The organism is Paenibacillus sp. FSL W8-0426, assembly GCF_037969725.1.
GTDB lineage: Bacteria > Bacillota > Bacilli > Paenibacillales > Paenibacillaceae > Paenibacillus > Paenibacillus hubeiensis.
The window spans coordinates 6817228-6909549 of record NZ_CP150203.1; the positions used below are offsets into that span (position 1 = coordinate 6817228).

Annotated in this window: 88 protein-coding genes, 1 tRNA gene and 1 pseudogene (1 of these 90 only partly in view); 18 read left to right on the forward strand and 72 right to left on the reverse strand. The window is 48.4% G+C overall.

Annotation, left to right across the window (positions count from 1 at the left end):
* The 3 genes from MKY59_RS30740 to MKY59_RS30750 all read right to left on the reverse strand — a co-directional run.
* Window positions 1–3670 carry the 5' portion of a carboxypeptidase regulatory-like domain-containing protein gene (locus MKY59_RS30740; protein ID WP_339275368.1) on the reverse strand. Its footprint begins 2747 nt before the window's first position, so only the first 3670 of its 6417 coding nucleotides appear in the window; the start codon lies at window positions 3668–3670; its stop codon lies off the left edge, out of view.
* A gap of 720 nt (window positions 3671–4390) precedes the next feature.
* Window positions 4391–4960 carry a YdeI/OmpD-associated family protein gene (locus tag MKY59_RS30745; RefSeq protein ID WP_339278505.1) on the reverse strand — a complete coding sequence of 190 codons (570 nt, stop codon included), beginning with the start codon at window positions 4958–4960 and terminating at the stop codon, window positions 4391–4393.
* A gap of 97 nt (window positions 4961–5057) precedes the next feature.
* Entirely contained in the window at window positions 5058–5522 is a 465-nt protein-coding gene (locus tag MKY59_RS30750) for a VOC family protein (protein ID WP_339278506.1), read from the reverse strand.
* A 100-nt stretch (window positions 5523–5622) separates the two neighbouring features.
* Between MKY59_RS30750 and MKY59_RS30755 the strand changes: the two genes are divergently transcribed.
* On the forward strand, window positions 5623–6531 hold the full coding sequence (locus MKY59_RS30755; protein ID WP_339275370.1) for a YafY family protein: 909 nt from the start codon (window positions 5623–5625) through the stop codon (window positions 6529–6531).
* A 107-nt stretch (window positions 6532–6638) separates the two neighbouring features.
* Here the strand turns inward: MKY59_RS30755 and MKY59_RS30760 are convergent, their stop codons facing one another.
* From MKY59_RS30760 to MKY59_RS30770, 3 genes are all read right to left on the reverse strand, one after another.
* Window positions 6639–7226, reverse strand: coding sequence for a uracil-DNA glycosylase (locus MKY59_RS30760; RefSeq protein ID WP_339275372.1), 588 nt, complete (start codon window positions 7224–7226; stop codon window positions 6639–6641).
* Between the two features lie 219 nt (window positions 7227–7445).
* Complete coding sequence (locus MKY59_RS30765; protein WP_339275374.1) at window positions 7446–7991, reverse strand: 50S ribosomal protein L25; 546 nt, start codon at window positions 7989–7991, stop codon at window positions 7446–7448.
* 221 nt (window positions 7992–8212) lie between these two features.
* Window positions 8213–9115: an AraC family transcriptional regulator gene (locus MKY59_RS30770; RefSeq protein ID WP_339275376.1), complete on the reverse strand. Its 903-nt coding sequence runs from the start codon at window positions 9113–9115 to the stop codon at window positions 8213–8215.
* 217 nt (window positions 9116–9332) lie between these two features.
* Here MKY59_RS30770 and MKY59_RS30775 point away from each other — a divergent pair, with 217 nt between their 5' ends.
* Together MKY59_RS30775 and MKY59_RS30780 are read left to right on the forward strand one after the other, a co-directional pair.
* The gene (locus MKY59_RS30775) at window positions 9333–9587 is read left to right on the forward strand and encodes an Atu4866 domain-containing protein (protein WP_339275378.1); all 255 of its coding nucleotides are present in this window, start codon (window positions 9333–9335) and stop codon (window positions 9585–9587) included.
* An 87-nt stretch (window positions 9588–9674) separates the two neighbouring features.
* On the forward strand, window positions 9675–10412 hold the full coding sequence (locus MKY59_RS30780; protein ID WP_339275380.1) for an SDR family oxidoreductase: 738 nt from the start codon (window positions 9675–9677) through the stop codon (window positions 10410–10412).
* Window positions 10413–10653: 241 nt separating this feature from the next.
* On the opposite strand, the gene MKY59_RS30785 is transcribed toward MKY59_RS30780, so the two are convergent.
* The 3 genes from MKY59_RS30785 to MKY59_RS30795 all read right to left on the reverse strand — a co-directional run bounded on the left by MKY59_RS30785 (window position 10654) and on the right by MKY59_RS30795 (window position 12862).
* Window positions 10654–11121, reverse strand: coding sequence for a PAS domain-containing protein (locus MKY59_RS30785; protein ID WP_339275382.1), 468 nt, complete (start codon window positions 11119–11121; stop codon window positions 10654–10656).
* Between the two features lie 22 nt (window positions 11122–11143).
* On the reverse strand, window positions 11144–11962 hold the full coding sequence (locus MKY59_RS30790) for an alpha/beta hydrolase (protein ID WP_339275383.1): 819 nt from the start codon (window positions 11960–11962) through the stop codon (window positions 11144–11146).
* Between the two features lie 261 nt (window positions 11963–12223).
* On the reverse strand, window positions 12224–12862 hold the full coding sequence (locus tag MKY59_RS30795; RefSeq protein WP_339275385.1) for a TetR/AcrR family transcriptional regulator: 639 nt from the start codon (window positions 12860–12862) through the stop codon (window positions 12224–12226).
* A 194-nt stretch (window positions 12863–13056) separates the two neighbouring features.
* On the opposite strand from MKY59_RS30795, the gene MKY59_RS30800 reads away from it, so the two are divergent.
* Window positions 13057–13815 (forward strand): SDR family oxidoreductase, encoded by a 759-nt coding sequence (locus MKY59_RS30800; protein WP_339275387.1) that lies wholly within the window; start codon window positions 13057–13059, stop codon window positions 13813–13815.
* Window positions 13816–13972: 157 nt separating this feature from the next.
* Complete coding sequence (locus MKY59_RS30805) at window positions 13973–14839, forward strand: SDR family NAD(P)-dependent oxidoreductase (RefSeq protein ID WP_236413591.1); 867 nt, start codon at window positions 13973–13975, stop codon at window positions 14837–14839.
* A gap of 381 nt (window positions 14840–15220) precedes the next feature.
* Here the strand turns inward: MKY59_RS30805 and MKY59_RS30810 are convergent, their stop codons facing one another.
* Window positions 15221–15970 (reverse strand): SDR family oxidoreductase, encoded by a 750-nt coding sequence (locus MKY59_RS30810; RefSeq protein ID WP_339275390.1) that lies wholly within the window; start codon window positions 15968–15970, stop codon window positions 15221–15223.
* A gap of 229 nt (window positions 15971–16199) precedes the next feature.
* Between MKY59_RS30810 and MKY59_RS30815 the strand changes: the two genes are divergently transcribed.
* Window positions 16200–17027: a helix-turn-helix transcriptional regulator gene (locus MKY59_RS30815; RefSeq protein ID WP_236413756.1), complete on the forward strand. Its 828-nt coding sequence runs from the start codon at window positions 16200–16202 to the stop codon at window positions 17025–17027.
* Between the two features lie 153 nt (window positions 17028–17180).
* Here the strand turns inward: MKY59_RS30815 and MKY59_RS30820 are convergent, their stop codons facing one another.
* Window positions 17181–18086 carry an AraC family transcriptional regulator gene (locus MKY59_RS30820; RefSeq protein WP_339275391.1) on the reverse strand — a complete coding sequence of 302 codons (906 nt, stop codon included), beginning with the start codon at window positions 18084–18086 and terminating at the stop codon, window positions 17181–17183.
* A 259-nt stretch (window positions 18087–18345) separates the two neighbouring features.
* Window positions 18346–18759 carry a VOC family protein gene (locus MKY59_RS30825; protein WP_339275392.1) on the reverse strand — a complete coding sequence of 138 codons (414 nt, stop codon included), beginning with the start codon at window positions 18757–18759 and terminating at the stop codon, window positions 18346–18348.
* Window positions 18760–18990: 231 nt separating this feature from the next.
* On the opposite strand from MKY59_RS30825, the pseudogene MKY59_RS30830 reads away from it, so the two are divergent.
* Window positions 18991–19119: pseudogene (locus MKY59_RS30830) on the forward strand (IS3 family transposase); the annotation flags it as partial.
* A gap of 101 nt (window positions 19120–19220) precedes the next feature.
* Here MKY59_RS30830 and MKY59_RS30835 read toward each other — a convergent pair.
* The 5 genes from MKY59_RS30835 to MKY59_RS30855 all read right to left on the reverse strand — a co-directional run bounded on the left by MKY59_RS30835 (window position 19221) and on the right by MKY59_RS30855 (window position 23751).
* On the reverse strand, window positions 19221–20294 hold the full coding sequence (locus tag MKY59_RS30835; protein ID WP_339275393.1) for a hypothetical protein: 1074 nt from the start codon (window positions 20292–20294) through the stop codon (window positions 19221–19223).
* 79 nt (window positions 20295–20373) lie between these two features.
* A complete protein-coding gene (locus tag MKY59_RS30840; RefSeq protein ID WP_339275394.1) occupies window positions 20374–21447 on the reverse strand; it encodes a hypothetical protein in 1074 nt (357 codons plus the stop codon).
* A gap of 115 nt (window positions 21448–21562) precedes the next feature.
* Complete coding sequence (locus tag MKY59_RS30845) at window positions 21563–22624, reverse strand: hypothetical protein (RefSeq protein ID WP_339275395.1); 1062 nt, start codon at window positions 22622–22624, stop codon at window positions 21563–21565.
* Window positions 22599–23186 (reverse strand): sigma-70 family RNA polymerase sigma factor, encoded by a 588-nt coding sequence (locus MKY59_RS30850; RefSeq protein ID WP_236413600.1) that lies wholly within the window; start codon window positions 23184–23186, stop codon window positions 22599–22601. The genes MKY59_RS30845 and MKY59_RS30850 overlap by 26 nt, the downstream gene beginning before the upstream one ends.
* 229 nt (window positions 23187–23415) lie before the next feature.
* Window positions 23416–23751 carry a helix-turn-helix domain-containing protein gene (locus MKY59_RS30855; RefSeq protein WP_236413601.1) on the reverse strand — a complete coding sequence of 112 codons (336 nt, stop codon included), beginning with the start codon at window positions 23749–23751 and terminating at the stop codon, window positions 23416–23418.
* A 105-nt stretch (window positions 23752–23856) separates the two neighbouring features.
* On the opposite strand from MKY59_RS30855, the gene MKY59_RS30860 reads away from it, so the two are divergent.
* Window positions 23857–24240 carry a RidA family protein gene (locus MKY59_RS30860; RefSeq protein WP_339275397.1) on the forward strand — a complete coding sequence of 128 codons (384 nt, stop codon included), beginning with the start codon at window positions 23857–23859 and terminating at the stop codon, window positions 24238–24240.
* Window positions 24241–24325: 85 nt separating this feature from the next.
* On the opposite strand, the gene MKY59_RS30865 is transcribed toward MKY59_RS30860, so the two are convergent.
* Together MKY59_RS30865 and MKY59_RS30870 are read right to left on the reverse strand one after the other, a co-directional pair.
* Complete coding sequence (locus MKY59_RS30865) at window positions 24326–26074, reverse strand: ABC-F family ATP-binding cassette domain-containing protein (protein WP_339275399.1); 1749 nt, start codon at window positions 26072–26074, stop codon at window positions 24326–24328.
* A 211-nt stretch (window positions 26075–26285) separates the two neighbouring features.
* Entirely contained in the window at window positions 26286–27083 is a 798-nt protein-coding gene (locus MKY59_RS30870; protein ID WP_339275401.1) for an SDR family oxidoreductase, read from the reverse strand.
* Window positions 27084–27327: 244 nt separating this feature from the next.
* On the opposite strand from MKY59_RS30870, the gene MKY59_RS30875 reads away from it, so the two are divergent.
* Window positions 27328–28191 carry a helix-turn-helix transcriptional regulator gene (locus MKY59_RS30875; RefSeq protein WP_339275403.1) on the forward strand — a complete coding sequence of 288 codons (864 nt, stop codon included), beginning with the start codon at window positions 27328–27330 and terminating at the stop codon, window positions 28189–28191.
* Window positions 28192–28287: 96 nt separating this feature from the next.
* Window positions 28288–29160: an SDR family oxidoreductase gene (locus MKY59_RS30880; protein WP_339275404.1), complete on the forward strand. Its 873-nt coding sequence runs from the start codon at window positions 28288–28290 to the stop codon at window positions 29158–29160.
* A gap of 290 nt (window positions 29161–29450) precedes the next feature.
* Here MKY59_RS30880 and MKY59_RS30885 read toward each other — a convergent pair whose 3' ends face one another.
* From MKY59_RS30885 to MKY59_RS30910, 6 genes are all read right to left on the reverse strand, one after another.
* Window positions 29451–30404: an alpha/beta hydrolase gene (locus MKY59_RS30885; RefSeq protein ID WP_236413607.1), complete on the reverse strand. Its 954-nt coding sequence runs from the start codon at window positions 30402–30404 to the stop codon at window positions 29451–29453.
* Between the two features lie 80 nt (window positions 30405–30484).
* Window positions 30485–31450: an alpha/beta hydrolase gene (locus MKY59_RS30890; protein WP_236413757.1), complete on the reverse strand. Its 966-nt coding sequence runs from the start codon at window positions 31448–31450 to the stop codon at window positions 30485–30487.
* Window positions 31451–31889: 439 nt separating this feature from the next.
* Window positions 31890–32528, reverse strand: a complete 639-nt coding sequence (locus tag MKY59_RS30895; RefSeq protein ID WP_236413609.1) for a peroxiredoxin-like family protein — start codon at window positions 32526–32528, stop codon at window positions 31890–31892.
* Window positions 32529–32546: 18 nt separating this feature from the next.
* On the reverse strand, window positions 32547–32978 hold the full coding sequence (locus MKY59_RS30900; protein ID WP_236413611.1) for a MarR family transcriptional regulator: 432 nt from the start codon (window positions 32976–32978) through the stop codon (window positions 32547–32549).
* A 796-nt stretch (window positions 32979–33774) separates the two neighbouring features.
* Entirely contained in the window at window positions 33775–34053 is a 279-nt protein-coding gene (locus MKY59_RS30905; RefSeq protein WP_236413758.1) for an alpha/beta-type small acid-soluble spore protein, read from the reverse strand.
* 392 nt (window positions 34054–34445) lie between these two features.
* Window positions 34446–34880 (reverse strand): Lrp/AsnC family transcriptional regulator, encoded by a 435-nt coding sequence (locus MKY59_RS30910; RefSeq protein WP_236413613.1) that lies wholly within the window; start codon window positions 34878–34880, stop codon window positions 34446–34448.
* Window positions 34881–35050: 170 nt separating this feature from the next.
* On the opposite strand from MKY59_RS30910, the gene MKY59_RS30915 reads away from it, so the two are divergent.
* Window positions 35051–35515, forward strand: a complete 465-nt coding sequence (locus MKY59_RS30915) for a VOC family protein (RefSeq protein ID WP_339275406.1) — start codon at window positions 35051–35053, stop codon at window positions 35513–35515.
* Window positions 35516–35760: 245 nt separating this feature from the next.
* Here MKY59_RS30915 and MKY59_RS30920 read toward each other — a convergent pair whose 3' ends face one another.
* Window positions 35761–36075, reverse strand: coding sequence for a hypothetical protein (locus MKY59_RS30920; RefSeq protein WP_339275407.1), 315 nt, complete (start codon window positions 36073–36075; stop codon window positions 35761–35763).
* Between the two features lie 448 nt (window positions 36076–36523).
* On the opposite strand from MKY59_RS30920, the gene MKY59_RS30925 reads away from it, so the two are divergent.
* A complete protein-coding gene (locus tag MKY59_RS30925; protein WP_339275408.1) occupies window positions 36524–37972 on the forward strand; it encodes a serine hydrolase domain-containing protein in 1449 nt (482 codons plus the stop codon).
* A gap of 103 nt (window positions 37973–38075) precedes the next feature.
* Here the strand turns inward: MKY59_RS30925 and rlmH are convergent, their stop codons facing one another.
* From rlmH to MKY59_RS30945, 4 genes are all read right to left on the reverse strand, one after another.
* Window positions 38076–38555: a 23S rRNA (pseudouridine(1915)-N(3))-methyltransferase RlmH gene (gene rlmH, locus MKY59_RS30930; protein WP_236413617.1), complete on the reverse strand. Its 480-nt coding sequence runs from the start codon at window positions 38553–38555 to the stop codon at window positions 38076–38078.
* 461 nt (window positions 38556–39016) lie between these two features.
* On the reverse strand, window positions 39017–39184 hold the full coding sequence (locus MKY59_RS30935) for a CxxH/CxxC protein (protein WP_236413618.1): 168 nt from the start codon (window positions 39182–39184) through the stop codon (window positions 39017–39019).
* Window positions 39185–39413: 229 nt separating this feature from the next.
* Window positions 39414–39941: a hypothetical protein gene (locus MKY59_RS30940; protein WP_339275409.1), complete on the reverse strand. Its 528-nt coding sequence runs from the start codon at window positions 39939–39941 to the stop codon at window positions 39414–39416.
* A gap of 362 nt (window positions 39942–40303) precedes the next feature.
* The gene (locus MKY59_RS30945; protein ID WP_236413620.1) at window positions 40304–41575 is read right to left on the reverse strand and encodes a trypsin-like peptidase domain-containing protein; all 1272 of its coding nucleotides are present in this window, start codon (window positions 41573–41575) and stop codon (window positions 40304–40306) included.
* Window positions 41576–42235: 660 nt separating this feature from the next.
* Here MKY59_RS30945 and MKY59_RS30950 point away from each other — a divergent pair.
* Entirely contained in the window at window positions 42236–42451 is a 216-nt protein-coding gene (locus MKY59_RS30950; RefSeq protein ID WP_339275410.1) for a hypothetical protein, read from the forward strand.
* On the opposite strand, the gene MKY59_RS30955 is transcribed toward MKY59_RS30950, so the two are convergent.
* The 26 genes from MKY59_RS30955 to rpsF form a co-directional block, all read right to left on the reverse strand.
* Window positions 42420–43226 (reverse strand): MBL fold metallo-hydrolase, encoded by an 807-nt coding sequence (locus MKY59_RS30955; RefSeq protein ID WP_339275411.1) that lies wholly within the window; start codon window positions 43224–43226, stop codon window positions 42420–42422. The two genes, MKY59_RS30950 and MKY59_RS30955, sit on opposite strands and share 32 nt — an antisense overlap.
* A gap of 6 nt (window positions 43227–43232) precedes the next feature.
* Window positions 43233–43976 carry a two-component system regulatory protein YycI gene (gene yycI / locus MKY59_RS30960; RefSeq protein ID WP_236413624.1) on the reverse strand — a complete coding sequence of 248 codons (744 nt, stop codon included), beginning with the start codon at window positions 43974–43976 and terminating at the stop codon, window positions 43233–43235.
* 56 nt (window positions 43977–44032) lie between these two features.
* Window positions 44033–45313 carry a two-component system activity regulator YycH gene (gene yycH / locus MKY59_RS30965; RefSeq protein ID WP_236413626.1) on the reverse strand — a complete coding sequence of 427 codons (1281 nt, stop codon included), beginning with the start codon at window positions 45311–45313 and terminating at the stop codon, window positions 44033–44035.
* Window positions 45297–47147, reverse strand: a complete 1851-nt coding sequence (walK, locus tag MKY59_RS30970; RefSeq protein WP_236413628.1) for a cell wall metabolism sensor histidine kinase WalK — start codon at window positions 47145–47147, stop codon at window positions 45297–45299. Before walK ends, yycH begins: the two co-directional genes overlap by 17 nt.
* Window positions 47147–47878, reverse strand: a complete 732-nt coding sequence (gene yycF, locus MKY59_RS30975) for a response regulator YycF (protein ID WP_339275416.1) — start codon at window positions 47876–47878, stop codon at window positions 47147–47149. The genes walK and yycF overlap by 1 nt, the downstream gene beginning before the upstream one ends.
* 521 nt (window positions 47879–48399) lie before the next feature.
* Window positions 48400–49935: a peptidoglycan DD-metalloendopeptidase family protein gene (locus MKY59_RS30980; protein ID WP_236413632.1), complete on the reverse strand. Its 1536-nt coding sequence runs from the start codon at window positions 49933–49935 to the stop codon at window positions 48400–48402.
* Between the two features lie 745 nt (window positions 49936–50680).
* Window positions 50681–51448, reverse strand: a complete 768-nt coding sequence (locus tag MKY59_RS30985) for a hypothetical protein (RefSeq protein ID WP_339275418.1) — start codon at window positions 51446–51448, stop codon at window positions 50681–50683.
* A gap of 176 nt (window positions 51449–51624) precedes the next feature.
* Window positions 51625–52911, reverse strand: coding sequence for an adenylosuccinate synthase (locus tag MKY59_RS30990; RefSeq protein WP_236413636.1), 1287 nt, complete (start codon window positions 52909–52911; stop codon window positions 51625–51627).
* A gap of 421 nt (window positions 52912–53332) precedes the next feature.
* Window positions 53333–54694, reverse strand: coding sequence for a replicative DNA helicase (dnaB, locus tag MKY59_RS30995; protein WP_236413638.1), 1362 nt, complete (start codon window positions 54692–54694; stop codon window positions 53333–53335).
* Window position 54695: 1 nt separating this feature from the next.
* The gene (gene rplI, locus MKY59_RS31000; RefSeq protein WP_236413640.1) at window positions 54696–55139 is read right to left on the reverse strand and encodes a 50S ribosomal protein L9; all 444 of its coding nucleotides are present in this window, start codon (window positions 55137–55139) and stop codon (window positions 54696–54698) included.
* On the reverse strand, window positions 55136–57127 hold the full coding sequence (locus MKY59_RS31005) for a DHH family phosphoesterase (protein ID WP_339275420.1): 1992 nt from the start codon (window positions 57125–57127) through the stop codon (window positions 55136–55138). Before MKY59_RS31005 ends, rplI begins: the two co-directional genes overlap by 4 nt.
* An 11-nt stretch (window positions 57128–57138) precedes the next feature.
* The gene (locus MKY59_RS31010; RefSeq protein ID WP_236413644.1) at window positions 57139–58050 is read right to left on the reverse strand and encodes a DUF2232 domain-containing protein; all 912 of its coding nucleotides are present in this window, start codon (window positions 58048–58050) and stop codon (window positions 57139–57141) included.
* Between the two features lie 5 nt (window positions 58051–58055).
* Window positions 58056–58358, reverse strand: a complete 303-nt coding sequence (locus MKY59_RS31015) for a MazG-like family protein (protein WP_236413646.1) — start codon at window positions 58356–58358, stop codon at window positions 58056–58058.
* A 170-nt stretch (window positions 58359–58528) separates the two neighbouring features.
* A complete protein-coding gene (locus MKY59_RS31020; protein WP_236413647.1) occupies window positions 58529–58960 on the reverse strand; it encodes a CBS domain-containing protein in 432 nt (143 codons plus the stop codon).
* Window positions 58961–59142: 182 nt separating this feature from the next.
* On the reverse strand, window positions 59143–60177 hold the full coding sequence (locus MKY59_RS31025; RefSeq protein ID WP_236413648.1) for an LCP family protein: 1035 nt from the start codon (window positions 60175–60177) through the stop codon (window positions 59143–59145).
* A 374-nt stretch (window positions 60178–60551) separates the two neighbouring features.
* Window positions 60552–62141 (reverse strand): MFS transporter, encoded by a 1590-nt coding sequence (locus MKY59_RS31030; RefSeq protein WP_339275425.1) that lies wholly within the window; start codon window positions 62139–62141, stop codon window positions 60552–60554.
* 258 nt (window positions 62142–62399) lie between these two features.
* Window positions 62400–63290, reverse strand: a complete 891-nt coding sequence (locus tag MKY59_RS31035) for a D-alanyl-D-alanine carboxypeptidase family protein (protein ID WP_339275426.1) — start codon at window positions 63288–63290, stop codon at window positions 62400–62402.
* Between the two features lie 285 nt (window positions 63291–63575).
* Window positions 63576–65408, reverse strand: coding sequence for an oligopeptide ABC transporter substrate-binding protein (opp4A, locus tag MKY59_RS31040; protein ID WP_339275427.1), 1833 nt, complete (start codon window positions 65406–65408; stop codon window positions 63576–63578).
* An 18-nt stretch (window positions 65409–65426) separates the two neighbouring features.
* The gene (locus MKY59_RS31045; RefSeq protein WP_339275428.1) at window positions 65427–66332 is read right to left on the reverse strand and encodes an ABC transporter permease; all 906 of its coding nucleotides are present in this window, start codon (window positions 66330–66332) and stop codon (window positions 65427–65429) included.
* A gap of 28 nt (window positions 66333–66360) precedes the next feature.
* Window positions 66361–67323, reverse strand: coding sequence for an oligopeptide ABC transporter permease (gene opp4B, locus MKY59_RS31050; protein ID WP_339275429.1), 963 nt, complete (start codon window positions 67321–67323; stop codon window positions 66361–66363).
* 7 nt (window positions 67324–67330) lie between these two features.
* Window positions 67331–68263 (reverse strand): ATP-binding cassette domain-containing protein, encoded by a 933-nt coding sequence (locus tag MKY59_RS31055; RefSeq protein ID WP_339275431.1) that lies wholly within the window; start codon window positions 68261–68263, stop codon window positions 67331–67333.
* A 4-nt stretch (window positions 68264–68267) separates the two neighbouring features.
* Window positions 68268–69266, reverse strand: coding sequence for an ABC transporter ATP-binding protein (locus MKY59_RS31060; RefSeq protein ID WP_339275432.1), 999 nt, complete (start codon window positions 69264–69266; stop codon window positions 68268–68270).
* A 717-nt stretch (window positions 69267–69983) separates the two neighbouring features.
* Complete coding sequence (locus MKY59_RS31065) at window positions 69984–70580, reverse strand: M15 family metallopeptidase (protein WP_339275434.1); 597 nt, start codon at window positions 70578–70580, stop codon at window positions 69984–69986.
* Window positions 70581–70750: 170 nt separating this feature from the next.
* Window positions 70751–71023, reverse strand: a complete 273-nt coding sequence (gene rpsR / locus MKY59_RS31070) for a 30S ribosomal protein S18 (RefSeq protein WP_062327715.1) — start codon at window positions 71021–71023, stop codon at window positions 70751–70753.
* 56 nt (window positions 71024–71079) lie between these two features.
* Complete coding sequence (gene ssb / locus MKY59_RS31075; RefSeq protein WP_236413659.1) at window positions 71080–71568, reverse strand: single-stranded DNA-binding protein; 489 nt, start codon at window positions 71566–71568, stop codon at window positions 71080–71082.
* A 49-nt stretch (window positions 71569–71617) separates the two neighbouring features.
* Complete coding sequence (rpsF, locus tag MKY59_RS31080; protein ID WP_236413660.1) at window positions 71618–71908, reverse strand: 30S ribosomal protein S6; 291 nt, start codon at window positions 71906–71908, stop codon at window positions 71618–71620.
* 200 nt (window positions 71909–72108) lie between these two features.
* Here rpsF and MKY59_RS31085 point away from each other — a divergent pair, with 200 nt between their 5' ends.
* Window positions 72109–72303 (forward strand): YjzC family protein, encoded by a 195-nt coding sequence (locus tag MKY59_RS31085; protein ID WP_236413661.1) that lies wholly within the window; start codon window positions 72109–72111, stop codon window positions 72301–72303.
* 405 nt (window positions 72304–72708) lie between these two features.
* On the opposite strand, the gene MKY59_RS31090 is transcribed toward MKY59_RS31085, so the two are convergent.
* The 4 genes from MKY59_RS31090 to MKY59_RS31105 form a co-directional block, all read right to left on the reverse strand.
* Window positions 72709–72799, reverse strand: a tRNA-Ser gene (locus tag MKY59_RS31090).
* 95 nt (window positions 72800–72894) lie between these two features.
* The gene (locus MKY59_RS31095; RefSeq protein WP_236413663.1) at window positions 72895–73122 is read right to left on the reverse strand and encodes a DUF951 domain-containing protein; all 228 of its coding nucleotides are present in this window, start codon (window positions 73120–73122) and stop codon (window positions 72895–72897) included.
* Complete coding sequence (locus tag MKY59_RS31100; RefSeq protein WP_339275437.1) at window positions 73112–74053, reverse strand: mechanosensitive ion channel family protein; 942 nt, start codon at window positions 74051–74053, stop codon at window positions 73112–73114. Before MKY59_RS31100 ends, MKY59_RS31095 begins: the two co-directional genes overlap by 11 nt.
* Window positions 74054–74067: 14 nt before the next feature.
* Complete coding sequence (locus MKY59_RS31105; protein WP_236413668.1) at window positions 74068–74331, reverse strand: DUF3343 domain-containing protein; 264 nt, start codon at window positions 74329–74331, stop codon at window positions 74068–74070.
* 96 nt (window positions 74332–74427) lie between these two features.
* Here MKY59_RS31105 and yyaC point away from each other — a divergent pair, with 96 nt between their 5' ends.
* Window positions 74428–75033: a spore protease YyaC gene (gene yyaC, locus MKY59_RS31110; RefSeq protein WP_236413670.1), complete on the forward strand. Its 606-nt coding sequence runs from the start codon at window positions 74428–74430 to the stop codon at window positions 75031–75033.
* Here yyaC and MKY59_RS31115 read toward each other — a convergent pair.
* The 12 genes from MKY59_RS31115 to rpmH all read right to left on the reverse strand — a co-directional run bounded on the left by MKY59_RS31115 (window position 75008) and on the right by rpmH (window position 87221).
* A complete protein-coding gene (locus tag MKY59_RS31115) occupies window positions 75008–75508 on the reverse strand; it encodes a DUF4446 family protein (RefSeq protein WP_236413671.1) in 501 nt (166 codons plus the stop codon). The two genes, yyaC and MKY59_RS31115, sit on opposite strands and share 26 nt — an antisense overlap.
* Window positions 75509–75753: 245 nt before the next feature.
* A complete protein-coding gene (locus MKY59_RS31120; RefSeq protein WP_339275439.1) occupies window positions 75754–76908 on the reverse strand; it encodes an aminotransferase class V-fold PLP-dependent enzyme in 1155 nt (384 codons plus the stop codon).
* Window positions 76909–77048: 140 nt separating this feature from the next.
* A complete protein-coding gene (locus MKY59_RS31125) occupies window positions 77049–77894 on the reverse strand; it encodes a ParB/RepB/Spo0J family partition protein (RefSeq protein ID WP_236413672.1) in 846 nt (281 codons plus the stop codon).
* Window positions 77887–78648, reverse strand: coding sequence for an AAA family ATPase (locus tag MKY59_RS31130; RefSeq protein ID WP_236413674.1), 762 nt, complete (start codon window positions 78646–78648; stop codon window positions 77887–77889). Before MKY59_RS31130 ends, MKY59_RS31125 begins: the two co-directional genes overlap by 8 nt.
* Before the next feature lie 185 nt (window positions 78649–78833).
* On the reverse strand, window positions 78834–79652 hold the full coding sequence (gene noc, locus MKY59_RS31135; RefSeq protein WP_236413675.1) for a nucleoid occlusion protein: 819 nt from the start codon (window positions 79650–79652) through the stop codon (window positions 78834–78836).
* A 913-nt stretch (window positions 79653–80565) separates the two neighbouring features.
* The gene (gene rsmG / locus MKY59_RS31140) at window positions 80566–81291 is read right to left on the reverse strand and encodes a 16S rRNA (guanine(527)-N(7))-methyltransferase RsmG (RefSeq protein ID WP_236413677.1); all 726 of its coding nucleotides are present in this window, start codon (window positions 81289–81291) and stop codon (window positions 80566–80568) included.
* A complete protein-coding gene (mnmG, locus tag MKY59_RS31145) occupies window positions 81291–83180 on the reverse strand; it encodes a tRNA uridine-5-carboxymethylaminomethyl(34) synthesis enzyme MnmG (protein WP_339275440.1) in 1890 nt (629 codons plus the stop codon). The genes rsmG and mnmG overlap by 1 nt, the downstream gene beginning before the upstream one ends.
* Window positions 83181–83249: 69 nt before the next feature.
* Window positions 83250–84626: a tRNA uridine-5-carboxymethylaminomethyl(34) synthesis GTPase MnmE gene (mnmE, locus tag MKY59_RS31150; protein WP_339275442.1), complete on the reverse strand. Its 1377-nt coding sequence runs from the start codon at window positions 84624–84626 to the stop codon at window positions 83250–83252.
* Window positions 84627–84772: 146 nt separating this feature from the next.
* Window positions 84773–85474 (reverse strand): RNA-binding cell elongation regulator Jag/EloR, encoded by a 702-nt coding sequence (gene jag / locus MKY59_RS31155; RefSeq protein WP_236413683.1) that lies wholly within the window; start codon window positions 85472–85474, stop codon window positions 84773–84775.
* A complete protein-coding gene (locus tag MKY59_RS31160; RefSeq protein ID WP_236413684.1) occupies window positions 85471–86346 on the reverse strand; it encodes a YidC/Oxa1 family membrane protein insertase in 876 nt (291 codons plus the stop codon). Before MKY59_RS31160 ends, jag begins: the two co-directional genes overlap by 4 nt.
* Before the next feature lie 74 nt (window positions 86347–86420).
* Complete coding sequence (rnpA, locus tag MKY59_RS31165) at window positions 86421–86771, reverse strand: ribonuclease P protein component (protein WP_339275444.1); 351 nt, start codon at window positions 86769–86771, stop codon at window positions 86421–86423.
* A gap of 315 nt (window positions 86772–87086) precedes the next feature.
* Window positions 87087–87221, reverse strand: coding sequence for a 50S ribosomal protein L34 (gene rpmH / locus MKY59_RS31170; protein WP_019914530.1), 135 nt, complete (start codon window positions 87219–87221; stop codon window positions 87087–87089).
* A 624-nt stretch (window positions 87222–87845) separates the two neighbouring features.
* Here rpmH and MKY59_RS31175 point away from each other — a divergent pair.
* The 3 genes from MKY59_RS31175 (at window position 87846) to gntK (ending at window position 91681) form a co-directional block, all read left to right on the forward strand.
* Window positions 87846–88520, forward strand: coding sequence for a GntR family transcriptional regulator (locus MKY59_RS31175; protein WP_236413686.1), 675 nt, complete (start codon window positions 87846–87848; stop codon window positions 88518–88520).
* Window positions 88521–88716: 196 nt separating this feature from the next.
* The gene (locus MKY59_RS31180) at window positions 88717–90078 is read left to right on the forward strand and encodes a GntP family permease (protein ID WP_236413687.1); all 1362 of its coding nucleotides are present in this window, start codon (window positions 88717–88719) and stop codon (window positions 90076–90078) included.
* A 49-nt stretch (window positions 90079–90127) separates the two neighbouring features.
* A complete protein-coding gene (gene gntK, locus MKY59_RS31185; protein ID WP_339275447.1) occupies window positions 90128–91681 on the forward strand; it encodes a gluconokinase in 1554 nt (517 codons plus the stop codon).
* Window positions 91682–92322 lie beyond the last annotated feature (641 nt).

Sequence of the window (92322 nt, forward strand, 5' to 3'; positions counted from 1 at the left end):
TGTACTCGAACTCTTTGTTCGGATCGCTGCCGTTGCCTTCCACCTTATTGGTAATGGTCAGCTTGCCCTGGGCCGGCGTAGGCACGACCAGCGGACTATCAGAGGTTACTTTCACGCCGTCTACCCAGATGGGTTTCCCAGGCGTATTCCCCACATATACTTGATAAACTCTTGTAGTAGGCAGCCAAGTATTGGTGTCAATATAAGTTTCCTTCAGCTCATAATATCCTGGATCTGGGAATAGGAGATTAAGTTTCCCTCCGCTATCGGTTGTTCCTTTGGCGATTTGAGTTCCGGTATCCTTCTTGTAGAGCGTAAACTCTACGCCTTTTAGCGGATTGCCATTGGGATCTACCTTTTTCAGGGGCAGCAGGGCGTTGGAGCTTGAGCTGCCAGCTACGTCTGAATTGTCCAGCGTGCTTTCGCTTCTGGCACTGACAGATTTCAGATTGTCATCGCCCTCCAGTTTTACCTCGTTGCCCATTTTGTCTCCGGCTTTCGCTTTAGATGGATCAACCTCTGTTTGGTACACAAACTGGTAAAACTTGTTAGGGTTTTTCATTTTGAATTTTAGAACTGTGGTGCCTCCTGCGCCTGGTGCAGCTTCTACCTGAACTTCAGTATTCGGATCGCTAAGATCCAGGGCTGCGCCCTCCCGTTCCAGAGCACCGCTGGCAGTGAGTTTGGCAGGATAGACTGCCATACTAGGCGCTGTCAGCACAAGCTTTCCGTTTTCTTCATAACGCAGATTCATGCCTGCACCTAGGGTATCCTGCAGGTAAACGTCCTGCTTCATGTTGAATGGCGGGGTATAGTTTACCGTCCATTCGAGCACCCCTGGAACTGGCTTCGTTACCGATTTGCCCAGAGTCTGAATAGGTACAATAATCTTACGTTGTTCGGTAAGGACTTTCTCCACTCCGCCCCATGTCATATGAAGGTCGGCTTTGTTATACAGCACCTGCTTGTCTGTGCCGTTGGTCGTGTACTCGTCCAAATATTTCGCCAAAGCTTCATTCGAAGGTCTTGCTTTTACCAAAATGACATAAGGGCCTTCCAATTTAGAGAAGGTGAAGGTGCCTTCGTTGCCGCTATGGGAGAAGTTCACGACGTGAGCAGGGTCGTTCGGCTCGATGATTGAAACAGCGTTGTTTCGAAACCCATATCCGGTGCCGCTGCCATTATCCGAAAAACCTTTCCAAAGCTCAAATTCCTTCTCCTCGGAAAACGGAACGAACTCCCATCCCGCCGGCAAGGTGTCCACCAGCTTCACATCGGTGATGACCCGGCTTCCACCACTTTTCGCCATTTCAACCGTGTTGTAGCCCGGCATATTGACGCTTAGACGGAAGGTGACCGTCTTGGTTGTTCGGTCATAACCTGCCAAGGTGTATTCGTCGCCGCTTGATGATCCATCATAACCGATATAACGGTTAACGTTGTTCGGAGTATACCAAGTGTCGGCCGTCCCGTCCTTCTTAATAGGATAGGATGCCGTAAGCATATCCTTGTTCAGCATACGCAGATGGAGATTGGCATTGTTTTCCGCTTTTTTTACGGCTTCGCCGTCAAATAGCAAAGCCCGATTCCAGCGTGTTTTCTCTGTGTTAATATCCTGCCTGAAGAGGATATCCGGGTTGGTTTCAAGTGCACGGAAGCTGAAGGATGCAGCTTGGTCGGTGTATCCCGTCACCTTGATCAAATCTGCCACGACTTCTCCGTTCACCGTCAAAGGAATGGCTTTCATGGTCAAGCTGCTTGCATTGGTTACACCCTTCAAGGTTCCCGCATGATACTGCTTCCAAAGCTGAGCAGTATTGACATTTGCCTTGATTTTCGCAATCGTTTCCGCGCTAACCTCGCCGGTTGCATCCACTGCGTTATCCAAGACGTTCAAATCCCCGCCATGTACCAGCACGTCGTATACTACCGCATTTGGCAGAGCATACTGTGGCGCTAGATTGACAGTCCATGTGATGGCGCCGAGGTTGTAATCCTCCGTCGAAACAGCTCCGCTTTTTGTAAAAGTATGCGCACCGATCGTTACGATTGCCTCGTCAGTTACCGCGACAGGTCTTAATCCAGTTGTCGCATCATTGTTCTGAATACCGCCTGGTGTGTCTAAATTCCAGTTGGCACGAGGGTCGATTCTGAAGTCGGAGCCGCTTGTTACCTTACTCTTAATCACCAGTTCGACTTTACCATTAATATCCCCAAAGGAATAAACGCTGTTCTCATCCGGTGTAATTGGTTTTACCTCAGATGCAACGCCATCCACCCATGTCTGCCATTCAGCTGATAAAAAGTCCAGCCCAGCAGGTAATGCATTTGTGATGGTTAAGTCCTTTAACCCTTTTTTGTTATACTGGTTAACAGTGATTTTCCATGTGATTGTTTCATTAGGATTGTCATACGAGGCGCTGGCTTGAATCCAGTCGGGAGCAAAAACAATTTCCTGATTTCTATTCGCAAGCACAGCATTGCCATCTTTGAGCTCCACTTTGCCATTCATGTTCACAGCGCGACCAGGATCGCCCGATGGACTCCGATGCTCGTAATAGTAGCCTCCCTTTGGAATCCAGGTTTTATATTCGACCTGTGGATCTACACCCGTTCCCGGCGGGAAGACATAGCTTAGAGCGCCATTGGCATCGATGGTTGGTTCTACCACCTCATTATTTACTTTGAATGAACCTGGCACATAGATACCACTGACTCGATACGAAGATGAAGGCGAATCCATATTATAGGATGCAGGGTTCGTATAGAACGTCTTCCCATCCAACGGTAGTTTAATTGTATTATCAAACTGATCGGAAGCAGACACAGTAGACTGCCAAGTAATCGCTCCCGCTACAAAGAAATCGGGGTTAATTATGCGATAAGCCCAAGAACTATTTCTCATTCCCGGTGAGGTCAATGTGAGATTGTATTTCGCTGTAACATCCGGGTTCTTTAGCTCATACGCTCCCCCGAAAATCGAGATAGGCTTTGTATCGCCGTATTCTATCCCATTCAAATCCGAATTGGCAGTGGTATCAAAGCCGAAGGTAACTGCTACTCCAATACCATTGAAAAACGAATCATCGCCATTAAATACAATCTTGATGCTGTCCGGAGTGAAATAGGCGGTGCCCAGCTGTTTCTGACCATAATCAGTTGTTGCCATCAAGGTTTTGGTAGCTGTCGGCAGCACCACTTCCTTGAAGTAGTCTTCTCTTTTCAGCTCGATTGAGTCGCCCTTCTGAATGTACTTGGTGGTGTCATTTTCATGCTCCGTATTGGCAAAATCGCCTCTCACCGGAACCTTGAGGCCCTCAGATTTGAGAGTAAATGCCTGTCGGCCCTGAATCGTACCGCCTGGGGCAATGTCAGTTCCCTGCGTCACCTTCAGCGGAAAGGTTGAATTAGCTTCCATAAACACCGCTGTTTTGTCCGTCGGAACTGCCGCCATCGCTACGAAATTGTTCGGCGCATCATACACTGCCTCAGGTACTGACAGCGGTTCCTCCGCGCTCGGCGAGGCAGATTCACTGACTGCTTCCGTTCCGGAATCGTTTGGCACACTCTCCGCATATGCGCCAGCAGAGAACATCACTGTCTGCAAGACAAGCAAGATTGCCATAAATAAAGACAGCAACGGTTTACCTATACTGCGTTTTTGTTTCAATACCGAAACCTCCTCCATTCCCTAAATCTCTGGAATACTTTGGTGACAACAAGATCATCTACACGATATAACGGCTAACACAAATAAATATATGCTGTTTGCCTAGGTCCAGCGCCCCTTTCCATCGTCGAAATCCCGAGGAGTTCGGATGAATGCCGGGGTGTGTAGGCCGTTGACCTTGCCTTAGTACTTTCTTCCCCCTTTCTTTCGACTCTTCGCCACGTACATACTGTAGTGGCAAAATACGCCCAATTTACAAAGCGTGCCCTTCTATTATATGAAGGAGGACCTATACAAAAAATAGACAATGCTCGACAATAAAGCGTAAAATTCGGTGTCCAACCTCATAATCGGATCAGATCCGATCAACAACCAAGGGCAAAACGAGAAAAAAGCCCTAAATCCTGTCTATTCCCAGTCGTTCTATGCTCTTTATAGGCACAAAGAAACATTCAAAAACGGTATTAAGGGCCTATAAAATTTTCGCAAAAACGAACAGAAAGATAGGAATTATGGAGCCGTTCCATTATTTCATTCCGGGATTTACACGCTTAATGAATTTAAAGAGATGGAGGCATTCAAACTACAGTCCTCGGCTAAACGTTGTGGAGTTACGAAAGTGGAAAAAGCCCTCTAAATGTGGTCAAGCTTTTTAATCAAACTTTGTATAGTGTAAACGTTGCAATGTGTACAGTGTACGATCCCAACCTTGGGCATATATTAATAGTCTAATAGGCGGCCATGATCGTTCCATTGACCATACATTTTGTTTTCTCTCGTGTTGGATATAAATTTGTCTAATCTGCTCTTAAATAATTTCGGCTGCTTCTTATTGCTCTGTATCGTGTCGATCCGAACCCTTTTATAAAGATCTGGAAATGACAGAAAATTTTCATATACCTGCTTTTCCTCTCTTAGCCTGTGCTCTATAACCGGGTCGATGCGAAAAGAATCGTAATCCATCTCAGGTAGAACCTTTCTCCCTTCGTCTGTCATCAACCCCAACTTTTCGAGGCGGCGGACACGCTCTTTATTCAATTCAGTCCATGAGCTTTTTTTGCTTCGAGGGGACAGTCTCTGAGCCAGCTCCGTTTCGGATATTTTCTTCTTGACCCCATCAATCCATCCAAAACACAAAGCTTCCTCGACCGCATCCAAATACAAGAGCGTATCCGATTTGGGCTTCATACGAACCAAGACCCAACAAGACTTTTCCGTCTTACAATGGTTCTGCAGCCAAATCCTCAAATCTTCTCGTGATTTTACCGGAATGATATGATCCATCTCGATATTTGAAAAAGAAGAAGAGCTATTTTTCATAAATCGTGCCTCCGTTGGTGTAATAAAAAAATGGCCTCCAGTTGCAAGACCATTTTTTTAGAATGAGTTATTTTTTATTCGAAATTACGTTATCCAGAAACTGATCTGCATCCCGATTAAATTTCCAGCAGACCCCAAACTTATCCACCAGCATTCCAAAGCACGAAGACCAGGGAGTATTGGATAACGGCATGATGACATGGCCGCCAAGGGACAAATGGCTGAAGTATTCTTCCAGCTTTTGCTTATCATCCATGACCAGACTGATCAAGATATGATTCCCTTTCACCAGCTCGCCTGTTACCGCCTTCATCGAAGGCAGAATGTCCGACATCATGATTCTCCCGCCTGTGAATTCTATGGAAGACTCCATGATCATATTTAATTCATTTTCCGGCATGGGGTAGTTTGGATCTTGCGGGATATCCCCGAATTTCACTTTTTTGACTTCAATTGCGTTTAAAGCCTCAGCATAAAATTCAATCGCTTCTTCTGCAATTCCATCAAAATTCAAGTATGCAATAGCTGACATAAAGTAATCCCTCCCTCTTCTGATGAATGTAGTATAATTCATGATAGGTGACATATGTATGGCACCATTCGACGACGAGACAGAAAAATAAGGAGATCCTATGGAAAAGGCTGAGAGATTAATCTCGATCATCATGATTTTGCTGAAAAAGGATATCGTTTCCTCCAAAGAGCTGGCTCAATTGTTCAACGTTTCCAAAAGAACCATTCTTCGCGATATGGAAACGCTGAGTTTGTCAAACATCCCGATTTACTCTGTCAATGGAGTGCACGGCGGCTATCGTCTTATGGAGGAATACAAGGTCGATAAGCGTCTTCTGAACAGCTCCGACTTGGAAAATATACTAACGGCGCTCAGCGGATTGGAACAAATTCTAATTAGCGAAGAAGTTGGCGTGACGATCAAAAAAATAGAGGCAATGGTCAGCCCATTGTCTCCGAAAGGTTCCATACAACTATCGTTTTATGATTGGGAGGGTCGGTCCGAAATTCGCCAAACCTTGAAAATATGCCAGGAGGCCATAGCCAAGAGAAGATTGGTTTCATTTGACTATATGGATAAAAACGGCGCGAAAACGAAAAGAGTCATCGAGCCATATCAGCTTCATTTTAGTGAAATGAGTTGGTATCTCAAAGGATTCTGCCTGCAGCGTATGAAATATAGAACCTTTAAATTGTCCAGGATCGATCATCTCGATTTGGATGAGAAAACCTTCAACCCTAGGGATGACTCCCTAGAACGAGTGCGCGAATCCGATCATCTGCAGCTAGTCGCTGTAAAAGCATTGATTTCGCCGAGCATAAAAGATCATTTCATTGAAAGGTATGGCCGAAAGAGCATTAAAGACTATAGTCCTGAACTTTTCATGGCAACAATCGATGTTCCTCAAAACAGTATTGGATTTCAATTTTTAGCCGGTTTCGGTACCAATCTGGAAATTGTGGAGCCCCAATCATATGTAAAAGAATTTCGAGAGTATTTGCTTGAAATGGTAAATAAATATTCCTAGGAGGTCCCTTTAACAAAGCCGGCGGGCCCCCTACTCCAAACAATAACGATAACAGCCGCTCCGCTTGAAGGCTTCCGTACAGCAAGCTCTCATAAGAATTCGTCAATCTATATGCTGCGGTATTGAATCTCGTTCCACTTCTCCTTCAAGGCTTTCAAATCTTCTTCGAAGAACCTAAGCAGATTGGGGCGTCTTCTTACTGCAAGCGGGTGATAGGTAAAGCTGGTGGGCGTACCCTGCCACTCATACCAGCTGCCCCGCAACTCCTTGACACTGGCGTCCTCCTTATCTGTGAATATGGCTTCCGCTACAACATTGCCAAATCCAAATAATACAAGCGGCTGCTTCTGAAAGATCTGCAGTTGTAGGTGCGGGAGACAAGCCGCTCTAGCCCCGGGTTTATTGTAGGCACGCATCGGTCGGCATTTCAGCAAATAGGTGACATATACATCGTTTACATCGATCCCCGCTTCTCTCATGCCGAATTGGAGCGTTTCTCGGGTACCGCATAAAAACGAATTCCCTTCCCGATCCTCTCGTGCTCCGGGGTTATCCAGAATCAACATAAGCGGGGCCTTCGGATTTCCTTCCCCCCAGACGACACGATTCCGCTGTTTGGATAGTTCGCAAATTTCACAGTGCTCTATACCATTGGGTGCTTGTTCTTCAGGTAAGATTACATAGGGATGATCCATTTCCTTGTCGTGGCGTCTCCTTCCTTTTACACACAATGAACCTATTATGCCCACTCAAAACAAAAACTTGCCCTTATTGATGATACGGTTCAGCTTAACGGATCAATATTAAAGGGAGTCCGGTAAAATCACTACCAGACTCCCTTCATATTAACTACCCAATACATATGATGCCCGGTTTATCAGATTCACTCCACCGATGGCAATGCATCTATATCATTAAGGCTTCGATACGGATACGAGAAGCTCGTTTCCCCCGGAGATGACCGTCACTTCAGGCGGTAGGATCAGGTCCTTCACGAAGCGTGTATCTCCGATTTCCATCGCACTGATGTCCAGCTCAACGGTAGACGGCAGGTCTTTCGGAAGAGCCTCTACTTCAACATAGGGATCCTGAATTTGCACAACGCCGGCGGACTTCGTTCCGATCGGAGTACCTACGAACTTCACCCCGAGCTTCGTACGAATGACCTCACCCGTCTGAACGAACTGAAAGTCGACATGCACAAGAGCGCCGGTTACCGGGTCTCGCTGAAGATCCTCCATCAGCACCGTCATTGACCGCTCACCTTCCATCTGCAGCTCAATAAAGCCGGACGCCCCTTTTCTCAGCCATTTTTCAAATTGTTTAGCGGAAATATGAATGATTTCGTTATCAGCGTTTTTGCCGAACACAACCCCTGGCAAACGCCCCTTTTGACGTAAATGACGTAGTCCCGAAGAATTCAATCGTGGACGTCTTTCTGTATGAATGCATGCATCCATGCTCTACCTCTCCTTTACATGAGTGATCTTAGCGCGCTACAGCCGCCGTCGAACCTCCCCTGCCGGGGATCAATAGAGAAACATAGCATCCAGACCTCCATCCTTTCAGATAGATAGCAATACACATTAAATGTAAAAACCCACAAATATAGACGAAGGCACCCCACTCCGAAGAGTGGAATGCCTAATGGGTTTCATCTACTATATCATAGATTGGCTTGTCAAACCATAGAGCTCCGCAATCGGCGTACGTCCCGGATCGGCGGCATTCCAAACATCCGTGCATATTCCCTGCTAAAATGCGATGGGCTCTCGTACCCCACCTGGAACGCTGCTTCCGCCGCATCGATCGATCCAGAGAGGAGCAGCCGGCGCGCCTCCTGCAATCGGATTTGCTTTTGGAACTGGATCGGGCTCATGCCTGTGACTTCCTTAAAATAATCGTACAAAGACGAAGCGCTCATACGGGCCTCCGCTGCCAATTCATCCACTCGGAGGGGTTGGGCAAACTCGCGATTAAGCTTCTCAACGACCCCCGCGATTCGCTGTGCATGGCTTCCGACAACTGCAAATTGCATCAGTGATGCGCTGTTTTCGTTCTGAAGCACCCGGTAAATGATTTCCCGCATGGCATAAGGCGCAAGCACCGGGATATCCCGCGGCGTTTCGACCAGTTTCAGAAGCCGCAGCACGGCATCGAGAAGCGTATCGCTCACCCGGCTTACCTTCAACCCCCGGCTGGTCTCATTGCCTGGTCGGATGGCATCGCCGGATGCCTGAATGACATCAAGAATTTGGCTCATATCAAAAAGGATCTGCAGGCTCAAGTATGGCGCTTCCTTCGAAGCCTCTACCACTTGCCCCGTAATCGGTAAATGTACCGAAGCGGTTAAATAGCTGCTCGGGTCATACCGATACACCTCTTGTGCTAGCATGACCACTTTGGAACCCTGCGCCACGACGCAAAGGGAAGGCTCATAGACAGAGTATACCGGCTCGGATAACCGGGAAGAACGAATCAAGCGCAACCCGGGAACTTCCGTATCATGCGTACCGTCTTCCGGTGTGAACTTCTCGATGATGCGCAGCATTTCTCTCCTTTGTTTCTCGAACCATTCCTCCATCCCTTTCTCCCCCTTTTATCCATAAGATTAACTTAAATTTATCCTCTTCTGGAGGATTAGGCAATCATCGTGTTTGATCCGGCTACCGACTTGCTTCCCGAAAGAACGATAATGAACATGTAAGACATGCGATACACCCGGCACGGAGGTCCTAACCGCAGGAAACGAGTGGCGGGCAGGATTCAGTTTAGCATCACAAATGGAAGGAGAATTTTCAATGAATACTCAAAACGAACAATCCCATCCCTATGTCGGCATGTGGGTGACCAAAGACGGTTATATCCGGCATGAGCTGCTGCCGAACGGGCGGTATGACGAAGCACGCGGAAAACGGAAGAGCGCTTACCAAGGCAGATACACCATCGTAGGTGACCATATCGAATATGTGGATGATACAGGGTTTACAGCGGACGGCGATTTCCGCGATTCTGTGCTCTACCACGCCGGAATGGTTCTCTACCGTGAAACATAGCGGGAAGTCGCCATTTTCATCCTGGGCCATGGAATTAATGTAATGAGATAGACGGGAATGAATCAAATTGAAAAGGGGAAATGTGCAATGTCTGAAATCCATGGAAAAGTCATTTTGATTACAGGAGCAAGCAGCGGAATCGGCGAAGCAACGGCGAAGCTTCTCGCCAGCCAGGGGGCCCATGTCGTCATTGGAGCCAGACGCGTGGAAAGACTGGAAGCTCTGGCATCCCTCATTGAGGCCGAAGGAGGCTTGGTCGCTTATCAACAATTGGACGTTACAAATATCGATCAGATGCAGGCATTTGTCCACTTGGCGCAAAGTCGGTTTGGTCGTGTAGATGTGGTAGTGAACAATGCCGGCGTGATGCCTCTCTCTCCTTTGGAGGCCTTGAAAATCGACGAATGGAACCGGATGATCGACGTCAATATCCGAGGGGTTCTCCACGGCATTGCTGCAGGCCTCCCCGTGATGAAAGAGCAGCAATCCGGTCACATCATTAATGTGGCCTCCATCGGTGCCTACGCAGTCTCACCGACGGCAGCGGTATATTGTGCGACCAAATACGCCGTTCGCGCCATCACGGAAGGTTTGCGGCAGGAGGTTGGCAGCAGCATCCGGGTAACGCTGGTTTCTCCTGGCGTGACGGAGTCCGAGCTCGCTGAGAGCATTTCGGACGAAGAAGCGAAGGACCTCATGAAAACGTACCGACGCGACGCCCTCCCGGCTGCCGCCATAGCCCGTGCCATCGCTTATGCGATAGAACAGCCGGCAGACGTCGACGTGAACGAGCTGGTCGTTCGGCCTACAGCCCAGCTTGCCTGACGCTATCCATTGATCCCACTAACCTGCCGCTCCAAAGCGGTTGAGGTGGTTATATTTCGAAATTTAGAAAATACCTGCCGGAGCTGCCGTCCCTTGTGGTACGGTTCAGCCTTCGCGAATAAATCCCCTACTACGGATGTCTTCAAGGAAAAAGCCGCCATATCGGCGGCGGCTGCTCCGGTTATTTTCTAGAATTACTGACTTGCCTGAGTATAAGTGCATGAATACGAATCGATAAGAGTTAGACCCCGGGATTCAATAATGATGCAAGTTCCTCCTTCTTATCTTTCAGCTCCTGTTCAATCCGCTGCAGCTCACATTGCGCCTTCCGATAAGCACTCTCAGCTTGTTCAATCTGCTGTTCATACTCCTTCCTGCGCAATATGGGAATTAAGACACAGTCGTGGAACGATTCGTCTTCCCGTTCTCGAACCACCGCGTTTAGAAGAACGGGAAGTGTTCCGCCGCTGCCTGTTTTCATCATTAAATACATTTCATCCACGTGGCGATTCAGATTAATCAACGGCAAAAAGTAAATCCGAAAGAAAATTTGGCTGGACCGGGTGAGCAGGGATTCAAAGCTGGTGCCTATTACCCCTTGTTTTTCGTATTGTAACAAGTGACAAAAGGTCGCGTTGACGGCGCGGATCGTCCGATTTTGATCCATCGATAAGTAACCGCAGGGAGCATGATCCAACCGTTCGTCCATTTTAGGTATGCAGCTCGCTTTCCTATCTCAATTCCATTGAGGCGAAATATTCACGGATGAGACGAATGGTTTCATCCGGATGGCTCAGGTGCGGACAATGCCCCGTTGCATCCATCAGTCGAAACTCGCTCCCCTTCATCTGCTGATGGACGTAAGCACCGGCTTCCAACGGAGCGATCATATCATCGGAGCATTGCAGGATCAACGAAGGCACCACGACCTTGCCGAGTTCCTTACGGTAATCAGAGAGAAAAGTGGCTTCCGCAAAATGGCGGGCTATCTTGGGATCGGTTGCGCAAAAGCTCGTTTCCAGCTCCTCGGATAGTTCCGGCCGGTCTGCATTTCCCATAATAACAGGTGCCAGATAATTCGCCCATCCTTGAAAGTTCAAATCCATCATATCCAATAAAGCCACCAAATCTTCCCGTTCAAACCCGCCGATGTAATCCGGCAGATCGTTCATATAACGCGCAGAAGGACCTATCAGAACAAGCCGCTCAAAGTAATCCGGCCTTTGAATAGATGCCAGCATACCGATCGTTGCACCGACGGAGTGACCTACTAGAATGGCATCCTGCAATTCTAGTGCTGAACAAATGTCCAAGATATCCTGGGCATAACCGTTCAGGTCATGATAACGAGATGGATCATAAGCTTGAATATCGGACCTTCCAGAACCCACGAAGTCAAACAATATCACCTTGTACTTCTCTTCGAAAGCAGGTGCGACAAAGCGCCACATATTCTGATCACAGCCAAAGCCGTGAGCAAATATAAGAGCCTTCGAACCATAGCCGGTTACCTTGACGTTGTTTCGGATGAGAATCTGCTGGCTATCCATTGTCTCTTCCTCCTAGTTGCGATGAACTCTAGCTCTAAAAGTACATTATACCACTATATCAAGATTTACAATTTAATGCTAAAGCCCTATCCGTTGCTTGGCTCCTCGCGTGTACCCATCCCAACTAGTTGAATAAACATGGCGATCTCCCGCATCTGCCTCAAAATATATTATGATTTTGCTTTAGTTCCGGCCGCAGCAAAACGTTGCCCCAGAAATCGAACGATCCATTTTCCCCATTAGCCGATGGAGGCGACTCACTTATGAGATGGTTTGCAAAATATGAACGATTTTCGCCTCAATATTGGAATCGTCGATCATCTTGAGGTATTCAGGTTTTATCAATTGATACTGCTTCATGCGGTAGAAATCCATAATTGCTTGTTTCAAGGTGATATCATACTGAATCGAAAATGATGGCTCAATAAAGCGCCGCAGCACGGCGTCATCTTGAACCATAAACAGCACGGCATTCAATCTGTTGAAAATCTGCTGCTCCATTCCGGATTCAAAAAAAGCATGTAAGTTTTTATTCCGATTTTGCAGGGCAGCTGACAGATTCTCAAAATGGTGGGGATAAAATTCCTTCAGATCTTGCAGGAACAAATCAGAGATATACATGGCACACATCAAAGATTGTAAAAACGTAATTTGAAACCGATCCAAAAAAGAGACGGACTCATCATTGGCCGTGGCGTCAGCTTTCTTCGAATAATCAATGTAATAATCTACAACTTGTTCGATGATGTCATCTTTGGAGGCAAAATACTTATATAGCGTCACTTTACTGATATCCATATATTTTGCGAGATCGTCGACTTTCAGTTGGCTGAATTTTGTTCTTCTAATGACAGGTTTTATTTTTTCTATATATGTCTCCACACTCACGGCTTTTCTCACGAATACATGCCCCTTCCTGTGATACGTATCAAATGCATTATAACAAATTTGCCGTCTTATTATTTACACCAATAATTAAATGAATTAAGTTAACTAATTTAGTTAAATGAGTTTACTTAGTAAACTCGCTGTTGTATAATCGTTCCTGTACCTAATCATCCGCTTGCGGATTATACAAAGGGAGGACGATTCAAATGGAACAATCCAGTAAGGGCAAATTCTTCGGCAAAAAAGTCGTGATCACGGGAGGCAGCAGTGGAATCGGCCTCACGACAGCGAAGCTGCTAGTGGATGAAGGAGCACACGTGATGATTACCGGACGTACTCAGGCGACGCTTGATGCGGCTCGTGAACAACTCGGCAACAACGCAATCGCGTTCTTGAGCGATGCCGCCTCATTGAAGGATATCGCCGCGTTAGCCGATCAAGTGAAGGTTGAATTCGGAACGATAGATGCCCTGTTCGTTAACGCAGGTGTCACCGGCTTTGTCCCGTTCGAGTCAACAACCGAGGAAACGTACGACGAGATTTTTACGGTCAACGCCAAAGGGTCGTACTTTACCGTACAAAAACTCTCTCCACTTCTAAGCACAGGAAGCGGGGTAGTACTGACTACTTCAATCGTAAACGTTGTGGGTCTCCCGATGCTCAGTGCGTATGCAGCTAGTAAAGCGGCGCTGCGCTCCATGACTCGAAGCCTGGCACGCGAGTTATTGCCTCGAAATATTCGCGTCAACGCAGTCAGTCCTGGCGTCATTGACACAGGTATCTTAGAGAAGGCGATGCCGAAAGAAGCTGCCGAACAGACAAAGGCACAGATGACACAGCAGATCCCGATGCTGCGTTTAGGCGATCCCGTCGAGGTTGCCAAAGTCGTAGCATTCCTAGCATTTGATGCTACCTATACCACCGGGGCTGAGTTCCCCGTCGACGGAGGCGGCTCCCAGATCTAAGGAATCCAGCATCTAACCCTGTGACCATGCGGCCGGTTCGCTTCCGTGACTACGGGGAACCGGCCGATGTCTTGCGTTTGGAGAGTTGGCAATCCCAGAACAAGACCCGGGACGCATACGCTTGAGCGTATTTTGAAATATGAGGGGGGGACATCCATTGAATACGAATCAACGGGAACATATCGCATTGATTACAGGCACGAGCCAGGGAATCGGCTTGGCACTAGCCCGAAAACTTCTATCGCAGAACTGGCAGGTCATTACTTTGAACCGTTCCGATTTACCGGCGGACGATATGCTCATACAAAATGCCCTCAAGAACGGATGGCTCCGAACCTATAAAGTGAAGGATCTCACCGATTATGGCAGCTTGAGACACACTTTGGAAGAAATCAAAAGCAAGGAGCAGCGGATCGATATGTTGTTCAACAACGCCGGAGGAGGCTTAAGTGAACTGCGCTATTCGAAACAAGGCCGCGAAATGCATTATGAGTTGTTGACGGTCGTTCCTTATATCATTCTGATGGAATTGAAAGAGCTTTTGAAAAAAGGCAGTTTAAAAACGGTGATTAACACTTCATCGCAGGTGTTTAGATTTACGAAGGAGTTTTCGATCGAAAACTTGGAGCATCCCACAACCTTCCGCAAAATGTACGGCCCTTATGCAACTTCAAAGCTGGCTCTTTCGTTGTGGACCCAAGCCGTCGCACCACAACTTGCCAAGGAAGGCATCAAGATCCGCAGTGTTGATCCGGGAATTAATAACACGCTAAGAAAAGGGAAAGATTCCGGGCTGACCGGATCGTTTGGACTGTTTATGAAGCTCTTTGCCTCTCCGCCTACCCATGGCGCCAACCTGTTATTTGAAGCAGCCCTCGGTAAACACCGCAATGAAACCGGCGTGTTTTTGTTGAAAGATCGGGTGACCGACTTGAAGTTTACAGAGCACGCGCAGGGTGTGCTGGACAGAATCTCCGACATATATAGCCGTGAGTTTCTTGGTGGGAGTGTTCTTCATGGCTGAGTTCCAGAAGAACGTTGCTTAGGAGACGATTTTCCGAGGCCATTTAAGGAGCCGACCGCTCACATCCATCGGCTAGCCAGCGTGGGTCATTACTGCCTGAAGGACGCGACGGACGAGATCGGACATCTCATTGCAGACTTCATCCGACCTCATTGAAGGCTTCTGTCGGGATATCGCTTTAAGGGACACCCTTATGGGTGCCCCCTTCATCGGTTGTGAGTATGCCTCATTTTTATGGCGGACTCACCTTGTCTAATGTAACCTGGAGTCCCCCTAATAAGGTTATTGAGCCAGCACCCGCAACAACTTCCTCCTCTATTGCCCACCTTCTAGACAACTCCTCCTAATCAAAGTCTCGCTTTCCTTCACCGTACAAGAAACTTAAACCAGAGTAGATCCGCCATCTACGACAATGATTTGACCGGTGGAATATTTCTCGCGCATTAAGTAAAGAAATGCCTCAGCACCGTCCTCCGGTTCGCCGACTCGCCCAACCGGCAATGATTTCCCAGCATCTTCATACATCGCGTTCCGGTGTTCCTCTGGAATACCGTCCCACAACTCGGTACGCATAAGGCCGAAGCAAACGGCGTTGACGCGAAGCGGACTCAGCTCGACGGCCAACGCCCTGGTGAGTGACTCAACAGCGCCGCATATGCTGGCTGAGACAGTAAACCCCTTCTGCGGACGAACTCCGGCAACGCCCGAAGTCAACGTAATTGACCCTCCCCTTCTGATGTTTCGGCTGCCGTATTTGGCGGCCATAAACGCTCCCCAGTATCGCACGTTAAACAATCGGCGTGCTGTATCGACATCGGTGGTGCCCAGACTTTCAACCATCAATGGGTCGCCGGCAGTAAAGACCAAGTGATCGAATTCCCCGATTTCGCTGAAAAATTGACGAACTTGTTCCTCATCTGTCAGATCAATCGCATACCCTTGGGTACCTTCGGGCAAACGCGAAACGGCACGGTCAGCTTTTTCTTTTTGACTGGACACGACGACTAAGGATGCTCCTTCACATGCAGCGGCTTCCGCTGCCGCAAACCCGATTCCGGACGTTCCTCCAAGAACAACAACACGTTTGCCTTTGAAACTATACCCACGTTCGATCTGTTCTGATTTCACCATAAATTCTCCTTCGTATTCTATGATTGGACTGACCTTGCAATATGATTCTCTTCAGCCGCGAACAGCTAATCCATGCGAACGGTACAGCTTGTCTTATCTCCGACTCTCCTTCACGACGGAAGATAAGTAGATTATAATGAGTCATAAAATCGGCAAATAGGTCTGGATTTATAGTATTGCCGTGAACACTGCTATAAATTCTATCACCCTATGGAGAGGGAACTTCGTGATGAATGATGAAAGAAGACGTAAACAATTGGCTGACTTTCTCCGGTCACGCCGCTTGCGTTTATCCCCGATAGAGGCGGGTCTGCTGGTTGAAACATCGCGCCGTCGCATAACGGGCTTAAGACGGGAGGAAGTCGCGAGCTTATCAGGCATTTCCTTGCCGTGGTATACCGCACTGGAGCAAGGCCGGGACATTCATGTGTCTGAGCAAGTCTTGGAAAGCTTGGTACGAACATTACGGCTTAACAGCGACGAACGCAACCACCTGCTCGTATTGGCCAATCATTCCTCGCTTCCTCAGCCAAAAGCGAATGATTCCGTCCCCACTTCCCTGCAGCGGATTCTGGACAGAATGGGGACCTACCCGGCCTACATTATCGATAGGCACTGGAACGTTCTCGCATGGAACCGAATATCAGGTACGCTGTGCGGAGACTTAAGCCGAGCCCCGGAGCTTGAAAGAAATATGCTCTGGCGCGTCTTCGAGGTAGAGGAGAACAAGTCTCGGATCGTTAACTGGGAGAATGTCGCCTCTACGATGGTGGCTCATTTCAGAAATCGGTTTGCCTTGTATATGAACGATTCGTGGTACCAAGAGCTATTCGACAAGTTATATGACAGAAGCGAAGAGTTCAAGACGTTATGGGATCGACAAGAGGTTTCCGGTATATTGGAAGGGGAACAAATAATCCGTCTTCCAGAAGCTGGCCTGCTGACTTTCCGTTACCATACGTTTACAATCTCTGAAAGCAGCGCTTTTGCAATGAGGGTGTTCACGCCACTTGAAAACTCGGGGACCGACGAACAGTTGGAAGAATTGCTAAAGTAAGTTCATCCTCCCAAAACAACATTTCTTTGCTGCCGCAGTTTTCTGCATGAAGGCCCTATGTTATCGTGAATGAAAAAGTACCGCACATGCAAAAACCGCACGAATCCTGATCACGCTAGGTGGCCGGACTCGGGCGGTTTTCATTTTGAACAGCTAAATCTTCTTTTTTACCGGCCGTAACACTGCATAACCATATCCCTCTGGAAAATGCCGCTGGTAATCCTGTTTGATCTCCTCATCCCATTCATATCCCATTTCTTCGGGGTCGAATTTCGATGCAGCTTCTTCAACGGTTCTCATCACTGCACCATTATCCTTCAGGTAATCGAACGGCGGGTGGAAAAAGACCAGGTACTCCGATTCCGGAATATCCCTGCATTCCATTCCTGCCGGAATGGGTCCATCGTATTCCGATGAAACAGGGATTCCATACAAGTATCCCTTCTGACCGTTCTGATAAAACCATCCTGCCGTCTGACCGAGCTGTCCGGGGAGGACGTGGTTCGACATACTCTCTAAAGTGCCACTGATTTCATCACAATTGTGGCCATTGTTCCAGAAATCTCCGTAGTTTTGTACACAAATGTCCCAGATGCCGATAAATTTGTGCGCCGGAATGAACTCGACTTTGATCCCAACCGGTTGCAAATGTACATTGCTCATCTTTTCGCGCTCCTTGATCCAATAATGATAAGGCGAGAATACCTCCTGACGAATAGCCAGCTTAATAGGCCTGGGCGCTTTTCGGTAGGCTGTCGGAGTAAGCTGAAAAGCCTTGCTGAATGCTCGTGTAAACGCTTCTTGTGATGAAAATCCGTACTTTACGGCAATATCCAGAATCCGCTGGTCCGTGTCACGGAGCTCCAAGGCGGCACGACTGATTCTTCGGGTCCAGACGTAATCGCGTAATGTCATTCCAGTTAATTGGTTGAACTGCCTGGAACAATAATAGGGGGAATACCCGAGCTGCTCCGACATTTTTAATAGAGAGCTGCTCTCTGTTATATTAGCCTCCACCCAATCCACCATAAGCTGCACCATTTCGTTCCATTCGTACATGGACGTCTTCCCTCCTTTCCCCTCAATCATATCACCAGCCTTTGTGACATATTTGATTCCAGTTGCATAACAAAAGCTTGTCTGTAACGGTTAAGTTTTTGGGCCCTCATTTGTGGTAACAGACCAAAAGCGAGAAATGGCGGAGCAGGGATGAACTCCCTGGCGCCGCCATTCCTTTAATTCTGCTGATTTTTTTATAAAGTGAACTGAACTCGAATCGCTGCTTTTTAAGCTCTGACAATTTCTTGGAATGTATTTCTTAGGCATTCTCCGCCGTAACGGGGTTAACTGCAAAGAGGGAATGAATGTTGCCTTCTGGATCTGCAAAGAAGCCCGTGGTGTGCCCCCAGGACGTCACCTTCGGCGCTGTTATCCCTGTAGCCCCTTTTGAAACAAAATCATCATACATCACATAGACATCCTCAGGAGAATCACATTCGAAGTTAAGCTCAAAAGCTTGCCCTCTACGCTCTTCTACAAAAGAATGGTGGCCGTTTGTGTTATCCGCCATTAAGGGTGCCGCGAAAATGGCCAGACGAACGCCATCATTCTCAAATTCAGTGTAATGTTCTTCTTCTACAAGAACCTTAAATCCCAGGACATCACGATAAAATCTAGTCAATCTAGGGACATCAAGCGCCAAAACAGTGATTCCTTCTAATTTTACTCTCATGCCTATACCTGCACCCCTCCAGCATCAATTTAATCAAATTCTGTCATCGGATATCATTACTATGAAATATTATATATCATCCTCATCCAATCTTACATATTAAAGTATAATATACAAAGTCTTCCTCAACCTTCGGTACGGTTCTCCGTGCTGTCCAATCTCCCTCTCGGAATGGAATTCCTCCAGAATCATTTTCGATACCTGCCGGCTTAACGGGGTGTCGGCGAACCGCTTAAGTCGAGAAGCATTCTCCAAAGCATGTCGCGTAAAGGGAATGGTTACTACAATACCAAACGGTTGAAGGCAAAAATAAAAATGAGCCCGGTACAGTACCGAACTCATTTTGAGAAAGCTGCCTGATGAAATCACCGCGTCTAACTTTTGGGGGGCACTTCAATCATATGGCTTTTTCTTTTTCAGCGACTTGGCCCAATCGTATATCAAAATTCCTACATTTAGAATTAGTTGTTTAATAATTTTGGTTGCTCATTTGCAGGCCCTACGATCGTGTTTCCGCCGAAACTGAGATGCTGACCATACTTCTCTACGATAAAGCTGTTAAACGATCCATCTGCATTCATTGTGGCAATGACTGTGGGAGCCCCTTTTTTGGTGAACGTCATTTGATCCTTGTCCCATGCATTTGTTCCTCTTGCTCCCTTATATCCTTTCAAATCCAGATTTAGCATCGTTTTTGCGTCTTTCACTGCATTCTTCATTAATGTATCCAACGTCAGATTCTTGATCTTTGCATCTTTTGCTTTTTCATCCTTTTGGAATTCTTCGTAATTATCTATGCTTTTACCATTACTATGATGTACGCCGGCTTGGAGCAGTTCCAGCGTTTGTTCTTCAATGGCAAAGCTCACATTCATCGTTTTTGATTTATACTTATATTGATACACATTCGGTTTGCCATCGAGGACAAACACACGATCCAACTTTTCTCCTTTCTTGACCTTACCATTGGTAAGCTTGGATAATACCTGAGCAGCCTTCTTCTGCACGCTTGCCGGGGCATCGTCAGGTGCATAATTTACGCCATGCAGCTCTCCGTTGTCTTCCATATAAACTTGTTTATTTTGTTTGGCATTCGATGAGATGGTACCCACATAGTAAGTTGACTCTGAGATATCCACATACTTTGGTGTTTCCCCTGGGAACAATGCTTCCCACGTTTCCTTCAGTTTGGTTTGATATTTCCCACCGTTTAACTCTTCATAATTGATTTTAATACTGATATTTTCGAGCTTTCCATTCTTTTTATAAGAAATCGTATCATATTTGAAATTCTCTCTTTTAAAATTCACAAAATCTTTCATGGCTGTTCCCTGAACTAACTTATAGGTATTTCCTGTTAGCTCTTTCAGTTTATCCTGAGCCTGCTGCATAAGCTTTTGATCCACCTTAACATCCTGTGAAGCATTGATATTTACCTTGTTAGGCGAATCTGCCTGAACAGGTGTTTGGCACCCCAGCAAACTTCCTGATAATAAGGCTACTCCGAGTAAAGGGAAAATTTTCTTTTTGTTCATATCAATGAACTCCTTTCTTTTACTACCTCATGGTTATACTGAAATATAAGTGCATCTCCAAGCCGCTTTTCAATACATATCAGTCAATTAACAATTTGAGTTCTTCATTTGGAGGACCTGCGATAGTCATTCCGTAAAAATCGATTTCCTGATTATACTTATCAATGGTAAAGCTGCTAAACGATCCGTCTTTATTAAATCTGGCAGTAACTGAAGGCGCCCCTTCTTTGGTGAACGTCATATAATCTTCATCCCATGCATCTGCACTTCTTTCTCCCTTATATCCTTTCAAATCCAGATCCAACATCGTTTTTGCGTCTTTCATTGCGTTCTTCATTAAAGTGTCCAATGTCAACTTCTTCATCTCTGTACTCTTTTCTTTTTCTCGTTCCTGGAATTCTTCATAACTATCTACACCTTTACCATCAGTATGGTGTACATCGACTTGGAGCAGTTCCAGCGTTTGTTCTTCAATGGCAAAGCTCACATTCATCGTTTTTGATTTATACTTATATTGATACACATTCGGTTTGCCATCGAGGACATACATACGATCCAACTTGGCCCCCTGCTCGACATTTCCATCGGTAAGCTTGGAGAATACCTGATCAGCCTTCTTCTGCACGCTTGCCGGGGCATTGTCAGGAGCATAATTTACGCCATAAACATCGCCATTCTCTTGCATATAAATTTGCTTGTTTTGCATAGCATTCGATGAGATTGTACCCTCATAGTAGATTGACTCTGAGATATTCACATATTTCGGTTCTTCCCCTGGGAACAAAGCTTTCCACGTTTCCTTCAGTTTGGTTTGATATTTTCCACCGTTTAAATCTTCATAATTGATTTTAATACTGAACGTTTCGAGCTTTCCATTCATGTTATAAGCAATAATATCGTCTTTGAAGTTCTCTCTTTTAAATTGGATAGCATCTTTCGTAGCCGTTCCTTGAATTAACGTATACGTATTTCCTGTCAATTCTTTAAGTTTATCCTGAGCCTTTTGCATAGGGGTTTGCTCTGATTTAGCACCTTGTTCGATGTTTGAATTTACGTTGTTATATGCATTTGATTGATTCGACGTATCAAATCCAAGCAAACTCCCTGATAATAAGGCTGCTCCGATGATAGGAAAAATTATTTTTTTGTTCATATGAATAAACTCCTTTATTTTTTATTTACTTACACACAGTTTTTAATGGAACTCTTCAGCCACGTTGAAATAAATCTATGAAATCAGCAGTCACCACCCCCTCTCATTGCATTGATTAGTCCGTTCCTTTTTCAGATAACTGCTTTAGCTCAATTTTAATTGAATAGATCGTTCCTTTAGAGGTGAATAGCGCAGTCACGTCTGGAGAACCCTCTTTTGTGAACGTTAATGTGTCAAACCGTGATTCAAGTTTGGATACGTTATAATCAGCCAAGTCCAAATTCATCCATGCTTTAGCCTGTTTCACGGTTTCCTCATGAATCATGTCCAGCTCAATTGCTTTTGTTTTCTCAACTAAATCATGATATTTATTTTTATCGTCCAATTGATTAAGTTGATCCGACAGCGGAAAAGCTACAATCCTTGTGATCTGATTCGTATTTTTTTGTACATCAATGAGGATCGAACCCTCGTGTGTATGATACACGAACTTATACACCGGATTCTGATCAGGTCTTAAGACCATTTGACTTACTGACCGTTCAATTTCTTTAAAATCCCCAACTTTATGAAAAGCTTGGTCCGCTGCATCTTTTGCAGCATCTGGAACCTGCTCCTCTCCAATCGTTTGCTGCGCATAATACCATTTACCTTGGTCAAATTCGATGGATCTGTTTTCGTTTCGCGCCTCTATGTGAAATGTGTCCGGTTTATATTCGTACATAACCACATCATTAATTCCTTCTCCTTGGGGAAAAATCTCATTCCATACCTTTTGCAGCTGACTTTTAAACTCTTGATCCTCAATGTCATCAAAGCGAATCATCCCCGAATGAAATTTCTTATTCCCATCCGAGCCTTGTACATAAATTGTATCGGCCTTCTCATTTGGATTTACTTTCATTTCTTTGGCGAACGGATTAATATATTCAAGCAAGGATAGCCGCTCTATGGCTTGAGCCATGACAGGAGTTAGAGACACACAAAAAGCAACCAATGCCGCTGCGATAACTCCCACTCTTCTTGTGAAGATCGGTTTTTGTGGTGGCACGCTTTTGGATTCAAGTTTTTCGACAATCTGTTGACTCATGCTGTGCTCTGGCGTCTCCGTATCCCGAATCATTTGCTCCACCTGGTGAATACTAACGGTTTTAGATGGATTTGGTGATCGACGCATTCACTGTTCCTCCTTCACTAACTTCCTTCGTCTGCAGTTTTTTGCGAAGGCGTTCATACTTTTTGCGCACGGTTGCCGGCTTCATATTCATGATTTCACTAATCTCGTTAAAGTGATATCGATGAATCGCCCGGAGAACTAATATATGTCTCTCTTCGGTAGTCAGTAAATTTAGAAGATCCTTCAGTGTCGTTTGACTGTCTATTTGCTGAGTCGAGGTTTCAGGCTGATCATATTTATAACGATCGATAAAACGAAACCACCTTTTTCTGCTCCTGATTTGATTCAGACTGTAGTTGTAGGCAATTTTGTACAGCCATGCCGAGAAAGTCATATTTGGACGATACTTATGTATCTGTTCATACACTCTGATAAATATTTCTTGTAGAGCATCCTCGACTTCTTCTTTGTTTTTGAGCATATGGTAACAATAGATATACATTGGTTTTTCAAAGATTTTAATAATAGAAGCGAAAGCTTCCTTATCCCCAAGTTTAGTCCTTTCGACCAGCATCTCAATTTCTTCTGGGTTTGATTCATACTCTCTGTAGTCTCTATCCAAAAGTCATACCCCCTCCTGCCTACACTCTTAAAACACCAATGCAGCTCATTTTGTGACAGCAGCATCAAAAATAATACTTGGTAACATCATCAAGGCAAGTTTTAGAGCCATCCCTAATGGGATGGCTCGGGCGCTCTTTGCATCAATTACACTTTACGTACCGTAAACCAGATGCGTTCAGATCTGGACGCTGCCGAAATTTCCGGTTCCTTGCAAAAATTCATGAACCTCACCGATTCTGTGCTCCCCACTCGCAAAGCTGCTCTAACACAGGCAGCAGCGTCTGCCCTCTCGGTGTCAGCGAATACTCCACTTTGGGCGGAATCTGCGGATACTCCACGCGCTTAACCAGCCCGTCGGCCTCCAATTCCTTAAGCTGCGCGCTGAGAACTTTGTACGTCACCGCTCCGAGCTGTCTCTGCATTTCGTTGAATCGAATCGGCTGCTTGGCGGACACCAGATACAGAATTGCCATCTTCCACTTCCCGCCGATCACTGACATCGTATAACCGAACGGTGTGTCTTGGATTACCGTTTCCTTGCCCTTCAAATCGGAAATGCCCATGTTCACACTATCCTTTCGGATAGTAGCCCACTTCTTTGTGCGTACTATCCTTTTATTTTCGCCCAGTCTATACTAGCCTTACTTTAAAGTAAAGGGGCTAAAACAATGACGACCATTCAAACATACAACCATAATCTCTGGGATCACGGAATTTCGCAGGGGTACCTTGTCGACAACACGCTGTATATCTCGGGACAGTTCTCCCATAACGCCGAGGGCGAGTTCGTCGGAGCAGGCGATATTCGGGCACAGATGAAGCAGACGCTGGAGAATTTGGATGCCGTGTTACGAGAGTTCGGAGCGACGAAGCATAATCTGGCTTACGTGGAGCTGTATCTGACGAATGCGCAGGAGCACGGGGAAACCGCGATCGAACTGTTCAAAAAGTATGTCGGAGAGCATCGGCCGGCGGGGAGCATGATCGGGGTGACTTACCTGGCATTTCCGGAACAGTGGGTAGAGGTTCGGGCTGTGGCGCATGTAGGCTAAGAAAAAAGAGAGGAGCTTCGCTTGAAGCTCCTCTCTTCGAATATTCGATTGTTCTTCCCGAAATCGTCTAAGCTTGTGGCGTATGCTAGAGTGCAGACAGCTGCTTGATCCATCCTTCCAGCTCGTCGACCAATCCTTTTGCAAGTTCGAAATCGGTATCTTTCAAGGCCAATTCGATTTGCATTTCGACCAACTTTTTCTTTTGCTCCGTTTCCAAGTAGTCTTTATCGAAATGACTGGCATAGATCATCTGTCTGAATTTTCGCATACTCATTTTTCGAATGGTCTTATTGTCAACGATCAGCACATAATCCATCCCGTTTACGACGGAATAGAAATCGTGCGAGACCATAACGATCGCACCTTTGTAGTCGATGATGGCTTTTTCCAGCGCGATCTGTGTATAGATGTCCAAATGGCTCGTCGGTTCGTCAAGCAGCAGCAGGTTGGCTTGACTGGCCGCGACTTTAGCCAATTGGAGCATGTTCTTTTCTCCGCCGGACAACGATTCGATCTTCTGCGCAAGGATCTCTCCTTCGAAGCCGTAGTTCGCCAGATACGCTCTGACCTCGTCATAAGTTTTGAATCCGGCGTCGATGAATTCATGCAGGATCGTATTCGAATCTTGCAGCGTTTCGCCTTGAAGCTGAGATAAGTACGCCGCTTTCGTATCCGCATGGACTCCGATCGAGTCGTGATGGTTTCGGAAGATGTCCCGCAGCAAAGTCGTTTTCCCGGTGCCGTTCGGACCGATGATCGCGACTTTATCCGTGGATTTGATCTCGAAGTTTACGTTTTCCAACAGCAGCTCGTCGAAGGACGCGCTATAATGGTCGACTTTTACGACAACTGCGTCTTCCATTTCATGCTCGATCCCGAAGCGGATATCCGGCTGCTTGATCTCGACGAACGGCGCTTTGATTCTGCGCGCTTCCAGTCTTTCTTGGAACTTGACTCTGGCTTTTAACGCTCGGCCTCTGGATGCTTCTGAATTATAAGTCGCGATCGCTCTGAGGTTGTCGATGATGTGATCGTATCGCTCGATCTCTTCTGCCTCAGCGACAGCGATCTCCTGCAGCTCGATTTTGGTCTGAAGCAGCGAGAAATGATATTCGACATAGCTTCCGTCAAACTCTTGAATTTCCGTATTTTCCAGGTGAATGATTTTGTTGAAGCAATGGTTTAGAAGATAGCGGTTGTGCGTAACGACCAGCAGCATGCCTTTGTGGGAGTTGATCAATTTTTTGAGCGCGTTCAGATTTTCGAAGTCCAAAAATACATCGGGTTCGTCCATGATCATCAAGTCCGGATTCGTCAGCATTTCCTTCATGACTTGAATGAGTTTGAATTCCCCGCCGCTTAAGGAGGTTACGCTAACATCTTTTAACTTCGCGAGATTGGCCAGATTCAGCTTCTTATGAATGCGGCTCTCGAAATCGTCCCCGCCCATCGATTCCAACGCGTCCAGAGTGAGTTGATATTTCTCCATCAGCGAATTCATATCCGATGTCGTCGCCATTTCGGCATAGATCACGTTGAGCTTCTCCTGAATCTTGGTAAATTCTTCACTAATATATTCAAAAACGGTCATTTCTTTCGCCGGGTCCACCTGAGAGAACTGACTGACGTAACCGATTCGGCAGTTCGGATCGATCTCCAGCTTGCCATCGAACAAATGCTTTTCCGGGTCCATCAGGATCTCGATCAGGGTGCTTTTCCCGCTGCCGCTTGTTCCGATAAAGGCGCAGTGCTGCCCTTCTTCGAGTGTGAACGAAATGTCGGTATACAGTTCTTTTTGCGGGAATGAGAAGGATAAGTGTTCAACTTTGATCATTGTGTTACCTTTCTTGGTAGCTGAAATGGGGTTGATTAGAGGTACTGCAGAACATGAATACGGAGTCTGCCGCACCTCAGATTAACACTGTTTACTGCCAAATTCAATGCTTAGACCAAGCCCCGTTTTATTGTTAAATGATGTCTATATGATTTACTGTTGGTGATCCTCAAGTGCATCGAGACTCTACGTCAAGAACCGGATCCCACTATTAGTGCCTTTTGGGTTTTGACATACGTTCCATGATCAAAGCCACCCTGCGCCTGCTGAAAAGTCGGATCATTAGAGCCATAAAGTAATTGCTGCGGCCATCGATGATATAGCTGCGCCCCTGATCAATTCCGCGGAATCCGGCCTGTACAACCTTTTCCGGGGTCGAGAGCTTCTGACCTGCTCCCATCTCCTCGCTGCCGACCGCATCGAAAAATCCCGTCTCGGTTGCACCCGGGCACAGTGCGAGCACGCGAACACCACGCCCGCGCGTCTCCGCCCATAGCGCCTCAGAGAAGGACAATACAAATGCTTTGGTACCCCCATAAACTGCAGAATATGCACAAGGCATGAACGCAGCCATCGAAGCCACGTTAACGATGACTCCATCCTTTCTCTCCAGCATATCGGGCAGCAGCCGATGCGTAAGATCAACTAACGCAGCCGTATTCAACAGAATCTCCTCCTGCTCGCGCTCCGGGTCTATTTCCTCGAAACGGCCATAAGTGCCAACGCCTGCGTTGTTAATGAGAATATCGACAGACAAGCCCAGTTCGGATATTTGTTCGGCCAGTTGACGCGGAGCATTCGCTTTGGACAAATCGCAAGAGAGTGCATAAGCCTCTACACCGTACTGGCGGTTGATTTCCCTTGCCATTGCATCCAGTTTGTCCTTGGAGCGAGCTGCCAGAACGACATGACAGCCTCGTGCCGCCAGTTCTTTGGCATACACTTTCCCGATTCCGGATGAAGCACCAGTGACTACAGCCAGCTTGTTTCGATATATATATTTGTTCAAGAAGCCAACCTCCTATTTAAGCGTCTCTGACGTAAATTAGCTTCATTGTACTGTCGGTGGAGGGAAGTCAACCACATCATGCTTATACTATTAGCGGGATTAACAGCCTCTGTACTCGTTATGGTTCTCTTTTGTAGAAACGGCATTCAACAGAGATTATAATAATCATATATAACGTTCTTTTGGTCCATTTGGTACTAGCAATCTGCATCTTCCCTATGAGTAAATAGATAAGTAAATAGAGGTGACCCACTTGAAAAAGAATCATTCTCCATCCGCATTGGGTGACTTCCTTAAATCGCGCAGGGAACGATTACAGCCGTCAGAGGCAGGGATCCAGCCGCTGCCCGGACGAAGACGTACTCCGGGTCTTCGAAGAGAAGAAGTCTCTTATCTTGCCAATATAAGCGTGACTTACTATGCCTGGCTGGAGCAAGGCAAGGAGGTTAATCCTTCGCCGGAAGTGCTGCTAAGTATCAGCAAAGCGCTTCAGCTTGACGAAGACGAGCAGAAGCATCTATTCGATCTGGCCAATGTAGATGTGGCGAGCGTCGTCACAGTGCCAAATAGCGAAGGGCCGGATACGAGAGTTTTGCAGCAAATCGTAGATCAGCTGCATTATCCTTCTTTTATCACGGACGAAGGTACGGACGTTATCGTCTGGAATCGAGCGGCAGAACTGATCGTAGCCGATTTCGGCAGTCTGCCGGACAACGAACGGAATATGATGGACATTATGTTTTTAAAGCCGGATTACCGCAATAGACTGGTGAACTGGGAAGCCGCTGCCCGTTACTCTGTAGCCGTTCTGCGGGCAGGCTTCGATCTTTACAAGAACAACCCGTTATATATGGAAAGGTTTGAACGCTTGACGCGGGAAAGCGCGGAGTTCGTACATTTCTGGGAGTTATATGAAATCAAACAAAAACGCGTAGCCACCGCTTTATTCCGTGTTCCTGACGCACAGGAGATGGAGTTCGAGCTCCATTCCGCGGCTGTAATCGATAATGACCCGGGACTGCACTGGTGTTTCTTTGTTCCGGTGCCCGGTTCAGGTACGGAGGAGAGATTACTGCGTTTACTTGAGCGGGACAGGCAGCTACCGTAGACTGTTACTCCCGTTAATAGAATAGATGTGCTGTGGCTAGCTCCCTCCAGTTGCTTGTATGATTCAGTGGATGACAACGATTGGAGGGTGTTTAGCATGCAAACATGGTTCATTACAGGAGCATCAGGAGGCTTGGCTTCACGTATAACTCGCCAGTTGCTTGATAGAGGGGACCGTGTAGCCGCAACGGTACGCAAGCCGGGTGTGCTGGATGATCTGCAGGCACAGTATGGCTCTGGGCTATGGCAGGCTAATTTAGATCTGACAAACTCTCAGCAAATTGCTGAAGTGGTGGAACGTGCATTTTTAGAACTGGGCACGATCGATGTGTTTGTCAATAATGCAGCCTATGGCTTGTATGGCGCAGTGGAAGAAGCAAGCGACAGGCAAATTGAGCATCAGTTTATGACCAATGTGCTTGGCTCCCTACGTGCAGCGCGTGCAGTCCTGCCCTTTTTCCGTAAGCAGGGCGGCGGTCACATGGTACAGATTTCGAGTATGGCGGGTCATTATTCTATTCCGGGTATGGGGCTGTATTGCTCTTCGAAATGGGCGGTCGAAGGAGCCTTTGAAGCGCTGGCTAAGGAAGTGGCTCCGTTCAATATTAAGACCACTATGGTGGAGCCCGGCGGAATCCGAACGAATTTCATTACAAGCAACGCCGTATTCGGCGAGCGGATGGACGAATACCGGGATACGGAGGCAGGCCAATTCGTTAGCATGATGAAGGGAGAACTGCCTGGTATAGATATGAGCATGTTCAATCAAATGGTTGTCGGCGATCCGGATAAAATGGCGCAGCAGATTATCCGTCGTGTCGACCAGGGAGAGGGCCCGATACGTATGGCGTTGGGCAGTGACGCCTATGAGCAAATCCGGGCAGCCCTGCTGGACAGACTGGCCGCTCTGGAAGCACAGAAAGAGCTGGCTTACTCCACTGATTCAAATGATGTGGTAAAACCATTTTAAAGGATACCAAAGCATTCGACATCCACGACAACTGATATGCTCCTCTGAAGTAGCCGATTTATTTATTAACCCAGTCTACTTAAAGGGGAGCTTGTTTAGGGATTTTCGTTATTTGTGATACGGTTCAGCTTAACGGGTCTACGGCGAATTTTAAAAGTACCCAATTAATTAAATGACCATTTAAGCAACTCAAAAACCGGGATTCGCCAAATAAGGCGTCCCGGTTTTTGACGTTCTATGTTGGGTTAATCATCTCAGATAGCAGAGGATATTTTTCTCTCCCTGATCCTTTATTGAAATCCATCTTTCAGCCAAGCGCTGGCTAATGCAGTAGCACCGCGGGCGGCCAACGTATCCGCCAAAGCATTCAACATGACGAAATCATGAATGATTCCTTGATAACGCACCGTTGTGACCTCTACACCAGCTTCCCGAAGCTTATTCCCATAGGCCTCGCCTTCATCTCGAAGAACGTCGGCTTCCGCCGTAATGATGAGAGCTGGAGGAAGATCGCGAAGCTGGTCGATGGAAGCTCTCAGAGGAGAAGCATAGATTTCATTTAACTCTTCCGGTTTGTTGATGTACTGTTCCCAGAACCAAGCCATCCCGTCACGGCGAAGGAAGTATCCTTCGGCAAATTCATGATACGAGTCCGTATCCATTCCCCCATCCGTAACCGGATAGAATAGCAGCTGGCGTTTAATCGCAGGTCCCTTTCTTTCCTTAGCAATCAACGTTATTGCCGCTGTCATGTTGCCGCCAACGCTATCGCCGCCGATGGAGATATGATCCGAATCCAGGCCATGATCCTTGCCGGAGGAAGCGATCCATTGCAGCGTAGCGTAGATCTCTTCAAGAGCTGTCGGGTATTTGACTTCGGGAGACAAGCTGTAATTAGGAAATACGATGGCCGATCCGCTTCTGACCGCTAGCTCGCGAATCAACCGATCATGGGTATGGGCATTACCGAACACCCATCCTGCACCATGTATGTACAAAACCGTTTTAAGCAGTTGGCCAGCCGTGTTCTTCGGACGCAGGATCCGAACGGACACTTGACCGCCTGGTCCGCCTGGGATATTGAGATCCTCAATGTCTACATCTTTTTTCTTGGTATCTCCCGACTGAACTTCGTCTACCGTCGCTCTCCCCTGCTCAGGTTCAAGATGGAATAAGTAGGGCGGATTCGCAGTTGCCTCAGCAAATTGTTGTGCGGCGGACTCCAGAATAATTTTTTTGGTCATTTTCAACATCTCCTCATATCACATTAGTTTTAAGAAATTAAATTGTGCACAATTATTAAGGGTAAAAAAATTCGTTTCTATTATTGGGACAGCCAAGAATTGGCCAACAGCATTGCTCCGCGTGCAGCATTTGTATCCTTTAAGGCATTCAACATTACAAAGTCATGAATAATGCCTTGAAAGCGTACAGCCGTTACAGGTACACCTGCTTCTCTGAGCTTGTTAGCATAGGCTTCGCCTTCATCTCGCAGGACATCCGCCTCACCAGTGATTACAAGCGCTTCCGGCAATCCCTTTAACTGATCCTTCGTTGCACGAAGCGGTGAAGCATAGATTTCGTTTCTTTGTTTCGGATCTGTCGTATACTGATCCCAGAACCACTGCATACCATCACGACGCAGGAAATAGCCCGTAGCGAATTGTTGATAGGAGGCGGTGTCGAATTTGGCATCCGTAACAGGGTAGAAAAGAAGCTGCTTGCTAATTTTCGGGCCTTTACGGTCTTTAGCCATCAATGTAACCGCCGCCGTCATATTGCCCCCCACACTATCTCCAGCTACTGTGATTTTCTGTGAATTCAGTCCATTATTATTTCCATCTTTGGCCACCCATAGTAGCGCTGTGTAAATCTCCTCGATAGCAACCGGATATTTTGCTTCCGGAGAGAGATCGTAGTTCGTAAAGACTACAGCTGAGTTGGAACCAACGGCTAGCTCACGAATGAGACGCGAATGTGTCAGCTCGTCTCCAAATACCCAACCTGCTCCGTGGGTGTACAATATAACCGGCAGATCTTTCGTTACTCCCTTCGGACGAACAATAGTAAGTGACACGCTGCCTTTTGGTCCGCCTGGAATCGTCAAATGCTGAAGATCCACGTCTGGCATTTCCACGTCACCTGATTGTACTTGATCCACGGCTTTCCTTCCCTCTACTGGGCCGAGATCGAACAAATAAGGAGGTTTGGCAGTATCCTCGACAAACTTCTGAGCTGCCGGTTCAAGCACGACTTTATGATTAGAAGTGGTGGTGTTATTTTCCGACACCGTGGAACCGATCGAAATCTGCTTATTCTGAGCGTCGTAGACGGTCGAAACGTGTAGAGCATCCGCTAGGGTGCGAACCGGAAGATAAGTCAAGTTCTTATAGCTGATCGGCAAAACCTTGTTACCGTTCGCATCCGTAGGAGCATATTCCGCGCCATTGACCTTAAACTTGATATCATTGTTTAAATATGCCGTGATCTTCTCTTGATGGGTTCCTGCATATACGCCGGCCGTGCCGGTAATGGTCATGCCGAGCGCCATCATGGCCACAACGGATGTTTTGAATTTGTTCTTCATTTTCGGGTTCTCTCCTTTGTTATTCCATTCATTGGTAATCATATATTGCATCAATGGCAGGCCTTTGCCGTCCAATGTAGTTATGGCCATTATTAGTTGTTAAAAATTTAATTTTGCACAATCTTTACGGGTAAAAAAAAGATCATAACTTTTGCAGCTCCCAGAGAATATCCTCCGGTTCCATTCTTTTGGTAAAATCGGGATTCACATATGCGGAACGGATAACGGCGTATTCGTCAATCATGAACGTTCCCGTCATCGGAAGCACCCAATGATCTGTCCCATTGTACTCGTGCAGATCAATATTATGGCTTAAGTACATGTCCCTCAGATAGTCAGGCACGTCATACAACAGGTTATATTTGGCGGCAACGATTCCCTTAGGGTCGCTGAGAACTTTAAATGACATTTCTGCTTTCTCTTGATCAGACAGTGTATAATCCGGCAATTGTGGACTGACTGCGATAAGCTGCGCGCCTAGCGCCTGAATGTCGGGGAGAATCTCTTGGTATGCTCTTAACTGCCGATTGCAGTAAGGGCACCATCCTCCTCTGTAAAAGGTAAGGACAACGGGACCTTTTGCCAGTTCGTCGGCTAAATTTATTTGGTTCCCAAGTGAATCTGACAGTTCAAAGTCCTTGGCTTTCGTCCCGACTGGTAGCCCTGTGGCGTTCCCTCCCTCTTGAAGCTGCTGGATGACACGTTGGTGTATCGCCTGCACTTCAAAAGGGCTTGCTGCCGTAATCTTCTCTAACGCTGAAGTTAAGGTCATAGTTGACATGATCACACCTCGAATGGATTATTTCCCGCTAGTCTGAACGACTTTCTCTACTAACTCTTTGATCGTTTTGTTTAATTCCGAGACATCTTCGATTGACATTCCGCTGGCTGAGAGGAGTTCGGATGGAATACAATCGGATTGCTCCTTAAGGGCCAACCCTTTCTCTGTGAGCAGGACCAAGACAACCCTCTCATCTTCCGTTGATCTTACTCTCCTAATCAGTTCGTTCATCTCCATCCGTTTCAGCAGCGGCGTCAAGGTGCCTGAATCGAGGTCTAATTGTTCTCCCAGTTCTTTCACCGTCCGCCCGTTACTTTCCCAGAGGGATAGCAATACGAGATACTGAGGATAGGTAATTCCCATCTCCTCTAATAGCGGTCGATACAACCGAGAAATAGCTCGGGAGCAAGTATATAAGGAAAAGCAAAGGTGTTCGTTAAGTTGCAGCATGTGAGGTCAACCTCTCTATAATGTTGATTAATGATGTGACATGTACTTCACCTCATTTTAAGTTGTTTGCAAATTAGTTGTGCACAACCTTTATAAGCCAATAATACATACCCCTCTCTATATTGTCAACGATTTAATTTTATACAATTTAAATTTAGGGAATTTTTTTGAACACGTATTTCATGATAGGCGCTAGAGATGCCCGCTCAATAGTGAAGATTCCCAGGTAACGTGGCGGAGGTCACGTGCACCTAGAAGTTCGTCGAGTACTGGAAGAAGCGTGGATTTGAGATCGTGCAGAAGAATGAGGTGCGACTGATGCAGGATAGAGAAAATCATCCCGAGACTAACCTGACGTTTACCGACCAGGCCGTGAAGCTAGTCAAAATAGGAGCTGAGTGTAATTCTCGAACACCCAGGGGTTGTCCCACGCCCAGAAGACGCGGGCTATGAGGCTGTGCACGGGAAAAGATAGCTTTGATTTACTCGGTATGTACCCCAGAATGCAACTGGGACTTCTCTAAGTAAATAAGAACTCTACTTAAAGCGCTAAAATTGGACGGGCGGTTTGTTCTCCTATTCCTTTATCACCTGCCTCAATCCCTAGGATTCAACATCACGCCGACCCCAAAAGCCCGTCGGTTGGTGCCATCTCCTTACTCGGATTCTCCACTTGGTTGACAGTGTAAAATGAAAGACAAGACAAATACCCCTTCTTGTGAAAAGGGGTACGTTATCTTCATAAAAACCACCGGATGTTCTTTCAAGCCAGTGCTCAGAAAGTTTCAGTTCAGGATTACTCCCTGTTCGCTATTTGCTCCTGAGCGAGACGGACCAATTCCCTAACCATGGAACCGCCAATTTTGCCACCGACATGGCCTGCTGATTCTGTTGTCAGTTGACCATTGTTTCCTGGGTGCAGAGGCACACCAAGCTCCTTCGCCACTTCGTATTTTACATCGTCTGGTTGATTCGGATTTACGGTATATCCTTCGCGCTTCATTACATCTGCTTTGAACGCTTGCATTCCCTGTTCGACCCCTGGCACCGCATATTTTCTCCTTCTTCTTGCCATCATACAGCACTCCCCTCGATGTTATTCCATAACATGCCCGGAAGCACAAAATTTCATCCCTATTCCCTAAAATTTATGAGTTAAATCATCATCTCCTCATAATCTCCCGATCAAAGTACTTTTGATTCATTTACTAAAGACGAAGAAGCTGTTTTTGCACTTCTCACTTGCTAAAGAATCTGAAGCGACTGGATCAGTCGCCAAATTCAGCAGGCTATGAAACAATTGTTTTATTGACAATAGTCATTCGTAAAGCATAATGCCTCAAACAGACGTTTTTTAAAGATCTCAAGGCCAGGAAACAGCATTTTCGCCCTACTTATGAACGGTTCAGCCCGCTAACTATTACGGCAGGTTTGATAAGCTATCATTCCAGAATAAATTTGACAGATTTAGAGTACAACCCTGTGTTCCAATATATTTTTCAAACTGATATGAGACTTTGAGGGACCCAGCTTTAAAAGGGAATCTTGAAATTCGGCAAGTTCCTCAATCGATGCCGTTTGTACCTTGATAAGATAATTATATTCTCCGCTTATTCGATATAAATCCGTTACTTCCCTAGCCATTTCACAAAAATCAACGATCATCTGGCAATGTTCTGTTTTGACTAGTATAAACGTAGTCATGCCCCGATTCAGATTCTTTAAATTTAATTCTGTGGAATACCCGGAAATTATCTTCTTATCTTCAAGTTTCAAAATCCTCTCTTTAACTGAAGGTTGGGACATACTGACTTCTTTACTGATTTGAGAGATAGACATTCGTGCATTGTGTTGAAGCAGCTGCAAGATCTTTTTATCCATATCATCGATTAAATGATCCACCCCCATCACTCCCTTGAATTGAATTTTAAAAAACTAAGCCATATCCATTAAAATAGCTTATATTTAGTTACCATCCTTTCATTATATCCTCATATAACATATGTAATTCAACAAGTTAGTAGCTGTATACTATAAACAACATTCAAAATATACACAAGGAGAAATCAAGAATGAGCATAAACGGTCTTTCACATGTGGCGATCCAAGCCAAAAACTATAAAGATACTATTACATTTTATATTGAAGTTCTAGGGTTCAAGGTTGGTCATCATTGGTCTCTGCCATCCTTTCAAATCAAAGAAGCCTCCATGCTAGTTTCACCTGACCAAAGAACCTGTATTGAGATCTTTGATAACGACGCTGTCATCCCTGCTCAAGGGAAGAAAGCATCGTCTGAAGAAGATATAACTTACGGAGCGTTATTACATTTAGCCTTCTACGTGAATAATGTGGATGAAATGTATCAAAAAGCCCTTGCTCATGGAGCAAAGGCTTTTATAGAACCGGATTACCTTTCACTTGGCGAACCCCCACTTTTAGTCAAGAATGCTGTCATTCACAGTCCCAACGGAGAAGTTATCGAATTTATTGAAGAGGTTGATTTTGATATGTCTATCAAGACTCATGCAAATTAAGCTTTATAACGAAAACTTGCCCTTATTTGTGATACGGTTCACCTCAACGGGTCTATCGGCGAAAAATGCGAAAAGGAGCTGTCGCGGCCAGCTCCCTTGTACTGTAATCAATCCAATTCGGCGCGAGAGAATAAATCCCTGATTGCTCTTGTTTGACATACGACCCGCTATAAAAATGAAACTATTGTCGCAGCTCTAGCTCTTTTTTGTCTTATCCCAAGCAAATCAGGGCAAAAACATCCTGGTTACGGAAAATCCAGCTCATCATCGATGACATGGAATATCTCCCTATTCCGCACCGGATACCGGGCATCCAGTTCCTCCCACTGCAGCTTCGGTAAAATCAAAAAGTCGTGCGTATCGGAAAGATACGAGGCCTCAAATCGTCGAATTTCGTATTTGTCCCGGATCAGCTCCTGAAAGCCGCGAATCGTGATATAGCGATCATTTCCGGTAAAGGTAAGCGCAATCGAATGCAGTTGTCCATTGTAGGTAACGTCCAGTCCTTTGTCCGTAGACGTCACCTCGACCGTTTCATCTGGAAGCCGTTTACCGAACAATCGGATGATCTCCTCGTCATCCTCTCCCCAATCTACAGTGACGCTGTATACAAAAGCCCATAGAAAGCCACCGAAGTAATCGGCAGCCTTATTATCGATGATTCAACTATCGTTCCGTTAGAACTATGGAGCTATTTAACGAAACGATACCAAAAACTTTATTCAAGTTTTTTCCAACTCTGTGTGGTGGCTGATCTACCATCATCATCTTCATCATTGACTCTTCCAAGTTGTTCAAGGGACTTTTTGTGTTCCTAGCAAAATAGTTCGTAGTAAGTAGAAGATTATGATAGCAATCTAATTTTTTATATCGTATGATTCTTCACATACCATAAGATTTTGCAATAATAAGCTTCATAATATATATCTTATTACACTTTAGGGGAATAAGGCGTACTGCGGATTATTTATATTTTCCGTACGGGAGTTTTTTCGGAATGGAGAGACTATGAAAAAAAATATTGTCTTTATGATTGCATTACTTATACTGTTCACCGGCTTCGCAACACCAAGTTATGCATTATCAGATTCGCAATCTGATTCAATACAAGCCTTGTTGGATGATGCAAGCCGTATATCAGGTGTACCGGGAATGTCAATCTCCATACTTACGAACAATGAAGTACTCTACTTTTCTTCCGGGTATGCAGATCGTGAAAAGGGACTGTCAGCAAGTGAAAATACTCTATATGAGCTGGCTTCGGTAAGTAAAGCTTTTACCGGCATGGGTATTCTGCTGATGGAAGAACAAGGACTGCTGTCAATGTCAGACCCTATCCAGAAATATTTGCCTTGGTTTACGTTAAAGTATCAGGGGAAACACGTTGATATGCAAAGTATGACACTCAATAACTTTTTACACCATACTAGCGGCTTAACAAATGGCAGTCACAGTCAAAACATTCCACAAGGCAATACGCCGGATATGTTGCAAAAAACCGTAGAAATGCTCGTAGATTCTGAATTGTCGTTCTATCCCGGTGAGCAGTATAATTACGGAACTGTTAATTATGACGTATTAGGTCTGGTTATTGAGATTGTGTCGGGACAAAGCTATGAAGACTTTATGAGGGAACAGGTATTTCAGCCGTTGGGTCTTCACCAGACGTATGTTTATAAAGAAGATGCTCGAGCCACCGGACAGTTGGCACAGGGCTACCGTTCTTCCTTTTTTATGACAACCCCATATAACGCGCCGGATTTTTCCGGGAATAAACCCGCAGGCTACATCATTTCTTGTACAAAAGATATGGCGCGTTGGATGGGCATACAGATGGGTATTGTGCAGGACATACCCGAAATATTCCATACGGTTATCGAAAAATCACATCAGGGTGATATGTCTGTTCCTGCTGTCAACGAAATGTATTATGCGGCGGGCTGGTCGGTAAACGCCAACCAAACGATTATAGAGCACCCCGGGGGCAATCCCAATTTCGGAACCGAAGTGGTCATACTGCCAAATGAACGAATAGCCATCAGCTTGCTGACCAACGGCGAAAATATCAATAGAAGCATGGTACTAAAAGTTAAAGATATATTAGATGGCAATCTGACGCAGTCATATGGAATAAGCGGCACACAGCTTTTGGACATCATTTTGTCGTCTGCCACAATTATTCTTTGCCTATTGGCTGTTCTGTTCTTTCTCTTAGGATTACGCAGAAGGAAAACGAATGAGCGGCAGCCAATGACAAAAAGGCGAATAATCGTAACAGCTATTTTGCTAATTGCTACGATTGTCCAGTGTATAATATGCTATGCATTAGATTGGTCAGAGATACTTATTTGGCGAACATATAGTGTTCTTACAGCTTTGATTTCGGCGGCCTTATTAACAGCAAGCATTACATGGTTTGTATACACTCACCGATATAATGCCTCGCTCCGAAAATAAGCATTTCATTCGTTCGCCTTATTGAAAAAACGCGAAGATTTCTTTTAATGAGAGAACAATATCAGCTTAGAAAGAAGTGTCAGGCACCCCCTATTTTTCGCCGTCACTTATGGTAGGGTTCTCCGCGGTTAATCTTCACCGCCCGATAAATTTGCTCCACTAGCACCAGACGCATCAGCTGGTGCGGCAAGGTCATGCGCCCAAAGCTCAAACGCTGCTTCGCGCGGCGCAGCACCTCATCGGAGAGCCCATGGCTCCCTCCGATGACAAACACGACATGGCTCGTCCCGTACGTGCCGAGCTTGTCGATTTCCGCGGCCAGCTCTTCCGAGCTCCAGAGCTGGCCATCAATGGCGAGCGCGACGACATGCGCCTCGCTCTTCACATGCGCGAGGATGCGTTCGCCCTCGCGCTCTTTTACCGCCCGTACCTCTGCTTCGCTCAGGGTATCGGGCGCTTTCTCATCCGCGACCTCGATCATCTGAAATTTGATGTACGGGGCGAGGCGCTTGGCATATTCCTGAATGCCCAGCGTCAAATATTTTTCCTTCAGCTTGCCCACGCCAATAATCTGAATCAACATAAAACCATTTCCTCCATATCTTCAATCTCGGTATGTATCCATTTATGAGCGATGCCTCCACACACCGTATATCCTCTAACGAACCTCACACACCTTATTCAGCCTCATTTACACATTTTGCGCGCCTAATGAACTTCAGCCACGCTAATACGCAGCATTTAAGCCATATGCACATCATTCCGGGCAAATAGCGTGGCTACGGTTCGTTAGCGCAAACATCGACCCAATTTACTCCGAATAAGACGTCTGAAGTTCCTTAGCATGATTGCCCCCCTGCTCGACCTCCCCACAAACAGCACAAGACAGCACACCACGCCAATGCGCAAACTCCCCCACAAAACGCAAAAAGAGCGCTCCGACACGCTCTCTTTGCTTCTTGCCTGTGATGTTCATACCGGATGGAAGGCAGGCCGGGGACACCCTATCATACAGTGCCTGCGGCCGTTCGTTCCTACAGTACGCTAAACGACGAGGAATTCCGCGTGCTGTTCGCATTCGGAACATTTGGCAGGCGGGTCCCAGTCGGCAAATTCCGTCTCCTTCAGATCAACGATATCCGGAGCGTCCTCATACTCATCGACGAACTTGTCAATGGCGATGTCCACGTGTTCTTTGCATACAACGTACATCCGTTCAAGCATCCTTTCTGTAACCAGCTATGCTCCCGATTCACAACCGCTTATCCATACAGGATAGCCACTTCTCTGTTCTATCACACCTCAGGCTGAAAAGAAACCCCTAACTCCCATTTATCGTGCCCAACTTCCAGAAAACCTCTCCATTCGCCACGAGCAAACGGCAAAAAAAGCGCCCTCTCCGGGCGCTGTATCATACATATATTCGGTTAGGCAGCTCCATTTACTCCAACCCGGATTGCGCCTTCGTCAGCAGCTTGCCGCCCTGAAATGCCAATACCGCATTGGCCCCCGTATCGCCAACCCCTTTGTAGTTATAAACCACCATATTTTCTGCTTCGCTCAAGGCTTCTCCCTCACCGCCCAGGATGTCGATTACTTCGTCAAACGTCATGCCCACTTCAATTTTCTCGTACTGTGCAAACGTAATAACTACGCTATCGCCCCTGCCTGCGGAACCGTTATTGCCTAGTCCGGCAGATGAGCTGCCTCCGCCCTGGCTTGCAGCAGCGACGCTTGCGCTCAGCTCATCCAGCTTTTTTTTCAGATCCGTAATTGTAATGTTCTGTTCTTCCAGCTTGCCGGACTGTTCCTCCAGCTTTTTCTCCAACGCGGCTACGCGGTCCTCCTGCCAGGAAGCATCGCCGCCGGATGCAGCATTCGTTTCTGTCTTGCTTCCGCATGCCGACAATACGGATAACAGCATCATAAGCGAAGTTCCGCCAAGCAGCAGCTTTCTAGCGTATTTCATAGTCCCAGGGCCCCCTATATTCATATCTGCTTCCATTCATCCGTCCAATACAACAACTCAGGCGCAGCACCAACGCCAACCCTCGACCATCGTCTCATGTCCTATAAGGCATAGTACTCACATGCTAACCAGTGTATCATAGCAGAAAACTTCTGTAACTGAGACTTTCGCTCTGGGCCCATCCGCTTAATCGGATAAACAAAAATCCCCTATATTCGCCAAACTGCGAGCCATGCCTGCATCAGACAAATGACAACGCCGTTCCCGAACAGGGGATACTCGCAATAATGTGCAACTGATAAACGGAGTGACTCCGTGCCTTGATCGAACAAGCAACAAGGCGGGACGATCTCCGCTTCGTTTTACTCCGGTTTATCTGCCAGCGTTACGCTGACCTTTTCCACTTTGCCATCGCGGTAGAACGTCACTTCCAGCGTATCGCCGATTTTCTTTTTGTCGTACAAGTACTTCCGCAGATCCAGCGTAGAGGTAATCGGTTGCCCGTCAAATTCCGTAATGACGTCGTTCAGCTTCAGGCCGGCTTCGGCAGCCGGACCGGATGCCTCCAGCACAACCACCCCGCTGTCTACATGCGAAGGCAGCTTCAAATCCTTGCGCTGCTCATCGTCGAGCGGAGCGTACGGGTTGCTAAGATCAACGGTGTACACGCCCAAATATGGACGCGTTACCTTGCCGTGCAGCAGGAGGGCATCCACCGTTTTCATCACTTCATTCATCGGGATCGCAAATCCAAGCCCCTCTACGCCCGTATCCGAAATTTTCATCGTATTGATGCCGACGACCTTGCCGTTCAGGTCCACCAGCGCACCGCCGCTGTTCCCTTCATTGATCGCCGCATCCGTCTGAATGACGTTTTGCTCCCAATCGTACACGCCATCCTGGTTGATCGACACCGGCAGAATGCGATCCGTGTAACTGACGATGCCGGAGGTCAACGTACCTCCCAGTCCGAGCGGATTACCGATGGCCAGCACCGTTTGCCCGCGCTGCAGCTTGCTCGAATCGCCGATCTCGGCTGCCGGGCCAAGCCCTTCCGCATCCGCAGACAGCACGGCAATATCGCTCACCCTGTCCTGACCGACCAGTTTGGCTTTGTGCGTTTCGCCATCTACCGTCACAATTTCCAAGTCGCTGGAACCTTCAATAACGTGATGGTTGGTCATGATGAAGGCTTTGCCGTCTTCCTTCTTGAAGATAACCCCGGAACCGAGCGCGGACTCCTCCATCGACAGACTGCTGCCCGTTTTGTGATTGACGATGCTGACGACGGAAGGACGGACCTTCGCAGCCGCCTGGATAATCCGGTCATACGGATCGGCTGCTTGCGCCGCTTGAACCGAGCCTCCGCTTCCGCTGCCAATGACGTTGGACAACGGGACTGCTGTCGGCTGCGAAATGAAGCTGTAAAGCATCACCGTCACGACCGAGCTAATCACCGAACTGATGACAGCCACTTTGACGGTCGAACCGAATCCGGAGCGGGAACGCGATCTGCGCGGGTTCTGCCAGCGATCGCGCCCACCGGGGCGGAGAATCTGAAGCTTGCCTTTCTGTACAGGCTCGGCGCGTCTTGATACCTTGGTTGAATAAAAGTCGTCTCCAAACAATCCCATCGTGATCCTCTCCCCTTCGTTGTCACGCATCAAGACCTTGACTGCCGCCTGCCCTAATGTTCGTCGCGAACATGAACCGTCGCGCATCCCCGCATCGTTCACGCAAGCGACGGACAAAATTTCCGATCACTATTCCTTAAGCATGCTGCATCCATCATATTGGCGCTTGCCCGTTTTGCTACTTCATGCTCATTTTCGGAAATCTTTCATATCGTTACATTTTCGAAGGCAGCGGATGCCATCGACTATGTATAACAACATCGCTTCCATCCCGGTTCGCCATGCTGTTTGCAGCCTGATATTTATGCATAAAGCTTCTCGATTCCACACGAACTTATGGCCTTTAATCCAGCCCTCTATATACTAAACACGAAATATTCCAAAAAGTTGCATAATCATGAAGATGATCGTAAATTCTCTGCATTTTTTCTGTCTTCCGCACCCTGCGGCTAATTAGTCACACTATCTATCACCACAAAAACAGCCCTGCTAACCGCCTATTTCCGGCGTAAATAAAATAATTTCCAGTCCTGCCGAGCCGTCCCTTTCAGCATACACGCCATTCCAGCCAATTTGTAGAGGGAAAAAGAGGAATGTTTTCCACGTCCTCTGACTACAATAATAGTAAAAGATATTCGAAGCTTCATAGAAGGAGGGTTAATGTTGAATCGCACACGCACACTCACAGCTATGGAAGAGGTTCATATGGCATCCAAACTGGCCGACCTGAAGGAAGAGCATTATCGCAACACGCTTGCGCTCAGTACGATGATCGAACTGCTGGTGGACAAAGGCATACTCACCCGCGAAGAGGTGGAACGCAAGGCTGCCGAACTCGACAGCTTTATGGCTGACCCACCCTATCCCATGGCGTAGGTCGGTCGTAATACGTGTCGCACAGCCTGAACTCATGGTCCTTATAAAAGCAACCGCGGCTCTCCATGGCATCGCGCACCGACATTCTGGCCAAATCGATCATATTATGGTCCAAGCTAAGGTGCGCCAGATAGGTGCGCTTGAGGCGCCCGTTCATCAGCTCGCTGAGCGCCGCTCCTGCCGCCTCGTTCGAGAGGTGCCCGATATCGCTCAGAATGCGACGCTTCGTATTCCACGGATAACGTCCCATGCGCAGCAGCTCCACGTCGTGATTCGCCTCCAGAACGAGCACATCCGAATCTGCAATCGCGTCGCGCACCTTATCGCTCATATAGCCGAGGTCGGTCGCCACCGCCAGCTTCTCGCTGCCGTCATCGAACGTATAGCCGACCGGCTCTGCGGCATCATGGGAGATGCCGAACGATTCGACGCGCAAGGAACCGAAATCCTTGTTCTCCCCCGTCTCGAAAATACGCCGGTTTTCCTCCGGAATGGCTCCGACCGATTTCTCCAGCGCTTTCCACGTGTTCGTGTTCGCATAGATTGGTAAATTATATTTGCGGGAGATCGCGCCTAGTCCTTTAATATGATCCGAATGTTCGTGCGTGACCAAAATTCCGTCCAGCTCCGCTCCCGAAATCTCCCGTTCCAGAAACAGTGCCTCCAGCCGCTTCGCACTGAGCCCAGCATCGATCATCAACGAGGTTCCCCCATGTTGGATGACTGTTGCATTTCCCGTCGAACCGCTGGACAACACGGTAAAATATATCCCCATAACGCATTACTCCTCTAGTTTGTCTGTCTTGGGACTGAATACATCCCCGCTGATACCCTGCACGTACAGAATCTCGCCGCTTTCCAGCACGAACCGCCATGCCGGCATCGCCACTTGCATATCCGAGTTGAATAACTGACCATAATATCCCAATTGAATATCCTTCACGATGGCATCATTGGGCAAAAAGTTCTCGATCAGCGTTCCCAGCGCCTTCGACGCCGGGAGCACCTGCTGCTCGCTGTCCTCCGTTGTCGTGATCCGCACCGGCGTCTGACGGTAACCCGTAATTTTCTGATCGCTGTAGAACAGCTCCAGGCTGACGTTGAAGAGCGGCCATTTCCCGTCCACCAACGGATGAAGAACGAAGGCCCCATCTTCGGCCATCAGTTGATCAAGTCGATAACTGCCGATTTGTACAATTTCATCTTTTAGCGCATTTTCCAACTCGCCCTGTGCAAAGATCAGCTTGCTGTCGATCGGTTGATCGAGATTGACTTCAAGGCCCGCCTTATCCTCTTCAATGAACTCATAGGACAGTTTCGGCAGCTTCGGCGTTTCACTCGGGATGGGGGCAAGCACTTGAATGCCCTTTTCCTCCATCGCCAGCTGGGTATTGTCCGCCAGGGAGGTGAAGTCCAGATTGGCTCCGGCCGTCTCCCGGGCATCCACCCAGATCTGATAACCAAGCACCAGGTTAAGCAGCAAAAAGGCGTAGATCAACACATTTTTCGCGCGTCCCCAATCCAACAACCTCACCTCCGCTATGACATGATTCAAAAGAAAACCGTTACACTAGGCCATTCCTATGACACCGTGGTCTCTTCTCCGTTCGTGAAACGGATGACCCATACGGGGATCAGCTTCAAGCCATCCTCCGTCGCAGACGGGCGGTATGCCGGATATACGTCCTCTACCTGACGAGTGGAGCCGGTCACCTTTTCGATCAGTGCCTTCAGCTTGTCCCCTCCCGAGAGCTTGACCGCCTTTTTGGTCTCCGAGCCTTCGTTCAGGTACTCCAGCGAACGTTCATAACTCGACACCGTTTCCTGCTGCATTTCCATGCTGATCGTACCGAAACGGAATTGCGCCAGATCGAGAATCGGAAAACTGCCATAGTACTGCTGGAATTGGAGACTGGTCCGGTTATCGCTGGATTCGATCATCATGCGGGACCTGCCCTTCCACCCGCCATGCTGGTTGACGAAATCCACCGCAGACAGCGCATCCTTGGCCGGGTCGCTCTGACCCGCCGGCGGTGCCGCAGGATCGGTATACGTCATCCAGCGCTGCTCCTGTTTGATTTGCAGACTGCGCTTGCTGTCCGTATAAATCTCCGATCCGTCCTTTTCCCGAATGTTTCGGGTCATGCTTGGATCGAAGAACAGGCTGCGCTGCATCTGCTCGACCGTGAATTGGCCTGTCGGCACCTCGGCTTCGATCGTTTCCAGCGCCGCCCTTGGAATGTAATATCCGCCTTCCATCAACGTATACGGCGTCCAATTGCTGCCGAAATCCACATGCTGCTGCACGTCCTGCACGGTCAGGTCGGCCTGTGCAGCTTCGTATACCACATCACCTTTGGCACTAAAGAACAGCGCATGCACCTTAGAGTCGTTTTTGGCCGTATAAATGGAAATTCGGTTGATCGTCTCTCCCTGGAACAGCGAGTCCGTGCCAAGCCGCATTACCCGCTGCAGCAATTGCACGGGAATGCCTTCTTTGAAAGACAGCTCAAAGCCTTGATTCTCCTTGCGAATCTTCTCCCAATTCACGGATTGCACGTTTCGGCGCTGGAAATCCTCAAACGTCCGGCCCTGAATCCGCGAATAGATCAACTGATAAAAGGTATTGCCCGGATAGAACACGGTATGTTTATCCCCACCCAAATGAATAATCATCTGATCGGGGAAGATCAATTCCTCAATATTGCGCTCCTGGCCCATATTCTCGGTTTTGACATAGTTTGTCTCGGAGGTGACTACCGAATCGCCGCCGCCAGGCAGACGATAAATCAAGAAATAGCTCTGCACGAGGCTCGCAGCTACCAGCGAAGCAAGCACGAGTGACTTAATGCGTTCCTTCACTGTGCTCACCTCCTTCGCTCCGCATCGGCAGCTTAAACGTAACCGTTGTGCCGACGTCCAGCTCCGATTCGAGCGAGATGCTGCCGTCATGCGCTTTTACGATTTCCCGGGCAATGGACAGTCCGAGCCCTGTGCCGCCCATGCTGCGGGATCGGGCCTTGTCTACCCGGTAAAACCGCTCAAAAATGCGGTCCAGGTCCCGCTGCGGAATACCCACCCCGGTATCGCTCACCGAAACGGCCAGCGTATTCCCGCCTTCGCGCCTTGCCGAAATCGTAATCGTGCCGCCCTCCAGCGTGTATTTCAGCGCATTGGACACCACGTTGTCCAGCACCTGGTCGATCTGGTCGCGATCCAGCGGAACAAGCGGCATCCCGTTTTCCACCGACAACACGGACTGAATATCCTTCTGATGCATCTGGAAGGAGAAACGGTCCGTCACTTCCTCCAGCATTTCCAGCACATCGGTGGGCTGTTTGCGGAGTCGCGCCTCTTTGGAATCGAGCCGCGACAGATGCAGCAAATCGGTAACCAGCCGAATCATACGCTCCGTCTCGTTTTGGATGACGCCCACGAAACGGCCCGCCAGCTGCGGATCTTCCAGTGCGCCGTCATCCAGCGCTTCGGCATAACTCTTGATGGTTGTGAGCGGCGTGCGCAGCTCATGGGATACGTTGGCGACGAACTCCCTCCGCGACGCTTCCAGTTCTTCTTGCTCCGTGACGTCCTGCAGCACGGCAATCGTCCCCGTAATGCCCAGGTCGCGCCGATGCACAGGCGTGAATGTCATGCGGATGACGACAGGCTCCTCCTGCCCGGCTGGCGCAATCTGCAGCAACGTCGATCCGGTGAATCCGCTCGCCAGCGCCTCGGCATCCTCCGGATCTATGCCGAGCAGGACGGCAAAATGCCTGCCCTCGATATCCGCAGGACGCATGCCCAGAATGCTGCTGGCGCGGCGGTTCACCAGTATGACTTTGCCATATTCATCGGTTGCCACCACGCCGTCGCTCATATTGGTCAGAATCGAAGTCAGCTTTTCCTTCTCTTCTTCGTTCTGGGAGAGAGCGTCGCGCAGCCTGCTCGTCATATAGTTAAAGGCCCGGCTGAGCTGTCCGATCTCATCCGTGCCGAATACGGGCGTCTGCTGGTCGAAGTTGCCTTCGGCCACCGCCGTGGCCCGCCGCGTGACTTCTTTGATTGGCTGGGTGATCGTATGCGACAGGATCACGCCAAGCACTGCCGTTAGCACCAGGGCGATCAGAATGCCCGAAATGAAAATTTTGTTGATGCCTTCCATGGTGGCGTACAACTCGCTCATCGAAGCGGCGATGTACACTGCGCCGATAATTTTGCCGCCGGACATGACCGGCTTGGCGACGACTTTTTTGCGCACATTATCTTCGTCGACAATGTACTCTTCATTATCCCGAATGCCTTGCAAGGCACGACTAACTACGGTTTGCGTGTTTTTCCGCCCCACGTAATCGGAGTGCGAGCTTAAAGAGGTCGTCAGCACCTTCCCGCTGGCATCGAGAACCTGAATTTCCGCACCGTTGATATTGAACAGATTGTTCACCAACACGCGCAGGTTTTCCGTACGGTCTTCACCAGCCTCCGGGTCGCCGCCAGCCAGCGTTTCGCCCACCAGCACAGACAACATTTCAGCCCGGGCCTGCAAATCCTCCGTAAAATTGCTCGTTAACGAATTCTTCATCGCGCTGACGAAATAAACCCCGATCAGTTGCATCGCAATCAGGATTAGCAGCACATAGATAATAATCAGCTTGGCTTGAATCGTGCGAAAGAACGAAAACTTCAAGAAGCGGCTCATTACAGACCTACGCTTTTGGGGCTGCGCACCAGATAACCGAGACCGCGCCGGGTCAAGATCGTTTCCGGCTTGCTCGGATTCTCCTCAATCTTCTCGCGCAGGCGGCGAATCGTCACGTCGACGGTCCGCACATCCCCGAAGTATTCGTAACCCCATACTGCCTGCAGCAGATGTTCGCGCGTCATCACCTTGCCCGAATTTTTCGCCATATAATAGAGAAGCTCATACTCGCGATGAGTCAGGTCGAGCGGTTCGCCTCCTTTGTACGCTGTATACATGTCCATATCGAACGCCAGGTCGAACAAACGCAGCACTTGCTTCTCATCATCCTCTGGTGCCTCCGTTGACGCTGCAGCGATGACCGGCTTCTGCCGCCTGCGCATCTGTGCCTTTACCCGGGCAAGCAGCTCGCGCGTACTGAACGGTTTCGTGACGTAATCATCCGCGCCCAGCTCCAGCCCGAGTACCTTGTCGATCTCGCCATCCTTGGCGGTCAGCATGATAATGGGCATCTCCAAATGAGCGCGAACTTCACGGCATACGTCCATGCCGTCTTTGCCCGGCAGCATCAAATCCAGCAGCATCAGGTCCGGCTTCTCGGATAGCGCCAGCTCAACCGCACGAATGCCGTCAAAGGCACAAATGACCTCATACCCTTCTTTCTCCAGATTAAACTTCAGAATGTCCGCGATGGGCTGCTCGTCGTCAACCACCAGAATCTTTCCCTGCATCTGCTGTATTCACCCCTATATCCTGCATGATCCGCCGCAGCGGTCTATTTCTCTTTTCTATATAAGCAACGCTTCGCTTCTCCAGATTGGTTCTGCCTCTCCGTTAGCGTGTAAAAATTGAGTTCAGCCTATATGCATGCTCATTCTCTATATAACGCACAAACGATGCTGCTATTTCCCGGTAGCGAAGCTTGTCTCCCCATTTCGGGAAATCACACATGTTTGTCCTACATTGGATGGATTATAATCAATAGTTTAACATACCTTGAGCGGCGTAACATCCCGAACCGGCGTCTCAATACTCAGAAATTGAAAGTTTTTTACATATTGATGATCATCGCAATAACATCTGCGGGAACCCGCCTGACCTCAGTCCCTGATCGGTCCAACGGTTCCTCTATCTTCCAGAACCAGAAAACCGAAGTCCTGCCATCGCAAAAAGGCCAGCCTAAGCTGACCCATAGATATAGCGGTTCGCACAGCAGCATTCGCAGCCACCACAATCCGCCTTATATTCAGTTCTAATTCAAATAAGTGAGCGGGTTCTCCACCGTTCCGTTGTTATGGATCTCAAAATGAAGATGGGTTCCGGTAGAGCGTCCCGTATTGCCCATAACGCCGATGCTTTCGCCTTTTTCGACGACTTGTCCTACCTTGACGCCGATGCTGTCCAGATGACCGTATAACGTTTCGTATCCGTTGCGATGGTTGATGATGATCACATTGCCATAACCGGTCTTCTGGCCTGCAAACGTCACTACGCCTTCGTCGGACGCCTTCACGTCCCGATTGCCGACCAGGTCGATGCCTTTATGCTGGCGGCCCCAGCGTTGTCCGTAGCTGCTGGATATGGAAGCGCTCGATACCGGCCAGGCAAACGCGCCAGTCCCTTCGCCCACGACCTTGGTTCCTTTCAGAACCACTTCCGTTACGGCAGCCTTCACGACTTCCTGACCCAGCCATTCTTCCTTAACGACCTCGCCATTCTCCTTGGTGACGCGGTACTGCATGTTTTTCAGGCCGCTCTGCCCCGGGCGGACCACTTTGGTCGTGCCAGCTTTCAGATCGGCGCTTTTGCGCACCTCGACTTGCGGTTTAATCTCGATTTGTTCCACGATCTGTTCGACCGACTTGACGGTCACGGCCGGTTTCGGAACCGTCAGCGTCAGTTTATCGCCGATTTGCATCGACGTTTCCTTGATTCCGGGATTGTTCTTGCGAATCTCCGCCTGCGTAATCTCGAATCTCGCTGCGATGGAGGAAATCGTGTCTCCTTCCTGCACAACGTAAGTTACCGGCGAGTCCTTGCCTACGGTCAAAGCCTTGACCGCTTCGGACACGTCCCAAATTTTGTTGGGGTCGGCTTTTACGGCGTCGGTGGAAACCTCCTCCTGGATGTCGACCGACTTCAGCGTGGTGCTGGGTCCATCTGCCTTGGAGGAAGAATTCGCCGATACCGACTTCGTCTTGAGCGGGCTGCTCACGGCCGCTGCCGATATGTATTTGCTCTGCACCTGTTCAAGTACCTTGTTCGCCGTTTCCTCGTCTTTCACGATGCCGATGACTTCACCGTCCACCTTGATTTCGACGCCTTTGGCGTAAGCTGTCAGCATATCGCTCAACTTATCCAACGTACCCTGACTGTCCACTTGAGGCTTGTAGGATTTCGCCGTTTCCGTCGTAATGCCTTCGGTATTCAGGACCATCTCTGCGTCCGGATATTTATTTTGGTATTCCTGCGTTTTGTCTGCGAATAGTTGTTGCAATTGTGCCTCGTCCGAGATGCTTCCGACAGGATTGCCTTTAACCAATACGTTGTAATACGTAAGCGTGTTGGCCGCTATGTATTGCTTGGCTGCGAATCCGATCGAAGCTGCGATGAATATCCCGCATGACGCGGCGATGATCCATTTGCGCGAGGTCCAGGCGCGCGCTTTCGTTACACTGAAGTTGGACATGCTCATGCTGTTCTTGTCTTCGGCCTTCGGGTGTTTTCCGGATGGTTCGTGTTTCCGGATTTTTTTGCCCGGTTGGCTTATGCCTTTGAAACCTTTCATGATTCTCTCCTTTTCAGCACTTCTAAAACCGCATTCTGTCAAGACATTACCCGTCGTGTCTGTCTTATGCCTGTCAATGGTTATATTGGGTGTCCGCAAAAATCAGGACTTTAGCTGCGTTTGTAAAAGTGTCAAAATTTTAACCTTTCATCACACCCGTTTACTTTAACACAGGTTTTACAGGCATTTCAACTACAGCGATCACGGCTCAAATGTGCGCTCCCAGGCCGTTTTCCTTATTTATGCATAATGTGGAAGACCATCACCGTCTGTGGCGATGCATTTTTTCCAAACTGGATTCACCCAAAAGCAAAGCCATTAGGAGTAGGTTCTAAGACCCAGTTTAACATCTTGATGATGCGCATTCACACCTTGCCTGGCTTGGGGTTTCACCTTCTATGAAAGAGTCGACCATCCTGTACGGCCGACCTCATCATAGCGGAATTTTGATCCGTTCATCCGATGGCGTCCCAAGTTTTAGCGAATGTTCCAATGTAGTTTTGATCGTCCGGCAACCACGTATACAGTGAATTATTTTCCAGCGGAGAATGCCTGCGATGAATCGGCCACAGGATCTCAAAGATGTAATTGCGCTAATTCCCTCCCAGCTCCCGAGAGCCAAAAAAGCCACCGGGAAGGGGATAATCCCGTTCCGATGGCTTCTATTACATGTCCTGACCAGCATGCGTACATAAGTCTCTATTCCGGCCCTAGGCCTTGAAAATACCTAGCTATTTTAACCTCTTCATTCAGCCTGCAGTACTTCCATCAGGCCGTCGTATTCTTCGCTCGTTAAATACTTGGAAATGACCTGCTCAATCTCTCGCAATTCTTCTTCCGTCAATCCGCCCTCCATGGCGCTCGATATTTGCTGCATCTCCTGTTGCGGCAGCTTGTTCATGAGCAGACTGAAGATCTTCTCTTTCTCCGCCTGCGGCAAGCTGTCTTTTTTGTTCGTAATATCGTCCGGTGATACAACGACCGCTCCGGTCTCTGTGGAGGCTTTGCCTTCCTCCGTTCCATTGGACGCGTCTGTGGTACCAGCGGTTCCATTGGACGTCCCTGCTGTACCAGCGCCAGCATTTGCACCGGTTTCCGATCCTGTTTCAGAATTGGCTCCTAGATCCGATTTTTCATTTAAGTTGCCCTGGCCTGAATCCGGGTTGCCCTGCGATGCATCCTGCGAGGCTTTTTCCTCACTCTTCGTGCTCCCGTCGCCTTCGTTCCCCATCACTGAAATGGCACCCTCGGGCACCTTCTCCTCCTCGGCCCCGACGGGTTTATCGGTCGGTTCCGATTCAGGCTCACTCTTCTTTTCGTTGGTTTTGCTCCCGCCCAGAGCACCCTGAAACATGGAGGTTAATCCAAGCGATGACCCTTCCCATTCAATATTGAAGCTTGCCAGCAGCGATTTTACGTACGATTGCACTATCAGTCCGGTTGTCAGCAGCGTCAATGAGCTGACCAGCACAACCGTGAGCAGCATTTTTACAAACCATTGCAGCAGTTTCATTTCTCTTCACTCCCTCCGATGATCCGTCCTCCAGCCTGTCCGGGTGACGGTTAAGCCAAATCCGCTGTTAACCAGTATTGACGGAAAATCGGGGTTTCATATCAGATCAAATGCGAAAAAGCCCCAAGCGACGCCGGATAGGCAGTACTTGGGGCTTACTTATTTATAATGATGGATCAGACGTAGATCGGCATAACCTGATTCGTCTGTTCACGGTTACGGCCTACCGAGAAGATGGCAATCGGAATGCCTGTCAGCTCGGATACGCGTTTGATGTAGTTTTGCGTGTTCACTGGCAGATCTTCCAGCTTTTTCGCTCCTGTGATATCTTCACTCCAGCCTGGCAGCTCCTCGTAAACCGCCTCGCACTCCGCCAGCATTTTCAAGCTAGCCGGATAATGAGTGATGATCTCGCCTTTGTATTTGTATCCGGTACAGATTTTCACGGTTTCCAATCCTGTCATCACGTCCAGCGAGTTCAGGGACAGGCCAGTGATACCGCTCACGCGACGGGCGTGACGAACAACGACGCTGTCGAACCAGCCAACGCGGCGAGGACGTCCGGTAACTGTACCGTACTCATGACCCGTTTCGCGGATCTGGTCGCCAACAGCATCAAACAGTTCTGTTGGGAATGGACCATCGCCTACGCGTGTTGTATACGCCTTAGCCACGCCGATGACCTGCTGAATGCGTGCCGGGCCAACGCCGGAACCGATACATACGCCGCCTGCGGATGGGTTCGAAGACGTTACGAACGGGTAGGTACCTTGGTCGATGTCGAGCATAACGCCTTGCGCGCCTTCAAACAGCACCTTTTTGTTCTCGTCGATGAACTCGTTCAGGACGACGGAAGTATCGCGCACGTATGGACGAAGAACCTCGGCATACTCCAGGTAATCCTTCAGGATTTGCTCTACATCCACCGGCTCGCCATCGTATACTTGCTCAATGACGCGATTTTTCTCCTGCACCAGATGGCGCAGCTTCAGTTCGAACTCTTCGGCATCCATCAGGTCCGCCATGCGGATTCCGATACGGGCTGCTTTGTCCATGTAACAAGGACCGATCCCTTTGCCTGTCGTACCGATTTTGTTCGGTCCTTTACGCTCTTCTTCCAGCGCATCCAGTACCATGTGATATGGCAGAATGATATGTGCCCGGTCGCTGATCGTCAGGTTTTTCGTTGTAAAGCCATTGTCATGAATATAATTAATCTCTTCAATAAGTGCCTTCGGGTTAATGACCATGCCGTTGCCGATGACGCAAGCTTTGTCAGTGTTGAAAATCCCCGATGGAATCATCGTCAGCTTATATTTTTTGTTATCGATCAAAATCGTATGGCCGGCATTGTTACCTCCTTGGTAACGAGCGACCACGTCCGCGCTTTCCGCGAGATAATCCGTGATTTTGCCTTTTCCTTCGTCTCCCCATTGCGTTCCCACTACAACTACCGTTGACATGTGCATTCCTCCGTGGGTGCCTTGCGCACCTTTTATTGATCTGTCCGTCCTCTATCTCGGCAGGCAAATGAATGTGAAAACACCGGCGGAGAAGCGTGCTAACGGACAGTGAAAACTCCTTCGTTACATTGGAAGGAAGGTTTTCGCTGCTTTAACGCAGCAGTAATAGTGTACCAGTCCCCATTTTCAAAGTCAAATCAATAAACGAACTAATCATATATTTTTCGTTGTTAATGTTCGGAAATACACCTAAGTTGCGGCTGAATGTATCCATTATTGTTCCAAAAGCACGCAAAGAAAACCGGCTATGCCTGCGCCCTGGAAGCAGGATGGCATGCCGATTTCTTATGGCAACACGGAATTGCGCAAAACGGCGCAACTCCATCATTGCATATAATGCTTTACGCATCAGAGGTCTGTACTACATCGCGAATGCATCGTTATGCGCCCGCTCGTAGTTGACGAATTTGTTGAACTGCTTCAGGAAGACCAACTCTACCGTACCTACCGGACCGTTACGCTGTTTGGCGATAATGATCTCGATAATGTTCTTCTTCTCGGTCTCCTGGTTGTAATAATCATCCCGGTACAAAAACGCCACGATATCGGCATCCTGCTCGATCGAACCCGATTCCCGCAAGTCACTCATCATTGGGCGCTTGTCCTGCCGCTGCTCCACGCCCCGGCTGAGCTGGGACAACGCGATAACCGGAACTTCAAGCTCACGGCCGATCTGCTTCAGCGTACGGGAAATCTCGGAGACCTCCTGCTGGCGGTTCTCCCCTGCTTTGCCGCGGCCGCTGATGAGCTGCAGGTAATCGATCAGGATCATGCCAAGCCCCTTCTCTTTTTTGAGACGGCGGCATTTGGCACGAATGTCGGCTACCGTGATCCCGGGTGTATCGTCAATATAGACTTCCGCTTCCGACAATGCAGCAATGCCCATCGTCAGCTTCTGCCAGTCCTCGTCGCCCTTGAAATCCCCGTTACGCATGACACCCGCATCCAGGTTCGCCTCAGCGCAGATCATCCGCTGCACAAGCTGTGCCGCCGACATCTCCAGACTGAAGATGGCTACCGTCTCCTGCGCACGAATGGCCACGTTCTGGGCGATATTCAGCGCAAAGGCGGTCTTACCTACGGAAGGACGTGCCGCTACAATGATCAAGTCACTGCGCTGAAAACCTGCGGTCATCTTGTCCAAATCGATAAATCCGGACGGGATGCCTGTTGTTGTTCCCCTGTTCTGATGCAGCGTCTCGACACGGTCGAACACTTCCATCAGAACATCGCGGATGGCAATAAAGCCGCTGCTGGAGCGACGATTGGAAATTTCCAGGATGCGCCGCTCGGCTTCCCCGAGCATGGCCGATACATCCTCTCCGCCTGCATAACCTTCGCTCACAATCTGCGTGGCGGTACGGATGAGTCGCCGCAGCATCGATTTTTCTTCGATGATCTGGGCGTAATAATCGACATTGGCTGCCGTAGGCACGCCATGGGCCAGCTTCGCAAGATAGCTGACGCCGCCGGCCTCCTCCAGCTCGCCTTTGTCCTTCAAACGCGAAGTCAGCGTGACAAGGTCAATCGGCTGATTTTCCTCGCCAAGCTGAATCATCGTTTCATAGATGAGTTGATGCGGCTTGTCATAGAAATCCTCGGTTTGCACCCGTTCCATCGCTGTAATCAGGGCCTCGCCCTGAAGCAGGATTGCACCCAGCACGGCCTGCTCGGCTTCCAGGTTCTGCGGGGGAATCCGGTCGAATAACATTTCGCCGCCCATCTTACTCCTCCGTTACCTGTACCTTGATAGTCGCTTTGACTTCAGGATGAACCTTCACCGTTACTTGTGTTACGCCGAGCGTACGGATTGGATCGTCCAGTTCGATTTTGCGTTTATCGATTTTCAAGCCTTTGGCTGCAAGCGCCTCAGCGATTTGTTTGCTTGTGATGGCCCCGAACAGGCGACCGCCTTCACCCGCTTTGGCTTTCAGTTCGGTGACTTCAGCCTCCAGCTTTTTGCCGAGCACTTCCGCTTCCGCTTTTTCTTCTTGTTTGCGGCGCTCTTCAGCTGCATTCTGGTTCTCCAGCGTTTTCATGTTTCCGTCGGTAGCCAGACGCACCAGCCCGCGCGGCAGAAGGAAATTCTGTGCATATCCTTCCGATACTTCCTTCACTTGTCCTTTTTTCCCCTGACCTTTAACATCTTTTATAAAAATGACTTTCATTCGAACAGCCCCTCTTCCTTTTCGATTTCAGCCAGTACGTTCATCAGCCGTTTTTCTGCCTCTCCCAGCGATCCTTCCAGCTGAACAGCCGCATTGGTCAAATGCCCGCCGCCGCCGAGCCGTTCCATGACGACCTGTACGTTCATGCGGCCGAGCGATCTTGCACTGATTCCGATCAGCCCGTCCGGACGCTCGCTGATCACAAATGAAGCGACGACGTCGTTCATGTTCAGCAAGGTGTCCGCCACTTGGGCGATCATCATTTGCGGGAGCTTGCTGCCGCGTTCAGTGACCGCAAGCGCAATGTTCCCATATACCATTTTAGCATGCTTTATGATTTCTGCCTTAGCAATATATTCTGACAGATTTTCTTTCATCAGCCGCTGGATCATGATGGTATCTGCACCACTTCTGCGCAGGAAGCCGGCCGCCTCGAACGTTCTTGACCCGGTATGCAGCGCGAAATGCTTCGTATCCACCGTAATTCCCGCGAGCAGCGCCGTCGCTTCCAGCGGCGTGAACTGTACCTTGTCATGGATATATTGCAACAGCTCGGTAACAAGCTCGGCAGCCGATGAAGCGTAAGGCTCAAGATAAATCAGCACAGCGTCGTTAATGAATTCCTCGCCGCGGCGGTGGTGGTCCACCACGACTACGCGCGTAGCGGCCTGTACCAGCTTGGGCTCCATCGTCATGGAGGCTTTGTGGGTATCGACAACGACGAGCAGCGTGTGCTCGGTCATGACCTGGGTTGCCTGTTCGGGCGAAATAAAGGCTTTGGCCAACTTTTCGTCCTTGTTCACCAGCTCCATCATTCGTTCAATGGACGGATTTACCCCATCCAGGACGATGCGTGCCTCCACATTGTACAGGCTGGCCGCTTTCCACACCCCGATGGAAGCGCCGATCGCATCCATATCGGGCATTTTATGCCCCATAATAATGACCCGATCGCTCTCCTGCATAAGATCCCGCAAAGCATGCGCAATGACCCGGGCGCGAACCCGCGTCCGTTTCTCGACGGCATTGGACTTGCCGCCATAGAAGGACAGCCGCTGTCCCGATTTGACGGCAGCCTGGTCGCCGCCGCGTCCTAGCGCCATATCGAGACTGGACTGAGCAAGCTCTCCCAGCTCGCTAATGCTATCCGAACCAAAGGCCAGCCCGATGCTAAGCGTCATCGGCACCTTGAGATCGGCGGTCATTTCCCGCACCTCGTCCAGAATGACAAACCGGCTCTGCTCCAGTTCCTGCAGCGCCTTGTGGTTCAGCATCATCAGGTAGCGGTCGGACGACAAACGGCGCAAATACACTTCGTACCGCTTCGCCCAAGCCGTGATTTCGCTGGTTACGCGGGCAATCAGCGAGGTGCGCTGCTGGTCGTCCATGCCTTGTGCCGCCTCGTCCAGATTGTCGAGCACCAGAATGCCCAGCGCGATTCGTTCATTTTCGTACTTATCCCGGAGAACAGCCAACTCGGTAATTTCATACACGTACACGTACCGTTCCAGCGGGTTATGGATGACGCCGTAATATCGGTCATCGAGTTGGAACTCGTCGTGCAGTTCCTTGGATGCCGCGTCTTTCGATCCGTCCTTCTTTTCTTTCGGCTGCGGCAGCTTTGGAAACAGATGGGTTAGCGTGCTGCCCACCATCGTTTTCTCCTGAAACATATCCGCCACAAAGCGGTTATGCCATTCTACCGTACGGTCTTCGCTGTACAGCACAATGCCGAAGGGAAGCATGTTTACCGCTTCCCCCTCCATCCGTTTGATGCGTATGGATAATCCGTTAATGTAATCATTCAATTCCCGGCGAAAGGCAAGCTCCGCTTTGATCATGACAATGCCGAGCGCCGAAGCGAGTATCAGGCTGATCAAACCAAGCGTCCAGTTGTAAATGGTCACGAACATGACCAGCAGGAGCAATAGAATAAACGCCCATACGGTATAGTAGCCGTGCCAGCGCTTCTTCAGAAATTTAGGCATGACTCATCACCCTATCGTTTTGGTTTCGAAATTGCCTCTCGAAGCGGGAACGCCAGATCAATGATCCCGATAATCCGAAGCGGCCCAATGAAAAAGACGGCGGCGGCCAGCAGATAGGGGATTACCGGATTCCATTTCCTCACATGGGACAAGAAAAAGAAAAAACCGATAGCTTGAATCATGAAGCCCAAATTGATTAGCGGCGACAGATTGGCCGCGATCATCGTCCAATACGTCCCGTCGCTTTGTCTTGACACGACCTCGAAGATCAATGCAAGGAAGTAGTACCAGATCAACGCGCGTGGCATTCTCCATTCGCGTGCAGGCGGCAATTTGGACACCGTCACGCCCATAACACTCAGGATGGGACGAGCGACTGCATGCGTGATAAGAGCCATCACCATAGAGGTGACAACCAGTGCAAACGGAATCATGAGCTGCGTCTGTCTCGCCACGTCCTGCGTCATTTCCGGCGTCCATACAAAACCGTTAACCATCTGTGTGGATGATCCGGTTAATGGTTCGACCGTCAATTGAACCACATCGGTAATATAGCCGGACAGGTCGAACTGGAAAAATACAGTGCCTAAAAGCAAAAGGAACAAATATTCCCCCAGCATCGCACCCATTCCTGACATCAAAGCAAACAGAGCCGATTTCCTTTTCTTATAAGCATTACCCATAATCATGGCAGGAATCGTGAAAATCACGAGCAATAACAAATATATGGGACTGATCATCAACAAAATGACGGCTACCGGCACGAGATGCCATACAAAGGACTTCACCGATAAGGACGCGTACAATACGACTCCCGGAACCAGCACGAAAAAGATCGCGAGCACCGATAGAGGCGTTGGCAGCGAAAGCAACAAGAGCAAATACACGACGCTCCAAACGGCCGTTTTAAAGCTAAATTTCAACAATTTCACCTCTTACGCATATGATCTTCGAGCGCGGATATATCCTGGTACCAGTCTTCCAACTGGTGACCTTCCGATTTGTGCTTTTTCAGTTTCTCTACTAGCAGTGCATCCAGATCCTTGAACGGAATACCAAGCCTGCGGCCCAATATGTACACGCTCATCATCAGACTGGCGAGACTGTCCCCGATTCGGGAGGTGCTGCCTTCCCATAACGCTTTGAACAATCGGGACACCTGGTCAAGCACTTCGGTCTTCAGCCATTCAATCACTTTAGCGCGTTTGGCTACATCCAGTTCTTTAGGCATATTAGCGAAAGTCACTCTCCCCGGAAAAAGCTTTATTCTCCATTATAGCATAAAAAGGGGGGTGTAAAAATGTTCCCCCTTGGCAATGCCCCAAGCTGTCTCCTTGGATAAGGTTATGCTTAACATGATACCGAAAAGCACGGATTATCCCTTTTCTGCAACCGATTTTTTCAAATGGATTTGGCCTTGAGCGTTTCCTTGGCAACGATGCCTTCACAATATTCGATAATTTGGCTGCGCCGCACAATGCCGATAAATCGTTCCATGTCATCCACGACGGGTACAAAGTTCTGAACTTTGGCCAGATTGATCAAATCCTCCATGTTGGCATTGATCGATACCGGCTTGATATCAAGCCGCAGCGGAACGTCCTTGAGCAAAAACTTTGAAGCGTTTTCAAATGAAATCTTCCCTTCGGAGTTCTTCATGTGCCACAACAAGTCGCCCTCAGTCACGGTACCGATATATTTGCCTTCCTTATTCAAAATGGGCACCGCCGTAAATCGATGATATTCCATCCGTTCCAACGTTTGCCTGAGTGTAGAATCCGACGTTACGCATGTTACCTCTTGCTTGGGCAATAGAAAAAATGCAATATTCATACCCTTGCGTGTCCTCCCTTGTCCTACATACTCAAAAGTTTCTCCAAACTTTATTATACGGGTTATAACACGTGATGTTCCAATCGGGGGAACTCCCTGCGAAAAAGAAAAAAAACAGCAGCCCGTAAAACACGCACTGCTGCCCTGTTCTCATCACACATCGCTGGTATAGAATGGTTGGATTACTCGATCTTCTGCCGATCGGGAATCATCAGTGAGCCGACTGGGGTCGATTCATCCATCCAGTTCGTAATCAGCTCTTTGGCATATTGGACATCCTTCTCATCGGCCTTGCCATAGTAGATGCCATCCTTGCGCATCCCCTCGCCGAGAATCGTAAAGCTGGAAATTTGCGGCTTCTCCTGGGTCAACACCTGTTTGGCCAGGTCAATGATGAAGGAAGGCTGCATATCGGTCTGAAAATTGTCTCCCATGATCTGCAGCAGCTCCGGAATCTTGCCAATTTGATTGAGATTAAGCATTTCGTTCGCCATGGCGTTCAGGAAAATCTGCTGCCGTTTGGTCCGGTTAAAGTCGCTATCCTCACGGTACCTCACGTAGTAAAGGGCTTCCTGACCATCATAGATGGGTTTGCCGCCTTCAATGGTGAACTGTACATGATCCGGGTTTTTGTTCACGATATCCTCTTCAATGGGCAGCTTCACGCCGCCAAGCGCATCGACCACTTTTCGGATTCCATCAAAATTGATCGTGGCATAGTACCCGACATCGGCATCTAAAAATTTCTCCACCGTATTGATGGACATATTCTCTCCGCCAAAAGCGTAGGCATGCGCGATCTTGTCGTAATCGTCTTCGCCATCCTTGTTAGCATCCCGCCCTACAATCTGTACATAGGTATCGCGCGGAATAGATACCAGCAGCACCCTTGACTCCTTTGGACGCACAACGGCATACATGACCGTGTCGGAGCGTCCGCGGGTTTTCTCATAGGCGCGCTTGTCGGACCCGAGCAGCAGCACGGAGAATGGTTTCTCGCGATATACGATCGGATCAGGCGTTTTATTGCCTTCCTGCGGTACGTATGATCTGGAGAGCGAGTCTTCGACCGTGCCCGCCAGAAACAGATCGAATGCAGCCACAGCGAGCTGCTGGCGGAACAAATAACCGCCAACTAATAGTACGACGAGTGATAAGAGCGTTATATATAGGCCTTTTCTTTTTTTCTTTTTCTTCTCTTTAGTTCTTCTTGTCATTCGCGGATTCCTTCTTCACTCTCAAAATGAATTGCCAATCTACACTTAACCGCCTGGAATGCGTTCTGACACAATGTTGCCTGACGTCCCCCGTCCTGAAACAGGGTACCTTATGCTCGTTCTATTGTAAACACTGCTGCTCCGCGAAAAGTTACAATCTGGTTAAAAGAAAAGAACAGCTTTCCCTTCATGAACGAGCCTGTGGCCATTCGAATCCCTGTCCCTGCCTGAAAGGGAGAAGCAGATCGGTTGGATCAGCCTCGAATATTTCTTCAACAGGATTTGGAAATCCGAACACACGCGGATCAGAGAATGCTGCACTCGTATAGCAGATCGCTCTCCTTTCCATCCATATATGAAATGATACACCGGATTCAGCTGTTCGTCACGGCCTCGTTTGACTGAAGGCTTTTCTCCCGGCTGCGAATGCGTCCCGTAATCAGCGCCGCCACAAGCGTAAGCACACTGAAGATTACAGCCGACCAGAATAAGCCGCTATAACCCTGTCCGGTCGTCTGATGCACAGCCTCCAGCAGCGTATCGCGAATGCCCTGATCGGGGATTTGCGCCAGTCCCTCCGTCAGACTGGATACATCACTGCTCGCGGCCCCTTCGGATGCGAATTGATCCATCATTTCCGGCTGGACCTGGATGCCTTTGTCGGTGAACGCATGCTGGACATTCGTGCCCAGGTTCGTAAACGAGCGAGCAAGGAAGCCGGCGAAAATCGTAGGCGCAATCGCCATGGCCATCTGGCGGAACAACGAACTGGTCGCTACGGCGATCCCCTTGTTGTTCTCACCCGCTTGTTCCGTAACAAGCACATTCACGGGTGCTCCCAGCATCATGCCGAAGCCGATACCGACCAGCACGCTCGCAATGACGAACTGCCAGAGGTCTTCCACCCATAGCGGGAAGAGCAAGAAACCGACGGCAGACAGGAGACCCGCTACCGATAGCGTCCAGATCGGCCCTTTACGATCGACAAGGTACCCGCCGCCGCCCGCGCCGATGCCGGATGCAAGGGCCAGCGGCGTAAACCAATAGCCGGAAGCCGTGTTGGACACGCCCAAATACTGCTCGACGAAACCAGGGATAAAGATGACCGATGCCAGAATGGCTCCGGAGAAAAACGCGATAAGCAGCGTCCAGCGAAAAGAAGCGATACCGAGAAGCCGCGTAGACACCACAGGCTCGCGGCGTGTTCCTTCCAGCCTTTTCTCAAGGTAGTAGAAAATAATCAGGATAGCGATGCCTCCGGCGAAGAATCCGTAAAACATAGGGGATACGATGCTCTCCAGCATGTTGACGCCATCCAGATTGCTGAAGCTGTACATCAGACTGAGCACCCCGAGCGTTAGGACCGCTATGCCGCTCCAGTCTACAGCCGCTTTGTTGAGTTCCTGCTCCTCCTGGATATAACGGATGCCTGCCACAAACAATAGAATCGCAATCGGCACGTTAATGAGAAACAACCAATGCCAGTTGCCCGTAACATCCAGAATAAACGAACCGACGTTAGGCCCAAGAATGGCCGCGATGCCGTTCATGCCCCCCAGGATCCCCAAAGCGCTTCCTTGTCGTTCTGCCGGAAAACGGCTTAATACATAAGAGCTCGCAATGATAAATATCCCGCCGCCGCCAAGCGCTTGAATAACGCGAGATATCAGGAAAAACGTAAAGGACGTGCTCAAGGCGACGAGCAACGAGCCGATGCCAAACAGAGCAACCTCAATCAAAAACAGCTTCTTGCGGCCATAACGGTCCGACAGCTTGCCTGCAATGGGCACGCTGACTGCAAGGCCCAGCGTATACAGCGTGATCGTCCACGCCCCCCATGTTGGCGTCACGCCGAACGAAGCGTTCAGCGTTGTAAGCGACGAAGTAATAATGCCGTTATCCAATGCTGCCATAAAAACGCCGACCGCGAATAAAATGAGCGGCCATTTCATCTGTCTTTGCATTTCGCTGCCTCCTGATTCATAAAGTAGGTTTCGTTCTCTTCCTTATACATGTATATTAAACGACAACAATCCAAAATGACTCATTGGTCATTTTAAAGCAAATGGAATTCCTATGTCAATTTATGAGTAATCCAATGAAAAATGCCCCCTTGGTTTCAATAACCTGGCGGCATTCTTGACGAGCTGCACGGGTTGCCCTTAACGAGAGCCGAACCCGTATACTCTATATATGTAGATTTGTTCACGTCCGCGCTGAAACTACTGCTTGCTCGTAAAGCCATAGTTCAATAATTTGCGCGTTTCCACAAAGCGCCCTTCCTGCGTCTCGCTGCCAAACACCACCGAGATCAGGCGCTTGCCGCTCCGTTCGGCCGTCCCGACAAAATGATATCCGTCCTCTTGATCAAATCCTGTCTTGAGGCCGTCTCCTCCGTCATAGGCATACGGCCCATCTATGGAAGGCAGCATCCAGTTGGTATTGCTGACGTACATGCCCTTCTGATTCATGGATACCTGAATTTGACTGGAGATCTTCAGAATTTCCGGATGATGACGGATCAAATAATAGGCCAGGTTGCATGCATCAAGCGCCGTCATGGAGCTATCGCCTTGGATGGCATCAGGTCTATGGGGACCAAGGAGCTCTGTGTGCAGCCCGGTGGAGTTGGCAAAGTGCGTGCTTTCCGACAAACCGATCTCGGCCGCCTTGCGATTCATCGCATCCACGAAGGCAGACTCCGATCCGCCGATATGCTCGGCGAGCGCAATCGTTGCATCATTCGCCGAATACAGCGAAACAACATTGAACAGTTCGCGTACGGTGAACCGATCCCCTTGCTTCAACGATAACTGCTTCCCTCCCACCGAGCTCGCATATTGGCTGATGGCCACCGGATCGTCCCAGTTCACCTCACCATTGGAGATGGCATCCATCACCAGCAGTTCCGTCATAATTTTACTAATGCCTGCAGGGGATACTTGATTGGAACCATTATAATCGAGAATAATCTGTTTCGTTCCTGCATCCATCAACACGGCAGATGCAGCCTTGATGGCCGGCTTGCCTACCAACATGCCAGGCTGTATTCCTACATATATAATGACCAGCAAAGCTAGCAAAATGCTTGTCCGTTTCCAACGTTTTTTCACCGACGATCACCTCTTATAGATATAGACGAACGAAAGAGGCATTTTGTCTGCGATTTTTTTAAAAAAAGTTAAATTTTTTTTATCTTTTTGTTACCAATGCAAATTAAATAAAAAAACATGGACCCTGAACACCCGTGCAAGGCGTACAGAATCCATGTTATTCAAGGCTTTTACGCACAACCGATTTCATAAAGGACCCCAAATCCTAATCGGTGTTAAATCATCAGATGTAACCTTTTCCTGTAATTAAGGCACTTATAATTAAGAACATAATTTCAAGTGAAGTTACTGAGCTACTGCTGGTTTGTCTGCATTGACAGCCAAATCGCTCAGGTAGACTCCCGTACCATCGCCAATCGCATAGTTCATTACACGTTTGTTCACTGGAGACAACTCTGCACGGTACAGTGTTGGGAATACAGGCACTTCTTCAATCATGTATTCCTGCCATTGCTTGTAGATCTCTTTGCGTTTCTCTACGTCAAATGCTTCTGCGGACAATCCTTGTGCAAGCAGCTTGTCGTTTTCTTCGCTGGACCAGCGTGGGAAGTTATACAATGCGTCGCGTCCGTACAGACCGGATGGGTCAACGTCGATGCCGACGCTCCATGCCGCCTGGTAAACATCAACCGTAGGATCGTCTTTACCTGTGTTACCTACACGGTCATAGAAGTTGTTAAACTCAACCATTTCAAGGTTTACTTTCAGACCAATCGCTGCCCAAGATTGCACATAATAACGAGCCAGTGGTTCAGCTGTATCTCCACCGGTCATGGAGATGAAGTTGATTTCCAGCGGAGAGCCGTCCGGATTCGTACGGAACTCGCCATTCATTTTGTAGCCTGCTTCATCCAAAAGTTTCTTTGCCGCTTCCGGATCGTAAGTTACGCCCGGGTTGGAGGCGTCATGGAATTCCGGATGGGATGGCGGAATCAGCGTTGTTGCATTCCAGCGCAGACCGTTGTAGAAACGTTTACCTACTTGATCGTTGTCTACAGCCAGCCACATCGCCTTACGCAGGTTTTTATCAGCCATTTTGGCATCTGGATTCGTCACGACTTTGCCGTTCTCGGCATCCCATGTTCCGAGTTTGAAACCAATGTATGTGTATGCCCGATCAATCATGCCGAGGTATTCCACATTGGACATGTCTGCATTGTCTTTGTACTGATCCGTCGGGAAGGAGTCTACCATGTCTACTCCTCCGGATTTAAGTTCCTGTACAACCGTTGTCGGGCTGATGACTTTCAACGTTACTTTATCCAGCTTCGGAGCGCCGCGCCAGTAGTCCTCGTTTTTCGTGTACACAACAGACTCGCCCGGAACGATGCTTTCCACTTTGAATGGACCGAAACCGATCGGTTTTTCGCGCACTGCTTTGGAAGAAGACATATCGGCTACATCCATGTCGCCAAAGATATGTTTCGCCAAAGGATATGTCCACACGCCGCCTGTCAGCAGGGACGGTGTAGCTTCTTTATACGTAATGCTGATTTTTTTGTCGCTCAGCACTTTGATGCCGGAAATAGTTTTGGCTTTTCCAGCATGAAACTCTTCCATACCCACAATGCTTGTAAAGTTGGAATCGTAACGCGGACCGTCATAGCCTTTGCTTCCGATCACTTCATAAGCAAACTGCAGGTCTTCGGCGGTTACAGGTTTGCCGTCATGCCAATTTACGTTGTCGCGGATCGTCAACGTAAACGTTTTGCCGTCTTCGGACGTTTCGTAGGTTGCAGCGCCATCATTGGTATATACATAGTTGGCATCCCAAGTCAGAAGCCCTTCATCAAACCACTGCAGCACCTGGGAGTCCGGGTTACCCGAGTAGAAGTTATAATTCAGAGTTCCCTCAAAAGCCGTATCAGATACGAGACCGAATGTAATTGAACCGCCTTCGATGGCCGTTCCTTCATTCGTTTTGACATTGCTGAAATCTTTGATGTTGTAAATGCCTTCTTCATTGGCAGGCTTCTCTTCGTTCTTGGCCTCACCGGAATTGGCCGGAGGCGTTGTTGGCGTCGCCTCTTCCTTCTCTGAACTGCAGGCCGCAAGCACCAGTACAAAGACAAGCATCATGGTGAAAAAAATACCCCTTGAAAATAGTCCCTTCTTCATGAACCTTCCTCCCTTTTTTTAACCTCTTCTTTGTCTTGCATCCGTCGCACGCTTCAGAGCCTGACCGACATTATTTATACTCAACATCAGTACCAGAATCAGTAATGATGCAGGTAGCCATATCCACCATCTGGATTCCAGGGTTTGCGGATTTTGAGCATAGCTTACGAGAGTACCAAGACTTGGCGTACTTTCGGGAAAACCGAATCCCAGAAAGGACAGCCCGGATTCAAGGCCGATGTTTGCGGCCAGATTCAACGTCATCGTCACGATGATAATGGAGCTCAGATTCGGAAGAACCTGCGAAATCATGATTTTCAAGTGGGACGAACCCAAGGTTTTGGATGCTTTTACGTATTCCAGTTCCCTCTCTTGCAGCGCTTTGGAGCGGATCAATCTCGCAATCCCCATCCATAGAAATGCCGTCATGATTAACGAAAAGGAGACAATGCTATATTTAGGCACGGCGGTGACAAACGCAATAACGATCATCAACATCGGCAGGATCATGAAGAAATCAACCACACGCATGAAAATGTTATCGATGACACCTCCGAAGTAACCCGAGATCAATCCGAAGAAAATACCGATTGCACCCGTCATCAAGGTGACGAGAATGCCGATCGTCAACGAATTCCGAGTACCGATGATGAGCTGTCCGAACACGTCGCGGCCACCATAATCAGTACCTAACCAGTAGTCGGCGGAGGGCGGTTCATATAATGCGAACAGGTCTACCTTTACGATCTCGTCCTGATCAAGAATCAGAGCCGTCCCGTACACCAGAAGAATGACCACGCCCAAAAATATAAGTGAAATGAGTGCTACTTTATCCCTTACGATTTCCCTCCACAAGATGTTCATGCTTGAGGGGCTTTTATCCACTTTATGTGAGTTTACGACGACCTCGTTGGCCTTGCTCATTTGTTTTCACCCCGAAATGTTCAAGTTCTTACTTGATCCGAATGCGCGGATCGACAACGCCCAGAATAACGTCAGACAAAAGCGAACCCAAAATCGTAGCTATGCCGTATAAAAGAACAAGCGCGGTAACGACGCTGAAATCGCGAAGCGAGATGGAGTTGAGGAACAGCGAACCCATGCCCGGATAGCTGAAAATGCTCTCGATGAAAATGGTCCCTCCAATCAAGCCCGTAATTTCATAACCGAAAAACGCGGCAATCGGCAAAAGGGAGTTGCGCAAAATGTGTCTGTTGTAAACCCTCGATTCCGAAGCGCCCTTGGCTCTCGCCGTAAGAACGAATTCCTTGTGCTTGATATCGATAATTTCGCTTCGCAAATATTGGACGGTAGATACCGTCGTGATCAAGGCCATGGAAAGGGCCGGCAATAACAAATGGTAGAACTTGCTCATCACATAACTGAATGTCCCCGGCGTTTGTCCGGGAGCCACGCTGCCTCCGGTCGGGAACCATCCGAAATGGAATCCGAAGATCCACAACATCACCAGCGCAAAAATGAACAGCGGTGCGGCAAAGCCCAAATAGGTATACCCCGTAATCAAACGATCCGACCACGTGTCGTTGTATCGGCCGCTGATGATTCCGAGCGGAATGGCAATCAGGTACGTAAGGATCAGCGTTGCCAATGCCAGCCAGAACGTGTTGGCCACACGTTGGCCAATGAGGTCCATAACAGGCATTTTGAAACGGAAAGACTGTCCGAAATCGCCCTGCAAAGCATTCCGGATCCAATCCCAGTACTGCACGTACCAAGGATTGTTAAGCCCCAACCGTTCCCTCTGCTCCTCAAGTGCTTTCGGATCGACGCTTGGATCGAGCAGACCCGTTAGAGCGTCTCCCGGCATGGCCTTGGCCATCAGAAAAACGAGCAGACTGAGCAATATAATTTGGGGAATCATTATGAAAATTCTGCGTACGATTGTTTTCCACATATGGCCTTCAACCTTTCTGAGGGAGAGCTACACGGTGGGTATCCGAAATGGATCGCAGCGAGTAAGCCAGCCCTTCCTCATCAAAGAAATTTCGATAAGAATTCTCGTATTCGGATTTGACCGTCTGGCGGAATGCAATCATTTCGTCCCGCTTGGTCGGATCCATATCCGGAATGGCCGCGATCAGCCGCTTCGTATAGATGTGCTGCGGATTCTCGAAAATATCCGCCGTCGTCCCCTGCTCCACGTAACGACCCTTATACATAATCCCGATTTGATCACACATGTGCCGGATAATACCGAGGTCATGGCTGATGAACAGATAAGTAAGATTCAGTTCCTTCTGAATGTCCTGCATAAAGTTAAGCACCTGCGCTTGGACCGACACGTCCAGAGCGGATACAGGCTCATCCGCAATAATGAGCTTCGGCCTCAGGGCAATCGCGCGGGCGATTCCGATCCGCTGCCGTTGGCCTCCGGAAAATTCATGAGGGTATTTGTATATCGATTCGGGGCTAAGCCCCACCTTTTCCAGCAAATCTCTGACTTGCGTCTTCTCCTCTGCAGGCGACAGCTTCTCGTAGTTGCGAAGCGGTTCGGCGATAATGTCCAGAACACGTTTCTTAGGGTTCAACGAAGAATACGGATCCTGGAAGATCATTTGCACGTCGCGCTGGAGCTGCCGATCTTTGCGTCGTTCTTTGGTAAGGTCCTTGCCGTTGAACAGAATCTTACCAGCAGTTACATGGTTCAGACCGATTACAGCCCGACCCGTCGTCGTCTTGCCTGAACCCGACTCCCCGACAAGTCCATATGTTTGCCCTTCTTCAATGGAGAAGCTTACATCGTCGACCGCCTTGATGCTTCCGATCTCTCTCCTGAACAGCCCCCCGCGAATCGGAAAATGAATTTTGAGTCCTTCTACTTCAAGTAGTGCCATGTTGTTATTCCTCCTTCGCCTGATCAGGGAAATGAAAGTGCTGGTAACAGGTACACCTTACAAAGTGACCTGGTGCAATTTCATGCAACTCCGGGTTGTCTTCGTGAGCCGCATCGTTAATCCATGGAATTCTGGATTTGAAACGGCATCCTGTGCGAGGTAGGTTCTTTAATGAAGGGACGATGCCCTGAATGACGTGCAGTTTTGTTTTTTCTTCGGATAAAGTCGGAATGGAATTTAATAAGGAACGTGTATATGGATGTTTGGCATTGCTCATCAATGTGTAGATATCTGCAATCTCAACAATTTCGCCTGCGTACATGACGGCCACTCGATCAGCCATTTCAGCCACTACGCCAAGATCATGGGTAATCAGGATGATCCCCGCATGAATCTCGTTCTTCAAATCCCGGATCAGTTCCAGAATCTGCAGCTGAATCGTTACGTCTAGCGCCGTTGTCGGTTCATCGGCAATTAACAACTCGGGTTTATTGGCTATCGCGATCGCGATGACCACCCTCTGCCGCATACCCCCGGACAATTCGTGAGGATATTGCTTATATACATGTTCAGGGCGGGGAATGCCCACTTGATTAAGCAGGTCAATGACTCTGTCTTTCTTCTCTTTGGAAGATAGCTTCGGTTCATGCAAGGTCAGTATCTCTTCGATCTGATCGCCGATGACCATAAGAGGATTTAGTGCGGAAAGAGGATCTTGAAAAATCATGGCCAGCTCTTTGCCGCGGAGTTTGTTCAATTTATTGGATGGCAGGTTGGCGATATTCTCGCCTTTGTACAAAATTTCGCCTTCAATCTTGGCCTTGTTATGGAGACCCATAATCGAAAAGGCAAACGCGCTTTTGCCTGATCCGGATTCACCTACGATGGCAAGCACTTCATTCTTTTTAACCTTTAGGTTAACATGATCCACCGCCGGGTAGTATTCATCTTCAATTCTGAATGACGTCGTTAGATTTCTGACTTCCAATAGTTCTGTATTCAACTCGATCACCCTAACCCCAAAATTTCCGCAGATCGCTTCGTTTCAAAGGATTCATTGGATGTATATTTCCATTTTCCAGAATCATATGAACGAAAGTCTATGCAAATTACCTTTTAATTGTAAAAAGAGCTATGAAAGCTCATTTAGACCGTTGGTCAATTAATGCTCACAATTCCTAGTGGGATTATACTGGAAAATAATTAATGTAATCATACGTGTAAATTTAGATGACGTCAATCATTATTTTGAGATTTTTGGTATAAATGTTTTCTATGCTACATATATGGGTATTTATTATGCATTAAAGGTAAAATAAAGGAAGGTTGTACGTAGAGGATGTCCCTTTTATGGGATTTATTACAATTTGATTGCAAGAAGTGTTACAAATATGACATTACTGTTACATCAGATCCAATGTTCAAGCATCAGGAAATGTGGTTTTCTGTAACTTTCATGTTATGTTTCGTGCCAAAAATACATTTTCCTAAATTTGTCCATGTCAGGCGGACAGCAAACAATTTTATCCAAAACTTCTTTCTTTACGCCCTTCATCAGATGATTGTAAAAATCCTAGTTATTATAGTATATGTTCATTTATTTGCTGCTGTAAAGAATGAATTGTCAACTTTTATCATTTATTTTACAAAAGGTTGAAAAAAGTCCTGCAATAAGCAGGACTTTTTTAATATTTATGCGTTTATATCAATATTTATAATATCAATGTACTCCCTCTGTTGGCGGCCGCTTCCCACGCTTTAACTCGTTAATGCTTAAGCCAAAATCCATTTGCAAGTGAGGATAATCCGGGAAATTTGCCCAGTCCCCGCCCCAAGTGAATCCCAGCTCCTTGGCAATGTCCACCACTTCCATCCAATCCGCTTTACCGTTTCCGTTATCGTCGCGTTCCATATCCCATACGATGTCTCCATCCGGCGTCCGAAGGGCAAAATCAATGGCCAGTCCATAATTATGATATGATTCTCCGCCGCGGGCATTCGTAACGATGTTCCCTGCCAAGGCTCTCCCTTGTTCAAAAAGCTGATCCTGTTCCTCTATACTGCGATACCCATGCGTGATGACAACTTCAATGCCGATTCGAGCCGCCTTACGCACGAGCAATTGCTCGCCTTCCACGACCTTGGGATGAAGACCAGTAATCGGTACCGCTGCTTGCTGTTTGCCTGGCCATATTTCATGCACGCGATCCTCTTCCTGGATCCATACGTAAACGACCGAAATCAGCAATGTGGCAACAATCCATGATCCAAGCCGCCTTTTCCGCTTTTGCTTCATTCTGCGCTTTGATTTATTCATAGATTCTCCTGATGTGTGTTCTTTCGTCCAACACTGCATTCATAGACTCTATTATTATAAAACATTTCGCTGCAAAATGCCTCTCGGCGCGATTAGCGAAGGATCTTCCCGAAATGCAAAAAAGCAGCCGGCGATTAAGCCGACTGCTTCGTATCCAAGCTGAGTAAATACTACTCAGTTGTGTATGGCAGCAATGCGATTTGACGGGAGCGTTTGATGGCAATCGTCAGCATGCGTTGATATTTAGCGCTAGTACCTGTTACACGGCGTGGCAAAATTTTTCCACGTTCGCTGATAAATTTACGGAGCAAGTCCGTATCTTTATAGTCGATGTGAGTGATTTTGTTCGCAGTGAAGAAGCACACTTTACGACGTTTGTTGCGGCCGCCGCGGCGAGCCGGTCTTTTATCGTTGTCTCCGCCTTCTCTTTGCTTGAAGCTCATGCTTTTCAGTCCTTTCCTATCGTTATTCCGCCAACTCGTATGAGAAGCGGTTCACGTTAAAATGGCAAATCATCATCCGATATGTCAATCGGTTTTCCGTCATCGGAAAAAGGATCCTGATTGTTACTGCGCGAATAGCTGTTGTTGTTGTTATTCGCACGTCCGCCGCCTCCGTAAGAAGGCTCCTCACGCATTTGTCCGCCACCGCCGCTATTGTTGCTATCGCGGTTAGACTCCAAGAAACGAACGTTATCGGCAATAACTTCGGTTACGTATACACGTTTACCTTCGTTATTTTCGTAATTTCGTACTTGAATGCGTCCTTCGACTGCAGCCAGACGCCCTTTGCGCAAATAGTTTGCACACGTCTCAGCAAGCTGTCTCCAGGTTACGACCGGAATGAAATCCGCTTCCCGCTCGCCTCCTTGGCTCGTAAACGGTCTGTCTACTGCCAAAGTAAATTGCGTAACTGCTACCCCAGCCGGAGTATAACGCAGTTCAGGGTCCCGAGTTAATCGGCCGATCAGAATGACACGGTTCAACAATGTAATCCCCTCCTTCAGAGCGTGTTAGGTACAATCATCACGGGTTGTCTTAAGCAACAACGTCGTTCGTAATGAGATAACGAATGACTTCGTCAGAAATTTTCATGAGACGCTCAAGTTCGTTAACAACTGCTGGTTCAGCAGTGAAGTTAACCAGAACGTAAACCCCATCACGGAATTTCTTGATCTCATACGCAAGACGGCGTTTACCCATAACGTCGTGAGCAGTAACCTCACCACCGCCGTTGGAGATGATGCCTTGGAATTTTTCGACTGTAGCTTGAACAACTTCTTGCTCAACGTCAGGACGAATAATGTACATCACTTCATATTTGCGCATAATTTTCACCTCCTTATGGACTTCGGCCCTCAATCCGAGTTGAGAGCAAGGAACGAGCACAAACTCGAACCATATTACTATAACAAAAACAACACCCGAATGCAAGCAAACGTTCCCTTTATTCTTTGCACATGATCAATTCCCGGTTGGAGCACACTATATGGGCAGCACGAACGACCATATTCAAGGAGGGAAGCACCATGGGTGAACGAACCGAGTTTGAACCTGGAGACAAGGCACCGAACGATGGTGAATATACGGAGGTTGGGGAGCGAAGTTTTCACACGGAGATCCAAAATCCTAAACGGGTAACGCTGAAAAAAGGCGAGCCTTTTCCCGAAACGAGCAATCACAATCGCAAATGGAAAAAGCTGACCAAGGCACGGGTGCATTAAGAGCAACTTTTTTTTCGGAGGGCTGTATATAATCCGTCAACATGCACATAATACAATTAGGCGATACACAAGAGAGGTGTGGTTCCGTTGGACTACGTAGCCGAACTTGATTGGTTCGTTGGAGATGCATCACGTAATATGAAGAAGCAAGTGGTAAGTGCGTAAGACCATTCGTCTGAAGCACGTGTATTGCTCAGCAGTACGCCAGGTTTCTGACCGTTACGACCGATTGTTTTCTAACTAAACGCTGTATCGCCTTAGAGAGCCCTTCGGGGCTCTTTATCTGTTTTTGCAGCTTTTCACGTTGTCCATAAGCTTAATATGAAAGATGAACCATCAGACTAAAACGAAAAGACCTTCCATTAAGGAAGGTCTTTATCTTCATTTGATAACGTTAGTAGTTAGTGGCGGAAAGGGTGGGATTCGAACCCACGCACGCTTTGACACGCCTAGCTGATTTCGAGTCAGCCCCCTTGGGCCTCTTGGGTACCTTTCCGCAGCAATACTGATTATAGCACAGTTAATCGGATATGGCAATAGCTTATCCAATTAATTTGTAATCGGCCATTGCTATGGCTGTACTGCATTCAATTACTCGTCCGTTTTAACCTCGGTTTCTTCTTCGGCAAGCGTAGAACGCAGTACTTTTTTCAGGCTTTTTTCAAATTTGGCTCTAGGAATCAGAACACTGTGCTTGCACCCCACGCACTTGATCCGGATATCCATGCCCATGCGAATGATTTCCATCTCATTGCTTCCGCATGGGTGCTGCTTCTTCATCTGCACGATATCGCCAAGTTGAAAAATTTTACGCTCCACCTCTTCCATCCCCCTCGTCCTTTTCCTGGGCTGAAGCAAACTCCAGCGCAGCCTGACTGCTGTTATCCCGGTATTCGAACATTTTTTTCACATCGCTCTGGATTTGGCGTTCCACCGATGCCCGCGAATTGGGCATACACTCGGCTACGATTCGCACTACATACTCTGAGGTCGTCATAGACTGAATGCCGAGCACATCAGGAACCTTGACGATATTGAGATCGCGGTCCTCGATGCCGGCGAGGGCCCTTTTTACAAGATGGACAGACTCATCCAAGCTCTGCTCTGCTTTCATTGGAATATCGACAACAGCAAGGGAGTTGGACATGGAGAAGTTCGTCACGCTCGCGATCGTACCATTAGGAATGATATGAACCTCACCCTGCCAGCTCACCAATTTAGTCGTTCTCAGACCAATCACTTCCACTGTTCCTTTGTAAGAGCCGGTCTGAATGACATCTCCCACGGCGAACTGATCTTCAAGAATAATGAAAAATCCGGTAATAACGTCCTTGACAAGGCCCTGAGCCCCGAACCCGATGGCAAGACCAAGCACGCCGGCACTAGCCAATAGCGGTCCTACCTTGACGTTCAGCTCCGACAGCACCAGCAATACCATAATAAAGTTACACGTAATGGAGGTCGCATTTTTAAGCAGCTCGCCAACCGTTACGAACCTCCGTGGATTCACGCGTATCCGTCCTTCTTGTTTGCGGGACATGGAACGGTCGATGATTCGATGCACTACCTTTATGGCAATACGTGTAAGAATGAAAATAATGATCAGACGAAGCGAACTGAACAGAATGCTCATCCACATTTCGCCATCGGTTAACTGGTTCCACAATTTATCTGTCCACCGGATAGCGGTCTGAACGGCTTCCTCCGACGTGGAGGTCGGTGGTTCTGTCGCAAATTCAAAGGGCAACATGATGACTCCCTCCTCTACATCGGTATGTTATCATAGCTTGTTTCATTTTTGAAATAGAGGCCCCTGATCTCGACGAATTCATTGCGAATGATCTGCTGAACTCTGGCAAGATCCTCTTTGGGGAATTGGATGCATAATGCGCAGCCTGCCGTAATTTCCTTCGGCGTTGGAAACAAATCAATTTCGATCTCCGCAAACTCAAGCAGCATCTCTGCCCTAAGCGCCTGCTGGGTCGAATCAAAAGCAATAAGCAGCCAATCATCCAACCATTCGTCCATGTTCGATCCCTCCAAAAAAGCCTGACTGACAAAGTATAAAATCTTCTATCCTTCCATATACTGATACTACCATTTCAAGGGGAGAGGATAGATCCTATGAATCCAACTTCACATTCCTTTTCGTCTCATGATACCACCAGTCTAAAGATTTCGCATACTGATCCTGGCGCCCGCTCCGCTATTATCCACCGTTTAATGTTCCATCTATACAAAGCCCATTCCCTGCGAAATGTCGTCGTGGTGTGCATCGGCACCGATCGCTCAACCGGCGATTGCCTTGGCCCGCTTGTGGGTTCGTCCCTGTCGAAATGGGACAGCCCCCTCTTTCACCTATACGGGACCCTCGACGAGCCTGTGCATGCCATGAACTTGCAGGATACGTTGAATAAAATCAACGCAGCCCATCACAATCCCTACATTATTGCCGTCGATGCCTGTCTGGGACAATCATCCAGCGTTGGATGCATTCAAGTCGTTAACGGTCCATTAAAGCCTGGAGCAGGCGTAAATAAAGAATTACCGCCGGTCGGCGATATCCATCTTGCTGGTATCGTTAACGTCGGCGGTTTCATGGAATACTTTGTTTTACAGAACACCCGGCTGAGCCTTGTCATGCGTATGTCCGAAATGATCGCCAGCAGCTTGTATTCCGCCATTCGCGAATGGCATACCCGTTCTACTCTGCTTGCTGTGCGAGACTGATAGCTTCCTTTTCCTCCGGGGATAGGGTATACGAGGATTCTCCCCCTTTAAGAGGTTTAGCGTACACATAAGAACCATCACGGTTAAAAATGCCCGTTAATACCATGCCATCTTGGCTGTCGTTGATCATGGCCACGGAGAAGCTGAGATCGCCGCCGTTTCCGCCAAAGGCATTGTACCGTTTTACGCCAACCTTGCTCTGGATGCGGGCCAGTTTCTGCGTAATCGTCTGCAACTGGTTCGTTTGCATCTGATGCCCATCCTCAATGCTATCCATTTGGATTTTGAGGTTGATCAGCAATGACTCCAAATCCTCGACGCCGCTGCCGGCCATCATTGCTTCGTATTTTCGCTTGAACTTTCGAAGTCTTGCTCCTTGGGCAATGCTCACAATCAATAAAATTACCGTCAATAATGCCAATCCGCCAATAATCCATAGCAGCTGTTCCAGAATCAGCTCGTTTATTTCAGCCATGTAGTGTAACTACCCCTCTGTTTGTTCAAATTCATGTTTGCGTCTGTTGCATCAAGACGGTATCCCACATGTTCCTATTGTTGCCTGGCGGCATTCCATTCCCTAGATTAACCTAACCCTCTTCTTCTAATCAACCCGAAAATTGTAACATGTAAACACCAAAAAGATACAAATATGGAAATCTACGCGGCGAATTCGTATTATAAAGGTGTCTTTCAGGTGAAAAGTCGTCCCTAAGTCTACTCTTATTCCATGTTTGCCAGCTCTTGTACAGCCTCGATGAGGGCATTCACCTCATCCTTTGTAGTACTGTATCCCACGCTTGCCCGTACGGCTCCACTTGCCGTCGTCCCCGCCGATTCATGCGCAAGCGGGCTGCAATGGAATCCTGCCCTTACGGCAATGCCGAAGCGCCGGTCAAGTTGAAATGCCAATTGGGCCGAATCGCAGCCTTCTAGGGTAAAGGATAACAAGCCTGTGCGTGGTTGATCAGGTTTCGGTCCCAGCATGTGTATGCCTTTAATCGAAGACAGTCCATTCATCATATGCTGAATGAGTCCCCATTCATGCTGGTATATTTGTGCCGGATCCAAGGAGGATACATGCCTCACACCTGCCTCCAATCCGGCTATGCCCACCGTATTCGGCGTTCCGGCTTCATATCGGTCCGGCCGAATAAGGGGTTGTTCAATGGCTTCGGACTGGCTCCCCGTTCCCCCGTGGATCAAAGGCTGCACATCGAGTTCCGGACCTATGTAGAGTCCACCCGTACCCTGTGGGCCGAGAAGTCCCTTGTGCCCGGGAAATGCAAGCATATCGATCTCCAACTGCCGTACGTTCAAAGGCAAAATTCCAGCGCTTTGAGCGGCATCTACAAGCAATGTCGCCTTATGTTTATGAGCGAGCAGCGCAATCTCGCCGATAGGAAGTATGCTCCCGAGCAAGTTCGAACTATGCGTGCACACGACCAGCCTGGTGTTAGGTTTGAACATGCGCTGCATTTGCGCTAAATCAACATCGCCGTTCTGATCGACACCAACATAATCCACCTCAACACAGCGAGTCCGTCGTAAATACTCCAGCGGTCGCCGTACCGAATTATGCTCGGCCATCGTCGCAATGACATGATCCCCATGACGAACCCATCCTTGGATGGCGATGTTTAACGCTTCCGTTGTATTTGCTGTAAACGAGATATCGTTGGCATTATGAATGCCCAACAAGTTGGCTATTGACTTTCTGGCCCCGAACAGCACCCGGCTTGCCGAAACGGCCATGCGGTGGCTCCCTCTTCCGGGGTTGGCCCCAGATTGTTGCAAGGCATTCACCATGGCTTCTGCAACGGCTGGCGGCTTCGGCCATGATGTCGCGGCATGATCAAGATATATAATGTCTTGCACCTGAACTACCACCTCTACTTCGATGATGGCCACTTTTTCATTATGCGAGAAAAAAAGAATAATGACATATCAAGTCTCCAGCGTTCGGAGGCGATATGTCATTCTCATGAGAGGCCCCGCTGATGTTGCCCTACTTGGCTCTATTGCAGCAACTCTAACAGCCGTTCCAAATCCTGTTTGCTGTAGTAGTTAAGCTCGATTTTGCCTTTGTCCTTATTATGTTTGATCTTTACAGTTGTTTTGAAGCGTTCGCGCAGCGATTCTTCCAGCGTATCAATAAAAGGGTCCTTTTTCTTCACCTTGGCTTTGGCCTTCGCCTCGCCCAACTTGGAACGGTCCAGTTGTTGAACGGCTTCCTCCAGCTCACGAACGCTCCATTCTTGATCGATGGCCTGTTTGGCCAACTGTTTCATCATGTCCTGATCTTTTAACCCCACAATAGCACGAGCATGGCCCATGGATAACGTTCCACGTGAAACATAATCCTTAACTTCCTCCGGCAAAGCCAATAACCTCAAGAAGTTGGCAATATGCGAGCGGGATTTCCCTACTTTCACAGACAGTTCTTCTTGCGTTAATGAGAACTGTTCCATTAAGCCTTGGTAAGCGACAGCAACCTCCATTGCATTCAGGTTCTCCCGCTGCAAATTTTCAATAAGTGCAATTTCCATCACCTGTTGGTCACTAAAGCTGCGTACGACAGCAGGTATGGTTGTATTGCCGCAATATTGAGAAGCTCTGAAACGACGCTCACCTGCAATGATTTCATATCCTCTCAGCACTGTTCTGACAATAATCGGTTGAATAACGCCATGCTGGCGGATCGATTCGGCTAATTCGTGTATTGCATCTTCGTCAAAAACTTTGCGGGGTTGATATGGATTGGCCCGCAACTGATTGAGGGGGATTTCCACGACTTTGTCATCGTCATTGATTGAAAGCGATGGGATCAGGGCATCCAGGCCTTTTCCAAGCCGCTTACTCATAAGAAATCACTTCCTTCGCGAGCTCTAAATATACTTCCGCCCCTCTGGACCGAGGATCATACGTAATAATCGATTGGCCATGCGATGGAGCTTCGCTCAATCGAACATTACGCGGAATAATGGTCTGATACACCTTCTGTTGGAAATACTTCTTCACTTCTTCAATGACCTGAATTCCCAGGTTCGTGCGTGCATCAAACATGGTAAGCAGTACGCCCTCAATTTGCAAAGACGTATTCAAATGTTTCTGCACCAAACGCACCGTATTAAGCAATTGGCTTAATCCTTCTAACGCATAGTACTCACACTGAATCGGAATGATCACCGAATCGGAGGCTGTTAACGAATTGATGGTCAACATGCCAAGGGAGGGTGGGCAGTCGATCAGTATGTAGTCATAATTTTTTTTCACTAGGGCGAGTGACTTTTTCAAACGAACTTCCCTGGAAATCGTAGAAACCAACTCGATTTCCGCGCCAGCCAGTTGAATTGTTGCAGGGATAATATGAAGTCCTTCGATTTTCGTTTCCAAAATGGCTTCTTGGGGATGAACCTCATTAATCAACACATCATATATGCAGTTGGCCACATCTGCTTTATTAATTCCAACTCCACTCGTTGTATTTCCCTGAGGGTCAATATCGACGAGCAATACCCTTCTCCCGAGCGAAGCCAGACCTGCACCCAAATTAACAGATGTCGTCGTTTTCCCCACACCGCCCTTTTGATTGGCTATGGTCATAATCTTAGACAATTACTTCACCTCAAATATAGGAGTCTTTTCTTGTAGGTTTAGGTTTATGAGATATCGTTAACTAAAAGCAGGTGGCGATCATCCATTGCTGCAACAACCGTTTGTGCACCCTCATTCCCTTTCGTGCTGTCCATTCATGGCTTGCGTAGATAAAAAAAGCGGCCATTGCCGCCTCAAAGCTTCAATTATTTGCGCTTAGGTATATGAATGACGATTTCATAATGGTCTTCATGGTCCGATTCTTTCGTCTTAATATCCATGCCTGAACCAGTGACCATATCAATCGATTGCCTGATCGTATTGAGGGCAAGCCGTACATCCTTCGTATAGGATATGCGCTTCGATTTTTTCACTTTGGATGCTTCTTTATAAAAGGCTACCCGCGCTTCCGTTTGCTTGACGTTCAGTTCTTTGTCGATAATTTCTCCGAGCAGCTTCATTTGCAATTCCTCAGTGTCGAGGGAAAGCAGGGCCCGTGCATGCCGTTCCGATATTTTTCGTTCCATCAACGCCGTTTTCACGCCTTCCGGAAGCTGAAGCAGCCGGATTTTGTTCGCAATCGTGGATTGGCTCTTGCCAAGACGTTGAGCAAGGCTCTCCTGCGTGAGCTGGTGCAGGTCGATCAACTTTTGATAAGCAACGGCTTCTTCAATGGAAGTAAGCCCTTCCCGCTGCAAATTTTCGATCAACGCAATCGATGCCGCCTGTGAGTCATTGAATTCGCGCACGATGGCGGGAATTTGCTCCATACCCAGCTTGCGAACCGCGCGCCAACGCCGCTCTCCGGCGATAATCTCATAGGAGCCATTTCTCACCCGAACCACGATGGGTTGGATTACCCCATGGGTTCTGATCGTTTGCAACAGTTCGTCAATTTTCTCATCATCGAAAATGGTGCGGGGTTGATACGGGCTGCTCACAATTTCATTCACCGGGATTTGTTTTATTTCGTCACCGTTATTACGCTCCGCCAAACCAAACAACTTCGAAAATTGTTCTTTCATTCCGTATACTACCACCTAGTTTCATAATAGCGCTCGTCTGAAATCGAGGGCTTCTTATTCCATGCAAAGGATGCACATATTTGGATATGTCCTAAATACTCTATCATTGGTCATGCTCATAAAATCGATCTATATCATTCAACGTAAAGGCGATGTCCGCCAAGAGCCGATACTTCTATTCTACCATCTTTTCTTTCATAATCCTATGCTTACCTATTCTTTAAAACGGCTCAATTTTCCTGCTTTTGATCACTTTGAGAATCAATATTTTGGTCTGCGTCCTACGCAGGAATCTTCAGATGTCTATGTCTTTCTGTCTTGTTGAATACAATGGCTTGGCCTATTGCCAAACAAGGCAAGTTGTTCCATCTTTTTTGGGGCACAGCATATTTTCAGATGGATTTCTGCAAATCAATGTTTCGTTTCCATATTGGCTGCGCGAATACAGATCTAGATAACCACAATAATAAATCGGACCAGGCGACTGCGAGTACAGTACCATCTTCCGATCTCTGTATATCCAAATTTTTTTTAAAAGGGAAATCCGGTGATCAGTCCATGCTCCCGGTCCAGCTTTCTTTCCGAAACTTATAAGCGACCGCTTTGCTTCTTCAGATTGTCCTGCCTTTCCGATCCAGACAACCTCCAATCCAAACCGCACCTCATATTATCTTTAGCAGCGCTTCTGATCTTTCATTCTTTTTCTCTTATTCAAAAACAAACCCATATCTTTTTCATAACTGGCTCCTCTCAAGGATTTGCAAACCTCATTTTACTATAGCCAACCATCGCGTGGGTTGATGCTTGTCTTCGTCCAATCCTAAGGATTGTTGCTCCTTTTACGTATAGAAAAAAAGAGAATGTTTCACGTGAAACATTCTCTTTCCCTTTTGAACATGCCCCTCATATTCTGTTATTGAATCAACGGGGTCTTCAACGGCGTCCCCGGCTTGCGTGGATATTTATGAGGTGTCTTATCAAACTTCTGTACCAAAATAATGTGGCGTGCCGATTCCTCTACAGGAAGCTGGAACGGATGTACAGCCTTTACGCGTCCCTTCAATTGATTGAAGCTGAACTCGGCTTCCTTCATTTCATCACGAGGGTCCCCGCCTTTCATCGCGGCGAAGAATCCTCCTTTTTGCACAAATGGCAGACAGAACTCATTCAGAACGGCAAGCTTGGCGACTGCACGCGCAGTGACGAGATCATAGCGATCCCGGTAACCTTCCTTGCGTCCCAATTCCTCCGCACGTCCATGAATCAACTCAACGTCAGTCAACCCCAGCGTGTCCACCACATGCTGCAAGAAACCAATCCGTTTGTTTAAAGAATCAATGATCGTGAGCTTGATATGCGGAAAACAGATTTTAAGCGGTATTCCGGGAAATCCGGCGCCCGAACCGATATCTGCAAGTCGCTCAACCTTCTCCATATCCACATAAAAGGCGAGCGAAACCGAATCGTAAAAATGCTTGGTATACACCTGCTCCCGCTCGGTGATTCCCGTCAAATTCATCTTTTCATTCCACGATACCAATTCCTGAAAATAAAGCTCGAATTGCTCCAGCTGGCGTTCATCCAGCTCCATTCCATGCTCCTTCAAGCGTAACTGCAGCTGCTGTTGAATCGTATCCATTATTGTCCCCTTGCTGCGGTTACGCGGTTATAGTGCTCCAGGTATACGAGCAAAATGGAGACGTCCGCCGGCGTAACCCCGGAGATCCGGGATGCCTGACCAATGGAGATTGGGCGGATTTTCGACAGCTTTTGTTTCGCTTCCATCGCCAACCCATGAACGTCATTGTATTCGATGTCGGCCGGAATTTTCTTTTTCTCCATCTTCTGCAAACGTTCCACGTGGATCAATTGCTTTTCGATGTAACCCGCATATTTGATCTGAATTTCGACCTGTTCCTTCATCTCAGCCGTCAATTCAACCTCGGAAGGAGAAATGTCTGCAATCCAATCGTACGTAATTTCCGGACGGCGCATCAAAGTGAGCAATGTGCTTCCATCTTGAATCGGCGCAGATCCGGCAGCCTCCAGTTTATCGTTAACATCAGCAGGACGCACTTTGGTCGCTTTCAAACGCGCAATCTCTGCCTCTACCTTCGCTTTTTTGTCCAGGAATTTGGCGTAACGTTCTTCCGTAATCAATCCGATATCGTGACCAATTTCCGTCAGGCGCAAGTCCGCATTGTCATGGCGAAGCAAGAGGCGATACTCGGCACGGGAAGTCAACAAGCGGTAAGGCTCGTTGGTTCCTTTCGTAACCAGATCATCGATCAGCACGCCGATGTAGCCTTGGGAACGATCAAGCACAACAGGCTCTTTGCCTTGCACTTTGCGCGCGGCATTAATGCCGGCCATGATTCCTTGCCCTGCGGCTTCTTCATAACCGGAAGTCCCGTTGATTTGGCCGGCAGTGAACAATCCTGGCAGCCGTTTGGTTTCAAGCGAAGGCCAGAGCTGGGTCGGAACCATGGCATCGTATTCGATCGCATAGCCGTTTCGCATCATTTCTACGTTTTCCATCCCCGGGATCGAACGCAGCATACGAAGCTGCACATCCTCAGGCAAGCTGGTGGACAACCCTTGTACGTAATACTCGGATGTATTCTTGCCTTCCGGTTCCAGGAAAATTTGATGTTTTGGCTTATCGCTGAAACGCACGATTTTATCTTCAATAGAAGGGCAATAACGCGGACCCGTTCCTTCGATCAAACCAGAGAACATCGGTGCGCGATGCAAGTTGTCGTTAATAATCTGATGCGTTTCGACCGAAGTATACGTCAGCCAGCAAGGCAGCTGCTCGTTGTCGGAAGATTCCGTTTCATAGGAAAAGAACTTCGGTTCGTCATCGCCAGGCTGAATTTCCGTTTTGCTGAAATCAATCGTGTCTTTATGCACGCGCGGAGGCGTCCCTGTTTTGAAACGAACCAGCTCAAATCCCAACTCGCGCAGATGTTCCGACAATTTCAACGAAGGCTGTTGATTGTTCGGCCCGCTCTCGTACATCAATTCACCCATAATGATTTTGCCGCGCAGGTATGTTCCTGTGGTCAGCACCACCGCTTTGGCACGATACTCGGTTCCCGTCTGGGTTACAACGCCAACGCACTGCCCGTCTTCAACAATCAAACGATCAACCATCCCTTGGCGCATCGTCAGGTTGCGTTCGTTCTCCATCGTTTCTTTCATGGTATGCTGATAAGAGAATTTATCCGCTTGCGCACGCAAAGCATGCACTGCCGGACCTTTCCCCGTGTTCAGCATCCGCATTTGAATAAACGTTTTGTCGATGTTGCGTCCCATTTCGCCGCCCAACGCATCGATTTCACGTACGACATGCCCTTTGGCCGGACCTCCAATCGAGGGGTTGCACGGCATAAATGCCACCATATCCAGATTGATGGTGATCATCAGCGTTTTGCTTCCCATGCGGGCTGCGGCCAGAGCAGACTCCACGCCTGCGTGGCCTGCACCCACAACAATGACATCATAATTTCCGCCATCATAAGCCATTTTCAATCTACCTCCTTATGCCTTCGCATAGCATCATCTATATCCAAATCAACCAACGACCGTAAACCCTTACTTGCCCAGACAGAACTGGGAAAAAATCTGATCAATCAGCGCATCATGCGCCGTATCGCCCACGATTTCGCCAAGCTGTTCCCATGCCAGACGCACATCGATCTGGATCATGTCGATCGGAATCAACTGTTCGGCGGCTTCGAAAGCATCGATCAGCGATTGTTTCGCCTTTTTGAGCAGGGCGATATGCCGCACATTGCTCACATACGTCAAATCCGAAGACTCCAGCTTACCGCTGAAGAACAAGGTAGAGATCGCTTCTTCCAAACGATCCACGCCCAGATCATCTTTGACCGACATCGGCACAAGCCGTTCCTCCGGAATGTAACGGAGCAGCACATCGCGCTCCACCTGAGGCGCCAAGTCCATTTTATTCATAATGACAATGGATTGTCTACCGCGGATTTGTTCCAGCAATTCGATCTCATCCTGATGCAGCGACTCCGCCGCATTGACGACCATCAGCAGCAGATCCGCTTCATTCACCGCAGAACGTGAGCGCTCGACTCCAATCTGTTCAACGACATCCATTGTCTCACGGATCCCTGCCGTATCCAGAAGCTTTAGCGGGATATTGTTGATTGTCACATATTCCTCGATGACGTCGCGGGTCGTTCCCGGAATGTCGGTGACGATCGCGCGATTATCCTGAGCCAGCGCATTCAGCAGAGAGGACTTGCCCACGTTCGGCCGCCCGACGATGGCGGTCGTAATGCCTTCACGCAGTATTTTCCCTTGTTCGGCCGTTGCAAGCAATTGATCAATTTCGTTGATGACCAGGCTCGATTTTTCCTTGATAAAGTCGGCCGTCAGAGATTCGACATCATGCTCCGGATAATCGATATTCACTTCGATATGGGCTAGTGTCTCCACCAACGTATGTCTAAGATCCCTGATTTTTGTCGACAGCTTGCCTTCGACTTGTTTCAAAGCGACCGAGAAAGCGCGATCGGACTTGGAACGAATCAGGTCCATAACCCCTTCCGCTTGCGAAAGGTCGATCCGTCCATTCAGGAAAGCCCGCTTCGTGAATTCGCCGGGTTCGGCCAGACGAATGTCCAGCTGCAGCAGCAGGTCCATGACCCGTTTGACCGACACGATGCCGCCATGGGCGCTGATCTCCACGACATCCTCTGTCGTAAAGGAACGCGGTGCCCGCATTACGGTAACCAGCACTTCTTCCACCTTTTCGCCACTGGCCGGATCGATAATGTGACCATAATGTACGGTATGAGAGTCTGCCTGAGACAAAGGCGTTTTACTCCGAAAAATTTTCTCCGTCTCCTTAACCGAGTCCGGGCCGCTCACGCGAATGACCGCTATGCCTGCTTCGCCCAGAGCCGTTGATATCGCTGTGATCGTATCGCTGATCATTGCTCATCTCTCCTTGATCTATTTCAAATTTCGTCCCACAGGACGCCATGGAATTTCGTTTTATACGTAAATGCAAAAGCTTATTAGTACGAAAAAAGCAATGGCTTCTGCACCGGGCAGGAAGCCATTGCGTCCTCAATGTCATGTTATTTCGTCGTAATGACCACACGCCGATTCGGCTCTTCGCCCTTGCTGTACGTCTTGATCTGCGGGTGGTTTTGCAGCTTCGCGTGAATCACCTTGCGCTCGAGCGGCGGCATCGGCTCCAGCATGACTTCCTTGCCGGTCCGAATGGCTTGTCCAGCAAGACGCTCAGCCAGATCTTCCAGCGTTTTACGTCTGCGCTGGCGGAAGTTTTCCGCATCCAGCACAATGCGCACGAAGCTCTCCGAATAACGATTGGCAACAATGTTCGTTAAATATTGAAGGGCATCCAGCGTTTGTCCACGTCTTCCAATAATCATGCCAAGGTCTTCTCCGGCAATGTTGAACAGGTGTCCATCCCGCTGTTTCTTGATGCTGACCTCAACGCTAAGTCCCATACCTGCTGCGACTTCCTTCAAAAAAGCAGCCGCTTCCTCATAGGGATTTTTCGCCGCGACGTCCTCAGGCGTTACATCCGCGCGGGGAGCATTCACGACTGGCTCGCTCGGCTGTGGTGGTGCCTCAGGAACAGGCAGCAGCCTGACTTCAACCTTGGCCGGTTTCACCCCGATCAAGCCCAGGAATCCTTTTGACGGCTGTTCTAACACTTGTATCTCGACCTTGTCCCTGCTCACGCCGAGTTCGGCCAATCCTTGGTTTACAGCATCTTCAATGGTTTTTCCTGACGTAATGACTTTGGTCATTTCGATTTTTTGGCCCCTTTCGACCGTTTGCCAGAGACGGTTGCCTTGCCGCCATTTTTGCGTTTAGCCCCGTTGTTGGAGCTGCTCTGCTTCACGTTCACCTCGGCTACGGCTTTGTCGTTATTCCGGTAAAGGAAGAAGTTTTGCACGATGGTGTAGATATTGCTGTAGAACCAGTACAACGGCAATGCCGAAGGGAACTGGTAGGACATGACAAAAATCAGGATCGGATATACCCATAACATGAATTGCATCGGTCCAACCTGCTGGGCCGGATTCATGCGCATCATCATCCAGGTTTGGACCCAAGTCGTGATCGCTGCCAGAATCGGCAAGATGAACAAGTGGTCCGGCGCTCCGAGCTGCAGCCATAAGAAATCATGCGTTCTCAGACTGGAGTTGCCGTAAATCGAGTTATAAAGTGCGATGTAAATCGGCATCTGAATCAGAAGCGGCAGACAGCCTGCCATCGGATTAACCTTGTTTTCCTGAAACAGTCGCATCGTTTCCTGCTGAACCTTCTCAGGTGTATCTTTATACTTTGCTTGGATTTCTTTCAATTGCGGCTGAATTGCCTGCATGGCCTTGGAACTGCGAACCTGTTTCATCGTCAGCGGCAGGATCAATGTCCGTACGATAAGCACCATCACAAGGACGGCCAGTCCATATTCACCGTTAAACCAGTTGGCAAATGTATCGAGCGCCAATGAGAACCAATACACTACATTGCTTTGCCAGAAAGATTCACTGTTCCTCAAGTCTTCCGTTGTTACACCGCTCCCTTGCGGAGTACATCCGGCGAGTACGGCGACCATTGCAATGACTGCAATAAGGAGAATCCACTTCCCCTTTGATGTCTTCAATCGCGACACTTCATAACCCCTCTCTTAACCATTCCATTCCACCGTAAATCATACCATATTCAGGAGGACAAATAAACCGAATACTATCGCTTGCTTGACTTCAAGAGGCTGCCCTTGCGCAAGACATGCAGCACGCTTTTTTCCATCTCCTGATAAGACATGGTCAAGGCTCCCTTTCGCACGATGAAAATCAGATCCATCTGGGTCACGATTTCCTGCTCGTGCCGTCTGACAATTTCCTTCACCATGCGTCTCATTCGGTTGCGAACGACAGCATTCCCGATTTTTTTGCTGCAGGACACTCCGACCCGGAATTGTTCGGTATCTTTACGGCGGCAGCCATACACTACGAATTGATGATTGGCGAACGATTTTCCATACCGGTATACGCGGTTAAAATCCGCCCGGTTTCGTAAACGCAGTCTTTTGTACACGGCGCTTCTCCTTGCTATTCTCCACCGTCCAACTTGACGGGGCTCCATTACTGATTTAGTATAGGCTTTCTTGCGTGGCGGTAAACCGCCGGAGCACAACTTGTTATATATGAAAAAGTACGTCGCACCGATGCCTGATCATACACGCCTGCGCCTAAAGCTGCGTCTCTCGCAATCTTTGGTTGGCTGTTGACTCCGGCTGCTTATGCTCTTGATATATATAAGGAAGTTTCCCGTTATCTTGTCGTGCATTGCATGAAAATCGGTTTAGCTTTGTAATGAAAAAAAAGACCACCGAAGTGGTCTTCTCATGCATTAAGCACTCAGGACTTTACGGCCTTTCAGGCGACGTGCAGCCAGAACTTTACGTCCGTTTTTTGTGCTCATTCTTTTACGGAAACCATGAACTTTTTTACGCTTGCTTACGTTCGGTTTGAATGTAGGTCTCAATGTATTGCACCTCCTTACAAGGAAATACTTATGTGATGAATCATTTTCATCTTCACAGAAAACACCTTTATATATTTAACCACGTCCCCATGCAAAAGTCAACTGAAAACGTATCCCCTCTTCCTCTTTTTCAAAAATATAGAATGATCCTCTCGCAAAAAGTTATCCCCAGCCTATGAGCAGGACCGTATTCTCCAATCCGATTCGATTTATCCACACCCGCGGAACGGATCAGCTTCATTCCCTTTTCGGCCTGGTTATACACATGTGGATAATCTTTTGTCCAGCTTCTTTTCTTTTTGCTTCAATATTCTGCCGTATTTTTTGATGATCTGTAATTTTCCGGGATTGAACTGGTTATGCTATCGTAGAAGCTTGAAATTTAATGTATTCGCTTTAATGTTCAGGTTTACAAGCTTTTGCGAAAGGTGTAGCATAAATAATGAGCTTGTATACAAGTATACTTATCGATGTCGTAAAATGTCTTTCGTGCCAAGATCGCTTCAAAAAGTCAGCGGTCCTCCGGTTGTGTTATGATCAGTATGGACGCATTCGGACTGCCTGCAAGTGGAAGTCTGTCTCGTGTACTCAAGAACTGATTATATTATAGGAGCGTTAGCCATTATGCAGTTTCCTTCTTCCTGGCTGCAGGGAGCTTCCCGCGGGGAAGCGATTGCCTGCGAATTGAGGTTGCGCATCATCAGCGGGGAACTCCGCCCCGGTGAAACGTTGTCGGAAAACCGGATTGCCGCTGATTATGAAAGCAGCCGTTCTCCCGTGCGCGAAGCATTGCGTACACTGTCGAATGAAGGCTTGATTCGACTGGAGCGTATGGGCGTGGTTGTGCTCGGCTTGAAAATCAGCGATGTTGAAGAGCTATATGACGTCCGTTTTTTGATCGAGAGCTTTGTGCAGCAACGGTTGGCGAACAATGTACCCGTACAACTGCTGACGCAGCTTCGCAATACGATTGACAAAATGGAACTTGCCGGACGGCACAGGGACGCCATCGAGTTTGCCCATCAGGATCTGACTTTTCACGAGGCGATCATTGAAGCGGCCAAGCACACCCGGATCTCCCATTTATGGAGAAGCATCCGATACGTCGTCATGACGGTGATGCTGCTTACGACCCGCAGGGTTTTCGCTCAGGGCGAACAAAAAATAAGCGATGTCATTCATAAGCATCGCCTGCTCCTCAAGGCACTTGAATCGGGGGATAAAGAACAGATTCAAGCCGGAGTCCGCGCCTACTTCAAAGATTCGGGCAAGACGCTTCATGAAAGCTTTGAGTCATGATCCGCGATGTATCGCGCTTCCTTTAAACGGCACACGAAGGTCCCCGTAAGCATAACGTTGCTTTTACGGGCGGCCACAATCATTCTGCAGGGGAATGGTTGGACATTTACTTGTCGACAAGTATACACAATGCGATTTCCATTCATCCTCGGGGTCCATTGTAAGCGTTATATAAACATAAAAAGGAGCATACACCATGAGTACTCTTTTTGGTCTATCCCATAATGCCACCTTGTTGGTATGGACATTGATTGCGATCGTATTCCTGATCGTGCTGATCTCCAAATACAAATGGAACCCGTTTATAACGTTGATGCTGTCGGCCCTGATGCTTGGCTTGCTTGCCGGCATGAAACCGGCTGACGTGATTTCATCCATTACCGGCGGATTGGGCGGTACGCTCGGAACGATCGCCATCGTTATCGCGCTCGGCACCATGCTGGGCAAAATGATGGCAGAGTCCGGCGGTGCCGAGCGCATAGCAACGACGCTTGTCGACCGCTTCGGCGTGAAGCGGGTACACTGGGCGATGATGATCGTTGGTTTTATCGTCGGCATCCCGGTGTTCTTTGAAGTCGGGGTTATTCTGCTTATTCCGATCATTTTCACGGTTGCCCGAAAAACCGGCATGTCCCTGCTTCAGATCGGCATTCCGATTCTGGCCGGACTTTCGACCGTACATGGTCTCGTTCCACCCCATCCCGCTCCAATGATCGCGATTGACGCGTTCAAGGCAGACCTGGGCAAAACGATTTTGTACTCCCTGATCGTCGGCATTCCGACGGCCATTATCGCCGGTCCCTTGTTCGGGAAGTTCATCGGCAAACGTATTCAACTGGAACCGCCGACCGAACTGGCCGAGCAATTTTCCACCAGCAAAACCGACCGATTGCCTGGGTTCGGGATCACCCTGTTTACAATCCTTCTGCCTGTTATTCTGATGCTGATCGGGTCGATTGCGAACATTGTGGACCCTGAGGGTACTAGCTCCTTCACGGTTTTCTGTGAATTTATCGGCCATGAGGTCATCGCGTTGCTTATTTCCGTCGTATTCGCGCTGTTCTCCCTCGGATTCGCACGCGGGTTCAATAAACACGACATTTCCCGGTTCACCAGCGAATGTCTGGCTCCGACAGCTACCATCATTTTAATCATCGGTGGCGGCGGCGCGTTCAAACAAGTACTGATCAACAGCGGTGTGGGCAATGCCATTGCTGAAGTGGCCACGCATGCCCACATCAATGTTATCTTGTTCGCCTGGCTGGTTGCAGCCCTCATACGCGTAGCCACCGGTTCGGCCACGGTTGCCATGACGACTGCCGCGGGCATTGTAGCCCCGGTTCTGGCGCTCACGCCAGGTGCAAGCATTGAGCTGGTCGTGCTCGCTACAGGTGCCGGTTCCCTCGTCCTGTCTCATGTGAATGATGCCGGCTTCTGGATGATCAAGGAATTTTTCAACATGAGCGTTGCGCAGACCCTCAAGACGTGGACCGTTATGGAAACACTATTATCTGTTGTAGGATTGATCTTTATCTTGATTCTGAGTACGGTGCTGTAAAGCACCTGCTCAGATTCGTTTTATTTTTAGGGGAAAAGAGGTTTAAATCATGAGTAACTATATGATCGGAATCGACATCGGCACCACCAGCACCAAATCGGTATTGTTTACGGAGCAAGGTGCCGTTGTTAGTACGTGCACACAAGAATACCCGCTGTATACGCCCGCGCCTGACGTAGCCGAGCAAGATCCGGAACAAATCGTACAAGCTGCCGTCCGTTCCATTCGCGGGGTCATGGACGAAAGCGGAGTCTCCGCAAATGAGATTCTGTTCGTATCTTGCAGTTCAGCCATGCATAGCTTGATTGCGATGGACAAGGATGACAAACCGATTACCAACTGTATCACCTGGGCAGACAACCGGAGTGCTGCTTGGTCCAGCAAACTGCAGGAGAATGGCGTAGGCCATCGTATCTATCGTCGTACAGGTACGCCAATTCATCCCATGTCACCGCTGACCAAGCTGATGTGGCTTCGCCACGACGAACCAGAGCTGTTTCAACGTGCCGCCAAATTCATTTCCATTAAGGAATATTTGTTTTTCCGTTTATTTTCTTCATATATCGTGGACTACTCCATCGCATCCTGCACAGGTCTGCTGAACCTGGAACAGCTGGATTGGGACGCAGAGGCGCTTGAGCTGGCCGGGATCACTCCGGATCGTCTGTCCCGCCTCGTACCAACAACACATACTATAGAGGGAATGCATCCGGAGTGGGCTGAAAAAACGGGACTCTCCCTCTCTACACCTTTCGTCGTCGGAGCAAGTGACGGCGTGCTGTCCAATCTCGGCGTCAATGCCATCGAGCCCGGGGTCGTAGCAGCCACGATCGGCACCAGCGGCGCGATCCGCACCGTCGTCAATCGCCCTGTCACCGATCCGAAAGGCCGTACCTTCTGTTATGCCCTGACTGATAACCTGTGGGTTGTAGGTGGTCCCGTGAACAACGGCGGCATGTTGTTTCGCTGGGTACGGGACGAGTTTGCCGCTTCGGAAGTAGAAACGGCGAAACGGCTCGGCATCAATTCGTATGACGTGTTAACCCGCATCGCCGAACGTGTCAGCCCAGGATCGGAAGGGCTGCTGTTCCATCCGTACCTTTCGGGCGAGCGTGCCCCCCTGTGGAATCCGAATGCACGAGGCTCCTTCTTTGGGCTCACCCTTCATCACCAGAAGGAGCATATGATCCGCGCTGTGTTGGAAGGGGTTATTTTCAATCTGTATACCGTGCTGCTCGCTATGGAAGAACAGATCGGGCACCCCTCCTCCATTCAGGCTACCGGCGGATTTGCCCGTTCCCCGCTCTGGCGGCAAATGATGTCCGACATCTTCAATCAGGAAGTCGTGGTGCCCGAAAGTTTCGAAAGCTCCTGCCTCGGCGCCGTGGTTCTCGGTCTTTACGCAACTGGCCGTGCGAAGTCGCTTGATGTCGTCGCCTCCATGGTAGGCACAACGCACAGACATAGCCCTGCGCCGGAAAATGCAGCTATTTATCGCGAGCTTCTCCCTCTTTTTATCCGCATTTCGCGCAAACTGGAGGAGGAATATGCCGATATTGCAGAATTCCAGCGCAAACACTCTGTTCTGAAGGAATCCAAGTAGGACTCCTCCCTCTTTATAAGCTAAAAGGCAGCACCGCGGACCGTTGGTCCGCGGTGCTGCTTTTTTTTCCTCCATATCAACGTGTCAGGCCACATCCGTGTTGAGCATCTGCCCTGGCATGACGCAATGATGCACTCCGTCGACGACAAAAGAGTTCACTTTAAAAATCCCATTCAACATCAAAGGACATCTTTTGTGCCTCTGTTTATCCACAATAAAGTTATTCACAAAATAGAAGCCCCATTTACGCACACTCGCCAAATTCCGCCGGATAACCTGTGAATAATCACATTTAGATTTTTAGGGCTTCATGTCGAAAATTAAACAAATTATAAACAATATATAGTGTTGTGATTAAAAATTATACACAAGTTATTGAATTTGTGGATAAAATCTCGCGATACATTGAAATGCCGGGCTTCTTTTGCTATGATTGTATTACTTTTGGATGTGAATATGTGATCTGAACCATAATATTATCAACAACCTGTGGATAAAGTTGTGAACAATTTTCCGTTGTTCATTCTTTTTTTGTTTTCGGCTTGCGGGAGTTTGGGGATAAATGCAACATTATTTCTCGTATTTCGACACTGCAACATGGCTTAAGCCACACTTGTAACATGTAAAAGGAGTGACAGTCT

Bases quoted from the DNA above. Each gene is read 5' to 3' on its own strand.
- MKY59_RS30845 (WP_339275395.1), bottom strand. From the start codon at position 22,624: ATGCGTCGATCACCAAATCCATCTAAAACCGTTAGTATTCACCAGGTG.
- yyaC (WP_236413670.1), top strand. From the start codon at position 74,428: ATGAATCCAACTTCACATTCCTTTTCGTCTCATGATACCACCAGTCTA.
- MKY59_RS30885 (WP_236413607.1), bottom strand. From the start codon at position 30,404: ATGACCAAAAAAATTATTCTGGAGTCCGCCGCACAACAATTTGCTGAG.
- MKY59_RS31105 (WP_236413668.1), bottom strand. From the start codon at position 74,331: ATGGACGAATGGTTGGATGATTGGCTGCTTATTGCTTTTGATTCGACC.
- opp4B (WP_339275429.1), bottom strand. From the start codon at position 67,323: ATGTGGAAAACAATCGTACGCAGAATTTTCATAATGATTCCCCAAATT.
- MKY59_RS31025 (WP_236413648.1), bottom strand. From the start codon at position 60,177: ATGACAAGAAGAACTAAAGAGAAGAAAAAGAAAAAAAGAAAAGGCCTA.
- MKY59_RS30760 (WP_339275372.1), bottom strand. From the start codon at position 7,226: ATGGATCATCCCTATGTAATCTTACCTGAAGAACAAGCACCCAATGGT.
- MKY59_RS30955 (WP_339275411.1), bottom strand. From the start codon at position 43,226: ATGGGGATATATTTTACCGTGTTGTCCAGCGGTTCGACGGGAAATGCA.
- MKY59_RS30780 (WP_339275380.1), top strand. From the start codon at position 9,675: ATGTCTGAAATCCATGGAAAAGTCATTTTGATTACAGGAGCAAGCAGC.
- MKY59_RS30940 (WP_339275409.1), bottom strand. From the start codon at position 39,941: ATGAAATACGCTAGAAAGCTGCTGCTTGGCGGAACTTCGCTTATGATG.
- MKY59_RS31115 (WP_236413671.1), bottom strand. From the start codon at position 75,508: ATGGCTGAAATAAACGAGCTGATTCTGGAACAGCTGCTATGGATTATT.
- MKY59_RS30985 (WP_339275418.1), bottom strand. From the start codon at position 51,448: ATGAAACTGCTGCAATGGTTTGTAAAAATGCTGCTCACGGTTGTGCTG.
- rlmH (WP_236413617.1), bottom strand. From the start codon at position 38,555: ATGTTGATTCAGATTATTGGCGTGGGCAAGCTGAAGGAAAAATATTTG.
- dnaB (WP_236413638.1), bottom strand. From the start codon at position 54,694: ATGGGCGGCGAAATGTTATTCGACCGGATTCCCCCGCAGAACCTGGAA.
- MKY59_RS31020 (WP_236413647.1), bottom strand. From the start codon at position 58,960: ATGAATATTGCATTTTTTCTATTGCCCAAGCAAGAGGTAACATGCGTA.
- MKY59_RS31100 (WP_339275437.1), bottom strand. From the start codon at position 74,053: ATGTTGCCCTTTGAATTTGCGACAGAACCACCGACCTCCACGTCGGAG.
- mnmE (WP_339275442.1), bottom strand. From the start codon at position 84,626: ATGATCAGCGATACGATCACAGCGATATCAACGGCTCTGGGCGAAGCA.
- MKY59_RS30755 (WP_339275370.1), top strand. From the start codon at position 5,623: ATGGAAAAGGCTGAGAGATTAATCTCGATCATCATGATTTTGCTGAAA.
- MKY59_RS30840 (WP_339275394.1), bottom strand. From the start codon at position 21,447: ATGAACAAAAAAATAATTTTTCCTATCATCGGAGCAGCCTTATTATCA.
- MKY59_RS30775 (WP_339275378.1), top strand. From the start codon at position 9,333: ATGAATACTCAAAACGAACAATCCCATCCCTATGTCGGCATGTGGGTG.
- MKY59_RS30950 (WP_339275410.1), top strand. From the start codon at position 42,236: ATGTTGAATCGCACACGCACACTCACAGCTATGGAAGAGGTTCATATG.
- MKY59_RS30855 (WP_236413601.1), bottom strand. From the start codon at position 23,751: ATGGGCATTTCCGATTTGAAGGGCAAGGAAACGGTAATCCAAGACACA.
- MKY59_RS30865 (WP_339275399.1), bottom strand. From the start codon at position 26,074: ATGATCAAAGTTGAACACTTATCCTTCTCATTCCCGCAAAAAGAACTG.
- opp4A (WP_339275427.1), bottom strand. From the start codon at position 65,408: ATGAAGAAGGGACTATTTTCAAGGGGTATTTTTTTCACCATGATGCTT.
- MKY59_RS31065 (WP_339275434.1), bottom strand. From the start codon at position 70,580: ATGAATAAATCAAAGCGCAGAATGAAGCAAAAGCGGAAAAGGCGGCTT.
- MKY59_RS30900 (WP_236413611.1), bottom strand. From the start codon at position 32,978: ATGCTGCAACTTAACGAACACCTTTGCTTTTCCTTATATACTTGCTCC.
- rpsR (WP_062327715.1), bottom strand. From the start codon at position 71,023: ATGAGCTTCAAGCAAAGAGAAGGCGGAGACAACGATAAAAGACCGGCT.
- MKY59_RS30905 (WP_236413758.1), bottom strand. From the start codon at position 34,053: ATGGCAAGAAGAAGGAGAAAATATGCGGTGCCAGGGGTCGAACAGGGA.
- MKY59_RS30895 (WP_236413609.1), bottom strand. From the start codon at position 32,528: ATGTCAACTATGACCTTAACTTCAGCGTTAGAGAAGATTACGGCAGCA.
- MKY59_RS31015 (WP_236413646.1), bottom strand. From the start codon at position 58,358: ATGCCTAAAGAACTGGATGTAGCCAAACGCGCTAAAGTGATTGAATGG.
- MKY59_RS30880 (WP_339275404.1), top strand. From the start codon at position 28,288: ATGCAAACATGGTTCATTACAGGAGCATCAGGAGGCTTGGCTTCACGT.
- MKY59_RS31045 (WP_339275428.1), bottom strand. From the start codon at position 66,332: ATGAGCAAGGCCAACGAGGTCGTCGTAAACTCACATAAAGTGGATAAA.
- mnmG (WP_339275440.1), bottom strand. From the start codon at position 83,180: ATGGCTTATGATGGCGGAAATTATGATGTCATTGTTGTGGGTGCAGGC.
- MKY59_RS30990 (WP_236413636.1), bottom strand. From the start codon at position 52,911: ATGTCAACGGTAGTTGTAGTGGGAACGCAATGGGGAGACGAAGGAAAA.
- rsmG (WP_236413677.1), bottom strand. From the start codon at position 81,291: ATGGATACGATTCAACAGCAGCTGCAGTTACGCTTGAAGGAGCATGGA.
- MKY59_RS31085 (WP_236413661.1), top strand. From the start codon at position 72,109: ATGGGTGAACGAACCGAGTTTGAACCTGGAGACAAGGCACCGAACGAT.
- MKY59_RS30820 (WP_339275391.1), bottom strand. From the start codon at position 18,086: ATGTACGAATGGAACGAAATGGTGCAGCTTATGGTGGATTGGGTGGAG.
- MKY59_RS30860 (WP_339275397.1), top strand. From the start codon at position 23,857: ATGACGACCATTCAAACATACAACCATAATCTCTGGGATCACGGAATT.
- MKY59_RS31175 (WP_236413686.1), top strand. From the start codon at position 87,846: ATGCAGTTTCCTTCTTCCTGGCTGCAGGGAGCTTCCCGCGGGGAAGCG.
- rpsF (WP_236413660.1), bottom strand. From the start codon at position 71,908: ATGCGCAAATATGAAGTGATGTACATTATTCGTCCTGACGTTGAGCAA.
- MKY59_RS30835 (WP_339275393.1), bottom strand. From the start codon at position 20,294: ATGAACAAAAAGAAAATTTTCCCTTTACTCGGAGTAGCCTTATTATCA.
- MKY59_RS30815 (WP_236413756.1), top strand. From the start codon at position 16,200: ATGAATGATGAAAGAAGACGTAAACAATTGGCTGACTTTCTCCGGTCA.
- MKY59_RS31005 (WP_339275420.1), bottom strand. From the start codon at position 57,127: ATGCCTAAATTTCTGAAGAAGCGCTGGCACGGCTACTATACCGTATGG.
- MKY59_RS30945 (WP_236413620.1), bottom strand. From the start codon at position 41,575: ATGGGATTGTTTGGAGACGACTTTTATTCAACCAAGGTATCAAGACGC.
- MKY59_RS30765 (WP_339275374.1), bottom strand. From the start codon at position 7,991: ATGGATGCATGCATTCATACAGAAAGACGTCCACGATTGAATTCTTCG.
- gntK (WP_339275447.1), top strand. From the start codon at position 90,128: ATGAGTAACTATATGATCGGAATCGACATCGGCACCACCAGCACCAAA.
- MKY59_RS31180 (WP_236413687.1), top strand. From the start codon at position 88,717: ATGAGTACTCTTTTTGGTCTATCCCATAATGCCACCTTGTTGGTATGG.
- MKY59_RS30935 (WP_236413618.1), bottom strand. From the start codon at position 39,184: ATGTACGTTGTATGCAAAGAACACGTGGACATCGCCATTGACAAGTTC.
- MKY59_RS31055 (WP_339275431.1), bottom strand. From the start codon at position 68,263: ATGGCACTACTTGAAGTAGAAGGACTCAAAATTCATTTTCCGATTCGC.
- rplI (WP_236413640.1), bottom strand. From the start codon at position 55,139: ATGAAAGTCATTTTTATAAAAGATGTTAAAGGTCAGGGGAAAAAAGGA.
- yycF (WP_339275416.1), bottom strand. From the start codon at position 47,878: ATGCAGGGAAAGATTCTGGTGGTTGACGACGAGCAGCCCATCGCGGAC.
- MKY59_RS30980 (WP_236413632.1), bottom strand. From the start codon at position 49,935: ATGAAAGGTTTCAAAGGCATAAGCCAACCGGGCAAAAAAATCCGGAAA.
- walK (WP_236413628.1), bottom strand. From the start codon at position 47,147: ATGAGCCGCTTCTTGAAGTTTTCGTTCTTTCGCACGATTCAAGCCAAG.
- MKY59_RS30790 (WP_339275383.1), bottom strand. From the start codon at position 11,962: ATGGATAGCCAGCAGATTCTCATCCGAAACAACGTCAAGGTAACCGGC.
- MKY59_RS30800 (WP_339275387.1), top strand. From the start codon at position 13,057: ATGGAACAATCCAGTAAGGGCAAATTCTTCGGCAAAAAAGTCGTGATC.
- MKY59_RS30785 (WP_339275382.1), bottom strand. From the start codon at position 11,121: ATGGACGAACGGTTGGATCATGCTCCCTGCGGTTACTTATCGATGGAT.
- noc (WP_236413675.1), bottom strand. From the start codon at position 79,652: ATGAAAGAACAATTTTCGAAGTTGTTTGGTTTGGCGGAGCGTAATAAC.
- MKY59_RS31125 (WP_236413672.1), bottom strand. From the start codon at position 77,894: ATGAGTAAGCGGCTTGGAAAAGGCCTGGATGCCCTGATCCCATCGCTT.
- MKY59_RS30750 (WP_339278506.1), bottom strand. From the start codon at position 5,522: ATGTCAGCTATTGCATACTTGAATTTTGATGGAATTGCAGAAGAAGCG.
- MKY59_RS30770 (WP_339275376.1), bottom strand. From the start codon at position 9,115: ATGGAGGAATGGTTCGAGAAACAAAGGAGAGAAATGCTGCGCATCATC.
- MKY59_RS30925 (WP_339275408.1), top strand. From the start codon at position 36,524: ATGAAAAAAAATATTGTCTTTATGATTGCATTACTTATACTGTTCACC.
- MKY59_RS31030 (WP_339275425.1), bottom strand. From the start codon at position 62,141: ATGCAAAGACAGATGAAATGGCCGCTCATTTTATTCGCGGTCGGCGTT.
- MKY59_RS30810 (WP_339275390.1), bottom strand. From the start codon at position 15,970: ATGGTGAAATCAGAACAGATCGAACGTGGGTATAGTTTCAAAGGCAAA.
- jag (WP_236413683.1), bottom strand. From the start codon at position 85,474: ATGACCAAAGTCATTACGTCAGGAAAAACCATTGAAGATGCTGTAAAC.
- MKY59_RS30915 (WP_339275406.1), top strand. From the start codon at position 35,051: ATGAGCATAAACGGTCTTTCACATGTGGCGATCCAAGCCAAAAACTAT.
- MKY59_RS30825 (WP_339275392.1), bottom strand. From the start codon at position 18,759: ATGAGAGTAAAATTAGAAGGAATCACTGTTTTGGCGCTTGATGTCCCT.